This window comes from Cupriavidus sp. C3SS-1, from assembly GCF_057073755.1.
This window is the reverse complement of record NZ_CP172699.1, coordinates 2,881,173-2,994,475: the sequence shown is the minus strand read 5'-3', so window position 1 is coordinate 2,994,475 and position 113,303 is coordinate 2,881,173. Positions and strand designations below refer to the sequence as shown.

Here is a 113,303-nt window from a genome sequence, read left to right as displayed (position 1 = left end):
CGCCGGCCGCATGCGCGCTGGTGGTGTGGTTCATGACCGCCGAGGAGCGCCTGTGCGCCGCAGGCCGGCACGGCGCGTTTGAGCCCGCGATCGACGCCACACTCCTGTTCGCACTGGGCGCGGCGCTGGTAGTGACAGGCGCCACCCATCCGCTGGCCTGGCTCCAACTCCAGGAATCCGTGCCGCTGTTTGCGAGGGCGCGCTGGCTGCCGGGCATGCTGGTCGGCGTGGTGCTGGTCGGCTTTGCGTTGCTGGAGTGCCGGCGTCTGGCACTTTCCTTTCCGGCTGTCGTCGCCGTGCTCGCCGGGACTGCGGCATTCAGTGTCCTGATGGCCGCTGCGCCCGCCGTGGCGGCCGGTGCGCTGGCGCTCGGACTGGCACTGCGGCGAGATTCGCTGCCGTGGCTGGGCCTTGGCATCGCCGCCATCGCCATCGGCTTCATCTGGTACTACAGCTCGCTGCACTGGACGCTGCTGGCCAAGTCCATCACGCTGGCCGCGGCCGGCGTCATCCTGATTGCGTTGCGTCACTGGCTGCTGCATGCCGTGCCCGCAAAGGAGATCGCATGAAACGCTGGATCACGATTGCCTGGGCGTTGACGCTGGCCTTGGCCGCGGTGGGTATCGCGGCCAAGGAGAAGCTGCTGGTGCGAGGGGACACCGTCTATCTCCGCCTGGCACCGGTCGACCCGCGCTCGCTAATGCAGGGCGACTACATGGCCCTGAACTTCGCCATCGGCGCTCCCATCCGTGAGGCGCAGCAGCCCCAGCAGCAGCGGCGCGACGGCGTCGCCGTCATCCGGCTCGATGCAAACGGCGTGGCTTCCTTCGTCCGCTTGCACGGGGATGAGCCGCTGGCATCCGGCGAACGGCTGCTTCGCTTCCAGACGGTCGAGTCGCGGTGGGGCGGTCTGCAGGTGCAGGTTTCGACCGATGCTTATTTCTTCCAGGAAGGTCAGGGCGGGCGCTTCGAGAAGGCGCGCTACGGGGAGTTCCGGGTGGATGGAAGCGGGCAGGCGTTGCTGGTGGGGTTGAGCGGGGAGGGGATGGAGAGGTTGTGAAGCTCCCGGTCCCCCACATCAAATGGAATGCAATCGTCAATGCAGGGCCTCGGCTGCCAACAGAATGGCCATCGAAATCATCAGCCCCCCTCCAATGATATTGAAGAGCCTTAGCTTCCTCCCGCTGAATATTGCGCTCGCACTCGCGGCATGAGCAGCGGCGACCCACGCCGCATCTATGACTAGTCCCAGACCAATTGGGATCAGTGAAAAGCCCAGCAAGTTGAGAATGGGGCTGTCTGCGCCGTCGCTCATGAAGCTCGGGACGATCGAGCCAAACATGATCAGCGCTTTCGGATTGGTCGAGCCAACGATGATTCCGGCAACCAACGATTGCCGGCTCTTTTTTGGGTTATTTTCCCCTTCTGGCAGCGTTGGCCTGGAAAGGAATAAATATTGAAAGCCGATGCCCAGTAAAACCACGGCGCCCAGCAGCCGAATGAAAATCAAAGCATGGGCGGAGCGCACAAGCAGCGAGCCGATGCCAATCGCTACGATCACTGCAACACAATAGGTTCCGATCGCATTGCCGATCACACCCCGCAACGCATTCCTTCGTCCCACTGCTATGGTTTGCCCGACTAGAAACATGATGCTCGGGCCTGGAACTGCGATCAACACAGCAGAGGTCAGTACGAGACCTAAGACGCCGCTGAATGCATTTAGTTCTACAGGCATGATAGTCCTATTTGTCGACCCTGTTTCAGATCAGTGTCACCCTGTTCATCAATCGCTATTCTCCGGGGAATAGGTTTTAGCAAGTATTTTTTGTGAATTTTTGATGGCCAATGTTCTGATGTCCATGCTGTAAATAGACGAGCGGGATCGTTGGCCGCATCATCTGCGCTAGTGGACAATGCCCGAGGAAGTGGAAGTGAGATGCTTCCCAAAAGCAGCACTGAAATTTCCGAACTTTTGGGAAGGGAGTGCGCAAGTGTGGACGCCACGTTGGGTGGGCGTATCCTACGCGCGGCAGCGCGCCGGCAATTGGCGGAGGCGAGTTGGCCGTGCGGTGTTCAACCGTCGCCCGCAGCCGTGAGGAAGAAAAAAGCCCGGCAGTTGCCGGGCTTTCAAGTTGGTCTCGAAATGTCGTGAGACATCCCGAAATAACAACTTTGGCGTCAGACGTTGAACAGGAAGTTCATCACATCCCCATCCTTCACCACATACTCCTTGCCTTCCGCTCGCATCTTGCCCGCTTCCTTGGCGCCGGTCTCGCCCTTGAAGGCGATGTAGTCGTCATAGGCAATGGTCTGAGCGCGAATAAAGCCGCGTTCGAAGTCGGTGTGGATCACGCCTGCGGCCTGCGGGGCGGTGTCGCCCACGTGGATAGTCCAGGCGCGGACTTCCTTCACGCCAGCGGTGAAGTAGGTCTGCAGGCCCAGCAGCGTGAAGCCGGCACGGATCACGCGGTCCAGGCCCGGCTCTTCCATGCCCAGGTCGGCCAGGAATTCGGCCTTGTCGGCGTCGTCCAGGTCGGCGATTTCGGCCTCGATGGCGGCGCAGACCGCCACGACCGGGGAATTGGTCGTCTTGGCGTATTCGCGCACGGCATCCAGGTGCGGGTTGTTCTCGAAGCCGTCTTCACGAACGTTGGCCACGTACATGGTGGGCTTGGCGGTGATCAGGCAGAACGGGCGGATGGCTTCCCACTCTTCCGGGGCCAGGTCCAGCGTGCGCACGGCCTTGGCCTGGTCGAGCACGGCTTGTGCCTTTTCCAGCACAGCCACCAGGCGCAGCGCTTCCTTGTCGCCAGCACGGGCCGGCTTGATGTAGCGGGCCAGGGCCTTTTCGACGGTGCCCAGGTCAGCCAGCGCCAGTTCGGTGTTGATCACTTCGATGTCCGACAGCGGGTCGACCTTGCCGGCCACGTGGATCACATTGTCATCTTCGAAGCAGCGCACGACGTGCGTGATGGCGTCGGTTTCGCGGATGTTGGCCAGGAACTGGTTGCCCAGCCCTTCACCCTTGGATGCGCCTGCCACCAGGCCGGCGATATCCACGAATTCGACCGTGGCCGGCAGGATGCGCTCGGGCTTGACGATCTCGGCGAGCTTGGCAAGCCTCGGATCCGGCACTTCCACCACGCCCACATTGGGCTCGATGGTGCAGAACGGATAGTTCTCGGCGGCGATGCCGGCCTTGGTCAGGGCGTTGAACAGCGTGGACTTGCCGACGTTGGGCAGGCCGACGATGCCGCATTTGAGGCTCATGGTGTCTGGCGGGAAATTGCAAAACCCATATTCTAGCGGATGGGGCCCCCACGCCCTGCCCTGCCGGCCCTGCCGAGCCGGGGCTGCGGGGGGACGTGGCTATAATCCAGCCATGACCCGATCCAATGCGTCCGTGCGTAATTCGTCAGCTTTCCAGATCGCCGTTGTCGGCGGCGGCATCGTGGGCAAGTCCTGCGCCTTGCTGCTGGCGCAGCAGGGCATGAACGTGGCCCTGGTCGCGCCGCGTCCCGCGCGTGCGCGCGCGCCGGCCGGTCCCGACGACTGGGACAGCCGCATCTATGCGTTTTCCGCGAGTTCGCAGGCGCTGCTGGAGCGCATGCGGGTCTGGGAGGCGCTCGACCCGGCCCGTATCCAGCCGGTGCGCGACATGCGCGTGTGCGGCGATGCCAGCGCCTCTGAAACGTCCCCCAGCCTCGACGGCGACCTGCATTTCTCCGCCTATGCCGCCGCGGTGCCGCAACTGGCGTGGATCGTCGAATCCGGCCTGGTGGAACGCGCGCTCGATACCGCGCTTGGCTTCCAGCATCAGGTCCACTGGCATGACGATACCGCCGCGGGCTTCGAGCGCGATGCCGGCGGCGCCACGCTTACGCTGTCCGGCGGCGCGAAGATCCGCGCGGCCTGTGTGGTCGGCGCCGACGGCGCGCGGTCCTGGGTGCGCCAGCAGTGCCATATCGGCGTGACCACGCGGCGTTATCGCCAGCTTGGCGTGGTGGCGAACTTCGAGTGCGAACGGCCGCATCACGATACGGCCTGGCAATGGTTCACGGGCGCGCCCGAAAAGCTCATGGCGGACGAAGAAGCCGCCAACGGCGAGATCCTGGCCATCCTGCCGCTGCCGGGCTCGCGCGTCTCGATGGTCTGGTCGGCCGACGAGGCCCACGCGCACGAATTGGTCGCACTGCCGCCCGAGGCGCTTGCCGCCACGGTGATGCAGGCGGCCGCCGGCGCGGTCGGCAGCCGTTTCGGCAAGCTGCGCTGCGTAACGCCGGCGCAGGGGTTCCCGCTGGTGCTGCAACGCGCGGAACAGTTCGTGCAGCCGCATCTGGCGCTGGTGGGCGATGCCGCGCACGTGGTGCATCCGCTGGCCGGGCAGGGCATGAACCTCGGGTTGCGCGATGTTGCGGAACTCGGCAAGGTCATGGCCGCCAAAGAACCTTTCCGCAGCGAGGGCGACCTGCGCCTGCTGCGCCGCTACGAACGGGCACGCGCCACCGACCTGCTGTCGCTGACCGCCGCGACCGACGGCCTGCACCGGCTGTTCTCGCTGCCCGGCAGCGTGGCGCGCGTGGTGCGCAATACCGGCATCCGCACCGTGGGCCGGCAGTCGCTGCTCAAGCGCTTCCTGATTGAACGGGCGCTCGGCTGACGCCGGGTGCCCGGACCCTGACCGAATACTGGAGTCGATATGTTCCAACTCATGCGCCGCCACCCCGCCTGGACCACTGCCATTGCCGGCGGTCTCGCGGCAGCAGGCTTTGCCATGCACGCCATGGCGGCGGGCGAACCCGGCACCGATCGCATCAAGGAATCCCTGCAGAAAATGCTGGGCGGCCGCGCCGAGGTGAAGAGCGTGACCAAAAGCCCGGTGCCAGGGCTGTTCGAGGTCAACGTCGGCGGGCAGGTGGTCTACACCGACGCAACGGGCCGCTACGTTATCAATGGCGAGCTGATCGATACCAAGACCGGCACCAACCTGACCGAAGAGCGCATGGCGGACATCAACCGCATCAAGTGGTCCGACCTGCCGCTGGCGCGCGCCATCAAGTGGACCAAGGGTGACGGCAGTCGCCAGGTCGCCGTGTTCTCGGACCCGAACTGCGGTTACTGCAAGCGCATCGAGCAAACCTTCCAGCAGATGGACAACATCACGGTCTACACCTTCCTGTACCCCGTGCTGTCGCCGGATTCCTCGACCAAGGCGAAGCAGGTCTGGTGCTCCGCCGACCGCACCAAGGCCTGGCGCGACTGGATGCTCAACAAGGTCGCGCTGACCGGCAACGGCAGCTGCAAGACGCCGGTCGATGACAACCTCGCGCTCGGCCAGAGCCTGAACATCACCGGCACGCCGGCTGTGTTCTTCATGGACGGCACGCGCATTCCGGGCGCGGCCGATGCCGGCACGCTCGAACGCAAGCTCGCCAGCGTCAAGAAGTAAGGCGCGGCCGGTGTCCCGGCCCGAGCAACGGCCGGACCGAGTCCGGCCGTTTTGCATTCCGGATCTTCCCCGGATCCTCCCATCGAGACAGAGCGCCCGGCAGGGCGGAACAGGAGACTTCCATGACGTTCCAGGCATTGCTGCTGACCCAGGCCGACGGTGCGACCCAGGCCAATATCGCCACGCTGGATGAGGCACAGTTGCCCGCCGACGGCGACGTGCTGGTCGCGGTCGACTATTCCACGATCAACTTCAAGGACGGGCTGGCCATCACCGGAAAAGTGCCGGTGGTGCGCAAGTGGCCGATGGTAGCCGGCATCGACGGCGCCGGCACGGTGCTGGAGTCCTCGCATCCGCGCTGGAAGGCCGGTGACAAGGTCATCCTGAACGGCTATGGCGTCGGCGAGACGCACTGGGGTTGCCTGGCGCAGCGCGCGCGCCTGAAGGGCGACTGGCTGGTGCGCCTGCCCGATGCCTTCACCACGCGGCAGGCGATGGCGATCGGCACGGCAGGCTACACCGCGATGCTGTCGGTGCTCGGGCTGGAGCGTGGCGGTGTCAATGGACCGGTGCGTCCGGGGGATGGCGAGGTGCTGGTCACCGGCGCTTCCGGTGGCGTGGGCACGGTGGCGATCGCGATCCTCGGCAAGCTCGGCTATCGCGTGGTGGCTTCCACCGGCAAGCGCGACGAGGCCGATTTCCTCAAGGCGCTCGGCGCGGCGGAGGTGATCGATCGCGCGGAACTGTCCGCGCCGGGCAAGCCGCTGCAGAAGGAACGCTGGGCGGCGGTGGTGGATGCGGTCGGCTCGCACACGCTGGTCAACGCCTGCGCGCAGGTGCGCTACGGCGGTGTGGTCACGGCATGCGGGCTGGCGCAGGGCATGGATTTCCCTGCGTCCGTGGCGCCGTTCATCCTGCGCGGCGTGACGCTGGCCGGCATCGACAGCGTCATGGCGGCGATGGCCTTGCGCGAGCAGGCCTGGGCGCGGCTGGCGACGGACCTGGAGCCTGATCGCCTCAACGCGATCACGCGCGAGATCGGGCTGGGCGAGGCTGTCGAGGCCGGCCGCAGCATCGTCGAAGGCGGTCTGCGCGGACGCACAGTGGTCAACGTCAACCGCACCTGAGCGCGAACTGATCGCACGCGCCTGCGTGCGACAGCCTCGGCGGATCGCGCCGAATGACGAACGCTACAATCATGCCCATGACGCCGATCCGCTATGCCATCGCCCCGCTTCACCCCGAAGCACATCTCTTCGCCGTCACCGTCACGGTGACTTCGCCCGATCCCGCCGGCCAGCGCTTCTTCCTGCCGGCCTGGATTCCGGGCAGCTACATGGTCCGCGACTTTGCCCGCCATATCGTGCGCATCCGCGCCGATGCGGGCGGCAAGCCGGTGGCGCTGACCAAGCTCGACAAGCAGAGCTGGCAGGCTGCGCCGGTCGACGCAGCGGCCGGTGCCCTTACGCTGAGCTACGAAGTCTATGCCTGGGACCTGTCGGTGCGCGCCGCGCATCTCGACACCACCCACGGCTTCTTCAATGGCAGTTCGGTGTTCCTGTGCGTGGACGGGCAACAGGACCAGCCCTGCACCGTGGATATCCACGCACCCGCCGGCGATGCCTACCGCAACTGGCGCGTGGCCACCGCGATGCGCGAGGCCCCGGGCCGCGAGGGCGCGAAGCGCTATGGCTTCGGCCGCTACCAGGTCGCCGACTACGACGAACTGGTCGACCATCCAGTCGAAATGGGCGAGTTCCGGCTGGCCAGCTTCCGCGCATGCGGCGCCCAGCATGACGTGGTGTTCACGGGCCGCGTGCCGCAGCTCGACATCGAGCGCGTCTGCCGCGACCTCAAGCGCATCTGCGAAGCGCAGATCCGCCTGTTCGAACCGCGCAGCGCGCGCGCGCCGTTCCTCGACAGCAATCGCCGCTACGTCTTCATGACGATGGTGACCACGGACGGCTACGGTGGCCTCGAGCATCGCGCCAGCACCGCGCTGATGTGCGCGCGCTCGGACCTGCCGGTGCGCGGCGACAGCGAGACCAGCGAGGGCTACCGCACCTTCCTGGGCCTGTGCAGCCACGAGTATTTCCACACCTGGAACGTCAAGCGCATCAAGCCCGCCGCGTTCGTGCCGTACCGGCTGCAGGAGGAAACCTACACGCCGCTGCTGTGGCTGTTCGAGGGCTTCACCAGCTACTACGACGATCTGGTGCTGGTGCGCTCGGGCTGCGTGACCGACACGCAGTACGTCGAGATGCTTGCCAAGACCTGGAACGGCGTGCTGCGCGGCAATGGCCGCACCAAGCAGAGCGTGGCCGATAGCTCGTTCGATGCGTGGACCAAGTATTACCGTCAGGACGAGAACGCACCGAATGCCATCGTCAGCTATTACACCAAGGGTTCGCTGGTAGCGCTGACGCTGGACCTGACCATCCGCGACAAGACCGGCGGCCGGCGCTCGCTCGATGACGTGATGCGCGCACTGTGGCAGCGCTACGGGCGCGATTTCTATGCGCCGGAGGCGGTGCAGCGTGGTGTCACCGAGGCCGAGGTCCACGCGCTGTTCGACGAGGTCACGGGCCTGCGCCTGGGGCCGCTGCTGCGCTCGCTGACCGAAGGCACCGGCGAACTGCCGCTGGCGCCGCTGTTCAGGCGCTTCGGCGTCAAGGCCGAGACGCCGAAGGCGAGCCGCACCGCGGCGCTCGGCATCAAGACCAAGACCGACGATGGCTGGGTGCGCGTGACGCAGGTGCTCGACGGCGGCGCGGCGCAGGCCGGCGGCGTGTCCGCGGGCGATTTGCTGGCCGCGGTCGACGGCCTGCGCGTCGCGCCCGGCCAGCTCGACAAGCTGCTGGCGCGCTACCGTGCCACGGACCCGGTCACGCTGCATGTGTTCCGGCGCGACGAGCTGCTGGTGCTGCCGCTGACGCTCGCGCGCGAGCCCGCGACGCAGCACAAGCTGAGCCTGGAAGGCGGGCGCCACGCCGCGCGCACGCGCTGGCTGGGCCGCTGAAGTCCGCGTTCCCGATCGCCTCTCCGTCAGCCTGACCCAGCCACGCGTCCATGCAATACGCGCACGACCCCCGCACCTTCGTCTATTCGCACTATGTCTACCGTGGCCTGCGTTCGGCCACGGGCGTGATCGGCGCCACGCTGATCGCCCTGCAGTTCGCCGACCTGCCTACCGCGATGGTGGTGTCGATGGGTGCGCTGTGCACCAGCCTGATGGACCTGCCCAGCCCGCTGAACCACAAGTTCAACGAGATGCTGGCCAGCGTGCTGCTGTGCGGCGCCGTCACGCTGCTGGTGGCGCTGACCACGCCGTTTCCGCGCGTGATGCCGTTCGTGCTGGTGCTGGTTACCTTCATGGCCGGCATGATGACGGTGTACGGCAACAAGACGCTGCCGCTGCAGTTCTCCACGCTGTTCGTGATGACGCTGACCATCAACGAGGACTTCGTGGTGCGCCGCGCGCTGGAGCATACGGCGCTGTTCGTCGTCGGCGCGGTGGCCTACCTGGCGTACGCCATGCTCGTGAGCTGGGTCAACGAGCGCCGGACCAAGCAGCAGATCCTGGCCGAGTCGCTGTACGAGATGGCCAGCTATCTGGAGGTCAAGGCCCGCTTCTACGACGCCGGCAACGACTACGAGGCGCAGTTCAACCAGCTGGTGCGCCAGCAGATCGTCGTGGCCGAGCGCCAGCAGGCCGCGCGCGACCTGGTGCTGCGCGGCAACCGCACGCCGCACGACGGGCTGCTGGTGCAGGTGCACCTGCGCATGCTGGACCTGTACGAGTACATCCTTTCGACCAACACCGACTATCCGCTGCTGCGCCGGACCTTCGGCAGCACGCCGGTGCTGGACCACCTGCGCAAGCTGGTGATGCTGATGTGCGAGGACGTGGAGGAAATCGCCTACGAGGTCACGCGCGGGCGCCCGTCCTATGCCGCGGTGGATTATCGCGAGGGACTGCACGCGGTCGAGGCCGAGATTGCCCAGCTGCGCCACCACCATATCCCGCCCGCAGCCATGACGGCGCTGGTGGATACCCTGGACATGATCCGTGGCGCCATCACGCTGGTCGGGCAGCTGCACGAGGCGTCGCGCACGCCCGTTGAGCCTGCGAAGGTGCTGCCTGGCGCGGACATGACGCCGTTCCTCACGCGCCAGAAATACGAACTCGGCGTGCTGCGCGACAACCTCAGGTGGCGCGCGCCCGCGTTCCGCTTCGCGCTGCGCATCTCGATGGCGGTGGCGCTCGGCCTGTGGATCGCGGACCACGTGCCGTACGCCTCGCACGGCTACTGGATCCTGCTGACCATCATCGTCATCCTGAAGCCCAACTTCAGCATGACCAAGCAGCGCTACAACGACCGCGTGATCGGCACGCTGATCGGCTGCATCATCTCGGTGGGCATCCTGAAGGTGTTCCACGAGCCGCTGATCCTGCTCGGTTTCCTGTTCCTGGCGCTGGTGGCCAGCGCGGCGTTCGTCACCATCAAGTACCGCTATACGGCCATCGCGGCGTGCGTGCAGGTGCTTATCCAGATCAACCTGCTGATGCCGAGCACGCAGAATGCCGCGGGCGAGCGGCTGGTGGATACGGTGATCGGCGGCATCATTGCCTCGCTGTTCAGCTTTGTGCTGCCAAGCTGGGAATATCGCGCCATTCCCAAGCTGGTGGAGAACGTGCTGCAGGCCAACCGCCGCTACATCGTCGCCACACGGGACCTGCTGCTGCGCCGGGCCAAGGACGACTTTGCCTACCGCGTGCAGCGCAAGCAGTTCATGGATGCGCTGTCGGCACTGATCGGCTCGTTCCAGCGCATGCTCGACGAGCCCAAGAGCCGGCACCGTGCCGTGGACAACCTGAACCGCTTCATCGTGCAGAACTACCTGGTGGCGGCGCATGTGGCGGCGGCGCGTATCCAGGTACGGCAGCACTACGAAGAACTCGATATTCCCGCGGCGGAAGCCGCGATCGAACAGGCGACGGAGGCAGCCAGCCGCAGCCTGCAGCTGGCCGTCGAACGGCTGGCGGCGGACGACCGCACGGGTAGCCGCGGCGCCGGCTTTATCCGCGCCGCCGAGCCGGTGGCCAGTGCCGCCGGCGCGTCGCTGGAAGACTCGCTGCCGGAAGGGCCGCCGCCCGAACACGCCGATGACCGGCGTGCGCGGCTGGCCGATTCCGCCGACCGGCGCCGCGCCGATGAGCTCGCGCATGCCGCGACGGCAAGGGAGTCCGTCCACGAAGCCGGCCCGACGGCCAGCTCCACGGGGCGCCCCGCCAACGCGGTGCTCGAACGCCGGCTACGCGCGCTGCGCGAGGATGCCGCCAAGATCGCGCTGCGCACGGGCGCGATCGGACGGGCGATGCGGATGCGGGACTGACCGGGGCGCAGGAGCTGGTGCACCGCTGGTTTTCTCCCCTCTCCCATAAATGGGAGAGGGGAGCATTGGCCTCGGCAAGCTTGGGGCTCTATGCCCCCGCCTGTCCCGTTTCCTCCTGCTCCTCCCTCGGCAACGTCAGCATCCCGCTGTTATAGCTGTACTCATACACCTCGCCATGGCGCCCCCAGTCGATCGCCACGGACAGCACGCGCTCCGCTTCCTCGGGCTTGAGGAACGCTTCCAGCTCGCGCAGCACCTGCTCTTCGCCGACTTCGCCGTCTTCCGACGCTTCCAGTTCGCGCCGGATATGCGTGGCCAGTGCGACATGCCCCAGCAATTGCCGGCCGAACATGGCCTTGCGCTCGTTCGGCTCGGCCGCGTAGTATTCGCGGCCGGTCCCGGTGGTGGTGATGTCGCCGCGCTCGATATGCGCGAGCTGCAACAGTTGCAAGGCTTCGCAGGCCGGCAGCAGGTCGTCGTCGGTCAGCCCGGCCTCGTCGGCCAGGTGCGGCAGGTCCGCGCGGCCATTGAACGGGGGTTCCGACAGCAGGTCCAGGATGGCGTCCATCTGGCTGATGTCCACGTCCGGCAGCCGGTAGCCGATCTGGCGCGAGGGCGCCAGTGCCGGCACGCGCGGCTCGGGCGCCGCGGGCGAGGTCATCAGCATGTAGACCTCGTCGATCAGCGCGCGCACCTGGGCGGCGTCGCGGTTGCGCGGTCGCGGGAACGGCACGCGCACTTCGGCGCGGATGCGGCCCGGATCGCTCGACAGGATGACGATGCGGTCGGCCATCATCACCGCTTCCTCGATATTGTGCGAAACGATCAGGATGCTGCGGATATTGGCGCGGCCGCTCTCCCACAGGTCCAGCATTTCGTCGCGCAGGGTTTCGCCGGTGAGCACGTCGAGCGCGGAAAACGCCTCGTCCATCAGCAGCAGGTCGGGCTGCGTCACGAGCGCGCGCGCGATGCCTACGCGCTGGCGCATGCCGCCGGACAGCTCGCGCGGCAGCGCGCCATTGAAGCCGGACAGCCCGATCATGTCGATGGCCGCTTCCGCGCGGCGCGCGCGCTCGGCCTTGGCCACGCCCTGGGCTTCGAGCCCGAGTTCCACGTTCTGCTGCACCGTGAGCCACGGGAACAGCGCGAACGACTGGAAGACCATGGCGATGCCTTCGGCCGTGCCGTTCAGGCGGCTGCCGCGGAACTGCACGTCGCCGCGGTCGGCGCCGACCAGCCCGGCCATGATGCGCAACAGCGTCGACTTGCCCGAGCCCGATTTGCCGAGCATGGCCACGATTTCGCCTTCGCGCAGCGTCAGGTCGACGCCTTCCAGCACGGCGCGGTCGCTGCGGCTGGCGGTACGGAACATCTTGGAGACGCCGCGCAGTTCGATCACGGCCGGTGCCGTGACGGCGGGGTTCTGGTTTTCTGCCATCGTTGCCTTACAAGCGGGTGCGCTCCTGCGCGAGTTGATACAGGCGGTTCCACAGCAGCCGGTTGAAGCCGACCACGAACAGCGCCATCACGCCGATGCCCAGCGCGATGCGCGGGAAATCGCCGCGCGCGGTGGTTTCGGCGATATAGCTGCCAAGCCCCGTGGCGACCAGCGTGCGGTCGCCCCAGGTCACATATTCCGCCACGATGCTGGCATTCCACGAACCGCCGGCCGCCGTCACCAGCCCGGTCAGCAGGCTCGGGAACACCGCGGGGATGAGGAAGCGCTTCCACAGCAGCCAGCCGCGCAGGCCGAAATTGCGCGCCGCCAGCTTCAGTTCGGTCGGGATGCCCGAGGCGCCGGCCACCACATTGAACAGGATGTACCACTGCGTGCCGAAGATCAGCAGCGGGCTGAGCCAGATTTCCGGATTCAGGCCAAAGCGCACGATCAGCATGACCACCAGCGGGAACATCAGGTTGGCGGGGAAGGCCGCCAGGAACTGCGCCACGGGCTGCGCAATGCGGGCCACCGACGGGTTCAGGCCGATACGGATGCCGATCGGCACCCAGATTACCGCCGCCAGCGCGATCAGCAGGATCACCCGCACCATGGTCAGCGTGCCCAGCCACACCACATGGGCGACCTCGGCCAGGCCCACTTCGCTGTGCACGAAGTACATCACGCGGCCCAGCGCGGCCAGCGCCACCAGCAGGATCACGGCATTGCCGGCGCGCTCGCGCCATTGCGCGCGGCGCGGATCGGGTTCGGCGGGCGCCTCGCGCTGCCGGCGCGCGCCCCAGGCCAGCGTGCGCTCGGCCAGCGCCGCGGTGCGAACCAGCAAGGCCCGCACCCATTCCGAGCGGCGCAGCAGGTCCAGCAGCCACGACTCGGGCTCCTTGTCCTGGGCCAGCGTCTCGAAGCGGAAGCGGTCGGCCCATGCCACCAGCGGGCGGAACAGCAGTTGGTCATACACCAGGATGCCGACCAGCATGGCCACGATGGCCCAGCCGATTGCGGCCAGGTCCTGCTGCTGGATGGCCAGCGCGATATAGGAGCCGATCCCTGGCAGCCGGATGTCGTGGCCGGACACCGAGATGGCTTCCGACGCCACCACGAAGAACCAGCCGCCGGACATCGACATCATCATGTTCCACAGCAGGCCCGGCATGGCGAACGGCACTTCCAGCCGCCAGAAGCGCTGCCACGGCGACAGGCGGAACATGGCCGCCGCCTCGAGCAGGTCGCCGGGGATGGTGCGAAACGACTGATACAGGCTGAAGGCCATGTTCCAGGCCTGCGAGGTGAAGATCGCAAAGATCGCCGCGCACTCCACGCCGATCAGGTTGCCCGGGAACAGCGCGATGAAGCCGGTCACCGTGATCGAGAGGAAGCCTAGCACCGGGATCGATTGCAGGATATCCAGCGCGGGCACCAGCACCTTCTCGGCCGTGCGATTCTTCGACGCCAGCGCCGCGAAGCCGAGCGAGAACACCAGCGACGCCGCCAGGGCGGCCAGCATGCGGATGCTGGTGCGCATCAGGTAGTAGGGCAGGTAGGCGATGTCGAGGTGCACCGTCATCGGCTCGCCGGGCACGAACGGCACATTCATCTGCTGTGCGGCGAACGCCACCATGACGATGATCGCCAGGAGGATCGGCAGCAGCGCGAAGTCGAAGCGGTTGGGCGGCGCGGTCAGCAGCTGGCTGTCATAGCCGGGTGCGGGCGTGGCCGGGTTGTCGTTGGCGGATTGCTGCATCATGGCGCTTGGTGGGCTGGCGCAGCCGGCATGGCGGTGACCGGCGCGGAAGGGGCGGCCCATGGAAGGGACCTGGCTGATGGCTGGGTGCCGGCAGCATCACGTCTTGCGGCGTGCATTCTCTGGTAACGCCTGGGACAGCCGTCTAGTTTACGTCTTGTGGATGACATGCCGGTGTAGCGGGGCCGCCGGCACGCGGTCAAGGAGGAAGATGCCATGGAAACCTGGCACATGACGGCGCATGGGCGCGTGCAGGGCGTGGGCTACCGCGCGGGCTGCGCGCAGGCGGCCATTTCGCTGGGGCTCAAGGGCTGGGTGCGCAACCGGACCGACGGCACCGTCGAAGTCATGGCCGCCGGCACGGTGTTGCAACTGGAGGCGCTGCGCGACTGGATGGAGGCTGGTCCGCCGGCCTCGCAGGTCACGCGCGTTGACGTGGAGCCGGGGCAGGGAAGGTTCGAGGATTTTGATCTGCGGCCGACGGTTTAGGCACGGCTTGCCGCGGCGGTTTATCGATGCTGAGCGCGTCTTTCATCGGGCTCGTCCGGCAGGGAACGCCTGGCCGGTGACGGCGCGGCATCGGCCACTGGCCCCGCGCGCGTGTCCAGGAACACGCGTGGCGATATCTTCAGCTTATGATGCATCGCGAAGAGTTCGGATGATGCGCATATGAGCCGAATTGAGCCTGTCAGGAAGATGCGGCGCTCAGGCCGTCAGCCAGTCGATCGGCGCACGCCCGTGCGCTTCCAGCCAGCGATTGGCTTCGCGGAAATGCCCGCAGCCCAAAAAGCCGCGGTGCGCCGATAGCGGCGACGGGTGCGGGGCTTCGAGCACGCAGTGGCTGCCCGTCAGCAGTGGCTTCTTGGCCTGCGCGTGGCTTCCCCACAGCAGGAACACGAGGTTCGGACGGCTTTCGGCCAGCGCATGGATCAGGCAGTCTGTCACCGCTTCCCAGCCGCGCCGCGCATGGCTGGCGGCCTGGCCCTGCTCCACGGTCAGCACGGTGTTCAGCAGCAGCACGCCCTGGCGTGCCCAGCCTTCCAGATTGCCGGACGCGCGCGGCGCCGGGCTGTCGCCATATTCGGCCGCGATTTCCTTGAAGATATTGCGCAGGCTCGGCGGCACCTTCACGCCATCCGGTACCGAGAAGGCCAGGCCATGCGCCTGTGGCAGTTCCACGCCGCCGACTACGCCGGTGCCGTGGTACGGGTCCTGCCCAAGGATGACGACCTTGACCGCTTCGGGCGGCGTCAGGTGCAGCGCATGGAAGACCTCGTGCGGAAAGACCGGCTTGCCGGCCGAGCGCTCGCCGTCGACGAAGCCGGCCAGTTCCTGCCACGCCGGTGCGGTCAGGCATGGCGCCAGCAAATCGCGCCAGGCAGCAGGCAGGGCGTCAGCCTGGGCTTGCAGCCCGGCGGTGGCAGCGGCACGCGGCGTTGCGGTGTCGGTCTCTGGGGCGAACAGATCAGCTTGCATGCGTACGGAGGGAGGCGGAATCGCAGTGAGTCGGAAAGTATCAGGCGTTGGCGACACCGGCCAGCCGGTAGCCGCGCGCGGCCTTGCTGAGATCGGACGGCGTCAGCGCGGCAATGGCTTGCAGGCGTGCGCCCAATGCGCGCAGCGCGTCGGCGGCCCGGCTTTCATCGCCTGACAGCCATTCCAGCTCCAGTTCCTGGATGCGTTCCTGCGCGTGCGTGGCCGGTGCGGTGATGGCGCCGCTGTCGAGCGCGGCCTCGATCCGTGCGCCGTCCTGTTCCACGATCCAGGTACGGCGCGCAAAGTCGGTGCGAAAGACTGGTGCAAGGCGATCGGCCAGGGGTACCAGCAGCGCCCGCGCTTCGTCCGGCAGCCGCTGCAGCTCGATGGCCTCGCCCGCCACCTCGGTTTCCCACTCGTGCCGGCTGGCCAGGCCCGCCTGGCTCTGCCCCGCGGTCTTCAGCGTCTGCAGCCACTGGGCGCCCTTGCGGCGCAGGCGCAGCGCGGCGCGCGCGCGGGCCAGGTCGCGTTCGGGCGTGTCGAGGTAGACGTTCAGCAGCGTGAGCTCGCCCTTCGCCTCGCCATTGGCGTCGAGCCAGGCAGCCACAGGGGCCAGACTGGCGTCAGGTACTGCAAGCTTGAGTTCGATTTCCTGTGCCATTGCCGCTGGCTTACGCGAACAGCCGCGCCAGTTCGACGCCCGGGTCCGGCGCGCGCATGAACGCTTCGCCGACCAGGAAGGCGTGGACATCGGCATCGCGCATGCGCTTCACGTCGTCCGGACCGAGGATGCCCGATTCCGTTACCACGAGGCGATCCGCGGGCATGCGCGGCAGCAATTCCAGCGTGTTGTCGAGCGAGACTTCGAAGGTGCGCAGGTTGCGGTTGTTCACGCCGAGCAGCGGCGTCTTCAGGCGCAGCGCGCGGTCAAGTTCGTCGCCGCCGTGGACTTCCACCAGCACGTCCATGCCAAGCTCGTGCGCGCACGCCTCCAGTTCGGCCATCAGGCCCGGGTCCAGTGCCGAGACAATCAGCAGGATGCAGTCCGCGCCCCAGGTGCGCGCTTCATAGACCTGGTACAGGTCGAGCATGAAGTCCTTGCGCAGCGCTGGCAGCGGGCAGGCGCCGCGCGCGCGTTTCAGGTAGTCTGCGTGGCCCTGGAAGAAATTCACGTCTGTCAGCACCGACAGGCAGGCGGCGCCGTGGCTGGCGTAGCTCTCGGCAATCGCCTCGGGCACGAAGTTCTCGCGCAGCACGCCCTTGGACGGCGAGGCCTTCTTGACCTCGGCGATCACGCCGGCGTGGCCGGCGGCGATCTTCTCGCGCAGCGCGCGTTCGAAGCCGCGCGGGGCGAAGCCGGCTTCGTGGCGCAGGCTCTCGGCCTCGGCGCGCAGGCTGGGCAGGTCGCGCTTCTTGCGGGCAGCAGCGACTTCGTCGGCCTTGACGGCCATGATCTTTTGCAGGATGTCGGACATATGTAACTCTCGCTCCGTCGCTCCCGCGAAAGCGGGAGTCCAGTGACTTTTGCTCTGTGGCCAAAGCAAAAGTCACTGGGTCCCCGCTTTCGCGGGGACGACAGGCGCTTACTTGAACTGCTGCGTGGCACGCACGAAGTGGTCGAGCTTCTCGCGCGCGGCACCGCTGGCGATGGCTTCGCGCGCGCGGCGGATGCCGTCTTCGATGGAGTCGGCCACATTGGCGGCATACAGGGCCGTGCCCGCGTTGAGCGAGACGATCTCGCGCGGCGTGCCGGGCACGTTGCGGAGCGCTTCCAGCAGCATCTCCTTGGACTCGATCGCGTCGGCCACCTTCAGGCCACGGTTTGAAACCATCGACAGGCCGAAGTCTTCCGGATGGATCTCGTACTCGCGCACTTCGCCGTCCTTCAGTTCGCCGACCAGCGTGGCGGCGCCAAGCGATACTTCATCCATGCCGTCCTTGCCGTAGACCACCAGCGCGTGCTTCGCGCCGAGGCGCTGCATCACGCGCACCTGGATGCCGACGAGATCCGGGTGGAACACGCCCATCAGGATATTCGGCGCGTCGGCCGGGTTGGTCAGCGGGCCGAGGATATTGAAGATGGTGCGCACGCCCATTTCCTTGCGGATCGGCGCCACGTTCTTCATGGCCGGGTGATGGGTCGGGGCAAACATGAAACCGATGCCGGTCTGCGCGATGCACTCGCCGACCTGTTCCGACGTCAGCATGATGTTCACGCCGAGCGCTTCCAGCACGTCGGCGCTGCCCGACTTGGAACTCACGCCGCGGTTGCCGTGCTTGGCGATCTTCGCGCCGGCAGCGGCCGCGACGAACATCGAGGCCGTCGAGATATTGAACGTATGCGAACCGTCGCCGCCGGTGCCGACGATATCGACGAAATTCTCGCGGTCCGCCACGTCGACCTTGTTGGCGAATTCGCGCATCACCTGCGCGGCGGCCGAGATCTCGCCGATGGTTTCCTTCTTCACGCGCAGGCCGGTCAGGATCGCCGCGGCCATCACCGGCGAGATCTGCGCCTGCATGATCTGGCGCATCAGGTGCAGCATCTCGTCGTGGAAGATCTCGCGGTGTTCGATGCAGCGGGTCAGCGCTTCCTGGGCGGTGATGGTCATGGCGGTCTCGGTCGTTGTTGTGGCGCTCGGCGCGATGGAAACGGACGGCGTTGGGGTGTCGAGCAGCCTCATCGCGTCGTCTTCACGAAGTTGGCCAGGAGCGCATGGCCATGCTCGGAAAGAATCGACTCGGGATGGAACTGCACGCCCTCGACGGCCAGCGTCTTGTGGCGCACGCCCATGATTTCGCCGTCAGGCGTCCAGGCGGTCACTTCCAGGCAATCGGGCAGGGTTTCGCGCTCGATCGCCAGCGAATGATAGCGCGTCACGTCGAAGTGTTTTGGCAGGCCGGCGAACACGCCTTCCTGGGTGGTCTCGATGGTGCTGACCTTGCCGTGCATGACCTGCTTGGCGCGGATCACCTTGCCGCCGAAGGCCTCGCCGATTGCCTGGTGGCCCAGGCACACGCCGAGCAGCGGCACCTTGCCCGCGAAGTGCTGCAGCACGGCCACCGAGATGCCGGCTTCCTTCGGGCTGCACGGGCCGGGCGACACGCAGATGTGGTCGGGCCTGAGCGCCTCGATCTCTTCGAGCGTGATTTCGTCGTTGCGATAGGTGCGCACGTCCTCGCCGAGTTCGCCGAAGTACTGCACCAGGTTGTAGGTAAACGAATCGTAGTTGTCGATCATCAGCAGCATGGCTATGTCTCCCAATCTTTCTCGGTTCAGATATCGGAGTCCAGGCCATCCTGGACCTGCTCGGCGGCGCGGATCACGGCGCGCGCCTTGGCTTCGGTTTCCCTCCATTCGGCTTCGGGGTCCGAATCGGCAACGATGCCGGCCGCGGCCTGCACATAGAGGTTGCCGTCCTTGACGATGCCCGTGCGGATGGCGATCGCCAGGTCCATCTCGCCGCCGAACGACAGGTAGCCCACCGCGCCGCCGTAGATGCCGCGCTTGCGCGGCTCCAGTTCGTCGATGATTTCCATCGCGCGCACCTTGGGCGCGCCCGACAGCGTGCCGGCAGGGAAGGTCGCGCGCAGCACGTCCAGGTTGCTCATGCCGGGGCGCAGGGTGCCTTCGACCGAACTGACGATGTGCTGCACGTGCGAGTACTTCTCGATCACCATCTTGTCGGTGACCTTGACCGTGCCGGTTTCGGCAATGCGGCCGATATCGTTGCGCGCCAGGTCGATCAGCATCACGTGCTCGGCGATCTCCTTCGGGTCGTTGAGCAGTTCGGTGGCGAGCTGGGCGTCTTTCTCGGGCGTATTGCCGCGCGGGCGCGTGCCGGCCAGCGGGCGGATGGTGACGATATGCTCGTTGCGGGTATCGCCGTTGGTGCCGACCTTGCGGGATTCCTGGCGCACCAGGATCTCCGGCGAGGCGCCCACGATCTGGAAATCGCCGAAGTTGTAGAAATACATATACGGCGATGGGTTCAGCGAACGCAGCGCGCGGTACAGCGACAGCGGCGCGTCGCGGTACGGCTTGGTCAGGCGCTGGCCGATCTGCACCTGCATCATGTCGCCGGCCATGATGTATTCCTTGGCCTTGTGCACGGCGGCGAGGTAATCGGCCTTGTCGAATTCGCGGTAGACATCGGTCTGCACGGACGGGCTCGTCACCGGCACGTCGACCGGCTGGCGCAGCTTCATGCGCAGCTCGCGCAAGCGCTGGCGCGCGCGCGGGTAGGCCTCTGGCGTGGTCGGGTCGGCGTAGACGATCAGGTAGAGCTTGCCCGACAGGTTGTCAATGACCGCCAGTTCCTCGCACAGCAGCAGCTGGATGTCGGGCAGGCCAAGGTCATCGTCCTTCTTCGTGTCGGCCAGCTTCTTCTCGATATAGCGCACCGCGTCGTAGCCGAAGTAGCCCGCCAGGCCGCCGCAGAAGCGCGGCAGGCCGGGGCGCAGCGCCACCTTGAAGCGGCTTTCGAACTCGGCGATGAAATCCAGCGGGTTGCCTTCGTGGGTCTCCACCACCTTGCCGTCGGTCACGACCTCGGCGCGGTTGCCGTAGGAGCGCAGCAGCGTGCGGGCATGCAGGCCGATAAACGAATAGCGTCCGAAGCGTTCGCCCCCAACTACCGATTCCAGCAGGAAGGTGTTGACGCCGCGCGTCTGCGACTGGGCCAGCTTCAGGTACAGCGACAGCGGCGTTTCCAGGTCGGCAAAGGCCTCGGCGATCAGCGGGATGCGGTTGTAGCCCTGGTCGGCCAGCGATTTGAATTCCAGTTCGGTCATGTCGATCCTCGTTTGCGGCGCGCGGCGTTATCAGGGTGGCGCGGCGCCGCGGTGTCGGCAATTCGGGCGGGAGACGGCACAAGGCCAGCTCCGGATAGGGAACCGTGGTGCGGGAAGACTGCGGACAAGACCGCACACGGCCGGGGCGGCGTGTGGCGCGTTCTTGAGCTAAACGTAGCACATGGGGCTACGCTTGCTGGCGGGGAGTGAAGAGGGATCCTGGTAAGGATGCCGGCACCCGGGCCGGTTGCGAAGAGCCTTCGGTACGAAGGCCTTCAGCGGACTCGCGAACGCACTTTACGCCTGTTGGGAGGCGCGCCAGCGACGCCAGGGCCAAGCCTGCCGATCACTGCCAGAAGAAATGCGTTTGCGGTTGAAGAACATTGAGGTGTTCAGGGCTATGAAAGTCTGATTGCCAGGCGCCGCCGGCTTGAAGTACCGGATATCAGCGCGTTTCGTGTGCAGAAAGAAGCTCTGCCACGCGGGCAATGGAATCGACTATACCATCGGCGTCGACGGCTTGTACAGGGTTGCCATGGTTGTAGCCGTAGGGCATCAGCAGCACGCCCATGCCCGCCGCGCGGGCTGCCTGCGCGTCGTTTTCCGAGTCGCCGATCACCAGCATGGCCGACGGATCGAGGTGGAAAATCTCGGCCACCTTGATTAGCGGGTACGGGTCGGGCTTGCGCAGCGGGAACGCGTCGCCGCCGTAGACCAGCTCAAAATACTTCGCGAGGCCGGTCTTGGCCAGCAGCGGCTCGGTGAAGCTGTAAGGCTTGTTGGTCACGCAGGCCATGCGCAGCCCGGCCGCCTTCAGCGCCGCCAGCCCCTCGCGCACGCCCGGGTAGACCTGCGAGAACTGGCCGTTGATGCGGATGTACTCGCGGTCGTAGAGCGCATAGGCCTCGGCGAACAGGCCGTTGGCGTGCAGCGGGGCAAAGCGTGCATCGAGCACGCGCCGGATCAGGTTTTCCGACCCCTTGCCGACGAAGCTGACGATGTCCCGTTCGGACATCGGCGCCACCGGCCCCAGGTTGGGGTGCAGGCGCGCCAGCGCGAGCAGCATGGCGTTGATCGAGGCGTGGAAATCGCCCGCGGTGTCGACCATGGTGCCGTCCAGGTCGACGATCACGCCTTCGATGCCGCCCCAGTCGGTGCGGCGCAGCGTCATGCCCGCGCTCATTGGCCGGCCTTGGCCAGCTCGGCGCGCAGCGCGGAAATGATGCCGCGGTAGCCGCCGTCCGCATCGGGCTTGCCGAACACGGCCGAGCCGGCCACGAAGGTGTCGGCGCCGGCGGCGGCGATCTCCGCGATGTTGTCGACCTTCACGCCGCCATCCACCTCCAGCAGGATCTTGCGGCCGGTGCGCGCGGTGTAGGCGTCGATGCGCTGGCGCACCGCGCGCAGCTTGTTCAGCGTCTCGGGGATGAACGACTGGCCGCCGAAGCCCGGGTTGACGGACATCAGCAGGATCACGTCGAGGCGGTCCATCACGTGGTCCAGGTGGTGCAGCGGCGTGGCCGGGTTGAACACCAGGCCGGCCTGGCAGCCGTTGTCGCGGATCAGTGCAAGCGAGCGGTCCACGTGCTCGCTGGCTTCCGGGTGAAAGGTGATGATATTGGCACCGGCCTTGGCGAAGTCCGGGATGATGCGGTCCACCGGGCGCACCATCAGGTGCACGTCGATCGGAGCGGTCACGTGCGGGCGGATGGCCTCGCATACCAGCGGGCCCACCGTCAGGTTCGGGACGTAGTGGTTGTCCATCACGTCGAAGTGGATCCAGTCTGCGCCGGCCTCGGTCACGCGGCGGACTTCCTCGCCCAGGCGGGCAAAGTCGGCGGACAGGATGGACGGGGCGATGCGGAAGGTGGGCGTGCTCATGGCGGCGGGCAAAAAAATGGGGACAGTAGGGTGGCGGCGCGGCGGAATCGGGCGGGGTAGGCTCAAATGGAGTTCCCACGGGGCGATCCGGGGACTGCCGGCCGGCGAATGGCGCGTATTTTACGCCTGTCGGCGCTACGAGGCCGAGCCTGGCTTCGCACTTGCCGCTACCGGAGCCTTGCCGCACAATGCGCCTACCCTTGAGCCGGATTCCGCAGACAAATGAGCGAGTACGCTTTTTCCGTGGCGGTACGTACCCAGTACCTGCCCGACCAGTCCGACGCCGAACGCGGGCGCCATGCCTTCGCCTACACCATCACGATCCACAATACCGGCGAAGTCGCCGCGCAGCTGATCTCGCGCCACTGGATCATTACCGACAGCGACAATGCCTCGCAGGAAGTCGCGGGCCTGGGCGTGGTCGGCCACCAGCCGCTGCTCAAGCCGGGCGAGCATTTCGAGTACACCAGCTGGGCCACCATCTCGACGCCGGTGGGCTCGATGAAGGGCGAGTATTTCTGCGTGGCCGAGGACGGCCACCGCTTCGAGGTGCCGATTCCCGAATTCGCGCTGGTGCTGCCGCGCATGCTGCACTGAACCGCAGCGGCCCGCGCCGGGAACCTACTGGCGCGGCTGGCTGTCCTGATCCTGCGCCGGCTTTCGGTTCTGGTTCTGGCCCTGGCGCGACGGGTGGTCGGCGGGGGCACGGGATGGGCGCGGGTTCTTCTTCGCCGTGCCCATGGTCCAGACCACGATGAAGATCAGCAGCAACAGCGCCACGCCGGCTTCAGCCGCGAACAACAGCATCGGGTGGGCTTCAAGGAACTCGGACATGATCGGGACGGCGGGGACCTTTACGGGCGCCGCAACGGTGACGATTGACGCCGGGCATTGTAGGGCATCGGCCCCGATGCATGCGCGGCGGCGCTGGACAATACGAACTGACAAGATGGCAATTCCGCATTTCTATTCCGCGTACCCGCGACCGAAGGACAGGCCCCAAGCCAGCATGCCGCGGCGCGGCTGGGCCGCTCTGGCCGCTGGCGCCGCGCTGCTGGCCGGCTGCATGAGCGGGCCGCCGCCGCGCATCGAGACCGGCGGCACGCCCGGCACGACGGCCCCGACCCCGGGCACGCAGAAGGGCCGATTGCAGGCCGCGAACTGGAACGAAATCAACGGCTGGAGCCAGGATGACATGCGCGCCGCGTGGCCGGCGCTGCAAGCCAGCTGCCAGGCGCTGAAGAAGCGCGCCGAATGGGGCCGCGCCTGCGCCGCGGGCCTGATGGTCGACGCCGGCGATCTCGTCGCCATGCGCGCCTACTTCGAAACCAATTTCCAGCCGTTCCGCGTCATCAACGGCGACGGCTCCGACAGCGGCCTGATCACCGGCTACTACGAACCCATCCTGCACGGTTCGCGCACGCGCCAGGGCCAGTTCCAGATTCCGCTGTACCGCAAGCCGGCGCAGATGGCCGGCCGGCCGCTGCCCGCGCGGGCCGAGCTGCTGCAGAACCCGTCCATGCGCGGCAACGAACTGGTGTGGGTGGACGACGCAGTGGAGGCCGCTTTCCTGCAGATCCAGGGTTCTGGCCGTATCCGGCTGCCCAACGGCACCCTGATGCGCGTGGGCTTTGGCGGCACCAACGACCAGCCGTTCCGCTCGTTCGGCAAATGGCTGCTCGACCGCGGCGAGATCACGCCGGCGCAGGCGACCATGCAAGGCATCAAGGCGTGGGCGCGTGCCAATCCGTCGCGCGTCGAAGAGATGCTCAACGTGAATCCGCGTTTCGTGTTCTTCCGCGAACTGCCGCCGACCAATGACGGTCCGGTCGGCGCGCTGGGCGTGCCGCTGACGGCGGAGCGCTCGATCGCGGTCGATCCGGCCACCATCCCGCTGGGCGTTCCGGTGTTCCTGTCGACCACGCGTCCGCTGTCGACCGAACCGATCGAGCGGCTGATGTTCGCGCAGGATACCGGCAGCGCCATCAAGGGCGGCGTGCGCGCGGATTTCTTCTGGGGTGCCGGCGATGCGGCGGGCGAGACCGCCGGCCGCATGAAGCAGGGCGGCAGGATGTGGGTGCTGATGCCGCGCAGCTGACGCCCGCGGCCGCAGTGCCTAGCGCGGGCGCTGGTCGACGATTCGCCTTGCCTTGCCGACCGAGCGCTCGATGCCGCCGGCAGGCAGCACCTCGATGCCGGCGCTTACGCCGATATACGCCTTGATATCGTGGGCCAGTGCCTCGCGCGCGGCCTGCGCCGTCGCCGGTTCGTTGCCATGGGCGCACTCCACGCGCACCGTCAGCGTGTCCATCGGACCCTCTCGCGTCAGCACACACTGGTAGTGCGGCGCCAGTTCGGGGCGCTTCAGAATCAGCTCCTCGATCTGCGACGGGAACACGTTCACGCCGCGTACGATCATCATGTCGTCGGTGCGGCCGGTTACCTTTTCCATGCGTCGGAACGCCACTCGCGCCGTGCCCGGCAGCAGCCGGGTCAGGTCGCGGGTGCGGTAGCGGACCACCGGCATCGCTTCCTTCGTCAGCGAGGTGAATACCAGTTCACCGAACTCACCATCGGGCAGCACCGCGCCGGTATCCGGGTCGATGATCTCGGGGTAGAAGTGGTCTTCCCAGATGGTCGGGCCGTCCTTGGTCTCGGCACATTCATTGGCAACGCCCGGGCCCATCACCTCGGACAGGCCGTAGATGTCCACCGCCGAAATGTTCATGCGCTTTTCGATCGCTAGCCGCATTTCCGGCGTCCACGGCTCGGCGCCGAAGATCCCTACGCGCAGCGAGGTCGTGGCCGGGTCGATGCCCTGGCGCTCGAATTCGTCGGCGATCGCCAGCATGTAGCTGGGCGTGACCATGATGATCTCAGGCTTGAAATCCAGGATCAGCTGCACCTGCCGCTCGGTCTGCCCGCCACCGAACGGGATTGCCGTGAGGCCGGCCTTTTCCACGCCGTAGTGCGCTCCGAGGCCGCCGGTGAACAAGCCATAGCCGTAGCTGATGTGGACCTTGTCGCCGCGCCGGGCGCCGGCCGCGCGGATCGATCGCGCCATCACGGTGGCCCAGGTATCGATGTCCTTGAGCGTATAGCCGACCACCGTCGGCTTGCCCGTGGTGCCCGACGAGGCATGCACGCGCGCCACGCGGTCCTGCGGCACGGCGAACATGCCGAACGGGTAATTGTCGCGCAGGTCCTGCTTGCTCGTGAACGGGAAGCGCGCCAGGTCCGCCAGCGTCTGGACCTGGTCCGGATGCACGCCGGCCTCGTCGAACTTGCGGCGGTAGACCGGTGAATGCTCGTAGGCATGATGCAGCGACCACTTCAGGCGTTCGAGCTGCAGCGCGTGCAGTTCGGCGCGGCTGGCGGTCTCGATGGGCTCGAGCGGAAGATCGGTCAGGCGCGTACTCATCTCGTCTCCTGCAAGGGGGGCGTTCTTGTCGATGACATTGTCTGCATGCCCGGCCAGGCTTCAGGCGACGCTGTCCGGCGGTACCACGTGTCCCTTGATCTGCGCCGACTTGCCACGGAACATCGCCACGGCTTCGCCGGCCGCATTGGTCACGCGGATATCGTAGATGCCGTGCCGACCGGACAGGGTCTGCTCCGCGGCCTCGGCCGTCAGCACATCGCCGCCGTGCACGGGCTTCAGGAACTCGATGCTGCAACCCGCTGCCACCGTGTTGATATTGTGGCTATTGCACGCGAAAGCGAAGCTGGAGTCAGCCAGTGTAAACATCAGGCCGCCGTGGCAGATGCCGTGCCCATTGAGGAATTCCGGACGCACCGGCATGGTCAGGCGGGCGTAGCCGGGCCGTACTTCCTGCACCACGATGCCCAGCCAGCGGCTGCAGGTATCGGCTTCGTACATGGCGGCGGCGGCCGCCTCGGCAAGTGCCTGCGGATTCTTGGTCAAGCGGATCTCCTGTCTCTCGGTGGGCCGGCGCCGGATGGCGCCTGCCGGTCAGCGGCCGGTGAACCTGGGTGCGCGCTTTTCCAGGAAGGCATTGACGCCTTCCGCATAATCGGCGGATTGCCCCAGCTCGCGCTGCAGGTCCCGCTCCAGATCGAGCTGCGTATCCAGCGTCGAGGTGCCGCTGGCATACATGGCACGCTTGATTGCCGCGAGCGCGCGCGTGGGCTGGGCCGCGAGATGCGTGGCGAGCGCCAGCGCCTGCTCTTGCAGCAGGGGATCGTCCATGATGTCCCAGACCAGGCCCCATCGCTCGGCCTCTTCGGCCGTGAGCTTGTCGCCGGTCATGGCCAGGCCCATGGCGCGTGCCATGCCGATCCGCTTGGGCAGCAGCCAGGTGCCGCCGGAATCGGGCACCAGCCCGATCTTGACGAAGGCCTGGATGAAACTGGCCGAGCGCGCCGCCAGCACTATGTCGCAGGCCAGCGCCAGGTTAGCGCCGGCGCCCGCGGCGGTGCCGTTCACGGCGGCGACCACCGGCAGGGGCAGGGCCTGCAAGCGGCGCACGAGCGGATTGAAATAGCTGTCGATCAGTGTGCCCAGGTCTGTCATCTTGCCCGGCGTGAAATCCAGGTCGGCAAGATCCTGACCAGCGCAGAAGCCGCGGCCGGCGCCGGTCAGCAGCAGCGCGCGGGCGCCGCCTGCCTCCACGTGGTCGAGCGCCTGCTGGAGCGCTCCGTGCATCTCGCGGGTGAAGCTGTTCAGCTTGTCGGGGCGGTTCAGGGTGATGACGGCCACATTGCCTTGCCATGCCAGCAAGACCGGGCCGGAGTCCAGGCTGGCCGGCTGGCCAGCGGGCGCGGACATCGGGGGCATTGTTGTCTCCTGCCTTTATATTGTTGCCATGCGGTTTTTAATTAACCGACCGGACGGTCGGTGAATGTTAGCACCAAAAATCTGAGTCGGGTTGTCTTGCCTCAGTGCCTTATCGGTCGCGGCGCGACAGGCTTTGCGCGATTGCCGGCGCCCCTCGCAATGCTGGCGGAGGGTGTCGCTCTATAATCCCGCTGCAAACAATAACCTGAAACCCGTCGGTCTCCTTACCCGGACGCCGGTGTGCCTGTCTATTCGCATTGGATACCTCCATGAAGAAGTTCGCTGCACTACTCCTGATTTCGACCGTCGCGCTGCTTGGCGCGTGCGGCAAGAAGGAATCGGCCCCCGCCGCCAATACGGAGCCGGCACCGGCTGCGGCCACCAGGATCATCGTCGGCCTCGACGACAACTTCCCGCCGATGGGCTTTCGCGACAGCAACAACGAACTAGTCGGCTTCGATATCGACATGGCGAAGGAGGCGAGCCACCGCCTCGGCATGACGGTTGAATTCAAGCCGATCGACTGGAGCGCGAAGGAAGCAGAGCTCAATGGCAAGCGCGTGGACGTCCTGTGGAACGGCCTGACCATCACGGAAGAGCGCAAGCAGAACATCAGCTTTACCGCTCCCTACATGACGAACCACCAGATCATCATTGTCGGGATCAAGTCGCCGGTGAAGACCAAGGCCGACCTGGCCGGCCGCATCGTCGGCGCGCAGGACGGCAGCAGCGCGGTGGATGCCATCAAGAAGGAAGCCGCGGTCGCGGCCAGCCTGAAGGAACTCAAGACCTTCGGCGATAACGTGACGGCCTTGATGGACCTGTCGACCGGCCGCCTCGACGCCATCGTGGTGGACGAAGTGGTGGGCCGCTACCTCATCAGCAAGCGCGCCGGCGAATACCGCGTGCTGGACGAGAACTTCGGCACCGAAGACTACGGCGTTGGCGTGCGCAAGGACGACGCGGAGCTGCTTGGCAAGCTCGACAAGACCCTCGGTTCGATGAAGGAAGACGGCACGGCCGCCCGCATCGCCACGAAGTGGTTCGGCGCCGACATCACCAAGTAATCCCGACCTTTCGCGACGTCCTGCGCTGCGTTGGCGCGGCGTCGCGCCTTATCGCGGTCCGGGGGCGGCTCGGTATTCACGGCCCGCCGCCCCGACCCGAACCCATTCCATCCGCGCAAGCATGGATTACGTCTTATCCCTTCTGTCGCCTTTGGCGCAGGGTGCGAAAGTCACCCTCACACTGTTCTTCATCACGCTGGCTCTTTCTGTACCGCTGGGCCTCGCGCTGGCGCTGGCCCGCATCTCGAAATGGCCGCTGCTGAGTGGCCTCGTCAACGGCTATATCTGGCTGATGCGCGGCACGCCGCTGATGCTGCAGATGCTGTTCATCTATTTCGCGCTGCCGTTCGTGCCGGTCGTTGGCGTGCGCCTGCCAGACTTTCCCTCTGCCGTGGTGGCATTCGCGTTGAACTACGCGGCCTATTTCGCGGAGATCTTCCGCGCCGGGATCAAATCGGTCGACCGCGGCCAGTATGAAGCCAGCAAGGCGCTGGGCATGACCTACTTCCAGACCATGCGGCGCGTCGTGCTGCCGCAGATGGTCAGCCGCGTCCTGCCGCCGGTCAGCAACGAGACCATCACGCTGATCAAGGACACGTCGCTGATCTATGTCCTGGCGCTCAACGATATCCTGCGCACCGCGCGCGGCATCGTGCAGCGCGATTTCACCACCACGCCTTTCCTGGTCGCCGCGCTCTTCTATCTGGTGATGACGCTGATCCTGACCTGGCTCTTCCAGCACCTCGAGAAACGCTATGCCAAACATGATGACTGATCGCGCCGGAACCGATTCCAGCCGCGCACCTGGTGTCATGGTCGCGGCCCGGGACATCGTCAAGGCGTTCGGGCCGCTGCGGGTTCTGCACGGAGTCTCCCTGACTTTGCGCAAGGGTGACGTCACTGCGGTGATCGGCCCCTCCGGCTCGGGCAAGAGCACCTTGCTGCGCTGCCTCAACCATCTCGAGGTGATCGACAGCGGCAATATTGAAATCGAAGGCGAGGCGCTGGCGGCCACGGGGTCCGACGGCGCCGCCAAATACGTGCCGGATGCGGAAATTCGCCGCATCTGCCGCAAGATGGGCATGGTGTTCCAGTCCTTCAACCTGTTCCCGCACATGACGGTGCTGCAGAACATCATCGAAGCACCGATGACCGTCAAGGGTTTGTCGCGCGATGCCGCGATTCCCAAGGCGGAGGAACTGCTGCGCAAGGTTGGCCTCCTGGCCAAGCGGGACAACTATCCGGCGCGGCTATCTGGCGGACAGAAGCAGCGCGTGGCCATCGCGCGGGCACTGGCGATGGAACCCGACATCATGCTGTTCGACGAGCCGACGTCGGCGCTCGATCCGGAGTTGACCGGAGAAGTCCTTCGTACCATGCGACAGCTCGCGGACGAGCATATGACCATGCTGGTCGTCACGCACGAGATGGGCTTCGCACGCGAAGTCGCCAATCATGTGGTGTTTATGGACGAGGGCAGGATCCTCGAGGAAGGGCCGCCCGAGCAGGTATTCGGCGCGCCGAGCCACGCCCGCACACGGGAATTCCTGGCTCACATGCTCTGATCCGGTGGTGGGCATCGCATGAGAGAACTTCATGCGATACGGCCCCATCGTTTGCCCCTTCAGGAGGACGCAATGTCTTCCTATCCGCCTTCGTCGCCTATGGTTGAAGGCTGGCGGCCGGCCGCCCGTTAACAGCGATGTATCTTGTAAGTTACATTGTCTCTCCGTCGAGTGATCAAAAAATCACTGTTGGAATAAATCATTTGCAGGCAACCAAAGTATATTTCGCCTGTCTTTATATCCGAACAAAGTTGAAAGACTCGGCGCCACGACGTCCCGGGTCGGCGAGCTGCCGGATATATCGGCCAACAAGATTGCGGAAGCTGGGGAGTCAATGTTGCACAAAACGAAATTGGCTGACGGGAAATCGAGGCGGCGGGCACTGGTTCTTTGCATTGGCGGCCTGGGTGATGTCGTGTGGGCCAGCGCATCCATCGACGCCTTGAGGGAAACCTATGGCAACGATTTGGAGATCGACCTGCTGCTGAAGCACCGGTCTGGCGATCTGTTCGAGCACGACCCCCGCATTTCGCGGGTCCTCATACTGCGCGGTGGTCCCAGGCTTCCGTTGTTGGTGAATCCGCACAAGTGGCTGATCCTTTCGCGGGCGCTGCTTCGTTATCCGTATCACCTGATATTGGACCTGACCATCAACCGGACGGACTTCTTCCCCAGCCTGGGCTGGTGCTTCCCGGTTGCCCGCAAGGTCAAGGTCTATAAGGTGCGCCATGAAGTGGATCCGCCAGACACCCACAGGACCAAGGTGGTCCAGCGCCTGCTGGCCTATTGCACCCCAGACCATATCGCCGGTCGTGCCATGCCTTCGCTGCGAAGGCCGGACATTGATATCCGCGCACGCTTTGGCCTGGAAACGCCTTGTATCTGCCTGCATACCGGGAACAGTTCGTTCTATCACAAGCGGGCCAATACGCGCCTGTGGCCGGTGGAGCGATGGATCGGCTTGCTGGAGGGCTGGTCGCGATTCTTTCCCGACCATCGGCCCGTGCTGATTGGAACGCCGGCGGAAGCGGAGCATGTCGCACAGATCGCGGCGAAGTTTCCCGATGTCTTGAATCTCTGTGGGAAAACTTCGTTGCCCGAAATGATGGCGTTGATCGCTGACTCGGCTTTGTTGATCGGCACGGATACGGGGCCCACACACGTCGCGGCGGCATTCCGCACGCCGGTCATCGCGATCTTCGGGCCGACGCTGTCGCACGTGACGGGCCCGGCCGGGGACGGCGAGTGCATGCGTATCGTCAAGCCATTGACGGGCACACGGATCGAGGACGTCCGGGTGGACCAGGTCGTCAGCGCCGCGCACGAGCTGATTTCGAGCCGGGAGGATCTCAGCTCCGCGGCGCAATCGGCTGCAACACAATCGGGTAACGTGGCAGACTTGCTGCCGGATCAACATCTGGTTCTTTTGCAGACAAAGGAGAAGACATGTCGTACGAAAACATCCTGGTGGAAACGCGCGGCCGGGTTGGACTGGTCACGCTGAACCGCCCCAAAGCCCTGAACGCGCTCAATGACGCGCTGATGGACGAACTGGGCGCCGCGCTGACGGCTTTCGACAAGGATGAAGGCATCGGCGCCATCGTTATTACCGGCAGCGAGAAGGCTTTCGCCGCCGGCGCCGATATCGGCATGATGTCCAAGTATTCGTTCATGGATGTGTACAAGGGCGACTACATCACCCGTAACTGGGAAACCATCCGCACCATCCGCAAGCCGGTCATTGCTGCCGTAGCGGGCTATGCGCTTGGTGGCGGTTCCGAGCTCGCCATGATGTGCGACATCATCATCGCTGCCGAAAACGCGCGCTTTGGCCAGCCGGAAGTCAAGCTCGGTACCATGCCGGGTGCGGGCGGCACGCAGCGCATGCCGCGCGCAGTGTCCAAGGCCAAGGCCATGGACCTGTGCCTGACCGCCCGCATGATGGATGCCGCTGAGGCCGAACGCGCTGGCCTGGTGTCGCGCGTGGTGCCGGCCGACAAGCTCATGGACGAGGCCCTGTCGGCGGCGGAAGCCATCGCCGGCTTCTCGTTGCCGGTGGTCATGATGATCAAGGAGTCGATCAACGCGGCCTACGAAACCACGCTGGCGGAAGGCGTGCGCTTCGAGCGCCGGCTGTTCCATTCGACGTTTGCCAGCGAAGACCAGAAGGAAGGGATGGCGGCTTTCGTCGAGAAACGCAGCCCGGATTTCAAGCATCGCTGATAAGTTGATAGGCGAATACCCGATGGTTTTCATTGGGTATTCAGTTTCGCGATCTCAGGGAAAACCCGATATTTCCTTATTGATCAATGGTTTGGGTCTGAAGGTGGGGGCGGGTTGCGTTGCGCTTGTGACAAAGGTGGTTGCAAGCTCCGGAAATCCCCCCTAATATTCGCCCCCTCGCAACACACCGCGGCGCTGCAAAGCAGGCGCAGCAAGGGTTGCGGGGTTGATCGGGTGGTTCGGCGGCGCGAAGTTGGCGCGACGAACGGAGCAAAAAAGATTGCTGGCCTGGTTGACGAAACGAAGAAAGTGCTACATAATCTCGTTTCTCTGCTGCAGACAACGCAGCGCGCTGAACGGCAAAGCCGGCAGCGAAGTTCTTTAACAACCAAACAACCGATAAGTGTGGGCGCTGGGTAGCGGACGCACGAAGTCTTCGACTTCGGAGCTTCACAAGTTATACAGTGCTCGCACAGCAAAACGTGACTGGATTTTCGGATCTGGTCAGTCAGTTTTCTGAGAGTGAGCGACCGCTCGAAAGAGCGAGGACCTTCGGGTCCACACAGAGATTGAACTGAAGAGTTTGATCCTGGCTCAGATTGAACGCTGGCGGCATGCCTTACACATGCAAGTCGAACGGCAGCACGGGCTTCGGCCTGGTGGCGAGTGGCGAACGGGTGAGTAATACATCGGAACGTGCCCTGTCGTGGGGGATAACTAGTCGAAAGATTAGCTAATACCGCATACGACCTGAGGGTGAAAGCGGGGGACCGCAAGGCCTCGCGCGATAGGAGCGGCCGATGTCTGATTAGCTAGTTGGTGGGGTAAAGGCCTACCAAGGCGACGATCAGTAGCTGGTCTGAGAGGACGATCAGCCACACTGGGACTGAGACACGGCCCAGACTCCTACGGGAGGCAGCAGTGGGGAATTTTGGACAATGGGGGCAACCCTGATCCAGCAATGCCGCGTGTGTGAAGAAGGCCTTCGGGTTGTAAAGCACTTTTGTCCGGAAAGAAAACCTCTGCCCTAATACGGCGGGGGGATGACGGTACCGGAAGAATAAGCACCGGCTAACTACGTGCCAGCAGCCGCGGTAATACGTAGGGTGCGAGCGTTAATCGGAATTACTGGGCGTAAAGCGTGCGCAGGCGGTTTGATAAGACAGGCGTGAAATCCCCGAGCTTAACTTGGGAATGGCGCTTGTGACTGTCAGGCTAGAGTATGTCAGAGGGGGGTAGAATTCCACGTGTAGCAGTGAAATGCGTAGAGATGTGGAGGAATACCGATGGCGAAGGCAGCCCCCTGGGACGTCACTGACGCTCATGCACGAAAGCGTGGGGAGCAAACAGGATTAGATACCCTGGTAGTCCACGCCCTAAACGATGTCAACTAGTTGTTGGGGATTCATTTCTTCAGTAACGTAGCTAACGCGTGAAGTTGACCGCCTGGGGAGTACGGTCGCAAGATTAAAACTCAAAGGAATTGACGGGGACCCGCACAAGCGGTGGATGATGTGGATTAATTCGATGCAACGCGAAAAACCTTACCTACCCTTGACATGCCACTAACGAAGCAGAGATGCATTAGGTGCCCGAAAGGGAAAGTGGACACAGGTGCTGCATGGCTGTCGTCAGCTCGTGTCGTGAGATGTTGGGTTAAGTCCCGCAACGAGCGCAACCCTTGTCTCTAGTTGCTACGAAAGGGCACTCTAGAGAGACTGCCGGTGACAAACCGGAGGAAGGTGGGGATGACGTCAAGTCCTCATGGCCCTTATGGGTAGGGCTTCACACGTCATACAATGGTGCGTACAGAGGGTTGCCAACCCGCGAGGGGGAGCTAATCCCAGAAAACGCATCGTAGTCCGGATCGTAGTCTGCAACTCGACTACGTGAAGCTGGAATCGCTAGTAATCGCGGATCAGCATGCCGCGGTGAATACGTTCCCGGGTCTTGTACACACCGCCCGTCACACCATGGGAGTGGGTTTTGCCAGAAGTAGTTAGCCTAACCGCAAGGAGGGCGATTACCACGGCAGGGTTCATGACTGGGGTGAAGTCGTAACAAGGTAGCCGTATCGGAAGGTGCGGCTGGATCACCTCCTTTCCAGAGGCGCGCGTTCTGCGTGTCCAGTGCCCACACTTATCGGTTTGTTTGCTGTTACAGCCAAGGGTCTGTAGCTCAGGTGGTTAGAGCACCGTCTTGATAAGGCGGGGGTCGTAGGTTCAAGTCCTACCAGACCCACCAAGTTATCCGAGGGGGGATTAGCTCAGCTGGGAGAGCACCTGCTTTGCAAGCAGGGGGTCGTCGGTTCGATCCCGTCATCCTCCACCATCGCTCTGACGAGTGAGTTGCGGAAAACCTGGAATTGGTTGTCAAAGGAAAGCATTTATTGAGTGCTTCCCTTTGGCATTGCCAAGCGATCGCGGGTCTGCCCTGCGAATCGGCTGTTCTTTAACAATATGGGATGTAGTAAAGGTGTCGCGCGAGCGTTGATGAGACGCTGCAGTAACCAACGCGATACCGGGTTGTGATTGTATCAACCAAAATGTATTTAAGTGATCGAAAGATGACTTGGAATACGGCACAAATGCGAGAACTCACCTGTAGCGACTGTCTCACTGAGACACACTCGTTATAGGGTCAAGCGAACAAGTGCATGTGGTGGATGCCTTGGCGATCACAGGCGATGAAGGACGCGGTAGCCTGCGAAAAGCTTCGGGGAGCTGGCAAACAAGCTTTGATCCGGAGATGTCCGAATGGGGAAACCCGGCCCGAATGGGTCATCCCTGGCTGAATACATAGGCCAGGGAAGCGAACGCGGCGAACTGAAACATCTAAGTAGCTGCAGGAACAGAAATCAACCGAGATTCCCAGAGTAGTGGCGAACGAAATGGGAAGAGCCTTGTACTCTTTAGCAGTGTTGTTAGCAGAACGGGATGGAAAGCCCGGCCATAGCAGGTGATAGCCCTGTATGCGAAAACAGCGTTGTGGAACTAGGTGTACGACAAGTAGGGCGGGACACGTGAAATCCTGTCTGAAGATGGGGGGACCATCCTCCAAGGCTAAATACTCGTGATCGACCGATAGTGAACCAGTACCGTGAGGGAAAGGCGAAAAGAACCCCGGGAGGGGAGTGAAATAGATCCTGAAACCGCATGCATACAAACAGTCGGAGCCTGGAAACGGGTGACGGCGTACCTTTTGTATAATGGGTCAGCGACTTACATTCAGTGGCAAGCTTAACCGATTAGGGCAGGCGTAGCGAAAGCGAGTCCGAACAGGGCGTTCAGTCGCTGGGTGTAGACCCGAAACCAGATGATCTATCCATGGCCAGGTTGAAGGTGCGGTAACACGTACTGGAGGACCGAACCCACTAACGTTGAAAAGTTAGGGGATGAGCTGTGGATAGGGGTGAAAGGCTAAACAAATCTGGAAATAGCTGGTTCTCTCCGAAAACTATTTAGGTAGTGCCTCGTGTCTCACCTTCGGGGGTAGAGCACTGTCATGGTTGGGGGGTCTATTGCTGATTACCCCGCCATAGCAAACTCCGAATACCGAAGAGTGCAATCACGGGAGACAGACATCGGGTGCTAACGTCCGGTGTCAAGAGGGAAACAACCCAGACCGCCAGCTAAGGTCCCCAAATATAGCTAAGTGGGAAACGAAGTGGGAAGGCTAAAACAGTCAGGAGGTTGGCTTAGAAGCAGCCACCCTTTAAAGAAAGCGTAATAGCTCACTGATCGAGTCGTCCTGCGCGGAAGATGTAACGGGGCTAAGCTATATACCGAAGCTGCGGACGCACAGCAATGTGCGTGGTAGGAGAGCGTTCCGTAAGCCTGTGAAGGTGTCTTGTAAAGGATGCTGGAGGTATCGGAAGTGCGAATGCTGACATGAGTAGCGATAAAGGGGGTGAAAGGCCCCCTCGCCGTAAGCCCAAGGTTTCCTACGCAACGTTCATCGGCGTAGGGTGAGTCGGCCCCTAAGGCGAGGCAGAGATGCGTAGCTGATGGGAAGCAGGTTAATATTCCTGCACCGTCGTATGATGCGATGGGGGGACGGATCGCGGAAGGTTGTCCGGGTGTTGGAAGTCCCGGTCCCTGTAGTGGAGAAGGCGCTTAGGCAAATCCGGGCGCGTAATTCAAGGCTATGGGGCGAGCGGCCTAGTGCTGCGAAGCAATTGGAAGTGGTTCCAAGAAAAGCCTCTAAGCTTCAGTCATACGAGACCGTACCGCAAACCGACACAGGTGGGCGAGATGAGTATTCTAAGGCGCTTGAGAGAACTCGGGAGAAGGAACTCGGCAAATTGGTACCGTAACTTCGGGATAAGGTACGCCCTGGTAGCTTGACTGGCCTGCGCCAGAAGGGTGAAGGGGTTGCAATAAAATGGTGGCTGCGACTGTTTAATAAAAACACAGCACTCTGCAAACACGAAAGTGGACGTATAGGGTGTGACGCCTGCCCGGTGCCGGAAGATTAAATGATGGGGTGCAAGCTCTTGATTGAAGTCCCGGTAAACGGCGGCCGTAACTATAACGGTCCTAAGGTAGCGAAATTCCTTGTCGGGTAAGTTCCGACCTGCACGAATGGCGTAACGATGGCCACACTGTCTCCTCCCGAGACTCAGCGAAGTTGAAGTGTTTGTGATGATGCAATCTCCCCGCGGCTAGACGGAAAGACCCCATGAACCTTTACTGTAGCTTTGCATTGGACTTTGAACCGATCTGTGTAGGATAGGTGGGAGGCTTTGAAGCGTGGACGCTAGTCTACGTGGAGCCGTCCTTGAAATACCACCCTGGTTTGTTTGAGGTTCTAACCTTGGCCCGTGAATCCGGGTCGGGGACAGTGCATGGTAGGCAGTTTGACTGGGGCGGTCTCCTCCCAAAGTGTAACGGAGGAGTTCGAAGGTACGCTTGGTACGGTCGGACATCGTACCTAAAGTGCAATGGCAAAAGCGTGCTTAACTGCGAGACCGACAAGTCGAGCAGGTGCGAAAGCAGGACATAGTGATCCGGTGGTTCTGAATGGAAGGGCCATCGCTCAACGGATAAAAGGTACTCTGGGGATAACAGGCTGATACCGCCCAAGAGTTCATATCGACGGCGGTGTTTGGCACCTCGATGTCGGCTCATCTCATCCTGGGGCTGTAGCCGGTCCCAAGGGTATGGCTGTTCGCCATTTAAAGAGGTACGTGAGCTGGGTTTAAAACGTCGTGAGACAGTTTGGTCCCTATCTGCCGTGGGCGTTGGAATCTTGACGGGGGCTGCTCCTAGTACGAGAGGACCGGAGTGGACGTACCGCTGGTGTACCTGTTGTCTCGCCAGAGGCATCGCAGGGTAGCTATGTACGGAAGAGATAACCGCTGAAAGCATCTAAGCGGGAAACTCGCCTGAAGATGAGGATTCCCTGGCGGCTTGACCGCCTTGAAGGGTCGTTCGAGACCAGGACGTTGATAGGCTGGGTGTGGAAGCGCAGTAATGCGTTAAGCTAACCAGTACTAATTGCCCGTAAGGCTTGATCCTATAACCAGTGTGTTTTAGCCTGGTGAGAGAATCGCCTGTGCCGTGCGTTGACAAGCACAACCCAAGACTACAGAACTACATCCCGAATTGGTGAGGTTGACCGCGTCAGCCTCACAACCCCTTATGCCTGGTGACCATAGCGAGTTGGAACCACCCCTTCCCATCCCGAACAGGTCCGTGAAACGACTCCGCGCCGATGATAGTGCGGATTACCCGTGTGAAAGTAGGTCATCGCCAGGCTCTTACAACGCAAAACCCCTCGACAGCATGTGCTGCGAGGGGTTTTTGCTTTGGTGGCCGGTGCCATAAGCACGATCCCGCCAACCTCTGATCGTTTCCGGCTGTTGTTTGCCTGCGATTGAGGGTACCGGAGTATTACGGGCGTGCACCGCTTCTGATAACGTCCATCCCAAGTCCGGGGCTAACCGGGATGAAGCAGTCTGCCGCGCGCAAAACGCGGCAAGCAGTACGTAATACAAAGGCCCGCTGCAAAGCAGCAGTGCGGGCGGATTTCCGGAAGCAGGGGGTCACATGGCGGCCAGGACGTATCGGCTTGTATTGACTGGCGTGGCGGTCGCGCTGACGTTGGCGGGATGCGCATCGACGCAGGTCAGTCCGCCTCCAGACCCCGCATCGATGGCGGCCGCTTCCTCCATCGATTGCAAGGTCTTCGCGGCACGCGCCGCGGTGGACGCAAAAGGCCCTGCCGATGTGCCGGTGGCCGATGCAATGACTGCCGCAAACGAGCAAGCGGTCGAGGCGGAAGCCGGCGATGATGGCGATGCCGCGCCCCCTCCGCTTCTGGCGAGCCTCCCAAGGTTTTCCGCTGCCCCCCTGCAGAACCGCCTCCCAGTCGGCTGGCAACCCTGGACAATCAACCGCAATAAGATCCCGACACGCTATACGCTGGCCGAAGTGGATCAACGCGTCGTCGTCCACGCCCAAGCCGACAGTTCCGCTTCCGGCCTCTACGTGCCCTTGCGCGAACGTGATGCCGGCATGGTGCGCTGGACCTGGAAAACCAACGGCATCATCCGCAACGCGGACAACGGCCAGGGCAATCGCGAAGATTCTCCGCTGCGGCTGTTTGTCGCGTTCGACGGCGACAGGAGCAGCCTGTCACTGAAGGATCAGCTCATGTACGAAATGGCGCGTCTGACGACGGGCCGTGAAATGCCGTACGCAACGCTGATGTATATCTGGGGCGGCAAGCGCCCCGAGGGCTCGGTCCTGCCTAATCCCCATACCGATCGTGTCCGCATGATCGTCGTGGATAGCGGCACGAAGCACGCCAATGAATGGCGTTGTCACGAGCGCGACCTGCGCGCCGACTACCGCAAGGCCTTTGGCACGGACCCCGGCCGGGTCATTGCCGTCGGCATCATGACCGATACCGACAACACCCGCAGCAAGGCCGAGTCCTGGTACGGCGATATCGCGCTGGACTAGATGGTCATGGGCCGCCAACCGGTTCGCTGAGCGCCAGCACCGCGAACGACGCAAGCCAGTGCGTCGCGACATAGCCGCCACCAAAAGCCTGCGGCAGCGAGGCTTCGATATGGTCCGACCAGGCGCGTATCGCCAGCGGCCGCAAGTCCTCGGGCAAGGCTGGCTCAAGCATGCGCCAGCACCACGCACGTGACAGGTTGAGACCGTCGAGGTGCGTCATCTTCGGGTCGGTGCGATCGGCGACCGCCACGGGTGTCAGCCAGTTCGCCAGCTCCGTGCGCGGCGGGGTGAACAGCTCCCACCATTCGGCAAAGGCGCATCCGTCCATAACGGCGTGCATCAGCACAGCCTCCGTCAACCCGCCCGAGAGGAATTCATCACCGCCAGGTTCATAGCGGGCAGGGTAGCGCTGATCGTGGCCAAACCAGCGATGCGCGCGCCGGACAATGGCCCGGCGCAGCGCGTGATGCTGGTCCGTGCGCGCATAAAAGAGCGCCATGATCAGCGCAAACGCGCTGTTGAAGTGCGTGCCGGTACGGACCGGGAAATCCGCCACATCGAGATAGTCGACAAGCTGCTGCGCCAGATGCCGTGCCAGCGGCGCACAGCATTCGGCCCATCGGGCCGCCTGCGCATCGTGCGCGCCGGCGGACTGCAGCTCTCCCTGCAACCGCAGCAGCCAGGCCCAGCCATAGGGCCGTTCGAACGTGCGCGACGCCGGCCGCTGGAAGTACGCCAGCTCTGCTTCCATTGCCTCGGGCCGAAACTGACGGTCCAGCGTAGTCCTGATCCGCGATGCCTCGTCAAGGTCGGGCCAGATCGACAGCAGGCGGACCAGCATCCAGTGCATATGCACGCTGGAGTGCCAGTCATAACTGCCACAGAACACTGGATGCAGGACGCCGGGGTCGAGTGGCTCCCCAGGCCCTGTCATCATGTGCTCCAACTTGTACGGATAGCGGCGCCCGACATTCTCCAGCGCCACCCGGGCAAAACGCTCCGCCGTATTTCGATCGAGTGCGATGCGCGCCATGGCTGTCGTGCTCGCTCAGGCCGGTGCCAGCCATTTTTCCACCAGCCTGACAAAGAAGGTCGCCCCGACGGGTAGCAGCTCGTCGTTGAAGTCATAGCTGGGGTTGTGCAGCATGCACGGCCCCATGCCGTGGCCCGATTCGCGGTGCGCGCCGTCGCCATTGCCAATGAACAGATAGCAGCCCGGTTTCTCCTGCAGCATGAAGGAGAAATCCTCCGCGCCCATCGTCGGCTCGACGTCGGCATCGACGCTTTCGGGGCCAACCAGCGCGGCGGCCACGCCGGCTGCAAATTCGGCTTCCGCCGCACTGTTGATGGTCGGCGGATAGTTGCGGTGGAATTCGTATTCGACCGAGCAGTCGAAGGCCGCCGCCACTGCCCGCGAGACTTCCCCCAAGCGCCGCTCGATCAGGTCGAGCACCGGCAAGGTAAAGGTGCGTACGGTGCCCCCAATCCAGGCCTGGTCCGGCACGATGTTGGTTGCATCGCCGGCATGGAACTGCGTGACGGAAATCACCGCCGTGTCGATCGGCCGCTTGTTGCGCGTGATGATGCCTTGCAGCGCCGACACGATCTGCGCGGCGGTGAACACGGGATCATTGCCGTTGTTCGGCATGGCCGCATGCGCGCCCTTGCCGCGCACGACGATGCGGAATTCGTTGCTCGATGCCATCAACGGACCGGCGCGGGTGCCGAAGGCGCCGACCGGCATGCCGGGCCAGTTGTGCATCCCGAATACGGCATCGCAAGGGAACCGCTCGAACAGGCCGTCCTTGATCATCTCGCGCGCCCCGCCGCCGCCTTCCTCGGCCGGCTGGAAGATCAGGTTGACCGTGCCATCGAAGTTGCGGTGCTCGGCCAGATAGCGCGCCGCGCCGAGCAGCATCGCCGTATGGCCATCGTGGCCGCAGGCATGCATGCGGCCGTCATGCTGCGAGCGGTGGCCGAAGGTGTTGGCCTCCTGCAGCGGCAGCGCATCCATGTCGGCGCGCAGGCCGATGCTGCGCTGGCCGTTGCCCTGGCGGATCACGCCGACGAGGCCGGTCTTTCCCAGTCCACGGTGGACTTCGATGCCCCAGGATTCCAGCGTGCGCGCGACCACGTCGGCGGTGCGCTGTTCCTCGAAGCACAGCTCGGGATGCGCGTGGATGTCGCGTCGGATCGTGCGGATTTCGGCTTGCGCCTGCAGGATTTCAGGGATGAGCTTCATGGTGCAGGAGCCGGTGCGGCTGGCGGTTGGATACCCCCGATCATACGATGCCCGCACCGAAAGCGCCAAAGCGCGCCGGTTCGCGCCCCGCGTGACGCGCAAGGACGGCATCGCAATGGCGCAGTGCAATACAGGTGGGTGGGTTTCCCCCAATGCCCGGTTTCGTTGGCTGCTGGAACAGTTCATGCTTGAAGTGCCCGGCCGGCAATACCGTCGTCACCTGATGCCCGACCGCACCAGAATGCAGCTTCCCTGGAGGATGGCTGCGCGCGCGCATTGCCGATCCTAACGTCTGCTTCACTTGTCCCTGGGAGAATTGCGCGATGTCCCTTCGCACATTCAAGAAGGCATTTGGTGCTGTCGCGGTAGCCGGGGCCATGAGCCTTGCGCTGGCCGGCGCAGCGCAGGCCGCTGATCTCAAGCTGGCCATGAGTTCGCCGCCAACCTCGATGGATCCGCACTTTTACAACCTGTTCTCGAACATCAACGTGTCGGAGCACGTCTTCGACTCGATGATCAAGATGGATCCCGACAGCCGCATCATTCCCGGCCTGGCGGAGTCCTGGAAGATGATCAACAACCTGACGTGGGAGTTCAAGATCCGCCAGGGCGTGAAGTTCCACGACGGCTCCGAGCTGACCACCGAAGACATTGCCTGGTCGCTCGATCGCCCGGCCACTATCCAGAACAGCCCGGGCAAGTTCGACGTCTACACCAAGGCGATCATCAACAAGAAGATCATCGACAAGTACACCATTCAGCTGACCACCAACCAGCCGTATCCGCTGATGCTGAACGACCTGACGTCGATCTTCATCGTGCAGAAGAAGGCGACCCAGGGGCTCAGCTCGGATGACTTTGCACAAGGCAAGGGCATGGTCGGCACGGGCCCGTTCAAGTTCGTCAGCTACGCGCGCGACGATCGGGTCGAACTGGTGCGCAACAATGATTACTGGGGACCGAAGCCCGCCTGGGACAAGGTGACGCTGCGCTTCATTCCCAATCCCGCGACGCGCCTGGCCGCGCTGCTGTCCGGCGATGTGCAGGCGATCGAGAACGTGCCGACGCCGGATCTGCCGAAGGTGCGCAGCGATCCCAAGCTGTCGTTCTTCTCGAAGATCTCGCACCGCGTGATCTACCTGTACTTCGATGCCAAGCGCGACAAGTCGCCTTACGTCACGACGAAGGACGGCCAGCCGATGGACAAGAACCCGCTGAAGGATGCGCGCGTGCGCAATGCCATCAGCATGGCCATCAACCGGCAGGGCATCAAGGACCGGCTGATGGAGGGCCTGTCCGAGCCGACCAACAACCTCGTGCCGCCCACGCTGTTCGGCTATAACCCGAACCTCAAGACCGTCAAGTACGACCCGGAGGGCGCAAAGAAACTGCTCGCGGAAGCCGGCTACGCGAACGGCTTCGGCGTGACGCTGCACACGCCCAACAATCGCTACGTCAACGACGAGAAAATCGCCCAGACCATCGCGCAAAACCTCACGCGCATCGGTATCGTGACGAGGGTGGAAGGCATGCCTATGGCCACGTATTCGTCCAAGGGCATCAAGCACGAATGGTCGTTCGGTCTGCTTGGCTGGGGCGCCCAGACCGGCGAAGTCAGCTCCCCGCTGCGCGCGCTGCTGGCGTGCGAGGACAGCAAGAAGGGCTTCGGCACGACGAACTGGGGCCAGTACTGCAACCCGAAGATGGACGTCGTGCTCGAGAAGGCGCTGTCCACCGTCGATGACGGCGAGCGTTCCAAGCTTCTGCAGGAGGCCACCGCCATCGCCATCCACGACGGCGGTATCATCCCGATCCACCAGCAGGTGACCACCTGGGCCACGCAGAAGGGCATCGTCTATGTACCGCGTACCGACGAACGTACCTATGCGCACAACTTCAAGCCGCAATAAGCGGCGCCGTCCGGTCGCCTGCGGATAGTCATCGCGGCAACGCGCATCATGCAGGCTGCGCCAGGCACGGGCGCGGCCTGCAACGGTGTGCGAAAGGATAGTGGTCTGACATGCTGGTCTTTATCATCCGGCGGCTGATGCAGAGCGTGGTCGTGCTCTTCATCATGTCGCTGCTCGTTTTCCTTGGTGTCTTTGCCATCGGCAATCCCGTCGACATCCTGATCAATCCGCAGGCGGACCAGGAAGATATCCGGCGCACCATCGCCGCGCTCGGGCTCGACAAGCCGCTCTGGGAGCAATATCTCGTCTTCCTGCAGAATGCGTTGCACGGCAACCTGGGCACTTCGTTCGCGCACGGCACGCCCGCGCTCAAGCTGATCTTCGAGCGCATGCCCGCAACGATGGAGCTTGCCGTGTTCGCGATCCTGCTGGCCATCGTGCTCGGTATTCCGCTTGGCCTGTGGGCCGGCCTGCGCCCCAACGGCATCGCGGGCAAGTCGATCATGACGGTGTCGATCCTCGGCTTTTCACTGCCCACCTTCTGGGTCGGCCTGATGCTGATCATGGTCTTTGCCGTGCAGCTCGGCTGGCTACCCTCGAACGGCCGCGGCGAGACCGTGCGCGTGCTTGGCATCCCGCTGAGCTTCCTGACCGTCGATGGCATCCGCCACCTGATCCTGCCGGCAGTGACGCTGTCGCTGCTCAATATCGCGATGGTGATCCGCCTGACGCGCGCGGGCACGCAGGAGGCCATGCTGCAGGACTACGTGAAGTTCGCGCGCGCCAAGGGCCTGTCCAACGCTCGCATCGTGGGCGTGCACGTGCTCAAGAACATCCTGATCCCGATCGTGACCGTGATTGCGCTGCAGTTCGGCTCGATCATCGCGTTCGCGATCGTGACCGAATCGATCTTCGCCTGGCCCGGCATGGGCAAGCTGATCATCGATTCGATCCAGCTGCTCGACCGACCCGTGATCGTCGCGTACCTGATGGTGATCGTGACGCTGTTCATCCTGATCAACCTGGCGGTGGACATTGTCTACAGCATGCTCGATCCGCGCGTGCGCATTGCCGACAACAAGGGCTGAACCATGACTGCCGCCACCGCAGACCAAGCGAAGACCGCGCGCGAGCAGACGCCGCTGCGCCGCTTCGCCGCCGAATTCCTGTCCAGCAAGATTGCCGTCGCGGGGCTGATCACGCTGATCGTCATCATCCTGATTGCCCTCTTCGCGCCTTGGCTGGCGCCGCAGAACCCGTATGACCTGGCCACGCTGGACGTGCTCGATGCGCGCCTCGGGCCCGGAGAGCAGGCCGGCAATGGCATGACGTTCCTGCTCGGCTCCGACGAGCAGGGTCGCGACATCCTGTCCGCGGTCATGTACGGGCTGCGCATCAGCATCGGCGTGGGCGTGGTCAGCACGATCATCGCGCTGTTGCTCGGCGCCACGCTGGGCCTGCTTGCGGGCTTCCTGGGCGGACGCACCGAGGCTTTCATCATGCGCGTGGCCGACCTGCAGCTTTCATTTCCGCCGATCCTGCTGGCGCTGATCCTGCTGGCGTTCCTGCGCCCCGGCATCGGCAATATCGTGATCGCGCTGGTCGCCGTCCAGTGGGCTTACTACGCGCGCACCACGCGCAGCGCGGCGCTGGTGGAACGCCGCAAGGAATATATCGAGGCCGCCACCTGCCTGGGCCTGCCGCCGGGGCGCATCATGTTCCGGCACCTGCTGCCCAACTGCCTGCCGCCGCTGATCGTGATCGCGGCGCTGCAGGTGGCATCGGCCATCACGCTCGAGGCGACGCTGTCATTCCTGGGGCTGGGCGTGCCGATCACCGAGCCTTCGCTGGGCTCCCTGATCGCCAATGGCCAGCAGTACATGCTGTCGGGCAAGTACTGGATCAGCTTTTTCCCGGGTATCGCGCTCGTCGTGACCATCGTCGCCATGAACCTGGTGGCCGACCAGTTGCGCGACGTGCTGAACCCGCGCCTGCAGACGCAATAGGGAAGGGAGCGCAACATGGCACAACCAACCCTGGTAGTGGAACACCTCAAGACGCAGTTCTTCACGCGCGGCGGCATTGCCAAAGCCGTGGACGACGTGTCGTTCACCGTCGGCCGCGGCGAGATCATGGGCCTGGTCGGCGAATCCGGCTCGGGCAAGTCGATGACGGGCTATTCGATCATGGGCCTGATCGACCCGCCGGGCAAAGTGGTCGACGGCCGCATCGCGCTGACCAGTCGCGACGGCGTCACGCGTGACCTGCGCGCGCTCACGCCCGCGCAGCAGCGCGACGTGCGCGGCAACCGCATCGCCATGATCTTCCAGGACCCGATGATGACGCTGAACCCGGTCCTGCGCATCGATACGCAGATGATCGAGGCGGTGATGGCGCACGAGCGGATCAGCAAGGCCGCCGCGCGCGAGCGCGCCCGCAATGCGCTCGCGCGCGTGGGCATTCCGTCGCCGGACGAGCGGCTGCTGGCGTATCCGCACCAGTTTTCCGGCGGCATGCGCCAGCGCGTGGCGATTGCCATCGCGCTGCTGAACAAGCCCGACCTGATCATTGCCGACGAACCCACCACGGCGCTCGACGTGACGATCCAGGGCCAGATCCTCTACGAGATGCAGACGCTATGCCGCGAATCGGGCACGGCGCTGATCTGGATCACCCACGACCTGTCGGTCGTCGCGGGCCTGGCCGATTCGGTGTGCGTAATGTATGCCGGCAGGATCGTCGAATCCGGAGACGTGCGCCAGGTGCTGGAACATCCGGAGCATCCCTATACGCACGGGCTGATCGGCTCGGCACCGTCGCGCAACCCGCGTGGCGCGCCGCTGAAGCAGATCCCCGGCATGACACCGTCGCTGCTGAACCTGCCCGGCGGCTGCTCGTTCCGCGAGCGCTGCCCCTATGCCACCGAGATCTGCAAGACCGAGCCACTGCTGGAGACCGCGGCCGACGGCCGGCGGCTGCGATGCTTCCATCCGGTGATGTCCCGGCAGGAGGCCGCATGAGCGAAACGGACCTGGATACCCCTGCCATGACCGACAGACCATCGCAGCCGGCTACGCCGCCGGCACCGCTGCTGGCACTGCGCGGCGTTTCGAAGCGCTTCGTCAAATCACTGGATACCGCGGCGCGTATCGCCAACCTGTTCGGCGCGCGGGCTCGCGAAGAGGTCGTGCACGCAGTCGACCGGGTCGACCTAAGCATCGGGGAGGGCGAGGTGGTGGGGCTCGTCGGCGAGTCAGGGTGTGGCAAGTCCACGCTGGGCCGCATGGCGGTCGGCCTGCACACGCTGACCGAAGGTGAGCGGCTGTGGCGTGGCACCAACCTTGACCACTTGCCGCCGGAGAAGCGCCGCGAGAAACAACTCGCGATCCAGATGATCTTCCAGGACCCGTATGCGTCGCTCAATCCGCGCTTGCGCGTGATCGATATCGTCGGCGAGGCGCCGGTCGTACATGGCATGGTTGCGCGGGGCGAGCAGAAGGCCTACGTGGAAGACATGCTGGTGCGCGTGGGGATGGACCCGACCGTGCTGCGCCGCTTTCCGCACCAGTTCTCGGGCGGGCAGCGCGCGCGCATCGGCATTGCCCGCGCGCTGGCGGTGAAGCCGGAATTCCTGGTGTGCGATGAATCGGTGGCGGCGCTCGATGTATCGATCCAGGCCCAGGTGCTGAACCTGTTCATGCGCCTGCGCCAGGACCTGAACCTGACCTATCTCTTCATCAGCCACGATCTCGGCGTGGTCAAGCACATCAGTGATCGCGTGGTGATCATGTACCTGGGCCGCGTGGTGGAGTCGGCGCCGACCGAGCAAGTTTTCGCCGCCCCCAACCATCCGTACACGCAGGCATTGCTGGCGGAAGCGCCGAAGCTGGAAGTCGGCAAGAAGACCTATGTGGCGATCCGCGGCGAGATTCCCTCGCCGCTGCATCCGCCCACGGGCTGCCATTTCCATCCACGCTGTCCGCATGCGATGCCGCGCTGCACGGCGGAGCAGCCATTGCTGAAGGAGATTGCTCCGGGGCGCCTCTCGGCGTGCCACCTGAACGACATGGCGTAGGCTCCGCAACCCTTAGCGAATCACCTGCCCCTTCGAGTTGATGATCGTCATCTCCACGAACTTCGACCCTACGTGGTTTTCGGGCGTGAAGTTGACGATGAAGCCGCCCAGGTCGACATTGCGCATGCCTTCCAGCGATGCCACCAGCCGTTCGCGCGTCAGGTCCTTGCCCGCGCGGCGCAGGCCCTCCGTGAACGCCTTGGCAGCGATGAAGCCCTCGATGCCGACGTAGTCGAATTCATCCGGCTTGCCGGTCGCCTGCAGCAGGCGCAGGTATTCACGCACCACCGGCAGCGTGGCGTTGCCCGGGTGCGGCATGACCTGCGAGATGATCACGCCGCTGCCCTGCGGGCCGAGTTCGCGCGCCAGCGCCTGCGTGCCGACATAGGACACGTTGTAGAACTGGCCGGTGTAGCCGCGGCGCAGTGCTTCCTTCACGAAGGCCCCGGCGGTGCGATAGGCACTGATCAGCACCACTGCGTCGGGCTGGGCCTTCATCGTGCCCTGCATGGCATCGCCAATCTCGACGGTGTTGCGCACCACGTTTTCACGCGCCACGATCTGCACGCTGCTGTCCGGCGATGCCTGCAGCGCACGCGCCAGCCCTTCCAGGCCGGCCTTGCCGTAGGCGTCGTCGTTGTAGACCACGGCCACGCGCTTGAGCCCGGTGGTGCGGATCTGGCGGACGATGGCGGCGGTTTCCTCGTTGAAGCCGGCGCGGACATGGAAGATGTTGCGCGCGCGCGGATCGCGCAGCGACTGTGCGCCGCTGTAGGGCGCGAAGAACGGCACGCCGGCCTGGGCCGCGACCGGCAGCGATGCCTCCGCATTGTCGGTGCCCACATAGCCGAACAGGGCAAAGACGTGGCTTTCGCCGATCAGCTTGCGCGTGTTGGCCGCCGCTGTTTCGGGCTCGTTGTAGTCCTCCAGCGTTTGCAATGCGATGCGGCGGCCGTAGATGCCGCCCTGGCGGTTGACGGACTCGAAGTACAGGCGCGCGCCGGCGCCCATCTGCTTGCCGAGTGCCGCGGTCTGGCCGCTCAGCGCCGCCGACTGGCCCAGCACGATGGTGTCGGCCGTCACGCCTGCTTCCGCTGCAATGGCGGCGCCCGATGCGCCGCAAAAGCCAATGGCGCATGCCATCAGCAGGCCGGCGATATGCCTGGCCTTGACCCCGTTCAGATCGGACATGGAACCCCGTTAAAAGTCAGGTTGGATACCTATGCGCCACCCGGGCCGGTCTGCGCCGGCGTCGGGCTCCCAGGGGTCTCCACATGCCTGCGCAAGCCGTTTCCGACTGCGTGGCGATGGGTGGCCCTCAGGACATTTCCGGCCAGGACCGGAACGCGCCGCTGCATCATAATCGAATACAATCCGATCCAGAAACTGCCTCGTCCGCCGCGGGTCTTCCGGCGCCGACAGGCATCGGGCCAACCCCCTCAAGGCCATCGCCGCGACCGACATTCCAGCGCCAGTCTGGCTTTCACCTTCTCGCCCCGCCCCGGAGATTCCATGGCTTCCCGCATCGTCCGCGCCGCCTGTCCGCATGACTGCCCCGACACCTGTGCCTTGCTCGTAACGGTCGAGGACGGCCGCGCCACCAAGGTCAGCGGCGATCCGGACCACCCCGGCACGCAGGGCGTGCTGTGCACGAAGGTGTCGCGCTACACCGAGCGCACTTACCACCCGGACCGGCTGCTGACGCCGATGCGCCGCGCCGGGCGCAAGGGCGAAGGCAAGTTCGAGCCGATTTCCTGGGACGAGGCGCTGGACGAGGTGGCCACGCGGCTCAAGGCCATTGCCGCACGCGACCCGCAGGCGATCGTGCCATACAGCTACGCCGGCACCATGGGACTGGTGCAGGGCGAAAGCATGGCGGCGCGCTTTTTTCACAAGCTCGGCGCCTCGCTGTTGGACCGCACCATCTGCGCGAGCGCCGGCGCCACGGCGCTGCGCTATACCTATGGCGCGAGCGTCGGCATGGACATGGAAAACGTCGTCGACGCGAAGCTGGTGATCATCTGGGGCGGCAACCCGATCGCCTCGAACCTGCATTTCTGGACGCGTGCTCAGGAAGCCAAGCGCCGTGGCGCGACGCTGGTCGCGATCGACCCGTACCGCTCGCTGACCGCCGAGAAGTGCCACCGCCACATCGCGCCGATGCCGGGCACCGATGGCGCGCTGGCGCTGGCCATCATGCACGTGCTGATCCGCGATGGCCTGCTCGACCACGACTACATCGCGCAGCACACGCTGGGCTTCGACGCGCTGCGCGAGCGCGCGCAGGCCTATGCGCCGGCCCGTGCCGCGCAGATCTGCGGCATTGCGGTGGAAGACATCGAATGGCTGGCCGGCCTCTACGGCACGCTGGCCGTGCGCGAGCGCCAGCCGGTGGCCATTCGACTGAACTACGGCATGCAGCGGGTGCACGGCGGCGGACAAGCGGTGCGCGCGGTGGCGTGCCTGCCGTCGCTGGTGGGCGCGTGGCGCCATCCGGCGGGCGGGCTGCAGCTGTCGACCTCGGGGTTCTTCCCGATCAACGAGCGCGCACTGCAGCGGCCAGACTTGCTACCCGGACCGCGCCTGCCGCGCACCGTGAACATGAGCACGATCGGCGATGCGCTGCTCGACGCGGGTAGCCCTGGTCATCCGCGCCTCGAGGCGCTGGTGGTCTACAACAGCAACCCGGTGGCGGTGGCGCCGCAATCGAGCAAGGTGGCCGCAGGCTTCGCGCGCGAAGACCTGTTCACGGTGGTGCTCGAGCAGTTCCGCACCGATACGGCCGACTATGCCGACATCCTGCTGCCCGCGACCACGCAGCTCGAGCACGTGGACGTGCACAAGGCCTACGGGCATACCTACTTCCTGGCGAACAACGCCGCCATCGAGCCGATGGGGCAGGCGCTGCCGAATACCGAGATCTTCCGCCGGCTGGCGCAGCGCATGGGGTTCGACGATCCATGCTTTGCGGACAGCGATGAACAGATTGCCGCGCAGGCCATCGTCCCCGGCGACGCCCGTGCGCAGGGCATTACGTGGGAATCGCTGAAGGCGCAAGGCTGGCAGAAGCTGTCGCTGTCGGCGGCGCCGTTCGCGCATGGCGGGTTCCCGACCGACTCGGGCAAGTGCGAGTTCTATTCCGAGGCCATGCGCAGCGCGGGGCTCGATCCGCTGCCCGACTACGTGGCGCCGTACGAGGCACCGTCTTCCGCGCCCGATCTGGCCGGCAGGTATCCGCTGGCGATGATTTCCCCGCCCGCGCGCAATTTCCTGAACAGCACCTTCGTCAACATCGACAGCCTGCGCGCGACCGAGGGCGAGCCGCACCTGGACATCCATCCCGACGATGCCGCCGCGCGCGGCATCGTCAACGGGGCCCGCGTGCGCGCCTTCAATGACCGCGGCAGCATGCTGGCGCGGGCGCGCGTGACCGACCGTGCACGGCGCGGCCTGGTGGTGGGGTTGTCGATCTGGTGGAAGAAGCTGGCGCCCGACGGCAAGAACGCCAACGAGCTGACCAGCCAGCGGTTGACCGACCTGGGCCGCGCGCCGGTGTTCTATGACTGCCTGGTCGAGGTCGAAGCGTGCCACGAAGCCAGCCAGGCGGTGGCCGCGGTCTCGTGATCCGGTGATGGACTGGAAGCGGGGCCGCCTGCGCGCGGCGGGCATCCTGGTCGCGGCAGGGCTCGCGCTGGCGGTGGCCGGCTGCGATACGGTCGGCTACTACTACCAGTCCATCGGCGGCCACCTTGGCGTGATGGCGCAGGCGCAGTCGCTCGATGAGGCGATCGCCGGCGCGCAGGCCTCCAATGACGCGCGCCTGGCCCAGCGCCTGGCGCTGGCCCGCCGCATCCGCGACTACGCCTCGCGCGAGCTGAAGCTGCCCGACAACGGCAGCTATCGCCGCTACGCCAACCTGCACCGTCCCTACGTGGTCTGGAGCGTGTTCGCCACGCCCGAGCTGTCGATGTCGCTGCACCAGTGGTGTTTTCCGATCGTCGGCTGCATCAGCTATCGCGGCTACTACGCACAGGGCGATGCCGAGCACTATGCCGCCGGCTTGCGCCGCGAAGGCCTGGAAGCCTACGTGGCCGGCATTCCGGCCTATTCCACGCTGGGATATTTCGATGATCCGCTGCTGAACACCTTCGTCTACCTGCCCGAAGGCGAACTGGCCCGCATGATCTTCCATGAACTCGCGCACCAGGTCGTCTATGTGCGCAACGACACGGCGTTCAACGAATCCTTCGCGACCGCGGTGGAAATCGCCGGCGTGGGGCACTGGCTGCACGACGACGCGTCGGACGATGCGCGTGCCAGCTATCGGCTGTACGACAGCCGGCGCCGCCAGTTCCGCTCGCTGCTGCTGGACACGCGCGACCGGCTCGATGCCTTGTACCGCTCGAATGCCAGCGACGAAGCCAAGCGCCAGGGCAAGGCTGAGATCTTCGACAGCCTGCGCAGCCAGTACGCCAGGCTGCGCGTGGAGTGGGGCGGCTACAGCGGCTACGACCGCTGGTTCGACCAGCCGCTGACCAACGCGCAACTCGCCGCCGTGGCCACGTACCAGCAATGGGTGCCCGCATTCACGGCGCTGCTCGATAGCGTGGGCGGCGACTGGACGCGTTTCTATGCCGAGGCGGCCCGCATCGGCGACCTGCCGCCGGACAAGCGCCACGAGGCCTTGCGCAAGCTGGCGCCGCCGGCCGTGAACACCGGCACGCTGAACGCCGAGGAGCGTGCCCCCGGCGACGTCCGTTCCGACCACTGAGCGGGCGCTGTGCCGGCCAGTCGCCCGTCCGTTGTGAACGGCCACGCTCGGCATGCCCAGCGACGCGGCCGCGGGTGGGGTGGCAGGGGAGGTCGGCGCAGCGCTCGAGGTTCAGCTTCTTGACGAAGGACGACACGCCGACGTGGCGCAGCGAGCGCCGGTCATAGTCGACGACGCGCGGGTGGTCCAATCGCCTCGACCGCGCTGTCGACGAGCATCGACGCATTGGTGATCCGATAGTGCTGCACGGTGGCCATGAAAGTCTGCGCGTCCCAGCGCACCAGCAGTACCAGCGGGACGCCATGGAAGACCGGGAAGATCAGGTGCGCCCGACCGCAGGTGTCGGACCCCGGGGTTTGGAGGGATGGCACGGCCTTGGCGCCGTGCGAGAATTGAAACATGTCAATTGCACCGAAACCCGTAGCGGCGGCCGAAGACGCGCCGGCCCGCCCGCATATCGCCGAGCGCCAGGAAGCCCGTCGCCGCCAGATCCTGGACGCGGCGGCGCAGCTCTTCTACACCAAGGGCTACCCCGGCATGACCATGAACGACCTCTGTCGCTCGCTGGGCGTGACCAAGCCGGCGGTCTACTACTATTTCACGGACAAGTACGAGATCTTCGACATCCTGTGCCGCGAATCGGCACAGACCTGCCTGCCGGTGATCCGCGAGACGGCCGATCCGTCGTTGCCGGTCCGCGAACGGCTGAATGCCTGCCTGCTCGAAATGGCGCGGCGCTGCGTGTCGTGCCATGTCGCCGCCACGCTGAGTTTCCGCGACAACCAGTACCTCAAGCCCGAGACGGTGGCCTGGCTCGACAGCATGGCGCGCGAGTTTTATCGGGACCTCTACACGCTGCTCGAAGAAGGCAAGCGCGAGGGCGTATTCGCGTTCGGCGATGCACGCGTCACGGCGCATTCGATCGGCAGCGTGATCGGCTTCATGTACACCTGGCATCAACCGGGCCGCATGGACCCCGACGTGCTGGCCAGGGAGCTGGCCTCCAACATGATGAAGCTGGTCCTGCCCGCCTGAGTACGGCTTCAGGGTTATCCCGTGGCCGGCACTGTCGCGGTGGCGCATAATCCTCCTGAGCGCTGGCCCGGCCCCTGAGGACTTCATCTAACGTGTTGTTTTCATACGGGGCGCCGTTTAGCATTCCCGAAAAATCGAACGACCATTCAGAAATCAGGAGACGGTGTCATGGACAGGTTTTGGCTGAAACACTACCCGGCCGGCGTACCCGCCGAAATCGATGCCAGCCAGTTCCCCTCGCTTGCGCAGCTGCTCGAGCATTCCTTCCGCACCTATGCCAACCGCCGTGCCTTCGTTTGCATGGACAAGGCCATCACCTACGGCGAGCTGGACCGGATGTCCACGCACTTCGCCGCGTGGCTGCAGTCGCGCGGCCTGCGTCCGGGCGCGCGCGTGGCGATCATGATGCCGAACGTGCTGCAGTATCCGGTGGTGCTGGCCGCCGTGCTGCGCGCCGGGTTTGTCGTGGTCAACGTCAACCCGCTTTATACCCCGCGCGAACTGGAGCACCAGCTCAAGGACAGCGGCGCCGAAGCCATCGTCATCCTCGAGAACTTCGCCACCACGCTGCAGCAGGTGCTGGCGCGCACGCCGGTGAAGCACGTGGTGGTCGCGAGCATGGGCGACATGCTGGGCGGCCTCAAGGGCGCGATCGTCAATTTCGTGGTGCGCAACGTCAAGAAGATGGTGCCGGAGTGGGAACTGCCGAACTGCGTGCGCTTCAACGCCGTGCTGGCGGAAGGGCGCAAGCTCACGCTGCAGCCGGCCACGACCGGCCCGGACGACGTCGCGTTCCTGCAATACACGGGCGGTACCACTGGCGTTTCCAAGGGCGCGGAGCTGCTGCATCGGAACGTCGTGGCCAACGTGCTGCAGTCCGAAGCGTGGATGCAGCCGGCGTTGAACAAGGGCGCGCCGATCGAGCAGGTGGTCACGATCACCGCGCTGCCGCTGTACCACATCTTCGCGCTGACGGTCTGCTGCCTGCTGGGCATGCGCAATGGCGGCATGAGCGTGCTGATCCCGAATCCGCGCGACATCCCGGGTTTCATCAGGGAACTGCAGAAATACAAGTTCCACATGTTCCCGGCGGTCAACACGCTGTACAACGCGCTGCTCAACAACCCGGAAATCGCAAAGGTCGATTTCTCGGGCCTGCGCGTGGCCAACGGCGGCGGCATGGCGGTGCAGGAAGCGGTGGCCAGGCAGTGGCTGGCCAAGACCGGTTGCCCGATCATCGAGGGCTACGGCCTGTCCGAGACCTCGCCGTCGGCCACCTGCAACCCGACCGACAGCACGGCGTTCTCCGGCACCATCGGCCTGCCGCTGCCGTCGACCGATATCGCCATCCGCGATGATGACGGCCGCGACGTGCCACTCGGCCAGCCCGGCGAGATCTGCATCCGCGGCCCGCAGGTGATGGCTGGCTACTGGAACCGACCGGACGAGACCGCCAAGGTCATGACGCCCGACGGTTTCTTCAAGACCGGCGATATCGGCGTGATGGATGAACGCGGGTACACAAAGATCGTCGACCGCAAGAAGGACATGATCCTGGTGTCGGGATTCAACGTCTATCCGAACGAGATCGAAGGCGTGGCGGCCGAATGTCCCGGCGTGCTGGAAGTCGCGGCCGTGGGCGTGCCCGACACGCACTCGGGCGAGGTGGTGAAGCTCTACGTGGTGAAGAAGGACCCGGCCCTTACCGAGGCGGACGTGATCGAGTTCTGCAAGGAACGCCTGACCGGCTACAAGCGGCCCAAGTACGTGGAATTCCGCACCGAGCTGCCGAAGACCAACGTCGGCAAGATCCTGCGCCGCGAACTGCGCGATACGCGCCAAGCGGCCTGATCCAGGCCCAAGGCAAACGGAACGGCCTCCCTCACGCTGTTGAGGGAGGCCGTTTTGCTTTGCACGCGTGGTTCAGCACTCGTTTGATGGCGCCATGCGCGGTTCGCTGGCGCCGTCCGGGTAGATCAGCCGCACGCAGGCACCCGGCTCCAGCCCGGGCGCGGACGGGGCATTGACCGAGGCGATGGTGCCGTCGAGGGTGCGCACCTTGTATTGGAACAGGTCGATCTGCTGCTGCGGCGGCGGCCGGTTGAACAGCCGCGAGAGGTCGAACGAGAAGCCTACGCCCACGCCGCCTCCGCCGCCACCGCTGCCTCCCACCGCACCGACGCCGACGCCGCCATAGTTGCCGTAGCCGGCGTTGTCGGCGACATCGATGCGGGTCAGGAAAGTCTTTTCGGTGACGCGGCCGAGCTTGATGGTGGCATTGAGCGGCGTGACCTGCGGCGCGGGCGGCGCCGTGTTGCAGCCGGCCAGCACGGTCAGCAGGGCGGCCAGGACCAGTATGCGTGGGGTCTTCATGGCGAAGTCAGGCCGGCCTTGAGCCGGCCAAGCAGGCGGAACAGGGCGCGGCGGTCGGTATCGGCCAGTCCCGCGAACAGTTGCTCGATCCAGTCTTCATGCGCGCGCGCCATGCGGGAAAACGCCTCGCGGCCGGCGGGCGTGAGCCGGATCAGGTAGGCACGCCGGTCGGTAGGCAGGGCTTCGCGCGAGACCAGTCCTTCTTCCTGCAACTGGTCGGTGATGCCGGTGACGTTGCCCCCGGTCACCATCATGCGGCGCGACAGCTCGCCCATCTTCAGGCCTTCCGGATGGCGATCGAGCTGGGCCATCAGGTCGAAGCGGGGCAGGGTGCAGGCGAAGTCCTGGCGCAGCCGGCTGCGGATGTCGGCTTCCACCAGGTTGGTGCAGGTCAGCAGGCGCAACCACAGGCGCAGCGCTTCATGCACGGTGTCGCCGGCGCGGGTTTCCAGGTCGACCGGGGCGGCATCGGCATTGCCGGCGGTGGAGGGATTGGGCATCTCTATGGCAGGTTGTGCGGCCGGGCGGCCCGCTCCGGCGGGCTGCCCGGACATTTGATGCCTCAAGTATATGCCGGTTGGACTGTTCGAACCGCTACCTCAGTCCACCTTGGCCCCGGACGCCTTGACCACTTGGGCCCACTTGGCGGTTTCGGCCTTGATCAGCGCGGCGAACTGCTCGGGCGTGTTGCCGACCGGCTCCGCGCCCTGGGCCTGCAGGCGCTCGCGCACGGCCGGCGAGCCCAGCGCCTTGGCCACCTCATGCTGCAGTCGGCTGATGATCTCGGGCGACGTGCCGGCCGGCGCCAGCAGGCCGAACCAGGAGCTGGCCTCGAAGGAGGGAAGGCTCGCGGCGGCGGCGATGGTCGGCACGTCGGGCAGGGCCGGCGATGGCTTCGCGCTGGTCACGGCCAGCGCCTTGAGCTTGCCGGCCTTGATCAGCGCCATCGAGGACGGCAGGTTGTCGAACATGACCTGCATGGTGCCGCCGGCGAGGTCCGTCAGCGCGGGGCCGCTGCCCTTGTACGGGAAGTGGACCATGTAGGTGCGCGTCTGCGTCTTGAACAGTTCGCCCGCCAGGTGGATGGACGTGCCGTTGCCGCTCGACGCCATGTTCAGCTTGCCCGGATTGGCGCGCGCGTAGGCGATCAGGTCGCGCACATTGTTGATCTTGTTCTGCTGGGCGAAGGCCGGGTTGATGACCAGCACGTTGGGCACCGCGGCCACTTCCGTGATCGGCGCGAAGTCCTTGATCGGATCGAACGGCAACTTGCTGTACAGCGACTGGTTGATGCCGTGCGTGCCGACCGTGCCCATCAGCAGCGTGTAGCCGTCGGGCGCGGACTTGGCCACGATGTCGGCACCGATATTGCCGCCGGCCCCGGGCTTGTTGTCGACCACCACGTTCCAGCCGGGCAGCTTCGCCAACTCGGCCGCCACGGCGCGCGCCAGGATGTCGGTCGTCCCGCCCGCCGCGAAAGGCACCACGAGCCGGATCGGCTTGTTTGGATAGGGATCGGCCGCCATGGCCGCCTGGCCGACCAGTCCGGCCAGGCAGCCGGACAGCAGCAGCGCCATCAGGCGCCGGCGATTGCGTTGCATGGATGTCTCCTCTCTTGTCCGGTGGACTGGTTGGCTGGTGAGGGCATTCTAGTTACTGCCCGTGACCACGCCGATGAGGAAATGCCCTATGCGTCGCCTCACGCACTCATGAAAAAAGGCACCCGAACAGGTGCCTTTGCCATGCCATGGAAGTCCTGGATCAGAACTTGTGGCGGATACCGATGGCGGCGCCGAACATCGAGCTCTGACCATTGGCCAGCGCATAGCTTTGGCCAAGGGAAAGGCTCGTGGCGTACGTAGTGGCCAGGGATTCCATCGTGAGGCCAGCGTTCCTGGCGTAGGCGGTGCTCAAGTAGACATCGGTGCGCTTGGAGAATGCGTAATTCGCAACGAAGGCGATTTGCCACGGGTTGGCAACGTGCGTGTCGCCGAACAGGCTCTTGATGTTGTCGTAGTTGTACTCGAGCGTCAGGCCGACAGAGGGGGTGACTTGGTAGTTGGCGCCGACCCAGAAGAAGTCGTCACGCTGGATCAGCACGTCTACGTTGTTCTTCTGCTGGCCCCAACGGTAACCGCCCATGATCTTGGCCGGACCCCACGAATAGCTGCCAGCGACCGAAGCCTTCTTGACGGTGCCGTTGCCGGTACCAATGGTCGGATTCCACTGGTCGTAGCCAATGGTTGCGCCGAACGGGCCTTCAAGGTAGGTGACAGCCGCACCGTAGCCGGTATCGCGCCGGAACGCGCCCGGGACTTCACCGTTGCCACCGATCGGCGTTGCCACGCCAACGGTTGCCGGCAAGGCTACGCCCGTGCCGAACGACCAGTGGGCTCCAGCGGTGAACGGGCCGAACTTGCCCGTGTACTTGATGGTGTTGTCCTCGCGGTAGTTCGGACCTTGCTGCAGTACGACCGGCTCGTACTGGGTGGCATAGGCGGTCGGCGAGAAGTTAGCCAGGGCGTCGAACATCGCGACGTACTGGCGACCGAAGGTGAACTGCCCGATGCTGTCGCTTTGCAGACCCACGAAAGACTGGCGACCAAAGAGGCGGCCGCTTTGCTGGAGGCCGCCCGTGTCGCTGCTGAAGCCGCTCTCAAGCACGAACACAGCCTTCAGGCCGGCGCCGAGGTCCTCAGTGCCGCGCAAGCCCCAGCGCGACCCGGACAGGCCGCCAGGATCCATGCGGGTAACGGAATGGGACGGGCCACGATTGAAGCCGTTGGCTGCAGTGGGCACGACGCCAACGTTATTAACGTACTCGATATTGGCGTCCACCACGCCGTACAGCGTCACGCTCGATTGTGCTTGTGCCGCACCAGCAAAGGCACCCAATGCCGCCATCGCGATAAGCGATTTTTTCATGCTCCAGGATCTCCACTAATGATTGTTATGTGGTCAACGGGGAAACCTCCTAAGGTCTCCATTCCCTATTGCCAAACTTCGTAAGAAGTTGCGAAGTACTGTAACAAACAACCCTAAATTCACTATCTGGTGCCAATGCCCTTTGTCTTCTTTTAACAACTCAGGGTTTTTGTGTACTTTTGGGTAAATAGCGAGGCCTGGCATGGGTTGGCGGGAGTTAGAGGCTTGCTACAATGCGGGTAATCCCGATGCTTGCGCCGGTTGTGCGGCGGCATGTTCGCGCTGGCAGTGCGGAAATTTCGGGCCCATTTGCCTGCCTTTCTTTTGATTTCTCTGCTCTATTCGCTTTCCCGCATGGACAACTTCATCCGCGAATTCGACATGGCACTGCGCGCCATCGCCGGCGCCACGCGTTCGGGCCGTTCCAACCCGGCAGACCGGCTGGCGCCGGACGACGGCCAACTCAGTGCGGACGAGCGCCGCCACGTGGCTGGCCTGATGCGCATCAACCATGTTGGCGAGGTCTGCGCGCAGGCCCTGTACCAGGCGCAGAAACTCACCGCGCGCAACGGTGACGTGCGGGCCCAGATGGACGCCGCCGCGCGCGAGGAAGAAGACCACCTCGCCTGGTGCGCCGAACGCCTGCGCGAACTGGACTCGCGGCCGAGCTTGCTGAACCCGCTCTGGTATGCCGGCGCCTTTGCCATCGGCTCCCTGGCCGGACGTGCCGGCGACCGCGTCAGCCTGGGTTTCGTGGCCGAGACCGAGCACCAGGTCGAGCAGCACCTGAGCGGCCACCTTGAACGCCTGCCCGACGCGGACGGCCGCTCGCGCGTCATCCTCGAACAGATGCGCGACGACGAGATCCGCCACGGCGACGCCGCCCGCGCTGCCGGCGGCCTGCCGTTGCCGGCTCCGGTGCGCGCGCTGATGCGCGGTGCTTCGCGCGTGATGACCACGGCCGCCTACTGGATCTGACTCTCGGGAGGGGCCCGACGCCGGCCCCATTTCGGCGGCCAGGTCTGGCGAATGTTGTATCCTTCCCCACGGTCGCGGGCCGGTCTTTCCCGCACCGTCGGCAGTTCCTCCCCCGGTGGTTCTCAGGTGGTTTCTCTGCTTTCCTCCCTAAGATCTTCATTTCATTAAGGATTCGCCTTTGCGTGCGTGCCGGAGTGCGCGCTAAGTCTTTGTTCTGATTCGAGAATCCCGGTTTGTTGCCCTGCAGCGAGCCTTGACCCGCGAAATTGCTTCCTCTAAAGTGGGAAATAGTGTGAGGAAGTGTATTTTTGTGTGAAATTGAGCCCCTCCCGTGGGATGATCCACAGGGTCGGGAACTGAGCGATTCACGCACGTGCCGGCAAGGCAGAAGCCGGTCGGGACCGGGGGGCGAGCTTGTTTCAGGGAGCATCGGCGCTCTCGCTGGATGCCAAGGGGCGGATGTCCATTCCGTCGCGGCACCGGGAAGCGCTGCAACAGCAGGCCGACGGCCGGGTGACGCTGACCAAGCACCCGGACGGCTGCCTGCTGCTGTTTCCCAGGCCCGAGTGGGAAGTTTTCCGGGAACGGATTGCGGCGCTGCCGATGGATGCGCACTGGTGGAAGCGCATCTTCCTGGGCAACGCTGCCGACGTGGAGATGGACGGCGCAGGCCGCGTGCTGATTGCACCGGAGCTGCGCGGTGCCGCCATGCTCGACAAGGAAGTCATGCTGCTCGGCATGGGCAGCCATTTCGAAGTCTGGGATGCCGCGACATACGCCGCCAAGGAACAACAGGCGATGGCGCAGGGCATGCCGGAAGCATTGAAGAATTTCTCTTTCTGACAAGGTCATGAGTCCTACCGGATCGCCGGCAACCCCCGCCCTGCGCCATCGCACCGTGCTGCTGGACGAGGCCGTCGCGGCGCTGGTCTGGCGCCCGGACGGCGCCTACGTGGACGGCACCTTCGGCAGGGGAGGGCACAGCCGGGCGGTTCTGGCCCGGCTGGGGCCAGACGGGGCTCTCGTCGCATTCGACAAGGACCCAGCAGCAATCGCAGAAGCGGGCACCATCCAGGATGCCCGCTTCTCCATTGAGCACGAGAGCTTTGCAGCCATGGGCGAGCGCCTGGCCGGGCGTGGCCATGTGGCTGGCGTGCTCCTCGACCTGGGGATCAGCTCGCCCCAGATCGACGAGGCGGCGAGGGGGTTTTCCTTTCGTTTCGAGGGCCCGCTGGACATGCGCATGGACACCACGCGCGGCATCACTGCCGCCCAGTGGCTGGCGCAGGCGGAAGAGCACGACATTGCCAGGGTGATACGAGACTATGGGGAAGAACGGTTTGCTGTACAGATTGCAAAGGCGATTGTTGCTCGCCGGCGCGAACCCGGCGATGGCGGACCTCTCGCCACTACTGCCGACCTTGCCGCGCTCGTGGCGAAAGCCGTCAAAACACGCGAGAAGGGTCAGGACCCTGCGACCCGCACCTTTCAGGCTCTACGGATTCACATCAATCAAGAGCTTGAGGACCTCGAAAGAGGGCTGAAGGCCGCCTATGACCTGCTGCAGGTAGGGGGCCGCCTCGTGGTGATCAGCTTCCATTCGCTGGAGGACCGTATCGTCAAGCGGTTCATGGCGGCGCACGCCCGTCCCCAGCAGGATGCCGATCCGGCGCTGCGCCGCGCGCCGCTGCGCGCGGCCGATCTGCCGCAGCCGACGCTGCGCCTGCTAGGCCGCGTCAAGCCCGGCGCGCAGGAGGTTGCCGACAACCCGCGCGCGCGCTCGGCCGTGATGCGCGTGGCCGAGAAGCTGGCGCCGGCCGTACCGGGCCAGGGAGGTCGGCCGGCATGAATCGCCTGACCTTCTTCCTGCTCGCCGCGCTGATCTTCTGCGCGCTCTCGCTGGTGAGCGCGCAGCACCAGGCGCGCACGCTGTTTGTGGCGATGGAACGCGCACAGTCCGAGGAGAAGCAGCTCGACGTCGACTGGTCGCGGCTGCAATACCAGCAAAGCGCGCTGGGCAAGAGCGCGCGCATTGCGGAGGCCGCGCGTACCCAGCTGCACATGGCGCCGGTCATGGCGGGCCGGACCCAGTACCTCTCGGGTATCGTGCTGCCGCAGGCGGCGCCGGCACCCGCGGCGGCCGCATCGGCTCCCGCCGGGGAGGAACGTCCATGAACATGCCCCGCAACGGCGCCCCCTCGCGCAACCGCCCGAATAACTCCCGTCCGCGCACCGGCCAGTTCTCGGCCAGCCCCGTGCTGGGCCTGCGCCTGCCGATGTGGCGCTCCAAGTTCGTCGTGTTCCTGATGTTCGCGGCGTTCGTGGCGCTGGCCGTGCGCGCGCTGTGGATCCAGGGCCCGGGCAACCAGTTCTACGAAGCGGAAGGCAAGAAGCGCTTCCAGCGCACGCTCGAGCTGCCCGCCACGCGCGGCAAGATCCTGGACCGCAACGGCCTGGTGCTGGCCACCAGCCTGCCGGTCAAGGCGATCTGGGCGGTGCCCGAAGACGTGCCCAACCAGGTCGAAGCCGCCAAGATCCGCCAGCTCGCGAAGCTGCTCGACATGTCCGAGAAGGACCTGGGGCGCAAGCTGTCGGAAGACAAGAGCTTTGTCTACCTGAAGCGCCAGGTGCAGCCGGACGTGGCGGAGAAGATCGCCGCGCTCAAGATCGAAGGGATCCACCAGACGCGCGAATACAAGCGCTTCTACCCCGAAGGCGAGGCCATGGCGCACATCGTCGGCTTCACCAATGTCGAGGACCGCGGCCAGGAAGGCGTGGAGCTCGCGCGCGAGGCCGGCCTGGCCGGGCGCGCCGGCGCGCGCCAGGTGATCAAGGACCGCCTGGGCCGCGTGGTCGAGGACGTCGGCATCATCAAGACGCCGCGCGACGGCGCCGACATGCAGCTGTCGATCGACGCCAAGATCCAGTACCTGGCCTACAACGAACTGAAGGCGGTGGTCGAGCGCAGCAAGGCCAAGGCCGCCAGCGCGGTGGTGCTCGACGCCCAGACCGGCGAAGTGCTGGCGCTGGCCAACTGGCCGACCTACAACCCCAACGACCGCACCCGGCTGTCGGGCGAGCAGCTGCGCAACCGCGTGCTGACCGACACCTTCGAGCCGGGCTCGATGATGAAGCCGATTTCGATCGGCCTGGCCCTGCAGCTCAAGCGCGTGACCCCGTCGACGGTGATCATCACCACCGGCAAGTACAACTTCGAAGGCGCCACCATCAGCGATACCCACAACTACGGCGCGCTGACCGTGGGCGGCGTGATCCAGAAGTCGAGCAATATCGGCACGACCAAGATCGCGATGATGATGAAGCCCCAGGAAATGTGGGACATGTTCACCAGCGTGGGCCTGGGCCAGGCGCCGAAGATCGGCTTCCCGGGCGCCGTGGCGGGTCGCGTGCGGCCGTACAAGAGCTGGCGCCCGATCGAGCAGGCCACCATGTCCTACGGCTACGGCCTGTCGGTGTCGCTGTTCCAGATGGCACATGCCTACACGATCTTCGCCCATGACGGCGAGATCATTCCCGTGTCGATGTTCCGCACCAACGGTCCCGTCACCGGCGAGCGCATCCTGTCGCCGCAGGTTGCCCGCGACGTGCGCGGCATGCTCGAAACCGTGACAGCGCCGGGCGGCACCGCGCCGGAAGCGCAGGTGATGGGCTACCGCGTCGGCGGCAAGACCGGTACCGCGTACAAGCACGAAGGCCGCGGCTACAACCGCAGCAAGTACCGCGCCTCGTTCATCGGCCTGGCGCCGATGTCCAACCCGCGTGTGATCGTGGCCGTCAGCGTGGACGAGCCGACCGCCGGCAGCCACTACGGCGGCGCCGTGGCCGGCCCGGTCTTCGCCGCCATCACCGGCGGCACGCTGCGCGCCCTGAACGTCCAGCCCGATTCGCCGATCCGCCAGCTGGTGGTCAGCGACAAGGTGCAGGAAAGCGAACCGTGGAGCTCGACGCAATGACGGCCAAGCCGCTGCTCCCGCTCGAGATCGCCGCACAGGCCAGCGACGCGCTGGCCTGGCTGCGTACCAAGGTGCCGGCCAATGCGCAGCTGACCGGCGACACGCGCCGGCTGGCGCGCGGCGATGTCTTCTTCGCCTACGTGCTGGGCAATGAACGTCTGTCCACCGACGGCCGCCCGCATATCGCCCAGGCCATCGCCGCCGGCGCTGGCGCCATCGTTTTTGAGGCCGATGGCTACGACTGGACCTTCGGTGACACGGTCCCGCACCTGGCGCTGGAGAACCTGAATCAGCTGGCCGGTCCGATCGCCGCCGGCTGGCACGGCAATCCTGCGCGGGGGCTCGCGGTGACCGGCATGACGGGTACCAACGGCAAGACCTCTTGCAGCCAGTGGCTGGCGCGGGTGCTGCAGGCCACTGGTACGCCGTGCGCGACCATCGGCACGCTCGGCACCGGTTTCCCGGATGCGCTGCAGCCGACCGGCTTCACCACGCCCGACGCCGTGCAACTGCAGGCGAGCCTCGCCAGCCTGCACGATGCCGGCGCACGCGCGGTGGCGATGGAGGTCTCCTCGCACGGACTCGAGCAGGAGCGCGTGGCCGGCACGCATTTCTCGGTGGCGGTCCTGACCAACCTGACTCAGGATCACCTCGACTACCACGGCACCATGGCCGAGTACGAGGCCGCCAAGGCGCGCCTGTTCGGCTGGGACGGCCTGCGCACCGCCGTGATCAATCGTGATGACGGCATGGGCCGTCGGCTGCTGGCTTCCAACGGCGCGGCCATCCGCGCGCCGCACGTGATCGAGTACGGCATCGACGGGCCGGCGGGCGCGTCGGTCAGCGGCACGCGCGGTCGCTGGCTGCGTGCCACCGGTGTCCGTGCAACGGCAACCGGCACCGCTTTCCATATCGATGGCAGCTTCGGCAGCGCCGACGTGGCGACGCCGATGATCGGCGCGTTCAATGTCAGCAACCTGCTGGCGGTGCTGGGGGCGGCGCTGGCCAATGGCGTGGCATGGGATGCCGCGCTGGCCGCATTGCGCGCACTCGCGCCGGTGGACGGCCGCATGGAGTTGTTCGGCGCCCACGGCGGCCAGGACAGCCCGCTGGCCGTGGTCGACTACGCGCACACGCCCGACGCGCTTGAAAAGACGCTCGAAGCGTTGCGCCCGGTGGCCCAGGCGCGTAATGGGCGCCTGTGGTGCGTGTTCGGCTGCGGCGGCGACCGCGATCCGATCAAGCGTCCGCTGATGGGTGCGGTGGCGGAACGCCTCGCCGACGAGATCGTACTGACCAGCGACAACCCCCGCAGCGAGGAGCCGCAGGACATCCTCGACGCCATTGCCGACGGCATGGCCGACCGCGCGCGCGGGCGCCAGATCGAAGATCGCGCCGCCGCCATTCTTTATGCAATCAAGCACGCGGCCGGTGCCGACGTGGTGCTGGTGGCCGGCAAGGGCCATGAAGCCACGCAGGAGAGCCATGGCCGCAAGCGGCCGTTCTCGGACCGCGAGCACGTACGCCTGGCCCTCGCCGCGCGGGGGGTATCGGCATGAGCCATCCAGTAATGACCAGTTTGCAGGAAGCCGCCGGCTGGATTGCCGGCGCGCGTGTTTTGGGCGATGGCGCGCAGGGCTTTGCCCGCGTGCACACCGACAGCCGCACGGTCGAGCCGGGCGACCTGTTTGTCGCGCTCAAGGGCGAGCGCTTCGACGCGCATGATTTCATTGCCGACGTGGTCGCGCGCGGCGCTGTCGCCGTGCTGGTGAGCCGCGAGCTCGATGCCGGCGTGCCGGCGATCGTCGCACCCGACACGCGTATCGCGCTCGGCGAACTCGGCGCCGGGTGGCGCCGCCAGTTCACGCTGCCGGCGGTAGCGGTGACGGGCAGCAACGGCAAGACCACGGTCAAGGAAATGATCGCGGCCATCTTCGCCGCGGCCGTGGGCGAAGACCGGCGCCTGGCGACCGGCGGCAACCTGAACAACGACATCGGCCTGCCGCTGACGGTGCTGCGCCTGCGCGCGTCGCACCGTCTCGCCGTGCTCGAACTCGGCATGAACCATCCGGGCGAGACGGTCTACCTGGCCGGCATCGCCCAGCCGACCGTCGCCGTGGTCACGAACGCCCAGCGCGAGCACCAGGAATTCATGGTCAGCGTGGAAGCGGTGGCCCAAGAGCACGCCGCGGCGATTGCCGCGCTGCCCGCCGACGGCGTGGCCGTGTTTCCGCTCGACGACGAAAGCGGTGGCCAGCACGCCGCGGTGTGGCGTAACGCTGCCGGAGCGCGCCGCGTGCTGAGCTTCGGCACCACGCCCCAGGCGGACGTGCATGCCACCGTGGCGCTGGTCGACGGCGTGCAGGTGATGCAGGTCCGCGCGCCGGGCCATGCCTTCGAGGTTCGCCTCGGACTGCTCGGCACGCACAACGTGCGCAATGCACTGGCCGCAACGGCCTGTGCGCTGGCGGCCGGCGTTCAGGTCCCGGCGATCCGGGAAGGCCTGGCGGCGTTCCAGCCTGTCAAGGGCCGCCTGCAGGTCAAGCACACGCCGGGCGGTACCGTGGTCATCGACGACACCTACAACGCCAACCCCGATTCCATGCGCGCCGCCATCGACGTGCTGGCCGGGTTTGCCGCGCCGCGCCTGCTGGTGCTGGGCGACATGGGCGAAGTGGGCGATCAGGGACCGGCCTTCCACACCGAAATCGGCGCCTACGCGCACGCGCGCGGCATCGAGGCGCTGTGGGCGATCGGCGCACTGGCGCCGCACGCCGTGCAGGCATTCGGCGCGCAGGGCAGGCATTTCGGCCGGGCGGAGGATCTCGTCCGAGCGCTGGAGGAAGACGCAGGGGGCATGGTGGCCGGGGCTGGCGCCGTGCTGGTGAAGGGATCGCGCTTTATGCGCATGGAACGGATGGTGGATGCGCTGGTCGCAAACACTTCCGCAAACTAAGTAAGAAGACACGATGTTATTGGCTCTGGCCCAGTGGCTGCAAAACGATTACAGCTTCCTTCGGGTCGTCAACTACCTGACCTTCCGCGCGGTGATGGCCAACCTCACCGCGCTGGTGATCGGCCTGGCGGCCGGTCCGTGGGTCATTCGCAAGCTGACCGAACTGAAGGTCGGCCAGGCCGTGCGCACGATCGGCCCGCAGACCCACCTGGTCAAGTCCGGTACGCCGACCATGGGCGGCGTGCTGGTGCTCGTCTCCATCGCCATCTCGACGCTGCTGTGGTGCGACTGGGGCAACCGCTTTATCTGGGTGGTGATGCTGGTCACCTTCGGCTATGGCGCCATCGGCTGGGTCGACGACTACCGCAAGGTGGTCTATCGCGACCCGCGCGGCATGTCGAGCCGCGAGAAGTTCTTCTGGCAGACGCTGATCGGGCTGGTGGCCGCGGTCTACCTGGCTTTCTCTGTCTCGGAAAGCAGCAACGTTCGCGTCTGGGAACTGTTCCTGAACTGGGTCGAGGGCGGGCTGTCGCTGGACATGCCGTACAAGTCCAACCTGATCGTGCCCTTCTTCAAGGAAATCAGCTACCCGCTGGGCGTGGCCGGCTTCATCGTGCTGACGTACCTGGTGATCGTCGGGTCGAGCAATGCGGTCAACCTGACCGATGGCCTGGACGGCCTGGTGATCATGCCGGTCGTGCTGGTCGGCGGCGGCCTGGGCGTGTTTGCCTACGTGATGGGCAGTTCGGTCTACAGCAAGTACCTGCTATTCCCGCATATCCCGGGCGCGGGCGAACTGCTGATCTTCTGCTCGGCACTGGCCGGCGCGGGGCTGGCCTTCCTCTGGTTCAACGCACACCCGGCGCAGGTGTTCATGGGCGACGTCGGCGCGCTGGCGCTGGGCGGCGCGCTTGGCACGGTCGCCGTGATCGTGCGGCAGGAGATCGTGCTGTTCGTGATGGGCGGCATCTTCGTCGTGGAAACCGTGTCGGTGATGCTGCAGGTCACATGGTTCAAGATCACCAAGCGCCGCTATGGCGAAGGGCGAAGGCTGTTCCGCATGGCGCCGCTGCACCACCATTTCGAGCTGAGCGGCTGGAAGGAGACGCAGGTCACCGTGCGCTTCTGGATCATCACCATGCTGCTGGTGCTGATCGGGCTGTCGACGCTGAAGCTGCGCTGATGCGGGCGCGGGCTATTTAGACAACAGGATTACTGAACTCAAAAGGCGGGAATACGAAGTGTTTGGCGAGCTGCAAAAACCTCATGTGCTGGTACTGGGCCTCGGCGAATCGGGGCTGGCCATGGCGCGCTGGTGTGGCCTGAACGGCTGCGCGGTGCGCGTGGCCGACACGCGCGAGGCCCCCGCCAACCTTGTCTTCCTGCAGGCCGAGTTGACGACGGCCGAGTTCGTGGGCGGCGCATTTGCCGAAAGCCTGCTCGACGGCATCGGCATGGTGGCGATCAGCCCGGGCCTGTCGCCGCTCGAGGCCGACACCGGCGCACTCCTGGCTGCCGCGCGTGCGCGTGGCATTCCCGTGTGGGGCGAGATCGAACTGTTCGCGCGCGCGCTGGCGCACCTGCAGGCCGAGTCCGGCTACGCACCGAAGGTGCTGGCGATCACCGGCACCAACGGCAAGACCACCACCACGGCGCTGACCGGCGGGCTGGTCGAGCGGGCGGGCAAAAGCGTGGCGGTGGCGGGCAATATCAGCCCGTCGGCGCTCGACAAGCTGTCGGCCTGCATCGCCTCGGTCACGCTGCCGGACGTGTGGGTGCTGGAGCTGTCGAGCTTCCAGCTCGAAACCACGCACACGCTGGTGCCGCACGCGGCGACCGTGCTCAACGTCACGCAAGACCATCTGGACTGGCATGGCTCGATGGAAGCCTATGCCGCGTCCAAGGCGCGCATCTTCGGCCCGGCCGGCACGGCCTGCGTGCAGGTACTGAACCGCAATGACCGCCTGACCATGGACATGGCCCGTCCGGGCACGGCGCCGGTGACGTTCGGCACCGACCTGCCCGAGACGCCTGGCAGCTTTGGCGTGCTGCGCGAGGGCGGCATGCCCTGGCTGGTACTGGCCGAAACCGATACGGAAGCGGAGGCTGAGAACAAGCCACGCCGCCGCAAGGCCGCCGCCGAGCAGGAAGCCGTGCCGGTGCGCCACAAGCGGCTGATGCCGGCCGATGCACTGCATATCCGCGGCATGCACAACGCCACCAACGCCATGGCGGCGCTGGCGCTGTGCCGTGCCATCGACCTGCCGCTCAACGCGCTGCTGCACGGCCTGCGTGAATACCGCGGCGAGCCGCACCGCGTGGAGTGGGTCGCGACCATCGACGACATCGAGTATTTCGACGACAGCAAGGGCACCAACGTCGGCGCCACGGTGGCCGCGCTGTCGGGCCTGGACAAGCGCGTCGTGCTGATCGCCGGCGGCGAAGGCAAGGGCCAGGATTTCTCGCCGCTGGCCGCGCCGGTGGCGCAGTACGGGCGCGCGGTGGTCTTGATCGGCCGTGCTGCCGGTGAACTGCGCGATGCCCTGCAGGGCAGCGGCGCGTCGCTGGTGGACGCCGACACGCTGGAAGAAGCCGTCAACAAGGCTGCGGAGCTGGCAGAGAGCGGGGATGTCGTGCTGCTGTCGCCGGCGTGCGCGAGCCTGGACATGTTCCGCAACTACGTGCACCGCGCCGAAGTGTTCCGCGCCGCGGTGGAAGAACTGGCCCTGTCGCGGGGGATCATGCCATGAGTGACTCGCAGGTCAAGCGCAGCGGTTTTATCGGCGCCACCATCGGCAACGCCTGGGGTGGCCTGCGTGATGCGGTATCCGGCGTCAAGCCGACCCGCTCGCGCATGATGGAGTACGACCAGCCCCTGCTGTGGGTGGCGATCGTGCTGCTCGCGCTCGGCCTGGTGATGGTCTACTCGGCGTCGATCGCGCTGCCGGACTCGCCGCGCTACGCCAACTATCGCGAAAGCCACTTCCTGGTCCGGCACTTGTTCGCGCTGCTGATCGGGCTGTCGGTGGGACTCGCGGCGTTCCAGATTCCGGTCAAGGTGTGGGACCGCTACGCGCCCAAGCTCTTCATCATCGCGCTCCTGATGCTGGTGGTGGTGCTGGTGCCATTCGTCGGCAAGGGCGTGAACGGCGCGCGCCGCTGGATTCCGCTGGGGATCATGAATTTCCAGCCGTCGGAGCTGATGAAGCTCGCGGTGGTGCTGTACGCGGCCAACTACACCGTGCGCAAGCAGGAATGGATGCAGACCGTGGCCAAGGGCTTCCTGCCGATGGGCGTGGCCGTGGTGGTGGTCGGCATGCTGCTGCTGCTCGAGCCCGACATGGGCGCGTTTCTGGTGATTGCAGCGGTGGCCATGGGCATCCTGTTCCTGGGCGGCATCAACGGCAAGCTGTTCGCGGGGCTGGTCGGCGTGGCGGTCGGCGCGTTCGCGCTGCTGATCACGGCGTCGCCATGGCGGCGCGAACGGATCTTCGCGTACCTGAACCCGTGGGAAGAGAGCAACGCGCTCGGCAAGGCCTACCAGCTCACGCACTCGCTGATCGCCTTCGGGCGCGGGGAGTGGACCGGCGTCGGCCTCGGCGGCAGCATCGAGAAGCTGCACTACCTGCCCGAGGCGCACACCGACTTCATCCTCGCCGTGATCGGCGAGGAATTCGGCTTTGTGGGCGTGCTGGTCGTGATCATCCTGTTCTACTGGCTGGTGCGCCGCGCGTTCGGCATTGGCCGCACCGCGCTGCAGCTCGATCGCACCTTTGCCGGCCTGGTGGCCAAGGGCATCGGCGTGTGGATCGGCTGGCAGACCTTTATCAATATGGGCGTGAACCTGGGCCTGTTGCCGACCAAGGGGCTGACGCTGCCGCTGGTCAGCTATGGCGGCTCGGGCATCCTGATGAATTGCGTCGCGCTGGCGATCCTGCTGCGCATCGACTATGAAAACCGCGTGCTGATGCGTGGAGGGAAGGTATGACGCAGCAGCGCACCCTGCTCGTGATGGCCGGCGGCACCGGGGGACATGTATTCCCGGGGCTGGCGGTCGCGCACGCGCTGCGCGAGCAGGGGTGGAAGGTGGTCTGGCTGGGCAACCGCACGGGCATGGAAGCCACGCTGGTGCCGAAGCACGATATCCCGATGGAGTTCATCCAGTTCGGCGGGTTGCGTGGCAAGGGCCTGGTGACCAAGTTCCTGCTGCCGCTGAACCTGCTGCGCGCGTTCTGGCAAAGCCTCGGCGCGCTGCGTCGCGTGCGGCCGAGCGTGGTGCTGGGCATGGGCGGCTATATCACGTTCCCGGCGGGCATGATGGCCTCGCTGCTCGGGCGCCCGCTGGTGCTGCACGAGCAGAACTCCATCGCCGGCCTCGCCAACAAGGTGCTGGCCAAAGTAGCCGACCGCGTGCTGTGCGCGTTCCCGGACACGCTGCCCGACAGCGAGTGGACCGGCAATCCGGTGCGCGACGAAGTCGCTCATATGGCCGGGCCGGAGGCACGCTATGACCAGCGCACCGGTCCGCTCAACGTACTGGTGGTGGGCGGAAGCCTGGGCGCCGCGGCGCTCAACGACGTCGTGCCGAAGGCCATCGCCATGCTGCCTGAAGCGCAGCGTCCGGTGGTCACGCATCAGGCCGGTGCGAAGCAGATCGACACGCTGCGCGCGAACTATGCCGCCGCGCAGGTGTCTGCACAGACCGTGCCTTTTATCGACGACATGGCGAAGGCATATGCCGACGCCGACCTGGTGATCTGCCGCGCGGGCGCGATGACGGTTTCCGAAGTGGCGGCCGCCGGCGTGGCGGCGCTGTTCGTGCCGTTCCCGCATGCGGTGGACGATCACCAGACGACCAATGCGGAATTCCTGGCGAAGCAGGGCGCAGCCCTGCTCGTGCAGCAAAAAGAACTGACGGCGGACGGGCTGGCGCAAACCATCGCCAGCCTGAACCGGCCGCAACTGAAAGACATGGCGCGCCTGGCGCGCGGACTGGCCAAGCCTGAGGCAACCCGGCGCGTAGCCGAGGTATGCAGTCAGATGGCCAGGGACTGAAGCCCATACATGTAGTGACTCAATGAAGCATATCGTCAAGAACATCCACTTCGTAGGCATCGGCGGCGCCGGCATGAGCGGCATCGCGGAGGTCCTGCTGAACCTGGGCTACAAGGTCTCGGGTTCCGACCTGGGCAGCAATGCCGCCACGCGGCGCCTGGCCTCGCTCGGCGCCACGGTCATGCACGGACATGACGCGGCCCATATCGCCGGCGCCAATGCGGTGGTGGTTTCCACCGCCGTGAGCGGCGACAACCCCGAAGTGCTGGCCGCCCGCGCCAGGCGCATCCCGGTGGTGCCGCGCGCCGTGATGCTGGCCGAGCTGATGCGCCTGAAGCAGGGCGTGGCCATTGCCGGCACGCACGGCAAGACCACCACCACGAGCCTGGTGGCATCGGTGCTGGCCGAAGGCGGGCTGGACCCAACCTTCGTGATCGGTGGCCGCCTGAACTCCGCGGGCGCCAACGCGCGCCTGGGCACGGGCGACTTCATCGTGGCCGAGGCGGACGAATCCGACGCATCGTTCCTCAACCTGTTCCCGGTCATCGAGGTCATCACCAATATCGATGCCGACCACATGGACACCTACGGGCACGACTTTGCGCGGCTCAAGCAGGCGTTCATCGAATTCACGCAGCGCCTGCCGTTCTACGGCATCGCAGTGCTGTGCGTGGATGACCCGAATGTGCGCGAGATCCTGCCGTTCGTGTCCAAGCCCGTGGTGCGCTACGGTTTTGCCGAAGATGCGCAGATCCGCGCGGTCAACGCGCGCGCCGTCGACGGCCAGATGCATTTCACGGTGCTGCGCCAGCTCAACGGCCACGCCGAGCCGCCGCTGGACGTGGTGCTGAACCTGCCGGGCCTGCACAACGTGCAGAACGCGCTGGCCGCGATCGCCATCGCCACGGAACTCGAAGTGCCCGACGCCGCCATCGTCAAGGCGCTGCGCGAATTCCACGGCGTCGGCCGCCGCTTCCAGCGCTACGGCGAAGTGGCCACGGCGGACGGCACCGGCACGTTCACGCTGGTCGACGACTACGGCCACCACCCGGTGGAAATGGCCGCCACGCTCGCCGCCGCGCGTGGCGCGTTCCCGGACCGCCGCCTGGTGCTGGCGTTCCAGCCGCACCGGTTCACGCGTACGCGCGATTGCTTCGAGGATTTCGTCAAGGTGCTCGGCACCGTTGACGCGCTGCTGCTGGCCGAGGTCTATGCCGCCGGCGAAGCGCCGATTGTTGCGGCCGACGGCCGCGCGCTGACCCGTGCCCTGCGTGTGGCAGGCAAGGTCGAACCTGTATTCGTGGAGCAGATGGAAGAAATGCCGCAGGCCATCATGAGTGCCGCCCGGCCCGGCGATGTGGTCGTGACCATGGGGGCCGGCTCGATCGGCGCGGTGCCGGGACAAGTGGTCTCGCACCAGCAGCCGCTGCATGCGGGAGGTGCGGCATGAGCTTCGTCGCCAATCCCAAGATCGATCCGAAAGCGCTGGGCAAGGTCGGCGTGCTGTTCGGCGGCCGTTCCGCCGAGCGCGAGATTTCGCTGATGTCCGGCAGCGGCGTGCTGGCCGCGCTGCAATCGCGCGGCGTGGATGCGCATGGCTTTGATCCGGCCAAGCAGGGCGTCGCCGAACTGGCCGCGGCCGGCTTTGACCGCGTCTTTATCGCGCTGCACGGCCGCTACGGCGAAGACGGCACCATGCAAGGCCTGCTGGAACAGCTCGGCGTGCCGTACACCGGCAGCGGCGTGCTGGCTTCGGCGCTGGCCATGGACAAGGAAGCGACCAAGCGCCTGTGGATGACGCATGACCTGCCGACGCCGCGCTTTGCCATGCTGCACGCCGACACCGACTTCAATGCCGTGGTGGCCGACCTGGGGCTGCCGCTGATCGTCAAGCCGGCGCGCGAAGGGTCGTCGATCGGCCTGAGCAAGGTCACCGACGCGTCGCAGATGCGTGAGGCATTCGAGAAGGCGGCCGCGCTGGACAACGACGTTATCGCCGAGACCTTTGTCGACGGGGCCGAGCTGACTTGCCCGCTGGTGGGGGAGGGCGCCACGGCCGAAGCGCTGCCGGTGATTCGCATCGTCGCGCCGGATTCGAACTATGACTATCAAAATAAGTACTTTACTGACGATACCCAATATCTGTGTCCGTCAGGCCTGAGCGCTGAGGTCGAGCGCGAGGTGCAGCAACTGGCGGTGCAGGCCTACCGCGTGCTGGGCTGCCGTGGCTGGGCGCGCGCGGACGTGATGCTGCGCGCAGACGGCAAGCCTTTCCTGCTTGAAATGAATACCTCGCCGGGCATGACCGGCCATTCGCTGGTGCCGATGGCCGCGCGCGCGGCCGGCATCAGCTATGAGGATTTCGTCATGCAGGTGGTGGCCGCCGCAACGCTGGACCTGCATCCGAACGAACACTGGAAACCCGAATAACCCTGGCAATACCGTACCGGACGAACTCGCACCATGTGGCATAACGCTCGCCTGCTCAACCTGATCGCCTCCGCGCTCTACGCGCTGGTGGCGCTGATGGCGCTCGCGGCCGGTCTGCTGTGGCTGGCGCAGCGGCCCGTGTTCGCCATCACCCATGTCGAGGTGGCGCCGATGGACGGCGGCGCGCTGCGCCACGTCAACGCGCCCAGCGTGCGGTCGAATGCAGTGGGCAAGCTGACCGGCAACTTCTTCACGCTGGACCTGAACGCGGCGCGCCAGGTGTTTGAATCCGTGCCCTGGGTGCGGCGCGCGAGCGTGCGGCGCGAATGGCCCAACGGGCTGACCGTGGAAGTCGAGGAACACGAGGCACTGGGCACCTGGGGCCCCGCCGACAGCGGCAGGCTGGTCAACACCTATGGCGAAGTGTTCGTCGCCAACACGGCCGAGGCCGAGGAAGACGCCCAGCTGCTGGCGCTCGACGGTCCACCCGACAGCGAAGGCGACGTGATCGAGAAGCTCGAGGTCATGCGCGAATGGTTCAAGCCGCTCAAGGCGGAGCCCATGGCGGTGGCGCTGTCCGGCCGCTATGCCTGGCGCACGAAGCTGTCGAACGGCATGGTCGTGGAGCTGGGCCGCGAGCAGAACGACGAAGAGCGCGCCGCGATGGAGCAGCGCGTGAAGCGTTTCGTCGCCGCGTGGCCCCAGGTCACCGAGCAGTGGGGCAAGCAGATCGACTACGCGGACCTGCGCTACCCGAACGGGTTCTCGATCCGCACAGCCAGCGCCCGGTTCCTGACCGACGCGCAGGCCGCGGCCGCGGCGAAGGCCAGGGCAGCAGGTACGGGAACCCCGGAAACAGGTACTTCCAACAACAATCCGACGCGACTGAAGAGCAAGGCGGAGAAAACCCGATGAGCAAGGAATACAAGGACCTGTTGGTCGGTCTCGATATCGGCACCTCGAAGGTGGCGGCCGTGGTGGCGGAACTGCGCCCAGACGGCAGCTATGAGGTGATCGGGATGGGCCAGTCGGAGTCCAAGGGTCTGAAGAAAGGGGTCGTGGTCAATATCGAGGCCACCGTGCAATCGATCCAGAAGGCGCTCGAAGAGGCCGAGCTGATGGCCGACTGCAAGATTGCCGAAGTGTTCACCGGCATCGCCGGCAGCCATATCCGCAGCTTCAACTCCAGCGGCATGGTGGCTATCAAGGACAAGGAGGTGACGCAGACCGACGTGGCGCGCGTGATCGAGACCGCCAAGGCGGTCAATATCCCGACCGACCAGCAGATCCTGCACATCCTGACGCAGGAATTCATCATCGACGGCCAGGAAGACGTGCGCGAGCCGATCGGTATGAGCGGTATCCGCCTGGAAGTGAAGGTGCATATCGTCACCGGCGCGGTCAGCGCGGCGCAGAACATCGTCAAGTGCGTGCGCCGCTGCGGCCTGGAAGTGCATGACCTGATCCTGCAGCCGCTGGCTTCGAGCCTGGCGGTGCTGACCGAGGACGAGAAGGAACTGGGCGTGGTGCTGGTCGACATCGGCGGCGGCACCACCGATATCGCTATCTTCAGCGAGGGCGCGATCCGGCATACGGCCGTGATTCCCATCGCCGGCGACCAGATCACCAACGACATCGCCATGGCGCTGCGCACGCCGACGCCGGATGCCGAGGACATCAAGATGCAGTACGGCATTGCCAAGCAGGCGATTGCCGATCCGGAAGACATGATCGAAGTGCCCGGCGTGGGCGACCGCGGCACGCGCACGCTGTCGCGCCAGGCGCTGGCGGCCGTGATCGAACCGCGCATCGAGGAACTGTTTTCGCTGGTGCACCAGGTGGTGCGTGAATCGGGCTACGAAGAGCTGCTGTCGTCGGGCGTGGTGATCACCGGCGGCACGGCGATGATGCCTGGCATGGTGGAGCTTGGCGAGGACATCTTCCTGAAGCCGGTGCGCGTGGGCGTGCCGGAGTACCGCGGCAATCTGCACGAGGTCGTGAAGAGCCCGCGCTATGCCACGGTGATGGGCCTGCTGCTCGAAGGGCGCGTGCAACGCATGCGCGGACGAAAGGTGGCGGTGCAGAGCGGATCGGTCAAGCAGGTATGGGGCCGCATGAAGGAATGGTTTGTCGGCAACTTCTGACGCGAAGCTTGTCTGATGGAAAGGAAAGTCGCGCTGTCTTGACGATCGTGTCTACCACGGCAGAGATGGCGCGTTGATGGGAACAATTTCATTTAATCGGTTTCTTGTTCAGGAACCAGGGGTTGCGGCGGGGAGGCTGCAAAGTCTGGGGACTGATTTTTCTCGGAGGCAGTGATGGACTTTGACATGATCGAAACGGAAGTGATGGACGGCACCATCATCAAAGTGGTGGGCGTGGGCGGCGCGGGCGGCAATGCCGTGCAGCACATGATCAGCCGCGGCGTGCAGGGTGTTGAATTCATCTGCATGAACACCGACGCGCAGGCGCTGAAGCGTTCGACCGCTTCGCGCGTGCTGCAACTGGGCAATTCCGGCCTGGGCGCTGGTGCCAAGCCGGAAGTCGGTCGTAACTGCGCCGAGCAGGCCCGCGAGCAGATCGCGGACGCACTGCGCGGCGCCCACATGGTCTTCATCACTGCCGGCATGGGCGGCGGCACCGGTACCGGCGCCGCGCCGATCGTGGCGCAGGTGGCCAAGGAAATGGGCATCCTGACCGTGGGCGTGGTCAGCAAGCCGTTCGACTTCGAAGGCGCGCGCCGCGCCAAGGTGGCCGAACACGGTTCGAGCGAGCTGGAAAGCTCGGTGGATTCGCTGATCGTGGTGCTCAACGAGAAGCTCTTCGAAGTCATGGGCGATGATGCCGAGATGGACAAGTGCTTCCAGTGCGCGGACGACGTGCTGCACAACGCCGTGGCCGGTATTGCCGAGATCATCAACGTGGACGGCCTGGTGAACGTCGACTTCGAAGACGTGAAGACGGTGATGGGCGAGCAGGGCAAGGCCATGATGGGCACGGCGACCGTGTCGGGCGTGGATCGCGCCCGCCTGGCAGCCGAGCAGGCCGTGGCCAGCCCGCTGCTGGAAGGCGTGGACCTGTCCGGTGCGCGCGGCGTGCTGGTCAACATCACCGCCAGCCGTTCGCTCAAGCTGTCGGAAACCAAGGAAGTCATGAACACCATCCGCAGCTACGCCGCGGAAGACGCGACCGTGATCTTCGGTACGGTGTATGACGACGCCATGGGCGATGCCCTGCGCGTGACCGTGGTGGCGACGGGCCTGGGCCGCTCGGCCAAGAAGCAGCAGCCGATGACGTTGCTCAAGACCGGCACCGACAACATCCCGGTGCAGATGATGGCCGGCATGGCTGCCGCCGCCGTGCAGCACAGCTCGCCGGACTACAGCGGCCTGGATACGCCGGCCGTGTGGCGCAGCTCGCGTGAATCGGCGTCGGCCCACGTGGCCGCGCTGCAGGAGAAGGGTGTCGATACGTACGACATCCCGGCCTTCCTGCGCAAGCAGGCAGACTGAGCCGGGACGGCCGGATCCAGCATCGCAGGGCCGGTCCCTGACGGCTTGCGCGTCCTTGTCGCGAAGCACGAGCGCTCCCTATCCGCGCGTGCCTTGCATGGACCGTGCAAACCGCCCGGGCTGCCGGTGATGCCGCGTCCGCGCTGAACCGCCTCCGTTCACATCCTGTCGCCGGGACGGGCGGCCGCTGGCCGCCTCCCCGGACTGGTTCCCGCCCTCCCGGTCGGGATGTGCCGTCGTCCGCGCGGCGCGCTGCAAGGCGCGTCGCGCGGACTTTTTTGTAGCAAGCTGTATCGAAATGCCACCGGATGTCATCAGTCTTGGACGAGCGCGCCCGGGAGCCTATGATGCCGGCAGGCTTTCCCCGCTTTCCCCCTTCTTTGACAGGTTGCCAATCACCATGATCGCTGTCGGACAACGCGTCCCGGACGCCACGCTGCAAGAATTCTTCGATACCCAGAGCGAAGGCTGCTCGCTGGGTCCCAACGCGTTCCGCGTATCGGACCTGGTCAAGGGCCGCAAGATCGTGGTCTTTGCCTTGCCGGGGGCATTCACGCCGACCTGCTCGGCCAAGCACGTGCCTGGCTATGTCGCCGAGTCGCAGTCGCTGCGCGACGCGGGCGTGGACGAGGTCTGGTGCGTGTCGGTCAATGACGCCTTCGTGATGGGCGCCTGGGGCCGCGAGCAGCACACCGAAGGCAAGGTGCGCATGATGGCCGACGGAAGCGCAGAATGGACGCGTGCGCTGGGCCTGGACCAGGACCTCACGGCGCGCGGCATGGGCGTGCGCTCCAAGCGGTACGCGATGGTGCTCGATGATGGCGTGGTGACCCACCTGCAAGTCGAAGCGCCAGGCGAATTCAAGGTCAGCAGCGCGGAATCCATGCTGGAGACGTTGCGCGCCTGACACAAATCCTCAACTTGGTGTGCGGTATATGCAACTTCCTGTGCATGGATTAACACACCGAAACAAAGAGGCTTAGCGGGATTTCCCTAGCAGTGGTAAAATCACTTAATCGACTAAGAAAACCTGATAGGTTTTAATAATATTGAGGCCGCCATGCTCAAACAGCGCACTATCAAGTCCCTGGTGAAGACGGTCGGTATCGGTCTGCACTCGGGTCGCAAAGTGACGCTGACCCTGCGGCCGGCCCTGGCTGGCACCGGTATCGTATTCACCCGCGTGGACCTGCCCGAAGCCGTGGAGATTCCCGTGGCCGCAAGCGCGATCGGCGACACGCGCCTGGCGTCGGTGCTGCAGAAGGATGGCGCGCGCGTTTCCACGGTCGAGCATTTGATGTCCGCTTGCGCCGGCCTCGGCATAGACAACCTTTATGTCGACGTCGACGCCGAGGAAATTCCGATCATGGACGGCAGCGCGGCATCGTTCGTGTTCCTGCTGCAATCGGCCGGCATCGAAGAGCAGAACGCCGCCAAGCGTTTCATCAAGGTGAAGAAGGCCGTGGAAGTGCGCGACGGCGACAAGCTGGCGCGCCTGGAACCGTTCTTCGGCTTCAAGCTGTCGTTCACGATCGACTTCCGCCATCCGGCGGTCGACAAGACCGGCCAGAACTTCGCGATCGACTTTGCCGATACCAGCTACGTGCGCGAGATCGCCCGTGCCCGCACCTTCGGCTTTGCGCATGAGGTCGAGGCGCTGCGCGAAATGGGCCTGGCCCGTGGCGGCAGCCTGGACAACGCGATCGTGCTGGACGAGCACCGCATGCTCAACAACGAAGAGCTGCGCTACGGCGACGAGTTCGTGCGCCACAAGATCCTGGACGCGATCGGTGACCTGTACGTTGTCGGCCATCCGCTGATCGCTTCCTATGTCGCGCACAAGTCGGGCCACGGCCTGAACAACCAGTTGCTGCGCGCGCTGCTGGCGGACCAGGAAGCCTATGAACTGGTCACGTTCGACCGTGTCGAGGACGCGCCCGCCGCGTTCCTGCCGCAGGTCCAGCCCGCGTTTGCCTGATCGCGGCACGCGTGGAAACAAAAAAACCGGCCTAGGCCGGTTTTTTGTTTCCGTGATCCTGCCGATGGTGCGACAGCAGGGTCTTCAACGCATCCTGCAGCGGCGACGGCGGCAAGCTGCGCGCCAGATCGTCCAGGCTGGCAAGCCCGACCGCCGACATCTGTCCATTGGTCCGCGGCCGCACCACGGGGCCGGTGTCCCAGTCGCTGTGGCGCGTTGCCTCGGGTTGTACCCGTACCCGGATTGCCGTCACCTGCGAGCCCCGCTCCTGCAGGCGGGTCAGCAATGTCGGCACGACCTGGCGCACCCGCGCGGCGGCCGCGCCGTGCGCGGCGAGCAACAGCAGGACCTGTTCCTGTTGCGGTCCGCGGCCATCGCGCTTGACTCCGGCGACGGCAATGCCGTTGCGCATGGTCGGCGGCAGCAGCGACAGCACCTGCGCTTCCAGCGACGCGAGCTCCCGAGCGGTCTGCATCAGCGCGGAAACCGGGCCGGCCTTGGCCAGCCAGTCGTTCAGGGGCTTGGCCGCCGGTGTCTGCAGGGCGTGGTGGGTGAACAGGCGCATGCGTGCATTCTAGCAAGCCGGCCCCTGGCGCGCCCCGGATTGCCGGCCCATGTGGAGGGCCGGCCACGCCCACGGAAGCGCACTTCCGGCGGCCCCCGATTGAACCTTGCCGGTCCGTCCCGATCTGCAGATAAATCAACGTCCCGCCGGGACCGGCGCGGCTTTGGCAAGATGGCACTTCCCGTCCCGGCCGCGACCCCGGCACATGATAAACTCGGCGTTTCGCGCCAATCTATCCATGCCTGGCACGGCTGGGGCCGCCCGTACGCGGGTCGCCGGACCGGTCCGCGCAGGTGAAAGCACTCGATGATCACGGGCCTTCTCAAGAAAGTCTTCGGCAGCCGCAACGAGCGGCTGATCAAACAATACCGCCGCACGGTGGAGCAGATCAACGCGCTGGAGCCCAAGTTCGAGCAGCTCTCCGACGACGACCTGCGCGGCATGACGGAGACCTTCCGGCAGCGCCACGCCGGCGGCGAATCGCTCGAGGCGCTGCTGCCAGAGGCGTTTGCCGTGTGCCGCGAAGCCAGCAAGCGCGTCATGAAGATGCGCCACTTCGACGTGCAGATGATCGGCGGCATGGTCCTCAATGACAACAAGATCGCCGAAATGCGCACCGGCGAGGGCAAGACGCTGACCGCGACGCTGGCCGTGTACCTCAATGCCATCACCGGCAAGGGCGTGCACGTGGTGACCGTCAACGACTACCTGGCCCAGCGCGACGCCGAGTGGATGGGCCGCCTGTACAACTTCCTGGGCCTGTCGGTGGGCGTGAACCTGTCGCAGATGGCGCACGACCAGAAGCAGGCCGCGTACAACGCGGACATCACCTACGGCACCAACAACGAGTTCGGCTTCGACTACCTGCGCGACAACATGGTCTATGACCCGTCGCAGCGCGTGCAGCGTCCGCTCAACTACGCGATCGTCGACGAGGTGGACTCGATCCTGATCGACGAGGCCCGCACGCCGCTGATCATCTCGGGCCAGGCCGAGAACCAGACCGACCTCTACCAGCGCATGAACGGCATCCCCAGGCTGCTCGAGCGCCAGATCGGCGAGGAAAAGGCCGACGGCACGGGCGTGGAGAAGCCGGGCGACTACTTCGTGGACGAGAAGGGCCACCAGGTCTACCTGACCGAGGCCGGCCACGAGAAGGCGGAAGAGATCCTGGCGCAGCAGGGCCTGATCGGCGAGGGCGAATCGCTCTACGCACCGCAGAACATCACGCTGATGCACCACCTGTACGCCGCCCTGCGCGCGCACAGCCTGTTCCACCGCGACCAGCATTACGTGGTGCAGAACGACGAAGTCGTCATCGTCGACGAATTCACCGGCCGCCTGATGACCGGGCGCCGCTGGTCCGACGGCCTGCACCAGGCCGTGGAAGCCAAGGAAGGCGTGTCCGTCCAGCAGGAAAACCAGACGCTGGCGACCATCACCTTCCAGAACTACTTCCGCATGTACACCAAGCTGGCCGGCATGACCGGCACGGCGGATACGGAAGCTTACGAATTCCAGGAAATCTATGGCCTGGAAGTGGTGGTGATCCCGACCAATCGCCAGGCCCAGCGCAAGGACCTGCAGGACCAGATCTACAAGACCTCGACGGAGCGCTACGCCGCCGTCGTGCGCGATATCCGCGACTGCTTCGAGCGCGGCCAGCCGGTGCTGGTCGGCACGACCTCGATCGAGACCTCCGAATACCTGTCGGACCTGCTCAACAAGGAAAAGCTGCCGCACCAGGTGCTCAACGCCAAGCAGCACGAGCGCGAGGCCGAGATCGTGGCCCAGGCCGGCCGCCCGAAGATGATCACCATCGCCACCAACATGGCTGGCCGCGGTACCGACATCGTGCTGGGCGGCAATGTGGAAAAGCAGGCCGGGTTCATCGAGGTGGACGCGAACCTGTCCGACGCCGACAAGGCTGCACGCATCCAGCAGCTGAAAGACGAATGGCAGTCGCTGCACGAACAGGTCAAGTCCGCGGGCGGCCTGCATATCGTCGGCACCGAGCGCCATGAATCGCGCCGTATCGACAACCAGCTGCGCGGCCGTGCCGGCCGCCAGGGCGACCCGGGTTCGTCGCGCTTCTACCTGTCGCTGGACGACCAGTTGCTGCGCATCTTCGCGGGCGACCGCGTGCGCGCCATCATGGAACGCCTGAAGATGCCCGAGGGCGAGCCGATCGAAGCCGGCATCGTCACGCGCTCGATCGAATCGGCGCAGCGCAAGGTGGAAGGCCGCAACTTCGACATCCGCAAGCAGCTGCTGCAGTACGACGACGTCGCCAACGACCAGCGCAAGGAAATCTACAAGCTGCGCAACGACGTGCTGGAAGCCAATGACGTCGGCGAAATGGTCAAGAACCTGCGCGAAAGCGTGCTGATCGAGCTGTTCCGCGAGCACGTGCCGGCCGAGACCATGGAAGAACAGTGGGACATCGCCGGTCTCGAAGCGCGCCTGCGCGACGACTGGGGCCTGGAGCTGCCGCTGGCACAGACCATCGAAGGCGCCCAGAGCATCGAGGACGAACAACTCCTCGACATGATCCTGAAGGCCGCCGAAGAGCGCTACGAAGGCAAGGTCGCCATCGTGGGCCGCGAATCGTTTGCCGGTTTCGAGCGCTCGGTCATGCTGCAGAGCATCGACACGCACTGGCGCGAGCACCTGGCCGCGCTGGACCACCTGCGCCAGGGCATCCACCTGCGCGGCTATGCGCAGAAAGACCCGAAGCAGGAGTACAAGCGCGAGTCGTTCGAACTGTTCGCGCGCCTGCTCGACGTGATCAAGAACGAAGTCACGCGCGTGACCTTCAACGTGCAGATCCAGTCGCCGGAAGAGCTGGAACAGGCTTCGGAGCAGATCGAGGAAGGCCTGTCGCACCTGGAGAACGTGCAGTACAAGCACGACGAGTTCGCCGAGGGCCGCGAGCCCGTGGAAGACGCGCCGTCGCCGCGCACCGGCGCCGCCGTGGCTGCCGCCGAAATGGCGGCGGCGGGGATGGCCAAGGTGGGCCGCAACGATCCTTGCCCGTGCGGTTCGGGCAAGAAGTTCAAGCAGTGCCACGGCAAGCTGAGCTGAGCCTGGCGCCAGCCGGACCATGCACGACAGCCCTTGCCGCCACGGCGGAAGGGGCGAAGAGGTAACGACATGCCCGCGCCAAGCGGGCATGTTCGTCTGACGACTGAACAGACAGACCAAGCAGGACTACAGGACAGGAACCGATATGCCCGTGAATCTTCCGCTGCCGCAGGCAGAAAACCTGAAACCCGTTGCCGGCGTCGAACTCGGCTGGGCCGAGGCCGGCATCCGCAAGGCCAATCGCAAGGACGTGCTGGTGGTGCGCGTGGCGGAAGGCAGCACCGTGGCCGGCGTGTTCACGCGCAACCGCTTCTGTGCGGCACCCGTGCAGGTATGCCGCGAGCACCTGGCCGGCGGCAAGGGCATACGCGCACTGGTGATCAACACCGGCAATGCCAATGCCGGCACCGGCGAGACCGGCCTGGCCAACGCCCGCGCCACCTGCGACGCGTTGGCCGGCCAGCTTGGCATCGCCGCGCAGCAGGTGCTGCCGTTCTCGACCGGCGTGATTCTCGAGCAGTTGCCGATGGACCGCCTGCTGGCCGGCCTGGCGCCTGCCGTGGCCAACGCGAAGGCCGACAACTGGCTGGCCGCCGCCGAATCGATCATGACCACCGACACGCAGCCCAAGGCGGCATCGCGCACGGTGCAGATCGACGGCAAGACGGTCACGCTCTCCGGTATCAGCAAGGGCGCCGGCATGATCCGCCCGAATATGGCGACCATGCTCGGCTTTATCGCCACCGACGCGGGCGTGGCCCAGCCGGTGCTGCAGGCGCTGGTGTCGCATGCGGCCGACCACTCGTTCAACAGCATCACGATCGACGGCGACACCTCGACCAACGATTCCTTCGTGCTGATCGCCACGGGCAAGTCGGGCGCCGCCATCGAGCGCGCCGAAGGCGCGGCCTTCGAGGCGCTGCGCGACGCTGTCACCAGCCTGGCGCAGGAACTCGCGCAGATGATCGTTCGCGACGGCGAGGGCGCCACCAAGCTCATGACCATCCGCGTGGAAGGCGGCAAGGACGTGGCCGAGTGCCGCCAGATCGCCTATGCCGTGGCCCACTCGCCGCTGGTCAAGACGGCGTTCTTTGCGTCGGACCCCAACCTTGGCCGTATCCTGGCTGCCGTCGGTTATGCCGGCGTGGACGATCTCGATGTCGACCGCGTCAACCTGTGGCTCGACGACGTCTGGGTGGCCCGCGACGGCGGCCGCAACCCCGACTACCGCGAAGAGGATGGCCAGCGCGTGATGAAGCAGGCCGAGATCACCGTGCGCATCGCGCTGGGCCGCGGCAACGCCGAAGCCACGGTGTGGACCTGCGACCTCTCGCACGACTACGTGTCGATCAACGCCGACTATCGTTCCTGATCATCGCCCCCTGTTCAACGACGCTCCGCTGCCATGTCTGACCTCGCCTCCCGCCTCGACAACTTCCTCGCCCGACTCGAACAGTGGCTGCCGCCGCAACTGACGGAAGCGGACTGGCAAGAGGCGGTAGCGTTCCGCTGGCGCAAGCGGCAGAGCCTGTTCGGCAATATCGGCTACCTGCAGCCGGTGCGCCAGCTGCCGCCGATCCACCTCGATGACCTCAAGAACATCGAGCGCCAAAAGGACGCCATCGTCGCCAATACACGCCAGTTCGTGAACCGGCTGCCGGCCAACAACGTGCTGCTGACCGGCGCGCGCGGCACCGGCAAGTCGTCGCTGATCAAGGCCTGCCTCAATGCCTTTGTGAAGGACGGCCTGCGGCTGGTGGAAGTGGACAAGAGCGACCTGGGCGATCTTGGCGATATCGTCGAGCAGGTCGCCAAGCGCCCCGAGCGCTTCGTGATCTTCTGCGACGACCTGTCGTTCGAGGATGGCGAATCCGGCTACAAGGCGCTCAAATCGGCGCTGGACGGCTCGGTGGCTGCGCAGTCGGACAATGTGCTGGTGTATGCGACGTCCAACCGCCGCCACCTGCTGCCGGAGTACATGAAGGACAACGAGTCATACCGCCATACCGAAGATGGCGAGATCCATCCCGGCGAAGTCGTCGAGGAGAAGATCTCGCTGTCGGAACGCTTTGGCCTGTGGCTGTCGTTCTATCCGCCCAAGCAGGACGAGTACCTGTCCATCGTCGGCCATTGGCTCAAGCATTTCGGCTGCACGGACGACGACATTGCCGCGGCGCGCGGCGATGCGCTGGTGTGGGCGCTGGAACGCGGTTCGCGCTCGGGCCGCGTGGCCTGGCAGTTCGCGCGCGACTGGGGCGGCAAGCATGGCAAGCCGTTCATCGCCGACGTGGAGGGCGCATGACGCAGATGCAAGACACGGCCGCGCCGCGCAAGGTCACCGAGGTGGCAGTAGGCGTGCTGGTGCAGCCGGACGGCCGCTTCTTGCTGGCACAGCGTCCGGGCGGCAAGCCCTACGAGGGCTACTGGGAATTCCCGGGCGGCAAGCTGGAACCAGGCGAGACCGTGGAGGCCGCGCTCGCGCGCGAACTTCATGAAGAACTGGGCCTCGATATCACCGAATGCGTGCGCTGGCACGTGCTCGAGCACGACTACCCTCACGCCTATGTGCGGCTGCATTTCTGCAAGGTCACGGCCTGGCGCGGCGATCCCGTCGGACGCGAGGGCCAGGCCTTTTCGTGGCAGACGGTGCCCGTGACGGTCGAACCGCTGCTGCCGGCCACCATCCCGGTGGTCGAATGGTTGGGCGAAGAATCCCGGCCCGCCTGACAAGCCAAGCTGTTCCCGCGCCCCTGCGGCCGCGGCGCCCGTGATTGCGCCCACACAATAACAGCAAGAAGGGACCAGGCCATCCATGTAGCCGCAGGCCGCGGCCACAAGGAATCCGGACACGAAGGCAAACAGCACCGCGCCGGCCACCATCTGCCAGCGCGCCCCGGCATCCACGGGTGCCGGCATCATGAAATAGCCGAACGTGGCCGCCAGGACCAGCGCCAGGACTAGTGGGCGAGGGCTTTGCCGTGACGGCCGAATGGCTCGGCCTGGCGGTGTTTGTGCTGGTGTGCGTGGGGTTCTGCCGCCGCGTGCTGGCCGCGGCGCATTGAGCGGACGGGACGGCTCCAGAAGTCGTCGCGGGTCAGTCGTCTTCGTCTTCCGGCAGGTCCGGCGATGGGGTTTCGTCGGGTTTGCTGCCGATCACGTACTTCTCGGACGCCCATGCGCCCAGGTCGATCTGCCTGCAGCGCTCGGAGCAGAACGGGCGGAACTTGTTTTCGGGAATCCATTCCACCTTGGTGCCGCAGGTGGGGCATTTGACGACGGCAGGCATGACTTCAGAAATTGCAGAGCTTGAGCAGGAACGGGATGTCGGCGTCGACCGAGCGCGGGCGCAGGTCGCCGTCCTGCTGCGTAAAGCGGACCCACAGCATGTACTTGTTGGCGCTCATCTCGGGGATAAAGGCCAGCAGCGAGTCATCGAGGTGCACCTGCATCAGCTGGTAGCTGCGGCCCGATAGCATCTGCTGGTAGCTGCCGCCCGTGGCGATCACCTTGCCGCTCTGGCCCGATTCACGCAGCAGGCGCAATACCGTCGAAGTCCCGGCGCGCAGCGCCACCAGCGGCCTGGCCCATTTCAGGATATCGGCGCGGCGTTCCTCGGCGGGACGATGCTGCCAGGCATAGTAGGCCGGCAGGTCGAACTCGCAGGTGCCGCCCGGAATGATCGCGCGGCTGCGGATGCTGGTCAGCCACTCGTTGTCGGCCAGCAGCTGGCCCGCCTTGCCCACGGTCTGGTTGAGCATGGCAATGCCCTGCTCGATCTCGCCGATGACGGCGTCCAGCGCTTCCTGGTCGATCTGGGGATTGACGCGCAACGCGGTCAGCGCCTGGCGCTGGCGTTCCAGTTCCTTGATCAGGTCGGTCTTGAGGTCGGCGCGGCCGGCCACGTCGATGATCTCGAACAGCGTGGTCAGTGCGACATGGTGCTGCAGAGCGTGTTCCTGGCCGAGGAAGTAATCCAGCCGATCGAACAGGTCCTCCAGGCGCAGCAACATCCTGATGCGTTCGTTGAAAGGATATTCGTACAGGATCAAGTGCTATGTCCGTGCAGCGCTGAGGCGGCGCTCCCGTGGGAGCGTCCCGGTGCGGGCGTGGCCCGGGGAACGTCAGGAATGTGTGGCAGCCGCGGCCGTCCACGCATTTCGCGTTAGGTTCCAGCGCATTCTATGCGAGACGGGCTGCGAGGACAATGCAATGTGCATCATGCGCCGAGCCAGTGAGCACAGCGGTGCCTGCTTGTGCCCTGGATCAGGTGCGCGTGACGCCGGCGGCTGACAACGCGCGATAGGTTCGGTCCAGCAGGTCAACCTGTGCGGTGAGTGCCTCGACCGGCCCGTCGTTGTCGACCACATCGTTGGCCACGGCCAGCCGCTGCGCACGCGTCGCCTGTTTCGCCATGATGGCCAGTACCTGTTCGCGGCTGAAGCCATTGCGCGCCATGACGCGCGCGATCTGCGTTTCCTCGGTGCAATCCACCACCAGCACGCGCCCGACGCGCTCGACCCATGCGCCGGATTCGACCAGCAGCGGCACGACGTAGATCAGGTACGGATGCTCGCCGGCATCGGCAATGCTCTTGGCGCGGGCCGTGGTCAGTGCTCGGATCAGCGGATGGGTGATGCCTTCGAGCCGGGCCTTGGCGGCAGGGTCGGCAAAGACCAGCGCGCGCATGGCATCGCGGTTCATGGCACCGTCGGCGCGCAGGCACTGCGGGCCGAAGGCATCGACCAGCGCGGGAATGGCCTGCCCGCCCGGCGCGGTGATCTCGTGCGCAAGCAGGTCAGTGTCGATGATGGCGGCGCCGCGCGCGGCGAACATGTCGGCCACGCGGGTCTTGCCGCTGCCGATGCCGCCTGTCAGTCCGATCTCCAGCATGTCAGGTTCCGTGGGTGCAATGGCCGAACGATACCAGCTTGGCGCGGCGCGGGCCGTTCCTCACGGCGTCGGCAGCGGCAGCACGCCCGGCCCGAAGAACAGCACCAGCGCGCCGGCGCCGGCAATGAACGGGCCGAACGGGAAGGGCGTGTCGCGGTGCTGGCGGCGCAGCGCGATGCTGGCTACGCCAAACACCACGCCGACCACCGAAGACAGCAACACCAGCGTCGGCAGCGCCTGCCAGCCGAACCAGGCGCCCAGCGCCGCCATCAGCTTGAAGTCGCCATAGCCCATGCCTTCCTTGCCGCGCACCAGCTTGAACACCCAGTAGGCGGACCACAGCAGCAGGTAGCCGGCCACGGCACCGATCACCGCATCGGCCAGCGGCACGAACAGCCCGCCCAGGTTGAGCAGCAGCCCCAGCCACACCAGCGGCAGCGTGATCTGGTCGGGCAGCAGCTGCGTGTCGGCATCGATCATCGTCAGCGCCAGCAGCGACCACAGCAGCACCAGCGCCGCCACGCCTTGCCAGGTCGGCCCGAAGTGCCAGGCGGCCAGCGCACTGAGCACGCCGCAAGCCAGTTCCACCAGCGGATAGCGCACGCTGATCGGCGCCTTGCACGACGCGCAGCGCCCGCGCAGGAAGAGATAGCTGATGACGGGAATGTTCTCCCAGGCGGCGATGGCATGACCGCAGTGCGGGCACGCCGAGCGCGGCACCATCAGGTTGTAGCGTTCGGGGTAGGGCAGGGGATCGCCGCGCAACTCGGCGATGTAGTTGGCTTCGTCATACTCCATCATGCGCGGCATCCGGTGGATCACCACGTTCAGGAAGCTGCCCACCAGCAGGCCGAGGAGGGCCGTTGCCGCAAGCAGGAACGACGGCGGCAGCGCGGCCAGGGCCGGCAGCACGGCGCCGCCGGCGGGGAATACCGGATTCGTCAATTACACCACCTGTCCCAGCTTGAAGATCGGCAGGTACATCGCGACCACCATGCCGCCGATGAGCACGCCCAGCACCACGATGATCAGCGGCTCGATCAGGCTCGAAATGGCCGCCACGGCATCGTCGACCTCGCGTTCGTAGAATTCGGCCACCTTGAGCAGCATGTTGTCGAGCGCGCCCGACTCCTCGCCGATCTGGGTCATCTGCAGCACCATGTTGTCGAACACGTGCGTGGCCTGCATGGCGTTGGTCAGGCTGGTGCCGATGCGCACCGCCTGTTCGATCTCGCGCGTGGCGTCGTAGTAGACCCAGTTGCCGGCGGCGCCGGCCACGGATTCCATCGATTCCACCAGCGGCGTGCCGGCGGCGAACATGGTGGCGAGCGTACGCGTCCAGCGCGCGATCACGGCCTTGCGGAACAGGCTGCCGAAGATGGGCAGTTTCAGCATGATGCGGTCGGTGCTGCGCTGGACCTTCTCCGACTTCTTCAGGGCCCGTATATAGAGAGCAACGCCGCCCACCGGTATGCCGATGACGATGTACCAGTACGCAACAAAGAAGTCCGAGATCGCGATCACCACCAGCGTGGGCGCCGGCAGGTTGGCGCCGAAGCTCGAGAACACGCCCTTGAAGGCCGGGATCACGAACAGCATCAGGATCACCGTGACGGCAAAGGCCACGGTCAGCACCGCGATCGGGTAGATCATCGCGGACTTGATCTGGCTCTTCAGCGCGATGGTCTTTTCCATGTAGAGCGACAGGCGCTCCAGCAGGGAATCGAGGATACCGCCCTGTTCACCAGCGTCGATCAGGTTGCAGTACAGCGTGTCGAAATAGCGCGGGTGACGGCGGAAGGCCTGCGCCATGCTGCTGCCTGACTCGATGTCGAAACGGATGTCGGATAGCAGTTGCGTGAAGTTAGGGTTGGCGTGGCCGCGCGCGATGATGTCGATCGACTGCAGCAGCGGAATGCCCGCCTTGAGCATGGTGGAAAGCTGGCGTGTGAAATACGCGATGTCTTTCTGGGTGATGGTCTTGCCGCGCGCTGCCTTGCGCTTTTTCATCTTGACCACGGTGAGGCCCTGCTTGCGCAGGCTCGCCGTGACCTCGGCCTGGTTCTCGGCCCGCTGTTCCCCGGTGAACGTCTTGCCCTTGCGGTCCTTGCCTTCCCACTCGAAGATGTACTGCGTAGGTGCCTTGCGTCCTGCTTTCGCGCGTGACGGCGCTGCCGCCCGTGCGCCCGCTGCTGGTGCGCGCGTTGCCATGATTGACCCCCGACATGAACGTCTGTTGTTTTACGTATTCGTTGTGGCCAGCACTTCTTCGAGTGACGTGACCCCCTGCTTGACCTTCAGCAAGCCGGCTTCCCGCAAAGATAGCACGCCGTCGCGGCGCGCCTGTTCGGCAATCTGCAGCGCCGTGCCGTGCGACAGGATGATCTGCTGCATCGCCTCGGTGATCGGCATGACCTGGTAGATGCCGCAGCGTCCCTTGTAGCCGCTGCCATTGCAGCGCTCGCAACCGACCGGATGGTAAGGCTGCCAGCTGCCGTCGATCTGGCTTTCCTTGAAGCCGGCCTCGAGCAGCGCCTCGTTCGGGATCGAACCCGCGCGCTTGCACGTGCACAGCCGCCGCGCCAGCCGCTGCGCCGTGATCAGCAGCACGCTCGAGGCGATATTGAACGGCGCCACGCCCATGTTCATCAGGCGCGTCAGCGTGGTCGGCGCATCGTTGGTGTGCAGCGTGGACAGCACCAGGTGGCCGGTCTGCGCGGCCTTGATCGAGATGTCGGCGGTTTCCAGGTCGCGGATTTCGCCGACCATGATGATGTCCGGATCCTGCCGCAGGAACGAGCGCAACGCCGCGGCGAAGGTCAGGCCGGCCTTGTCGTTGACATTGACCTGGTTGATGCCGGGCAACTGGATTTCGGCCGGGTCTTCGGCCGTCGAGATATTGATGTCGCCCTGGTTCAGCAGGTTCAGGAACGTATAGAGCGAAACGGTCTTGCCGCTGCCGGTGGGGCCGGTGACCAGGATCATGCCGTAGGGGCGCTTGATGGTGTCCATCAGCAGCGCCTTCTGCTCGGGCTCGTAGCCGAGCTGGTCGATGTCCAGCTTGTCGCTCGATGACTCCAGGATACGCATCACGATCTTCTCGCCAAAGAGCGTGGGCAGCGTCGACACGCGGAAGTCCACCGCCTTCTCGACGATTTCCTTGGCGTCCTTGCCTTGCGGCAGCGGAATCAGCAGCTTCATGCGGCCGTCCTGCGGCACGCGCTTTTCGGAGATGTCCAGGCGCGACAGCACCTTGATGCGCGTGGCGATCTTGTCGCGGATATCGAGCGGCGGGCGTGCCACCTCTTGCAGCACCCCGTCCACGCGGAAGCGCACGCGGTAGAAGGCCTCGAACGGTTCGAAGTGAAGGTCCGACGCGCCACGGTGGAAGGCCTCGGTCAGCAGCTTCTGCAGGAAGCGCACGACCGGCGCGTCGTCGATGTCGCTGGTGGCGGTGCGGTTGCGCTGCGCGGCGGCGGCCACCGGGTCGTACTCGATCAGCTTGCGCTCGGTGGACGTCCCGGGCGCGATGTCCTTGAGCGTGCCCGCGGCTTCCCCGGCGGAACGCACGTGCTTCATCAGCTTGTCGTGCTCCACCACCACGGTGTCGAGCGGCAGGTTGTACTTCTGCTTGATCGCGTCGAGCCCGGCCTGGTTGGACGGGTCGGAGATGCCCACCACCAGGCGGTTCTCGCGACGGCCGAGCGGCAGCAGCCGATGGGCGTGGAATTCGCGGTTGCCCGCCAGCGCCGGCGGAACCTTGTTCAGGTTGTACTGTGCCAGGTCGAGCAGCGGCAGCTGGTACTTGTCCGCCGCGAACAGCGCAACGTCATGCGCAGTCATCGTGCCGCTGCCAACGATCTCGTCGATCAGCTGCGTCTTCTTTTCGCGCGCCGACTGTTCCAACTGGGCGAGCAGCGCGGGCGCGATGCGACGGCTCTGTGCTAGGGCGAGACCAAGTGTCATGGCAGGAACCAGATGGTGCAGGCGCCCGCGAGCGCCCGTCGGGGCCATCGGCCCCCGGATCGGCGCAGTTTGCCGCTGGGGTCACTTTTTGTAAAGGCGACAAAGGGCCATGTCGGCATTTGTGCGACACGGACGCAACCCTACTGGCGCGGGGAGTATGGAGGAGAGGGAAAGGAAGACGGATCGGCGCCGCGAGATGCCGGCGCCGAAACAAAAAAGCCGCACATTGCTGTGCGGCTTTTTGCTGGCCCCAAACTGCGTGGCCGTGAATTCTGGTCGGGGTGAGAGGATTCGAACCTCCGGCCTCTACGTCCCGAACGTAGCGCTCTACCAGGCTAAGCTACACCCCGAATTTTGTCTTTGTCGCCCACCGTTGCCGGTCAGCAGCAAAGAACGTAAGTCTAGCAGCGTTTCTCTCGAATGGGAAGAGGGCTTCAGCGGTTTCAGGACTGGCGCTGCAGCGAGAACGCGCACAGCGCAATCAGCGTGTCCTTCAGTTCCGAGGGCGGAAACTGCTGGGCGGCCTTTTCTGCGGCCTCGGCCTCGCGGCGCGCGGCTTCGAAGGTGACATCGAGCGCGCCGCTCGCATGGATGGCCGAGAACACCGCGTCGAAATGCTCGGTGCCGCCCTGCACGATGGCTTCGCGCGCCAGGGCGCGTTGCTCCGGCGTGCCATGCTCCAGCAGATGCAGCAGCGGCAGCGTGGGCTTGCCTTCGCGCAGGTCGTCGCCGGCATTCTTGCCCATCTGCTCGGCGCTGGCGGTGTAGTCCAGCATGTCGTCGATGAGCTGGAACGCGGTACCGATGCGGCGACCGTACTCGGCTGCGGCTTCCTCCATGGTGGCGTCCGCACCCGCGAGCACGGCGCCGAGCTGTGCCGCGGCCTCGAACAGCTTGGCCGTCTTGTAGCGGATCACCTGCAGGTAGCGCTCCACCGTGACGTCGGGATCGTGCATGTTCAGCAGTTGCAGCACTTCGCCCTCGGCGATCACGTTGGTCGCGTTCGACAGGATTTCCATGATGCGCATGCTGCCGGCATCGACCATCATCTGGAACGCACGCGAATAGAGGAAGTCGCCCACCAGCACGCTGGCGGCGTTGCCGAACACCGCATTGGCGGTCTCGCGGCCACGGCGCAGCTCCGACTCGTCGACCACGTCGTCATGCAGCAGCGTGGCGGTGTGAATGAACTCCACGACGGCGGCCAGCTCATGGTGGCGGTGCCCGTCATAGCCGAAGGCGCGGGCCGACAGCAACAGGATTACCGGGCGCAGGCGCTTGCCGCCGGCGCTGATGATGTATTCACCGATCTGCTCGATCAGGGGAACTTCGGAAGACAGCCGTTGACGGATGACTGCATCGACCGCGCGCATGTCTGCAGCGACCGGGGCAAGCAAGGCAGTGGCGGAAGGCTGGGTCAAGATGATCACCGTTACGCAAAACCGGACGATTATATGCGATGCCAACGTGGTTCACGCCAGTGTCCAGTCCCCGTTCGGGGGAGGCGCGGCTGCCGGGGTCTATAATTCCGGCATGAACAAGTCCACGTCCCGCGGCAGTGCCCGCCGCACGGCCTGGTGGGTGGCATTTGCCGCACTGGCGGGCTTCCTGCTGGCCGATCTGACCTGATCCACGCCTGCGCAGAAGTGCGCAAGGCGTCGCCGGACAGGCTATGTGCCTGTTTTCTTTGCGTTTTTCTCCAGCCTGGTTTATAGTTCTCGGTTTCCTCCGGTGGTTTTGCCCGTCTTGCGGGTATCGACCGGCGGGAGATAACCGGGCCGCACAGGCGTTGGCGGGCTGCTTGGCAGCATGCAAGCGCGACGTGCCGGCATTCGGCGTTTTATTCACATCCGAGAGGTTCGACAATGTACGCGGTCGTAAAAACCGGCGGCAAGCAATACAAGGTTGCTGCTGGCGAAAAACTTAAAGTAGAACAGATACCGGCAGACATTGGCGCAGAAATCACGCTCGACCAGGTGCTCGCAGTGGGCGCCGGCGACCAAATCAAGTTTGGTACGCCGCTGGTGAGCGGGGCTTCCGTCAAAGCTACCGTTATCTCCCAAGGTCGTCACGACAAGGTGAAGATCTTCAAGATGCGCCGTCGCAAGCACTACCAGAAGCGTCAAGGCCATCGTCAGAACTACACCGAGCTGCGCATCGAAGCGATCAACGCCTGATCATTCGAACGTAACCCGGTAAAGCGACAGGAGTAAGACATGGCACAGAAAAAAGGCGGCGGTTCCACGCGGAACGGCCGTGATTCAGAATCGAAGCGTCTGGGCGTGAAGGTGTTTGGTGGCCAGGCCATCAACGCCGGCGGCATCATCGTCCGCCAGCGCGGCACCCGCGTGCACGCCGGTGACAACGTGGGCGTGGGCAAGGACCACACCCTGTTTGCACTGGTCGACGGCCACGTGCAATTCGCTGTCAAGGGCCCTGCCAAGAAGCAGCAAGTCAGCGTCGTTCCGGCGGCCTGATAACAGCCTTTGCAGCACGAAGGCCCCGCAATGCTTGCGGGGCTTTTTCATTTTTGGCGACAATGCAAGTTGCCAATGCCGGTCGGTAGCCCGGTCCACCACGGAAACTCACTATGAAGTTCATCGACGAAGCCCGAATCGAAGCCATCGCCGGCAACGGCGGCAATGGCAGCGCCTCGTTCCGGCGCGAGAAGTTTGTGCCCTTCGGTGGTCCGGATGGGGGCGACGGCGGCCGGGGCGGCAGCGTGTTCGCCGTAGCGGACCGCAACATCAATACCCTGATCGACTTCCGCTACGCCAAGAAGCACGTGGCCAGGAACGGCGAAAACGGCCGTGGCTCCGATTGCTACGGCGCCGCTGGCGAGGACATCACGTTGCGCATGCCGGTCGGCACGCTGATCACCGACATGGACACCGGCGAGCTGATCGCCGACCTGACCGAGCACGGCCAGAAGGTCTGCCTGGCTGAAGGCGGCATGGGCGGCTGGGGCAACCTGCATTTCAAGTCCAGTACCAACCGCGCGCCGCGCCAGCAGGTGGATGGCAAGCCCGGCGAGCGCCGCATGCTCAAGCTGGAGCTGAAGGTGCTGGCCGACGTCGGCCTGCTGGGCATGCCCAACGCGGGCAAGTCGACATTTATTTCGCATATCTCCAACGCGCGCCCGAAGGTGGCGGACTATCCGTTCACCACGCTGCACCCGAACCTGGGCGTGGTGCGCGTCGACCACGAGCAGTCGTTCGTGGTGGCGGACATTCCGGGCCTGATCGAAGGCGCGGCCGAAGGTGCCGGCCTGGGTCACCAGTTCCTGCGCCATCTGCAGCGTACCGGACTGCTGCTGCATATCGTCGACCTGGCGCCGTTCGATGAAGCGGTGGATCCGGTGGCGGAAGCCAAGGCCATCGTCAACGAGCTGAAGAAGTACGACGAAACGCTCTACGACAAGCCGCGCTGGCTGGTGCTGAACAAGCTCGACGTGGTGCCGGAAGACGAGCGCGCCACGCGCGCCAAGGACTTCATCAAGCGCTACAAGTGGAAGGGCCCGGTGTTCCAGATCTCCGCGCTCACCGGCGAAGGCTGCCGCGAGCTGATCTACGCGATCAAGGACCACCTGGCCGCGATCAAGGCCGAAGAAGCTGCCGCACTGGCCGAGCCCGACATCCGGCTCGACGATCGCCGGCACAACGTCGACCAGGAAGGTCACGAGCAGTAAGCCAGCCCTCGCCCATGCGGGGCGAGGAACCACCATTGGGGACGCAAAAAATGCCCCCGGAGACAGGATTTCTCGCCATGCAATCGGTCATTGCCCAGGCAAAACGTATCGTCGTGAAGGTTGGCTCCAGCCTGGTCACCAACGACGGCAAGGGGTTGGACTACGACGCCATTGCGCGCTGGGCGGCGCAGATCGCCAAGCTGCGTTCGATCGGCAAGGAAGTGGTGCTGGTCAGCTCCGGCGCCATTGCCGAGGGTATGCAGCGCCTGGGCTGGGTACGCCGTCCGCGTGAAATCCACGAACTGCAGGCTGCCGCCGCCGTGGGCCAGATGGGCCTGGCGCAAGTCTATGAAAGCCAGTTCGGCCGCTATGGCATCCGCACCGCGCAGGTGCTGCTTACCCACGCCGACCTGGCCGACCGCGAGCGCTACCTGAACGCGCGCTCCACGCTGCTGACGCTGCTCTCGCTGGGCGTGGTCCCCATCATCAACGAGAACGACACCGTGGTTACCGATGAAATCAAGTTCGGCGACAACGACACGCTGGGCGCGCTGGTGACCAACCTGATCGAAGGCGATGCGCTGGTCATCCTGACCGACCAGCGCGGGCTCTACACCGCCGATCCGCGCAAGGACCCGAACGCCGAGTTCGTCGACGAGGCGCTGGCCGGCACGCCCGAGCTCGAAGCGATGGCCGGCGGCGCCGGCACCTCGATCGGCCGCGGCGGCATGCTGACCAAGATCCTGGCCGCCAAGCGCGCGGCCAAGTCCGGCGCGCATACCACCATTGCTTCTGGCCGCGAGGCCAATGTGCTCGAACGCCTGGCGGCGGGCGAGGCCATCGGCACCCAACTACTGGCCCCCACCGGACGCCTGACCGCCCGCAAGCAGTGGATGGCGGATCACTTGCAACTGCGCGGCCGTGTCGTGATCGATGCCGGCGCCGTGGAAAAGCTCACCAGCGGCGGCAAGTCGCTGCTTCCGATCGGTGTGGTCGAAGTGCAGGGCGAGTTCGCGCGCGGCGAGGTGGTGGCCTGTGTCGGTGCGGATGGGCGCGAAGTGGCGCGCGGCATTACCAACTATTCGAGCGCCGAAGCGCGGCTGATCGCGCGCAAGCCGTCGTCGGAGATCGAATCGGTGCTCGGCCACCTGAACGAGCCCGAGCTGATCCACCGGGACAACCTCGTGCTGGTCTGAGTCCGCGATACGGTAACGGTGCAAATGAAAAGGGCGATGCCGTGGCATCGCCCTTTTTTCCTTCTGCCTGCAGAGGCTCAGCGCCGCGGGGCGTGGTCCTTCAGGTCGCGGACCATGGCATCCGGCGTGCCGGCCACGGTGCGGCCCTCGCAGAAGAAATCGGTCGCCAGCGTCGCCGCGTAGGCGTTGCGCGCACTGGTTTGCATGCGGATCCAATCTTCGCGTGTATCGCCGCGGTTGAGTACCCATTCCTTGGCGCCGACCGGCAGCGTCGCGTAGATCTTGCGCTCGAACGCGTCGCAGCGCAGGCCTTCGAAGTTCACGTTGCGTGCGCCGCTGGCGCTGCTGATCACCACCGTAAAGCGCACCACCTTGTCCGCGCCGACCGACACCGACTTGCTGTCCACCGCGAACGTGAGATTGCCGGTGCCATTGACCGAGAACGGGATCAGGTTCGCATCCTGCGGCGGTGCCGGCAGGATCGCCTCTTCCTCCTTGAAGGTCTTCGGCTCGAACGGGTTGATCCACTTGGATTCTTCTTCGGGCATTTGCTTGCCGGTGGTCTTGCAGCCCGCCAGCGCCAGGCAGGCGGCGGCAAGCAACAGGCCAGCAGCGGTCAGGCCGCCGCGGCGGCCCTGGCCGGTAACACGATTCATCAGGACTCCGTGTGGTTGGAAGCCGGCGCGGCCGGCAAAACTGCGGCATCTTCCGCTGCGCCCGCTTCGGCCGGCACCTCGGGCATGCCCGGCGTGACGGCTTGCGGCGGCCGGCGCTGCCCGCCGCCATGGCGGCCATGATGGACGCCATACGGGCTGAGCGGCACGCGCGAGTTTCGGTTCAGGAAGCGCGACAGCTCACCCAGCGCAAGCTGGTAGACGTCGCGCTTGAACTCGATCACCGCGTCGAGCGGCACCCAGTAGTCGCTCCACCGCCAGGCGTCGAACTCCGGATGGTCGGTGGCACGCAGGTGGATATCGCAGTCCCTGCCCGCCATGCGCAGCAGGAACCAGATCTGTTTCTGGCCTCTGTAGTGGCCGCGGATCTCGCGGCGGATGAACTTGTCCGGCACCTCATAGCGCAACCAGTCGCGCGTGCGACCGACGATCCTGACGTGCTCCGGTAGCAGGCCGATCTCCTCATGCAGTTCGCGGTACATGGCCTGTTCCGGCGTTTCGCCGTACTTGATGCCGCCTTGCGGAAACTGCCAGGAATGCTCGCCGATTCGCTTGCCCCAGAAAACCTCGTTTCGTGCGTTGATGAGGATGATGCCGACGTTCGGGCGAAAGCCTTCACGATCGAGCATGACTGCACCTCGAATCCTTTAGAATTACGTCGATTATAAAGGATGCGCGCGGCCCGGCTCAGGCGGGGCCCTGCTGGTTTTCCCCGAGCGGGAAGGGCAGTTTCAGGCAGTTGCCGGCGCGTTCCAGTCGCTTATGCGCGGCATGGCTGCCGCCAATTCACCGGGATTCCCGGTTTCCAGAGAAGACATTCGGATGAAAGCCTCGCAATTTTTCATTTCCACCCTGAAAGAAGCCCCCGCCGACGCGGAAATCGTGTCGCACAAGCTGATGATGCGCGCGGGCATGATCAAGAAGCTCGGCGCCGGTATTTACAACTACATGCCGGTGGGCCTGCGTACGATCCGCAAGGTGGAAAATATCGTTCGCGAGGAAATGAACCGCGCCGGCGCCGTGGAACTGTCCATGCCCGTGATCCAGCCGGCCGAGCTGTGGCAGGAAACCGGCCGCTGGGACAAGATGGGCCCCGAGCTGCTGCGCCTGAAGGACCGCCACGAGCGCGATTTCGCCGTGCAGCCGACGTCCGAGGAAGTCGTAACGGACATCGCCCGCTCGGAAATCCGCAGCTACAAGCAGCTGCCGGTCAATTTCTACCAGATCCAGACCAAGTTCCGCGACGAGCGCCGTCCGCGCTTCGGCATCATGCGCGGCCGCGAGTTCACGATGAAGGACGCGTACTCGTTCGACCGTGACACGGAAGGCCTGAAAAAGTCGTACCAGAACATGTACGACGCCTATGTGCGCATCTTCCAGCGCTTCGGCCTGGAGTTCCGTGCCGTGGCGGCCGACAACGGCGCCATCGGCGGTTCGGGCTCGCACGAGTTCCATGTGATCGCCGACACCGGCGAAGACGCCATCGTCTATTGCCCGACGTCCGACTACGCCGCCAACATGGAGGCCGCCGAGGCCTTGCCGCTGGTCGCGCAGCGCGCGGCGCCCACCGAAGAGCTGGTCAAGACCTTCACCCCCGATAAGGTCAAGTGCGAGCAGGTGGCCGAATTCCTGAACGTCCCGCTCGAGCGCAACGTCAAGTCGATCGTGCTGGCCACGGACAGCGACGCCGGCGCCCAGATCTGGCTGCTGCTGATCCGCGCCGACCACGAACTGAACGAGGTCAAGGCCTCCAAGGTGCCGGGCCTGGCCGAATTCCGCTTCGCCACCGAAAACGAGATCGTCGACGCCTTCGGCTCGCCCCCGGGCTACCTGGGCCCGATCGACATGAAGAAGCCCGTCAACGTCGTGGCCGACCGCACCGTCGCCAACATGAGCGACTTCATCTGCGGCGCCAACTACCGGGACTACCACTTCACCGGCGTCAACTGGGGCCGCGACCTGCCCGAGCCCGTCGTCGCCGACCTGCGCAACGTGGTTGCCGGCGATGCCTCGCCGGACGGCAAGGGCACGCTGGAAATCTGCCGCGGCATCGAAGTCGGCCACGTGTTCATGCTCGGCACGCGCTATTCCGAGTCGATGAACGCCACCTTCCTCGACGAAAACGGCAAGACCCAGCCGATGCAGATGGGCTGCTACGGCATCGGCGTTACCCGTATCCTGGGCGCGGCGATCGAGCAGAACTTCGACGAGCGCGGCATCATCTGGCCCGCCGCCATCGCCCCGTTCGAAGTGGTGGTGTGCCCGGTCGGCTATGACCGCTCCGAGGCCGTCAAGGCCGAGGCCGACCGCATCCACGCCGAGCTGCTGGCCGCCGGTGTGGACGTCATCCTCGACGACCGCGGCGAGCGCCCGGGCGTGATGTTCGCCGACTGGGAACTGATCGGCGTGCCGCACCGCGTGGTGGTCGGCGATCGTGGCCTGAAGGAAGGCAAGGTCGAGTACCAGGGCCGCCGCGACGCCCAGGCGACCCAGGTGGCCGTGGCTGACGTGGTCGGCCATGTACGCGGCCAGGTCGGCAAGTAAGCCCATGCGCGCGGCCCGTCTGGTTCGCACGGCCGGCAGCCTGCTGCTGGCCCTGGCCGCCGCGGCCGCGCAGGCCGGCGCGCAGAAGGAAGAGGACTTGGCCGACTCGGTGCGCGGCGCACTGGCGGCAGCCATTGCGGATTCGCGCCCGATACGCCCGGTTTTTGCCTCAGGCGGCGAGCGCCTGGCCTATCTCAAGTGGCTTGGCGAGATGTCGCACCGGCTCGAAGGGCGCATCCCCGAGCCGCAGATGCGCGTGGAGCTGATCGAAACCGCTTATTACGAAGCCAAGCGTGCCGGACTGGAGCCCGCGCTGGTGCTGGGCCTGGTGCAAGTGGAGAGCAATTTCCGCAAGTACGCCATGAGTTCGGTCGGGGCGCGCGGGCTGATGCAGGTGATGCCGTTCTGGACTCGCACCATTGGCGACAACGATCCGCGCAAGCTGTTCCACCTGCAGAGCAACCTGCGCTACGGCTGCACCATCCTGCGCCATTACCTGGACCGCGAGCAGGGCGATCTGTTCCTGGCGTTGGGGCGCTATAACGGCAGCCGCGGCCGGCCTGAATATCCCAATGCGGTGTTGGCTGCGTGGAAGCGCTGGCAATACTCCGAGGCCACGGTCACCGTCGCGGGCGATCCGGAAGTCATCCCGACCCGGCCGCGCAAGCTGCTGCCCGAGGCGCCGGCGCGCAACCCGTTCTCGCCGCAGCGGGTGGCCAATCCGTCATGAGCACCGACACGCGTCCGGCCGTGGGGTCGCCGGGCTACGCCACCTCGTCGCCGGAGCTGGAACGCTGGCTGGCCAGGCATATCGCCGAGGGATTTGGCGCCGAGTCGCTGGTCCTGTCCATGCTGCGCTCCGGCTATGACACCGCCTTTGCCCGCGCCGCGGTGGCCACGGCCATGGGGCACCGGCGTGCTGCGCCGGCCACTCCTACCTCCAGTCCTGCACAGCGCCAGGGAGAGCGGGAGATTCCCGTGCTGTTCTCGCTGCAAGCACCCGCTGTCCGCCTGTATCAGCAATTGCTCAGCGATGCCGAATGCGATGCGCTGGTCGATCTCGCACGCGGACGGCTGGAGCGATCGCCGGTCATCAACCCAGACACCGGCGACGAGAACCTGATCGAGGCGCGGACCAGCATGGGCGCCATGTTCCAGGTCGGCGAGCATGCGCTGCTCGACCGCATCGAGACCCGCATCGCCCGAGTGACGGGCGTGCCCGCCGATCACGGCGAGGGTTTCCAGATCCTCAACTACAAGCCCGGCGGCGAATATCAGCCGCATTTCGATTTCTTCAATCCGAAGCGTCCCGGCGAAGCGCGCCAACTCCGCGTGGGCGGCCAGCGCATCGCCACGCTGGTGATCTACCTGAACACGCCGCAGGCGGGCGGCGCCACGGCGTTCCCGCGCATCGGCCTGGAGGTGGCGCCGGTCAAGGGCAACGCTGTGTACTTCAGCTACCTGCTGCCCGAAGGCCGACTGGACGAGCGCACCCTGCACGCCGGCCTGCCGGTGGAAACCGGCGAGAAATGGATCGCCACCAAATGGCTGCGCGAGCGTCCCTACCGCGCCACTGCGTAGAAACTGTCCCGCCAAACCGCGGCATTCCGTCACGGCAGAATTCCCGCAAACTGTACCGGTACTGTACTGTTCGCTGTGACTAGACTGGCAGCATTCCCGCTGCTTCTTCTGGTGCGACTGCCATGGCTTTTCCCGACCTTACCGCCGGTTCCGGCGTCTTTCTTGCGTTTGCGGCGTTCGCGCTCGTGTCCTCCATCACGCCCGGCCCCAACAACACCATGGTGCTGGCGTCGGGGGTGAATTTCGGCTTTGCGCGGACCATTCCGCACCTGCTCGGTATCAGCGGCGGGTTTGCGCTGATGGTGGCACTGGTCGGGCTGGGGCTTGGGTCGATGTTCTCGCACTGGCCGTGGACCTGGCAGGTGTTGCGCGTAGTGGCCGGGGTCTACCTGGTCTGGCTGGCGTGGAAGCTTGCCACTTCAGGTGGCATGCAGGACCGCCAGGTCGCGCGCCCGATGGGTTTCCTGAAGGCGGCGGCGTTCCAGTGGGTCAACCCCAAGGCGTGGGTGATGGCGGTGGGCGCATGCAGCACCTATGTGCTGCACGGCAATGTGTGGCTGAACGTGCTGATGCTGGCCGGCATCTTCGCCGTCATCAACCTGCCGAGCGTGGCGATGTGGGCCGTATTCGGCTCGGCCCTGCGCCGCTGGCTGGCGCAGCCGCGGGTGCTGCGCGTGTTCAATGTGGGGATGGCGTTGCTGCTGCTGGCGTCGTTGTGGCCGATTTTGGGGGCGCACCACGCCGGGTAGGTCGGACGCTGCAGCCCCTTGCTTGCCGACTGTTTTCTGCTCTCTCCCGCGTGCGGGAGAGAGGCGCAAGGCCCGCAGCTCGTGCCGGCCCTTCGGGTAACGCTTACATCAGCGCCCGGATCGTTCCCAAGTTCCGCCAATATCCCTTGGCATCCATCCCGCAACCGAACACATACCGGTCCGGCACCTGGAACCCGCAGAAGTCCGGGTGCATCGGCTTGAGCTTGGTCAGTGTCTTCTCGCACAGCACGGCGGCGTGGAATTCCTTCGCGCCCATGTCCATGATGCGCTGGCGGATCGCCGCCATGGTTTCGCCTTCATCCAGGATGTCGTCCAGGACCAGCACCACGCGGTCCTTGACGGATTCACGCGGCGCCACGCGCCATTGCATCTCGCCGCCCACGGTCTTGTTGTTGTAGCGGGACAGGTGGATGTAGTCGAATTCCAGCGGGAACTGCAGCTTGGGCAGCAGCATGCCGGTGAACACCACCGCGCCGCCCATTACGGACAGCACCAGCGGGAAGGCATCGCCCATCTTTTCGGTGATGTCCTTCGCCATGCGGTCCAGCGACAGCTGGACTTCCTCGGCACTGACGATTTCCTCGGATTGGGACCACAGTTCGCGGGCCTGTTCAGCGGTCATCATGGTGTCTTTCCTGTTCTTGTCTCTTGCGGGGGTAGGAGGGCGCCTGGCGCGGATCAGCGGTTGAAGAGGCCCTTCATGCCGCCTTTCATCGCGCCCATCTGGCGCATCATCTTCATCATGCCGCCGCCCTTGAGCTTCTTCATCATGCCTTGCATCTGGTCGAACTGGTTCAGCAGGCGGTTCACTTCCTGCACCGGCACGCCCGCGCCCGCGGCGATGCGGCGCTTGCGGCTGGCCTTGATCAGCTCGGGCTTGGCGCGCTCGGCGGCGGTCATGCTGTTGATGATGCCTTCCATGCGGGCCACCTGCTTTTCCGCCTGATCCATATTGGCGCCTTGCGCCTGCTGCGCGAACTGCGCCGGCAGCTTGTCGACCAGGCTGCCCAGGCCGCCCATCTTCTTCATCTGGCCGATCTGGGCCTTGAAGTCTTCGAGGTCGAAGCCGCCGGTCTTCTTGATCTTCTTGGCCAGCTTCTCGGCGGCGTCCATGTCCACGCCGCGCTGGGCTTCCTCGACCAGCGCGAGGATGTCGCCCATGCCCAGGATACGCTGGGCCATGCGGTCGGGGTAGAACGGCTCCAGGCCGTCGAGCTTTTCGCCGACGCCGACGAACTTGATCGGCCGGCCGGTGACGTGACGCACGGACAGCGCGGCACCGCCGCGCGCATCGCCGTCGAGCTTGGTCAGCACCACGCCGGTCAGCGGCAGCGTGTCATTGAACGCCTTGGCGGTGTTGACCGCGTCCTGGCCGAGCATGGCGTCGACCACGAACAGCGTTTCGGCCGGCTTCAGCTCGGCGTGCAGCGCGGCGATTTCCTGCATCATCGCCTCGTCGATACCCAGGCGGCCTGCCGTATCGACGATCAGCACATCGTGGTAATGCTTGCGCGCCCAGTCAACGGCCGCGCGGGCGATGTCGACCGGCTTCTGGTCCGGCTGGGACGGGAAGAACTCCGCGCCGACCTGTTCGGACACCGTCTTCAGCTGGGCGATAGCGGCCGGGCGGTACACGTCGCACGAGACCGTCAGCACTTTCTTCTTTTTGTTCTCTTTGAGCCACTTCGCCAGCTTGCCGACGGTGGTGGTCTTGCCGGCGCCCTGCAGGCCGGCCATCAGGATGATCGCGGGCGGCTGCACGGCCAGGTTCAGCTCGGCGCTCTTGGCGGCGCCGGCGACGGCTTCCTCGCCGCCGATCACCGCGGTCAGCTCGCGCTGGACCACGCCGACCAGCGCCTGCCCCGGGGTCAGGCTGGCAACGACATCCTCGCCCAATGCCTTTTCCTTGACGCGGGCGATGAACTCGCGCACGACCGGCAAGGCCACGTCGGCCTCGAGCATGGCCAGGCGCACTTCGCGCAGCATTTCGGCGGTATTGGCCTCGGTCAGGCGGGCCTCGCCGCGCATGGTCTTGACGACCCGCGCCAGGCGTTGAGTGAGATTGTCCAGCATGGCAGGAATGGGGGAAGAAAGGGCTGTGTTGCGGCCTCTGTTACCGGATCAGCCGCCCGCCACCGGCAGGGGGCACTAAGGTAAACTGCGCAAATGGTCATTGTACTGTATGCCCTGACGGCACTTCTCTATTGCGGCCTGGCTTTGCACGGCTGGGCCACGCGCAATCCACGGCTGGCCGCGGCCGGCAGCCAGGCTAACGGCGCGGCCTCGGCCGTGCTGACCGCCAACGGCGGGCCAGCGGGCGGCAGCGACGCCCAGCCGGGCTGGTGGCACCTGCTGATGGCGGCCGTGCTGGCCAGCCACGGCCTGCTGCTGCACGAAACCATCTTCCCGGCCGACCATATGATGTTCGGCTTCGCCTTTGCGCTGTCGGCCATGCTGTGGCTGGGCGTGGGCATCTACTGGATCGAGAGCTTCTTCTTCTCGCTGGCCGGGCTGGGGCTGATCGTGATTCCGGTGGCGCTCCTCGCCAGCCTGATGCCGCTGGCGTTCCCGGGCTCGCAGATCCTGGGCTATGCCGCGCGGCCGCTGTTCAAGTTGCACTTCATCATTGCCAACGTGGCCTATGGCCTGTTCACGCTGGCCGCCTTCCACGCCTTCCTGATGCTGCTGGCCGAGCGCCGCCTGCACGGCTTCAAGCATGCGCCGGCGCGTGCCGGCAACGTCAAGCCCAAGGGCCCGGCCGAGCAGTGGCTGGGCCGCTGGCTGGACCTGCTGCCGCCGCTGCTGACGCTGGAAAAGCTGCTGTTCCGCCTGATCGGCGCCGGCTTCGTGCTGCTGACGCTGACCATCGCCTCGGGCCTGCTATTTTCCGAGGAGCTGTTCGGCCGCGCCTTCCGGCTCGACCACAAGACCGTGTTCGCCTTTATTTCATGGGCGATGTTCGGCGGCATCCTGGCCGGGCGTCATTTCCGCGGCTGGCGCGGCCGCGTGGCGCTGCGCTGGGTGATTGCCTCGTTCGGCATCCTGCTGCTGGCCTATGTCGGCAGCCGCTTCGTGATCGAAGTGATCCTGCATCGTCTCTGAGACCGCCATGGCAAGAATCTTCATCCTGCTGGCCGTGGTGCTGGGGGTCTTCTGGTGGCTGCGGTCCCGCGCCGAAGCGCGCCATGACGAAGCCCTCCGCGCATCCCACCCATCCCATCCGGCCGACGCCTCCGGCAACGGCAAGAGCCACCCCGAGGCCATGGTCCAGTGCGCCCACTGCGGCGTGCACCTGCCGGGCAGCGAGGCCATTGCCTGGCGCGGCCTGCACTATTGCCGGCGCAGCCACCTGCCGGACGACAGCGGCGACCGCGCATGATCACTGCGCGGCCGACGCATACCGCCCGGCTCGCCGCATGGCCCGGCTTCGCGCAACTGTGGCGCGCGCCCGAGCCGCCTGATTTCCACTGGCGCCTGCTGCGCTATTTCTGCTGGACCCGCATCGCCGTCGGCCTGCTGCTGCTGGCGTTCACCATCATGCAGCGCGGCGCGGAGCCGCACGGCACGTCGCTCGTGCTGCCGTTCCAGCTTGCCTTGCCCGCATACAAGACGGCGGCCATGCAGCTTGCCTTGCCCTACCTCGGCATCGCTCTGGCCATGCTGGCCGGCACGCTGTGGCGGCGGCGCTTCCACCTGCGCGTGCGGCTGCAGGTGCTGGCCGACCTGGCCATGCTCGGCCTGATCTACGAGGCGCTCGGCCGCAACGGCCATGCCGACGGGCTGGCGATGATCTTCCTGCTGCCGGCGCTCGAGGCCGGCGCGCTCACCAGCCTGCTGTTCGCGCTGTTTGCCGCCTCGGTCTCGGCCCTGGTGGTCATGGCGCACCCGTTCGCCCTGACCATCCTGCAGCGCCAGGCGGATGGCGGTCTGCTCGGCTCCGGCCTGTACGGGCTGGTGTTCATGATCGCGGCGCTGCTGATGTACATGCTGGCGTACCGCCAAGTGGCGCAGGAAAAGCTGGCGCTCGCGCGCGAGCAGGAGTTGCGGCTGCAGCAGCTCGTCAACCGATTGATGGTCAACGACATGCAGGACGGCGTGATGCTGGTGCGCGCCAACGGCATGGTGGTGGCGGCCAACCCCGCCGCCGTGGTGCTGCTGGGCGTGCAGCCGCATGAACGCGTGTATTCGCGCACCACGCGCAACAGCGTGGGCGTGGGCGTGGGCGTGGGCGTAGAGGGCGGCCAGACGGTGCTGTTCGACCTGCGCCGCATCCCGCGCCTGCAGCCACTCATGGAAATGCTACGCGACTGGGTGCGCAGCAAGGATGACGTGCCGCGCATCCTGCAACTGCTGCCCATCGTTTCGCGCTCCGCGCCGCCGGGCGGCGGCAACCTGCACACGCGGCTGCGCCTGCGCTTTGTGCTGCCGGGCCTGGCCGGGCTGCGCAATACCATCGCCAGCACGTCGACCCTGCCATCCAGCCTCGACACCGCCGCGTGGAACGAGCTGACGCCCGAGGTCGCGGCGCGCCTGCGCCTGGCCATCGCCCAGCAGGAAGCCATGGCCTGGTCGCCCGACGACGAGGCCCTGCTGCGCAGCGAGATGCGCGACACCGTGCTGGTCCATATCGAAAGCTGGGAGCGCATTGCCGAGCAGGTCCAGCAGGAAAAGCTCGCCGCCATGGGGCGGCTCGTGGCCAGCGTCGCGCACCAGATCCGCAACCCGCTGGCGGCCATCAGCCAGGCCAGCGAGCTGCTTGGCGACGGCGCGCGCGTGGGCGGCGATGGCGACGGCGGCGGCGTGGAATCGGATGTCGATGCGCGCCTGCTGCGCATCATCCATGACAACGTGCGGCGGCTGGACCAGGTCGTGTCCGACGTGCTGCAGCTGTCGCGCCGCCCGCGCACGGGCCGCAGCACCGCGCAGCTGGCGCAGGCGCTGCCGGAGATCGTCGAGCGCTGGCGGCTGGAAATGCGCTCGCGCGGGCCGCGTGCCGGCGACACGCGCCAGCCGGGCCGTGGCGAGATCAACCCGAACGCGGTCCGCCTCACGGTCGACGTGGCGCAGCCGGTGGTCTTCGACACCTCACAGCTCCAGCAGGTGCTCGGCAACCTGCTCGACAACGCGTGGCGCTACTGCAGCCGCCTGCCGGGCGCCATCCGCCTGCTTGCGCACGCGCTGGACCAACACCATGCCGAGCTGATCGTCTGGAACGACGGCACCGAGATCCCGCGCGAACACCAGCGCAGCCTGTTCGAGCCGTTCTTTACCAGCAACGCGCAGGGTACCGGCCTGGGCCTGTTCATGGCGCGGGAGCTGTGCGGCGCCAACGACGCGCAGGTCCGCTACGGCACCATCGCGCTGGATGACCTGCTCGCCCGCACCGGCCTTCTGGCTGCCCCGCGCGATACACTGCCCGCCAAGGCCTTCGTGCTGACGCTGCGCATCGACACCGGCGATGCGATGCAGGCAGACACGCAGATCCACTGAACTTCCGCACCTGACACGCCGCTCCATGCCACCCAGAACGCCCGGCCCTGACCCGATCCTCGTCATCGATGACGAGGCAGACCTGCGCGAGCTGCTCGATATTTCCATCCGCCGCATGGGGCATGACGTGGTGCTGGCCGGCTCGCTGGCCGAAGCGCGCGAGAAGCTCGCGCAGCGCCGCTACAGCCTGGTGCTGACCGACATGCGGTTGGGCGATGGCCTGGGCATCGAGATCGTGCGCCAGCTTTCGGCGGCGCCGGAACGCGTGCCCGTGGCTGTCATCACCGCCTACGGCAGCGCCGACAACGCCGTCGAAGCACTCAAGGCCGGCGCGTTCGACTACATCGCCAAGCCGGTGTCTTTGGACCAGTTGCGCAGCCTGGTGATGAATGCACTGGGCCGGCATCAGCAGCGCGAAGACCAGGAGCAAGCCGCCGCCGACGCAAGCCTGGCGGCCGACCGCGCCGCCGCGCTGCTGCCCGGCCACTCGCCGGCCATGCAGGAGGTGCGCCGCTCGCTCTCGCGGCTGGCGCGCAGCATGGCGCCGGTGGTGATCAGCGGCGAATCGGGCAGCGGCAAGGAGCGCGCCGCGCACGCCATCCACGCCACCAGTGCGCGTGCCGCGCATCCGTTCGTGGCGGTGAACTGCGGTGCCATCCCCGAAAACCTGATGGAGTCCGAGTTCTTCGGCTACGTCAAGGGCGCGTTCACTGGCGCCGACGCCGAGCGCGGCGGCTTCTTCCAGTCCGCCAACGGCGGCACGCTGCTGCTCGACGAGGTGGCCGACCTGCCGCTGGCCATGCAGGTCAAGCTGCTGCGCGCGCTGCAGGAGCGCCGCGTGCGCAAGATCGGCGCCAGCCGCGAAGACGCCGTCGATGTACGCGTGATGTGTGCGAGCCACAAGGACCTGGCCGCCATGGTCTCCGCGGGCCTGTTCCGCCAGGACTTGTACTACCGGCTCAATGTGCTGGAGCTGCGCATGCCGACGCTGCGCGAGCGTGCAGAGGATATCCCCGTGCTCGCCCGCGCCATCCTCGAGCACCTGGCCGTGCGCTACGGCGACCCGCGTCCGCGCCGCCTGTCGCAGGCCGCGCTGGAGCGGCTGGTGGCCTATCCGTTCCCGGGCAATGTGCGCGAGCTGGAGAACCTGCTCGAACGCGCCTACGCGTTTGCCGAGACCGAGGACATCCAGGTGGCCGACCTGGGCCCGCTCGACGCCAATCTGGAACGCGCGGCGCTGCGCGCGGCGCCGTCGCCGCTGACGCCGTACACGCCATGGGCCGGCGGCTGGGTGCCGACGGGGATCATGCCCGCCGAGCCCGCTCCGGTCCCCATGTCCGCGCGGACCGCAGCCGAGCCGGAGCCGGAAGCCGTTGCCGTGGCTGCGGACCTGCCCGATGCCGCCGAGCGCGCCTGCCGTGGCGTGGAGTTTCCGATCGACCTGCAGGCCAGGCTCGAAAACGTGGAGCGCGAGATCATCCTGCAGGCGCTGTCGCAGACCGGCTTCAACCGTACCGCCGCGGCGCCGCTGCTGGGCCTGAACCTGCGCCAGCTGCGCTACCGCATCCAGCAGCTCGATATCCGCGAAGGCCGCGACGAGCGCGAGGAAGGGGAGGGCACGGCATGAAGGCTCCGGCTTCCGCCTCTGTCCCCGCCGGCTTCCTGCCGGACACCGAGGGCTGGGTGCCGGCCGCGCGCCGCGTGCCATCGCCCAATTTCGACGAACGGCCCGCTGGCATGCCGGTCGACCTGGTGGTGCTGCACAACATCAGCCTGCCGCCGGGCCAGTTCGGCAGCGGCGACATCGAGGCCTTCTTCCAGAACCGGCTCGACCCCGGCCGCCACCCGTTTTTCGCCACCATCCACCAGGTTCAGGTATCCGCCCACTTCCTGGTACGGCGCGATGGCGAGCTTGTGCAGTTCGTCCCGTGCGGCAAGCGCGCATGGCATGCGGGCCTGTCCGACTTCTTCGGCCGTGGCCGATGCAACGACTTCTCGGTCGGCATCGAGATCGAAGGCACCGACGACTTGCCGTTCACGGCCGCCCAGTACGCAACTACCGCGGCGCTGGTCAAGGCCCTGCGCGCCACGTTGCCGGTGCAGGCGATTGCCGGCCACAGCGACATCGCCCCGGGCCGCAAGACCGATCCCGGACCGCACTTCGACTGGGACCGCTTCGCTCGTCTGGCAGGGGTCCCGCAAAACCTGTTACCCTACCGCCCCTCGCACCACTAAGGCGCTCGCGGGTAGGTGCCGCGGCCCCATGTCGGTGCGATGTCACATGCCAATTCCCGAGGGTGGCGTGGGGCTATCGGGCGTGCCACACGGATAAAAAAAATTTCCAAAAAATGTGCGCCTGCGAACGACTTGGCGCGATCCCTTGTCGTAGCGCGGTTCCCGGCAATGTGGCGCTGCCGCACTTGTCATCCGGGTGTCGCAACCACGCTTGTCAAGACTGGTCATCCGGATTTCTTTCACTATACTTAGCCCAGATTTCCGCAGTGACCACTATATCTAGTAGTTCAACCGGGGAGCTGGCCAAGCGTTGAGGGGCGCTGTCGCAGACGTGGCGATAGTGGTTGAAACCCTGATGTGGGGCCGGCGCATCACAAGAGTCCCTGGCGAAATGTTTAGCAAAAGGCAGTCAGTCCAGCCGCCGCCAACGCACGGCAGGACACTTTCGCAGCCCATTTCGCCAGGGACTCTTTTGTCTCTTAAAACAGGCTAAAAAGACAGGAGTTCTTATGCAGACGGCCCAGAACGAAATCACCACGGGCGCAGCGGGCGCCGCCGGTATTGCAGGTACCGAGCAACAAGCCTCCGCCACCCAAGCCGGCACGACGAACTACCAGGATTACAAGATCATCCGCCGCAACGGCGCCGTGGTGGCGTTCGAGCCGTCCAAGATCAACGTCGCCATGACCAAGGCCTTCCTCGCCGTGAACGGCGGGCAGGGCGCGGCTTCCGCACGCGTGCGCGAGATCGTCGAGCAACTGACGCACGCCGTCGTGCGCGCGCTGGTGCGCAGCCGCCCGAGCGGTGGCGCGATCCATATCGAAGACGTGCAGGACCACGTCGAACTGGCCCTGATGCGCTCGGGCGAGCATGAAGTGGCCCGTTCCTACGTGCTGTACCGCGAAAAGCGCGCCCAGGAGCGCGCCAGCGCCAGCGCGCAGGCCGTGGCCCGCGTGCAGGAATCCGGCATCCAGTTCAACGTGACCGACGGCGGCGTGAGCAAGCCGCTGGACATCGTTGCCCTGCACGCGCTGCTCGACAACGCCTGCGCCGGCCTGGGCAAGGCCGTCAGCGCCGAGCCGATCCTCAAGGAAACGCTGAAGAACCTGTACGAAGGCGTGCCGATGACGCAGGTGTACGACTCCGCCATCCTGGCCGCGCGTACCCTGATCGAAAAGGACCCGGACTACAGCCAGGTCACCGCCCGTATCCTGCTGCACACCATCCGCAAGGAAATCCTGGGTGCCGAAGTGACGCAGGCCGAGATGACCACGCGTTATGCCGAGTACTTCCCCAAGTTCATCGCGCGCGGTATCGCCGCCGAGCTGCTGGACGAGAAGCTGGCCACCTTCGACCTGGCCCGCCTGGGCGCCGCGCTGGACGCCGGCCGCGACTTCCAGTTCAACTACCTGGGCCTGCAGACGCTGTATGACCGCTACTTCCTGCACATCGACGAGACTCGCATCGAGATGCCGCAGGCATTCTTCATGCGTGTCGCCATGGGCCTGGCCCTCAACGAAGCCGACCGCGAAGCGCGCGCCATCGAGTTCTACCAGCTGCTGTCGTCGTTCGACTTCATGTCGTCCACGCCGACCCTGTTCAACTCGGGCACCCAGCGCTCGCAGCTGTCGTCGTGCTACCTGACCACGGTCTCGGACGACCTGGAAGGCATCTACGAAGCCCTGAAGGAAAACGCGCTGCTGTCCAAGTTCGCCGGCGGCCTGGGCAATGACTGGACCAACGTGCGCGCCCTGGGCTCGCACATCAAGGGCACCAACGGCAAGTCGCAAGGCGTGGTCCCGTTCCTGAAGGTGGTGAACGACACCGCCGTGGCCGTGAACCAGGGTGGCAAGCGCAAGGGCGCCGTCTGCGCCTACCTGGAGACGTGGCACCTGGACATCGAAGAATTCCTGGAGCTGCGCAAGAACACCGGCGACGACCGCCGCCGCACCCACGACATGAACACGGCCAACTGGATCCCGGACCTGTTCATGAAGCGCGTGATGGAAAACGCCGAATGGACGCTGTTTTCGCCGTCCACCTGCCCGGACCTGCACGACAAGGTCGGCAAGGCATTCGAGCAGGCCTACCTCGGCTACGAAGCCAAGGCTGCCAACGGCGAACTGAAGCTGTTCAAGAAGGTTCCGGCCATGCAGCTCTGGCGCAAGATGCTGGGCATGCTGTTCGAAACCGGCCACCCGTGGATCACCTTCAAGGATCCTTGCAACATCCGCAGCCCGCAGCAGCACGTCGGCGTCGTCCACAGCTCCAACCTGTGCACGGAAATCACGCTGAATACGAACGACAGCGAAATCGCCGTGTGCAACCTGGGTTCGGTGAACCTGGTGGCCCACCTGGCCAAGCAGGCTGACGGCTCGTACGTGCTCGACCACGCCAAGCTGCAGAAGACCATCCGCACCGCCATGCGGATGCTCGACAACGTCATCGACATCAACTACTACGCTGTCGAGAAGGCCCGCAACTCCAACCTGCGCCACCGTCCGGTCGGCATGGGCATCATGGGCTTCCAGGACTGCCTGCACGTGCTGCGTACGCCGTACGCCAGCGACGCCGCGGTGAAGTTCGCCGACACCTCGATGGAAGCCGTGTGCTACTACGCCTACCAGGCCTCCACCGAGCTGGCCGAAGAGCGTGGCCGCTACGAGACCTACACCGGCTCGCTGTGGGACCGCGGCATCCTGCCGCAGGACTCGCTCAAGCTGCTGGCCGAAGAGCGCGGCGGCTACCTGGACGTGGACCTGTCCAGCAGCATGGACTGGGACAGCCTGCGCGCGCGCATCAAGCAGCACGGCATGCGCAACTCGAACTGCATCGCGATCGCGCCGACCGCCACGATCTCGAACATCATCGGCGTGTCCGCCTGCATCGAGCCGACGTTCCAGAACCTGTACGTCAAGTCCAACCTGTCGGGCGAGTTCACCGTGGTCAATGACTACCTGGTGCGCGACCTGAAGGAGCGCGGCCTGTGGGACGAAGTGATGGTTGCCGACCTGAAGTACTTCGACGGCTCGCTGTCGCGCATCGACCGCATTCCGCAAGACCTGCGCGACATCTACGCCACCGCGTTCGAAGTCGAGCCGACCTGGCTGGTGGAAGCCGCCAGCCGCCGCCAGAAGTGGATCGACCAGGCCCAGTCCCTGAACATCTACATGGCCGGCGCCTCGGGCAAGAAGCTGGACGACACCTACAAGCTGGCCTGGCTGCGCGGCCTGAAGACCACGTACTACCTGCGCACCATGGCGGCCACGCACGTGGAGAAGTCCACCGTGTCGCGCGGCTCGCTGAACGCGGTGTCGTCGGGCAGCGACAGCGGCTCCGGCCTGGACGCGGCGGCCGCATCGGCCCCGGCCATGCCGGAAGCCGAAGGCGCGGTTTGCACGATGCGCCCGGGTGACCCTGGGTTTGAAGAGTGCGAAGCCTGCCAGTAATCAGGCAGTCACGACATAACGCAGTAACCAACCACCCCCGGGGTTTGCACCCCTCTCCCGCAAGCGGGAGAGGGGCCGGGGGAGAGGGCCGGCGCCACCACAACGTGAGCCGTCATTTCTGACCACCGCGCCCCCCAAT

At 65.4% G+C, this 113,303-nt stretch carries 99 protein-coding genes, 3 tRNA genes and 3 rRNA genes (1 of these 105 only partly in view); 68 read left to right on the top strand and 37 right to left on the bottom strand.

The window, feature by feature from the left end; genetic code table 11:
* Together ACIGJC_RS13910 and ACIGJC_RS13905 are read left to right on the top strand one after the other, a co-directional pair.
* Positions 1-569, top strand: partial view of a DUF4401 domain-containing protein gene (locus ACIGJC_RS13910; protein WP_483709501.1) — the 3' portion only. 556 nt of this gene lie to the left of the window's left edge; only the last 569 of its 1,125 coding nucleotides appear in the window; the start codon falls outside the window, past its left edge; the stop codon is at positions 567-569.
* Positions 566-1,060 carry a GDYXXLXY domain-containing protein gene (locus tag ACIGJC_RS13905; RefSeq protein ID WP_483709499.1) on the top strand — a complete coding sequence of 165 codons (495 nt, stop codon included), beginning with the start codon at positions 566-568 and terminating at the stop codon, positions 1,058-1,060. The genes ACIGJC_RS13910 and ACIGJC_RS13905 overlap by 4 nt, the downstream gene beginning before the upstream one ends.
* Before the next feature lie 36 nt (positions 1,061-1,096).
* Here the strand turns inward: ACIGJC_RS13905 and ACIGJC_RS13900 are convergent, their stop codons facing one another.
* Positions 1,097-1,738: a LysE family translocator gene (locus ACIGJC_RS13900; RefSeq protein WP_483709497.1), complete on the bottom strand. Its 642-nt coding sequence runs from the start codon at positions 1,736-1,738 to the stop codon at positions 1,097-1,099.
* A gap of 443 nt (positions 1,739-2,181) precedes the next feature.
* A complete protein-coding gene (ychF, locus tag ACIGJC_RS13895) occupies positions 2,182-3,273 on the bottom strand; it encodes a redox-regulated ATPase YchF (RefSeq protein ID WP_483709495.1) in 1,092 nt (363 codons plus the stop codon).
* 112 nt (positions 3,274-3,385) lie between these two features.
* Between ychF and ACIGJC_RS13890 the strand changes: the two genes are divergently transcribed.
* The 5 genes from ACIGJC_RS13890 to ACIGJC_RS13870 all read left to right on the top strand — a co-directional run bounded on the left by ACIGJC_RS13890 (position 3,386) and on the right by ACIGJC_RS13870 (position 10,849).
* Entirely contained in the window at positions 3,386-4,663 is a 1,278-nt protein-coding gene (locus ACIGJC_RS13890) for a UbiH/UbiF family hydroxylase (protein ID WP_483709493.1), read from the top strand.
* 39 nt (positions 4,664-4,702) lie between these two features.
* Positions 4,703-5,452 carry a DsbC family protein gene (locus tag ACIGJC_RS13885; RefSeq protein WP_483709491.1) on the top strand — a complete coding sequence of 250 codons (750 nt, stop codon included), beginning with the start codon at positions 4,703-4,705 and terminating at the stop codon, positions 5,450-5,452.
* Positions 5,453-5,574: 122 nt separating this feature from the next.
* Positions 5,575-6,579, top strand: a complete 1,005-nt coding sequence (gene acuI / locus ACIGJC_RS13880) for an acrylyl-CoA reductase (NADPH) (RefSeq protein ID WP_483709489.1) — start codon at positions 5,575-5,577, stop codon at positions 6,577-6,579.
* A 77-nt stretch (positions 6,580-6,656) separates the two neighbouring features.
* Positions 6,657-8,471 carry a M61 family metallopeptidase gene (locus tag ACIGJC_RS13875; protein WP_483711549.1) on the top strand — a complete coding sequence of 605 codons (1,815 nt, stop codon included), beginning with the start codon at positions 6,657-6,659 and terminating at the stop codon, positions 8,469-8,471.
* Between the two features lie 50 nt (positions 8,472-8,521).
* Entirely contained in the window at positions 8,522-10,849 is a 2,328-nt protein-coding gene (locus ACIGJC_RS13870) for an FUSC family protein (RefSeq protein WP_483709488.1), read from the top strand.
* 88 nt (positions 10,850-10,937) lie between these two features.
* Here ACIGJC_RS13870 and ACIGJC_RS13865 read toward each other — a convergent pair whose 3' ends face one another.
* Together ACIGJC_RS13865 and ACIGJC_RS13860 are read right to left on the bottom strand one after the other, a co-directional pair.
* Entirely contained in the window at positions 10,938-12,287 is a 1,350-nt protein-coding gene (locus ACIGJC_RS13865) for an ABC transporter ATP-binding protein (protein ID WP_483709487.1), read from the bottom strand.
* Positions 12,288-12,294: 7 nt separating this feature from the next.
* Positions 12,295-14,046 carry an ABC transporter permease gene (locus tag ACIGJC_RS13860; protein WP_483711548.1) on the bottom strand — a complete coding sequence of 584 codons (1,752 nt, stop codon included), beginning with the start codon at positions 14,044-14,046 and terminating at the stop codon, positions 12,295-12,297.
* Positions 14,047-14,262: 216 nt separating this feature from the next.
* Between ACIGJC_RS13860 and ACIGJC_RS13855 the strand changes: the two genes are divergently transcribed.
* Complete coding sequence (locus ACIGJC_RS13855; RefSeq protein WP_483709485.1) at positions 14,263-14,535, top strand: acylphosphatase; 273 nt, start codon at positions 14,263-14,265, stop codon at positions 14,533-14,535.
* Between the two features lie 216 nt (positions 14,536-14,751).
* Here the strand turns inward: ACIGJC_RS13855 and ACIGJC_RS13850 are convergent, their stop codons facing one another.
* The 8 genes from ACIGJC_RS13850 to rpe form a co-directional block, all read right to left on the bottom strand.
* Positions 14,752-15,522, bottom strand: coding sequence for a uracil-DNA glycosylase (locus ACIGJC_RS13850; protein WP_483709483.1), 771 nt, complete (start codon positions 15,520-15,522; stop codon positions 14,752-14,754).
* Positions 15,523-15,562: 40 nt separating this feature from the next.
* Positions 15,563-16,183 carry a CYTH domain-containing protein gene (locus tag ACIGJC_RS13845; protein WP_483709481.1) on the bottom strand — a complete coding sequence of 207 codons (621 nt, stop codon included), beginning with the start codon at positions 16,181-16,183 and terminating at the stop codon, positions 15,563-15,565.
* Positions 16,184-16,193: 10 nt separating this feature from the next.
* Positions 16,194-16,997, bottom strand: a complete 804-nt coding sequence (gene trpC, locus ACIGJC_RS13840; RefSeq protein WP_483709480.1) for an indole-3-glycerol phosphate synthase TrpC — start codon at positions 16,995-16,997, stop codon at positions 16,194-16,196.
* A gap of 108 nt (positions 16,998-17,105) precedes the next feature.
* Complete coding sequence (gene trpD / locus ACIGJC_RS13835) at positions 17,106-18,134, bottom strand: anthranilate phosphoribosyltransferase (RefSeq protein WP_483709478.1); 1,029 nt, start codon at positions 18,132-18,134, stop codon at positions 17,106-17,108.
* A gap of 68 nt (positions 18,135-18,202) precedes the next feature.
* Positions 18,203-18,772, bottom strand: a complete 570-nt coding sequence (locus tag ACIGJC_RS13830) for an aminodeoxychorismate/anthranilate synthase component II (protein WP_483709477.1) — start codon at positions 18,770-18,772, stop codon at positions 18,203-18,205.
* A gap of 26 nt (positions 18,773-18,798) precedes the next feature.
* A complete protein-coding gene (gene trpE / locus ACIGJC_RS13825; RefSeq protein ID WP_483709476.1) occupies positions 18,799-20,316 on the bottom strand; it encodes an anthranilate synthase component I in 1,518 nt (505 codons plus the stop codon).
* Positions 20,317-20,761: 445 nt separating this feature from the next.
* Positions 20,762-21,499 (bottom strand): phosphoglycolate phosphatase, encoded by a 738-nt coding sequence (locus ACIGJC_RS13820; RefSeq protein ID WP_483709474.1) that lies wholly within the window; start codon positions 21,497-21,499, stop codon positions 20,762-20,764.
* Positions 21,496-22,197 (bottom strand): ribulose-phosphate 3-epimerase, encoded by a 702-nt coding sequence (gene rpe / locus ACIGJC_RS13815; RefSeq protein ID WP_483709473.1) that lies wholly within the window; start codon positions 22,195-22,197, stop codon positions 21,496-21,498. Before rpe ends, ACIGJC_RS13820 begins: the two co-directional genes overlap by 4 nt.
* A gap of 222 nt (positions 22,198-22,419) precedes the next feature.
* Here rpe and apaG point away from each other — a divergent pair, with 222 nt between their 5' ends.
* Entirely contained in the window at positions 22,420-22,794 is a 375-nt protein-coding gene (gene apaG, locus ACIGJC_RS13810; RefSeq protein WP_483709472.1) for a Co2+/Mg2+ efflux protein ApaG, read from the top strand.
* A 24-nt stretch (positions 22,795-22,818) separates the two neighbouring features.
* On the opposite strand, the gene ACIGJC_RS13805 is transcribed toward apaG, so the two are convergent.
* The gene (locus ACIGJC_RS13805) at positions 22,819-23,031 is read right to left on the bottom strand and encodes a hypothetical protein (RefSeq protein ID WP_483709471.1); all 213 of its coding nucleotides are present in this window, start codon (positions 23,029-23,031) and stop codon (positions 22,819-22,821) included.
* A gap of 175 nt (positions 23,032-23,206) precedes the next feature.
* Between ACIGJC_RS13805 and mltA the strand changes: the two genes are divergently transcribed.
* Positions 23,207-24,295 (top strand): murein transglycosylase A, encoded by a 1,089-nt coding sequence (gene mltA, locus ACIGJC_RS13800; protein ID WP_483711547.1) that lies wholly within the window; start codon positions 23,207-23,209, stop codon positions 24,293-24,295.
* An 18-nt stretch (positions 24,296-24,313) separates the two neighbouring features.
* Here mltA and paaK read toward each other — a convergent pair whose 3' ends face one another.
* The 3 genes from paaK to paaG are packed head-to-tail and all read right to left on the bottom strand — an operon-like array spanning position 24,314 to position 26,995.
* Complete coding sequence (paaK, locus tag ACIGJC_RS13795; protein WP_483709470.1) at positions 24,314-25,618, bottom strand: phenylacetate--CoA ligase PaaK; 1,305 nt, start codon at positions 25,616-25,618, stop codon at positions 24,314-24,316.
* 60 nt (positions 25,619-25,678) lie between these two features.
* Positions 25,679-26,122: a hydroxyphenylacetyl-CoA thioesterase PaaI gene (paaI, locus tag ACIGJC_RS13790; protein WP_483709469.1), complete on the bottom strand. Its 444-nt coding sequence runs from the start codon at positions 26,120-26,122 to the stop codon at positions 25,679-25,681.
* Positions 26,123-26,170: 48 nt separating this feature from the next.
* Positions 26,171-26,995, bottom strand: coding sequence for a 2-(1,2-epoxy-1,2-dihydrophenyl)acetyl-CoA isomerase PaaG (paaG, locus tag ACIGJC_RS13785; protein ID WP_483709468.1), 825 nt, complete (start codon positions 26,993-26,995; stop codon positions 26,171-26,173).
* 269 nt (positions 26,996-27,264) lie between these two features.
* Here paaG and ACIGJC_RS13780 point away from each other — a divergent pair, with 269 nt between their 5' ends.
* From ACIGJC_RS13780 to ACIGJC_RS13730, 11 genes are all read left to right on the top strand, one after another.
* On the top strand, positions 27,265-28,062 hold the full coding sequence (locus tag ACIGJC_RS13780; RefSeq protein ID WP_483709467.1) for an amino acid ABC transporter substrate-binding protein: 798 nt from the start codon (positions 27,265-27,267) through the stop codon (positions 28,060-28,062).
* Between the two features lie 121 nt (positions 28,063-28,183).
* Positions 28,184-28,837, top strand: a complete 654-nt coding sequence (locus ACIGJC_RS13775) for an amino acid ABC transporter permease (protein ID WP_483709466.1) — start codon at positions 28,184-28,186, stop codon at positions 28,835-28,837.
* Positions 28,838-28,874: 37 nt separating this feature from the next.
* Entirely contained in the window at positions 28,875-29,627 is a 753-nt protein-coding gene (locus tag ACIGJC_RS13770) for an amino acid ABC transporter ATP-binding protein (protein ID WP_483711546.1), read from the top strand.
* A gap of 334 nt (positions 29,628-29,961) precedes the next feature.
* Positions 29,962-31,131: a glycosyltransferase family 9 protein gene (locus ACIGJC_RS13765; RefSeq protein WP_483709464.1), complete on the top strand. Its 1,170-nt coding sequence runs from the start codon at positions 29,962-29,964 to the stop codon at positions 31,129-31,131.
* Entirely contained in the window at positions 31,074-31,850 is a 777-nt protein-coding gene (locus ACIGJC_RS13760; RefSeq protein WP_483709463.1) for an enoyl-CoA hydratase, read from the top strand. The genes ACIGJC_RS13765 and ACIGJC_RS13760 overlap by 58 nt, the downstream gene beginning before the upstream one ends.
* A 571-nt stretch (positions 31,851-32,421) precedes the next feature.
* Positions 32,422-33,953, top strand: a 16S ribosomal RNA gene (locus ACIGJC_RS13755).
* Between the two features lie 64 nt (positions 33,954-34,017).
* A tRNA-Ile gene (locus ACIGJC_RS13750) sits at positions 34,018-34,094 on the top strand.
* Between the two features lie 11 nt (positions 34,095-34,105).
* Positions 34,106-34,181: transfer RNA gene (locus tag ACIGJC_RS13745), tRNA-Ala, on the top strand.
* 307 nt (positions 34,182-34,488) lie between these two features.
* A 23S ribosomal RNA gene (locus tag ACIGJC_RS13740) occupies positions 34,489-37,369 on the top strand.
* A 126-nt stretch (positions 37,370-37,495) separates the two neighbouring features.
* Positions 37,496-37,609: ribosomal RNA gene (gene rrf / locus ACIGJC_RS13735) — 5S ribosomal RNA — on the top strand.
* Together the 16S, 23S and 5S rRNA genes with 2 tRNA genes alongside form the textbook arrangement of a ribosomal RNA operon.
* 291 nt (positions 37,610-37,900) lie before the next feature.
* Entirely contained in the window at positions 37,901-38,818 is a 918-nt protein-coding gene (locus ACIGJC_RS13730) for a DUF3047 domain-containing protein (RefSeq protein ID WP_483709462.1), read from the top strand.
* 4 nt (positions 38,819-38,822) lie between these two features.
* Here ACIGJC_RS13730 and ACIGJC_RS13725 read toward each other — a convergent pair whose 3' ends face one another.
* Positions 38,823-39,851, bottom strand: coding sequence for a DUF2891 domain-containing protein (locus ACIGJC_RS13725; RefSeq protein ID WP_483709460.1), 1,029 nt, complete (start codon positions 39,849-39,851; stop codon positions 38,823-38,825).
* Positions 39,852-39,866: 15 nt separating this feature from the next.
* Positions 39,867-41,060 carry a M20 aminoacylase family protein gene (locus ACIGJC_RS13720; RefSeq protein WP_483709459.1) on the bottom strand — a complete coding sequence of 398 codons (1,194 nt, stop codon included), beginning with the start codon at positions 41,058-41,060 and terminating at the stop codon, positions 39,867-39,869.
* Between ACIGJC_RS13720 and ACIGJC_RS13715 the strand changes: the two genes are divergently transcribed.
* The 6 genes from ACIGJC_RS13715 (at position 41,050) to ACIGJC_RS13690 (ending at position 47,045) form a co-directional block, all read left to right on the top strand.
* Complete coding sequence (locus ACIGJC_RS13715; protein ID WP_483709458.1) at positions 41,050-41,349, top strand: hypothetical protein; 300 nt, start codon at positions 41,050-41,052, stop codon at positions 41,347-41,349. The two genes, ACIGJC_RS13720 and ACIGJC_RS13715, sit on opposite strands and share 11 nt — an antisense overlap.
* Before the next feature lie 34 nt (positions 41,350-41,383).
* Positions 41,384-42,970 carry an ABC transporter substrate-binding protein gene (locus tag ACIGJC_RS13710; RefSeq protein WP_483709456.1) on the top strand — a complete coding sequence of 529 codons (1,587 nt, stop codon included), beginning with the start codon at positions 41,384-41,386 and terminating at the stop codon, positions 42,968-42,970.
* A 110-nt stretch (positions 42,971-43,080) separates the two neighbouring features.
* Positions 43,081-44,058 (top strand): ABC transporter permease, encoded by a 978-nt coding sequence (locus ACIGJC_RS13705; RefSeq protein ID WP_483709454.1) that lies wholly within the window; start codon positions 43,081-43,083, stop codon positions 44,056-44,058.
* 3 nt (positions 44,059-44,061) lie between these two features.
* Positions 44,062-44,976, top strand: a complete 915-nt coding sequence (locus ACIGJC_RS13700; RefSeq protein WP_483709453.1) for an ABC transporter permease — start codon at positions 44,062-44,064, stop codon at positions 44,974-44,976.
* A 15-nt stretch (positions 44,977-44,991) separates the two neighbouring features.
* Entirely contained in the window at positions 44,992-45,990 is a 999-nt protein-coding gene (locus ACIGJC_RS13695) for an ABC transporter ATP-binding protein (protein WP_483709452.1), read from the top strand.
* Positions 45,987-47,045 (top strand): ABC transporter ATP-binding protein, encoded by a 1,059-nt coding sequence (locus tag ACIGJC_RS13690; RefSeq protein ID WP_483709451.1) that lies wholly within the window; start codon positions 45,987-45,989, stop codon positions 47,043-47,045. Before ACIGJC_RS13695 ends, ACIGJC_RS13690 begins: the two co-directional genes overlap by 4 nt.
* Positions 47,046-47,057: 12 nt before the next feature.
* On the opposite strand, the gene ACIGJC_RS13685 is transcribed toward ACIGJC_RS13690, so the two are convergent.
* A complete protein-coding gene (locus tag ACIGJC_RS13685) occupies positions 47,058-48,236 on the bottom strand; it encodes an ABC transporter substrate-binding protein (RefSeq protein ID WP_483709450.1) in 1,179 nt (392 codons plus the stop codon).
* Positions 48,237-48,557: 321 nt separating this feature from the next.
* Between ACIGJC_RS13685 and ACIGJC_RS13680 the strand changes: the two genes are divergently transcribed.
* Together ACIGJC_RS13680 and ACIGJC_RS13675 are read left to right on the top strand one after the other, a co-directional pair.
* Positions 48,558-50,669, top strand: coding sequence for a molybdopterin-containing oxidoreductase family protein (locus tag ACIGJC_RS13680; protein WP_483709448.1), 2,112 nt, complete (start codon positions 48,558-48,560; stop codon positions 50,667-50,669).
* Positions 50,670-50,676: 7 nt separating this feature from the next.
* Entirely contained in the window at positions 50,677-51,816 is a 1,140-nt protein-coding gene (locus tag ACIGJC_RS13675; RefSeq protein WP_483709447.1) for an aminopeptidase, read from the top strand.
* Between the two features lie 161 nt (positions 51,817-51,977).
* Here ACIGJC_RS13675 and ACIGJC_RS13670 read toward each other — a convergent pair whose 3' ends face one another.
* A complete protein-coding gene (locus ACIGJC_RS13670; RefSeq protein WP_483709445.1) occupies positions 51,978-52,217 on the bottom strand; it encodes a hypothetical protein in 240 nt (79 codons plus the stop codon).
* Here ACIGJC_RS13670 and ACIGJC_RS13665 point away from each other — a divergent pair.
* Positions 52,216-52,851, top strand: coding sequence for a TetR/AcrR family transcriptional regulator (locus ACIGJC_RS13665; protein WP_483709444.1), 636 nt, complete (start codon positions 52,216-52,218; stop codon positions 52,849-52,851). The genes ACIGJC_RS13670 and ACIGJC_RS13665 overlap by 2 nt on opposite strands.
* Before the next feature lie 168 nt (positions 52,852-53,019).
* The gene (locus ACIGJC_RS13660; RefSeq protein ID WP_483709443.1) at positions 53,020-54,702 is read left to right on the top strand and encodes a long-chain-fatty-acid--CoA ligase; all 1,683 of its coding nucleotides are present in this window, start codon (positions 53,020-53,022) and stop codon (positions 54,700-54,702) included.
* 72 nt (positions 54,703-54,774) lie between these two features.
* On the opposite strand, the gene ACIGJC_RS13655 is transcribed toward ACIGJC_RS13660, so the two are convergent.
* The 4 genes from ACIGJC_RS13655 to ACIGJC_RS13640 form a co-directional block, all read right to left on the bottom strand.
* Entirely contained in the window at positions 54,775-55,224 is a 450-nt protein-coding gene (locus tag ACIGJC_RS13655; protein ID WP_483709442.1) for a hypothetical protein, read from the bottom strand.
* Positions 55,221-55,724: a MarR family winged helix-turn-helix transcriptional regulator gene (locus tag ACIGJC_RS13650; RefSeq protein ID WP_483709441.1), complete on the bottom strand. Its 504-nt coding sequence runs from the start codon at positions 55,722-55,724 to the stop codon at positions 55,221-55,223. Before ACIGJC_RS13650 ends, ACIGJC_RS13655 begins: the two co-directional genes overlap by 4 nt.
* Positions 55,725-55,823: 99 nt before the next feature.
* Positions 55,824-56,825, bottom strand: coding sequence for a Bug family tripartite tricarboxylate transporter substrate binding protein (locus tag ACIGJC_RS13645; RefSeq protein ID WP_483709439.1), 1,002 nt, complete (start codon positions 56,823-56,825; stop codon positions 55,824-55,826).
* A 160-nt stretch (positions 56,826-56,985) separates the two neighbouring features.
* On the bottom strand, positions 56,986-58,149 hold the full coding sequence (locus ACIGJC_RS13640) for a porin (protein ID WP_483709438.1): 1,164 nt from the start codon (positions 58,147-58,149) through the stop codon (positions 56,986-56,988).
* 354 nt (positions 58,150-58,503) lie between these two features.
* Here ACIGJC_RS13640 and coq7 point away from each other — a divergent pair, with 354 nt between their 5' ends.
* From coq7 to lpxC, 18 genes are all read left to right on the top strand, one after another.
* Positions 58,504-59,127 carry a 2-polyprenyl-3-methyl-6-methoxy-1,4-benzoquinone monooxygenase gene (coq7, locus tag ACIGJC_RS13635; RefSeq protein ID WP_483709436.1) on the top strand — a complete coding sequence of 208 codons (624 nt, stop codon included), beginning with the start codon at positions 58,504-58,506 and terminating at the stop codon, positions 59,125-59,127.
* Positions 59,128-59,541: 414 nt separating this feature from the next.
* Entirely contained in the window at positions 59,542-59,970 is a 429-nt protein-coding gene (gene mraZ, locus ACIGJC_RS13630; protein WP_483709435.1) for a division/cell wall cluster transcriptional repressor MraZ, read from the top strand.
* A gap of 7 nt (positions 59,971-59,977) precedes the next feature.
* Positions 59,978-60,976, top strand: coding sequence for a 16S rRNA (cytosine(1402)-N(4))-methyltransferase RsmH (rsmH, locus tag ACIGJC_RS13625; RefSeq protein WP_483709434.1), 999 nt, complete (start codon positions 59,978-59,980; stop codon positions 60,974-60,976).
* Entirely contained in the window at positions 60,973-61,302 is a 330-nt protein-coding gene (ftsL, locus tag ACIGJC_RS13620) for a cell division protein FtsL (protein ID WP_483709433.1), read from the top strand. The genes rsmH and ftsL overlap by 4 nt, the downstream gene beginning before the upstream one ends.
* A complete protein-coding gene (locus ACIGJC_RS13615) occupies positions 61,299-63,101 on the top strand; it encodes a peptidoglycan D,D-transpeptidase FtsI family protein (RefSeq protein WP_483709432.1) in 1,803 nt (600 codons plus the stop codon). The genes ftsL and ACIGJC_RS13615 overlap by 4 nt, the downstream gene beginning before the upstream one ends.
* Positions 63,098-64,660, top strand: a complete 1,563-nt coding sequence (locus ACIGJC_RS13610; protein ID WP_483711545.1) for a UDP-N-acetylmuramoyl-L-alanyl-D-glutamate--2,6-diaminopimelate ligase — start codon at positions 63,098-63,100, stop codon at positions 64,658-64,660. Before ACIGJC_RS13615 ends, ACIGJC_RS13610 begins: the two co-directional genes overlap by 4 nt.
* Entirely contained in the window at positions 64,657-66,057 is a 1,401-nt protein-coding gene (locus ACIGJC_RS13605) for a UDP-N-acetylmuramoyl-tripeptide--D-alanyl-D-alanine ligase (RefSeq protein ID WP_483709431.1), read from the top strand. The genes ACIGJC_RS13610 and ACIGJC_RS13605 overlap by 4 nt, the downstream gene beginning before the upstream one ends.
* 13 nt (positions 66,058-66,070) lie before the next feature.
* A complete protein-coding gene (mraY, locus tag ACIGJC_RS13600; protein WP_483709429.1) occupies positions 66,071-67,240 on the top strand; it encodes a phospho-N-acetylmuramoyl-pentapeptide-transferase in 1,170 nt (389 codons plus the stop codon).
* Between the two features lie 58 nt (positions 67,241-67,298).
* Positions 67,299-68,807 carry a UDP-N-acetylmuramoyl-L-alanine--D-glutamate ligase gene (gene murD, locus ACIGJC_RS13595; RefSeq protein WP_483709428.1) on the top strand — a complete coding sequence of 503 codons (1,509 nt, stop codon included), beginning with the start codon at positions 67,299-67,301 and terminating at the stop codon, positions 68,805-68,807.
* Positions 68,804-70,045 carry a putative lipid II flippase FtsW gene (gene ftsW, locus ACIGJC_RS13590; RefSeq protein ID WP_483709427.1) on the top strand — a complete coding sequence of 414 codons (1,242 nt, stop codon included), beginning with the start codon at positions 68,804-68,806 and terminating at the stop codon, positions 70,043-70,045. Before murD ends, ftsW begins: the two co-directional genes overlap by 4 nt.
* Positions 70,042-71,112, top strand: a complete 1,071-nt coding sequence (gene murG, locus ACIGJC_RS13585; RefSeq protein ID WP_483709425.1) for an undecaprenyldiphospho-muramoylpentapeptide beta-N-acetylglucosaminyltransferase — start codon at positions 70,042-70,044, stop codon at positions 71,110-71,112. Before ftsW ends, murG begins: the two co-directional genes overlap by 4 nt.
* 22 nt (positions 71,113-71,134) lie before the next feature.
* Positions 71,135-72,562: a UDP-N-acetylmuramate--L-alanine ligase gene (gene murC / locus ACIGJC_RS13580; protein WP_483709424.1), complete on the top strand. Its 1,428-nt coding sequence runs from the start codon at positions 71,135-71,137 to the stop codon at positions 72,560-72,562.
* The gene (locus ACIGJC_RS13575) at positions 72,559-73,542 is read left to right on the top strand and encodes a D-alanine--D-alanine ligase (RefSeq protein WP_483709423.1); all 984 of its coding nucleotides are present in this window, start codon (positions 72,559-72,561) and stop codon (positions 73,540-73,542) included. The genes murC and ACIGJC_RS13575 overlap by 4 nt, the downstream gene beginning before the upstream one ends.
* 33 nt (positions 73,543-73,575) lie before the next feature.
* Positions 73,576-74,457: a cell division protein FtsQ/DivIB gene (locus ACIGJC_RS13570; protein WP_483709422.1), complete on the top strand. Its 882-nt coding sequence runs from the start codon at positions 73,576-73,578 to the stop codon at positions 74,455-74,457.
* The gene (gene ftsA, locus ACIGJC_RS13565; RefSeq protein ID WP_483709421.1) at positions 74,454-75,686 is read left to right on the top strand and encodes a cell division protein FtsA; all 1,233 of its coding nucleotides are present in this window, start codon (positions 74,454-74,456) and stop codon (positions 75,684-75,686) included. Before ACIGJC_RS13570 ends, ftsA begins: the two co-directional genes overlap by 4 nt.
* Before the next feature lie 174 nt (positions 75,687-75,860).
* Positions 75,861-77,054 carry a cell division protein FtsZ gene (gene ftsZ, locus ACIGJC_RS13560; protein ID WP_483709419.1) on the top strand — a complete coding sequence of 398 codons (1,194 nt, stop codon included), beginning with the start codon at positions 75,861-75,863 and terminating at the stop codon, positions 77,052-77,054.
* 400 nt (positions 77,055-77,454) lie between these two features.
* Positions 77,455-77,961 (top strand): redoxin family protein, encoded by a 507-nt coding sequence (locus ACIGJC_RS13555; RefSeq protein WP_483709418.1) that lies wholly within the window; start codon positions 77,455-77,457, stop codon positions 77,959-77,961.
* Between the two features lie 153 nt (positions 77,962-78,114).
* Entirely contained in the window at positions 78,115-79,032 is a 918-nt protein-coding gene (gene lpxC, locus ACIGJC_RS13550; RefSeq protein ID WP_483709416.1) for a UDP-3-O-acyl-N-acetylglucosamine deacetylase, read from the top strand.
* A gap of 31 nt (positions 79,033-79,063) precedes the next feature.
* Here lpxC and ACIGJC_RS13545 read toward each other — a convergent pair whose 3' ends face one another.
* Positions 79,064-79,597 (bottom strand): DciA family protein, encoded by a 534-nt coding sequence (locus tag ACIGJC_RS13545; RefSeq protein ID WP_483709414.1) that lies wholly within the window; start codon positions 79,595-79,597, stop codon positions 79,064-79,066.
* Positions 79,598-79,903: 306 nt separating this feature from the next.
* Here ACIGJC_RS13545 and secA point away from each other — a divergent pair, with 306 nt between their 5' ends.
* The 4 genes from secA (at position 79,904) to ACIGJC_RS13525 (ending at position 85,408) form a co-directional block, all read left to right on the top strand.
* Positions 79,904-82,681: a preprotein translocase subunit SecA gene (secA, locus tag ACIGJC_RS13540; protein WP_483709413.1), complete on the top strand. Its 2,778-nt coding sequence runs from the start codon at positions 79,904-79,906 to the stop codon at positions 82,679-82,681.
* Positions 82,682-82,826: 145 nt separating this feature from the next.
* Positions 82,827-84,053, top strand: coding sequence for a bifunctional glutamate N-acetyltransferase/amino-acid acetyltransferase ArgJ (gene argJ, locus ACIGJC_RS13535; RefSeq protein ID WP_483709412.1), 1,227 nt, complete (start codon positions 82,827-82,829; stop codon positions 84,051-84,053).
* A 33-nt stretch (positions 84,054-84,086) separates the two neighbouring features.
* Positions 84,087-84,983, top strand: coding sequence for an ATP-binding protein (locus tag ACIGJC_RS13530; RefSeq protein WP_483709411.1), 897 nt, complete (start codon positions 84,087-84,089; stop codon positions 84,981-84,983).
* The gene (locus tag ACIGJC_RS13525) at positions 84,980-85,408 is read left to right on the top strand and encodes an NUDIX domain-containing protein (RefSeq protein ID WP_483709409.1); all 429 of its coding nucleotides are present in this window, start codon (positions 84,980-84,982) and stop codon (positions 85,406-85,408) included. The genes ACIGJC_RS13530 and ACIGJC_RS13525 overlap by 4 nt, the downstream gene beginning before the upstream one ends.
* Positions 85,409-85,775: 367 nt before the next feature.
* Here the strand turns inward: ACIGJC_RS13525 and ACIGJC_RS13520 are convergent, their stop codons facing one another.
* The 8 genes from ACIGJC_RS13520 to ispB form a co-directional block, all read right to left on the bottom strand.
* The gene (locus ACIGJC_RS13520) at positions 85,776-85,967 is read right to left on the bottom strand and encodes a DNA gyrase inhibitor YacG (protein WP_483709408.1); all 192 of its coding nucleotides are present in this window, start codon (positions 85,965-85,967) and stop codon (positions 85,776-85,778) included.
* Positions 85,968-85,971: 4 nt separating this feature from the next.
* Complete coding sequence (gene zapD / locus ACIGJC_RS13515; RefSeq protein WP_483709406.1) at positions 85,972-86,730, bottom strand: cell division protein ZapD; 759 nt, start codon at positions 86,728-86,730, stop codon at positions 85,972-85,974.
* A gap of 214 nt (positions 86,731-86,944) precedes the next feature.
* Positions 86,945-87,571: a dephospho-CoA kinase gene (gene coaE, locus ACIGJC_RS13510; RefSeq protein ID WP_483709405.1), complete on the bottom strand. Its 627-nt coding sequence runs from the start codon at positions 87,569-87,571 to the stop codon at positions 86,945-86,947.
* Positions 87,572-87,631: 60 nt separating this feature from the next.
* Positions 87,632-88,516, bottom strand: coding sequence for a prepilin peptidase (locus ACIGJC_RS13505; RefSeq protein ID WP_483709403.1), 885 nt, complete (start codon positions 88,514-88,516; stop codon positions 87,632-87,634).
* Positions 88,517-89,782 (bottom strand): type II secretion system F family protein, encoded by a 1,266-nt coding sequence (locus tag ACIGJC_RS13500; protein WP_483709402.1) that lies wholly within the window; start codon positions 89,780-89,782, stop codon positions 88,517-88,519.
* 30 nt (positions 89,783-89,812) lie between these two features.
* Positions 89,813-91,537 carry a type IV-A pilus assembly ATPase PilB gene (gene pilB / locus ACIGJC_RS13495; protein WP_483709401.1) on the bottom strand — a complete coding sequence of 575 codons (1,725 nt, stop codon included), beginning with the start codon at positions 91,535-91,537 and terminating at the stop codon, positions 89,813-89,815.
* Between the two features lie 273 nt (positions 91,538-91,810).
* Positions 91,811-91,887 (bottom strand) — tRNA-Pro (locus ACIGJC_RS13490).
* Between the two features lie 93 nt (positions 91,888-91,980).
* Positions 91,981-92,910 carry an octaprenyl diphosphate synthase gene (gene ispB / locus ACIGJC_RS13485; protein ID WP_483711544.1) on the bottom strand — a complete coding sequence of 310 codons (930 nt, stop codon included), beginning with the start codon at positions 92,908-92,910 and terminating at the stop codon, positions 91,981-91,983.
* 49 nt (positions 92,911-92,959) lie between these two features.
* Here ispB and ACIGJC_RS13480 point away from each other — a divergent pair, with 49 nt between their 5' ends.
* The 5 genes from ACIGJC_RS13480 (at position 92,960) to proB (ending at position 96,421) form a co-directional block, all read left to right on the top strand.
* Entirely contained in the window at positions 92,960-93,166 is a 207-nt protein-coding gene (locus tag ACIGJC_RS13480; RefSeq protein WP_483709399.1) for a hypothetical protein, read from the top strand.
* Positions 93,167-93,402: 236 nt separating this feature from the next.
* Positions 93,403-93,714 carry a 50S ribosomal protein L21 gene (rplU, locus tag ACIGJC_RS13475; protein WP_011299103.1) on the top strand — a complete coding sequence of 104 codons (312 nt, stop codon included), beginning with the start codon at positions 93,403-93,405 and terminating at the stop codon, positions 93,712-93,714.
* A gap of 39 nt (positions 93,715-93,753) precedes the next feature.
* The gene (gene rpmA / locus ACIGJC_RS13470; protein WP_092306246.1) at positions 93,754-94,014 is read left to right on the top strand and encodes a 50S ribosomal protein L27; all 261 of its coding nucleotides are present in this window, start codon (positions 93,754-93,756) and stop codon (positions 94,012-94,014) included.
* Between the two features lie 113 nt (positions 94,015-94,127).
* Positions 94,128-95,225 (top strand): GTPase ObgE, encoded by a 1,098-nt coding sequence (gene obgE, locus ACIGJC_RS13465; protein ID WP_483709397.1) that lies wholly within the window; start codon positions 94,128-94,130, stop codon positions 95,223-95,225.
* Between the two features lie 77 nt (positions 95,226-95,302).
* Positions 95,303-96,421 (top strand): glutamate 5-kinase, encoded by a 1,119-nt coding sequence (gene proB / locus ACIGJC_RS13460; RefSeq protein ID WP_483709396.1) that lies wholly within the window; start codon positions 95,303-95,305, stop codon positions 96,419-96,421.
* Positions 96,422-96,498: 77 nt separating this feature from the next.
* Here the strand turns inward: proB and ACIGJC_RS13455 are convergent, their stop codons facing one another.
* Both ACIGJC_RS13455 and ACIGJC_RS13450 read right to left on the bottom strand, forming a co-directional pair.
* On the bottom strand, positions 96,499-97,077 hold the full coding sequence (locus tag ACIGJC_RS13455; RefSeq protein ID WP_483709395.1) for a CNP1-like family protein: 579 nt from the start codon (positions 97,075-97,077) through the stop codon (positions 96,499-96,501).
* The gene (locus ACIGJC_RS13450) at positions 97,077-97,724 is read right to left on the bottom strand and encodes an RNA pyrophosphohydrolase (RefSeq protein WP_483709394.1); all 648 of its coding nucleotides are present in this window, start codon (positions 97,722-97,724) and stop codon (positions 97,077-97,079) included. The genes ACIGJC_RS13455 and ACIGJC_RS13450 overlap by 1 nt, the downstream gene beginning before the upstream one ends.
* A 193-nt stretch (positions 97,725-97,917) precedes the next feature.
* Between ACIGJC_RS13450 and ACIGJC_RS13445 the strand changes: the two genes are divergently transcribed.
* The 4 genes from ACIGJC_RS13445 to ACIGJC_RS13430 all read left to right on the top strand — a co-directional run bounded on the left by ACIGJC_RS13445 (position 97,918) and on the right by ACIGJC_RS13430 (position 101,969).
* Positions 97,918-99,639: a proline--tRNA ligase gene (locus tag ACIGJC_RS13445; RefSeq protein ID WP_483709393.1), complete on the top strand. Its 1,722-nt coding sequence runs from the start codon at positions 97,918-97,920 to the stop codon at positions 99,637-99,639.
* A 4-nt stretch (positions 99,640-99,643) separates the two neighbouring features.
* Positions 99,644-100,369 carry a lytic transglycosylase domain-containing protein gene (locus ACIGJC_RS13440; RefSeq protein ID WP_483709392.1) on the top strand — a complete coding sequence of 242 codons (726 nt, stop codon included), beginning with the start codon at positions 99,644-99,646 and terminating at the stop codon, positions 100,367-100,369.
* Positions 100,366-101,220: a 2OG-Fe(II) oxygenase gene (locus tag ACIGJC_RS13435; RefSeq protein ID WP_483709390.1), complete on the top strand. Its 855-nt coding sequence runs from the start codon at positions 100,366-100,368 to the stop codon at positions 101,218-101,220. The genes ACIGJC_RS13440 and ACIGJC_RS13435 overlap by 4 nt, the downstream gene beginning before the upstream one ends.
* A gap of 122 nt (positions 101,221-101,342) precedes the next feature.
* Positions 101,343-101,969: a LysE family translocator gene (locus ACIGJC_RS13430; RefSeq protein WP_483709389.1), complete on the top strand. Its 627-nt coding sequence runs from the start codon at positions 101,343-101,345 to the stop codon at positions 101,967-101,969.
* Positions 101,970-102,072: 103 nt separating this feature from the next.
* Here the strand turns inward: ACIGJC_RS13430 and ACIGJC_RS13425 are convergent, their stop codons facing one another.
* A complete protein-coding gene (locus tag ACIGJC_RS13425) occupies positions 102,073-102,615 on the bottom strand; it encodes a hypoxanthine-guanine phosphoribosyltransferase (protein WP_483709387.1) in 543 nt (180 codons plus the stop codon).
* Positions 102,616-102,668: 53 nt separating this feature from the next.
* Positions 102,669-104,063 carry a signal recognition particle protein gene (ffh, locus tag ACIGJC_RS13420; RefSeq protein ID WP_483709386.1) on the bottom strand — a complete coding sequence of 465 codons (1,395 nt, stop codon included), beginning with the start codon at positions 104,061-104,063 and terminating at the stop codon, positions 102,669-102,671.
* Positions 104,064-104,156: 93 nt separating this feature from the next.
* Between ffh and ACIGJC_RS13415 the strand changes: the two genes are divergently transcribed.
* The 6 genes from ACIGJC_RS13415 (at position 104,157) to ACIGJC_RS13390 (ending at position 113,164) form a co-directional block, all read left to right on the top strand.
* Positions 104,157-105,092: a cytochrome C assembly family protein gene (locus ACIGJC_RS13415; RefSeq protein WP_483709385.1), complete on the top strand. Its 936-nt coding sequence runs from the start codon at positions 104,157-104,159 to the stop codon at positions 105,090-105,092.
* A 7-nt stretch (positions 105,093-105,099) separates the two neighbouring features.
* Entirely contained in the window at positions 105,100-105,369 is a 270-nt protein-coding gene (locus tag ACIGJC_RS13410) for a PP0621 family protein (RefSeq protein ID WP_483709383.1), read from the top strand.
* A complete protein-coding gene (locus ACIGJC_RS13405) occupies positions 105,366-107,480 on the top strand; it encodes a histidine kinase dimerization/phospho-acceptor domain-containing protein (protein ID WP_483709382.1) in 2,115 nt (704 codons plus the stop codon). Before ACIGJC_RS13410 ends, ACIGJC_RS13405 begins: the two co-directional genes overlap by 4 nt.
* Before the next feature lie 25 nt (positions 107,481-107,505).
* Positions 107,506-109,107 carry a sigma-54-dependent transcriptional regulator gene (locus tag ACIGJC_RS13400; RefSeq protein ID WP_483709381.1) on the top strand — a complete coding sequence of 534 codons (1,602 nt, stop codon included), beginning with the start codon at positions 107,506-107,508 and terminating at the stop codon, positions 109,105-109,107.
* Positions 109,104-109,715, top strand: a complete 612-nt coding sequence (gene ampD, locus ACIGJC_RS13395) for a 1,6-anhydro-N-acetylmuramyl-L-alanine amidase AmpD (protein ID WP_483709380.1) — start codon at positions 109,104-109,106, stop codon at positions 109,713-109,715. The genes ACIGJC_RS13400 and ampD overlap by 4 nt, the downstream gene beginning before the upstream one ends.
* 509 nt (positions 109,716-110,224) lie before the next feature.
* On the top strand, positions 110,225-113,164 hold the full coding sequence (locus ACIGJC_RS13390; protein ID WP_483709378.1) for a ribonucleoside-diphosphate reductase subunit alpha: 2,940 nt from the start codon (positions 110,225-110,227) through the stop codon (positions 113,162-113,164).
* Positions 113,165-113,303 lie beyond the last annotated feature (139 nt).

Bases quoted from the DNA above. Each gene is read 5' to 3' on its own strand.
- ACIGJC_RS13905 (WP_483709499.1), top strand. From the start codon at position 566: ATGAAACGCTGGATCACGATTGCCTGGGCGTTGACGCTGGCCTTGGCC.
- ACIGJC_RS13900 (WP_483709497.1), bottom strand. From the start codon at position 1,738: ATGCCTGTAGAACTAAATGCATTCAGCGGCGTCTTAGGTCTCGTACTG.
- ychF (WP_483709495.1), bottom strand. From the start codon at position 3,273: ATGAGCCTCAAATGCGGCATCGTCGGCCTGCCCAACGTCGGCAAGTCC.
- ACIGJC_RS13890 (WP_483709493.1), top strand. From the start codon at position 3,386: ATGACCCGATCCAATGCGTCCGTGCGTAATTCGTCAGCTTTCCAGATC.
- ACIGJC_RS13885 (WP_483709491.1), top strand. From the start codon at position 4,703: ATGTTCCAACTCATGCGCCGCCACCCCGCCTGGACCACTGCCATTGCC.
- acuI (WP_483709489.1), top strand. From the start codon at position 5,575: ATGACGTTCCAGGCATTGCTGCTGACCCAGGCCGACGGTGCGACCCAG.
- ACIGJC_RS13875 (WP_483711549.1), top strand. From the start codon at position 6,657: ATGACGCCGATCCGCTATGCCATCGCCCCGCTTCACCCCGAAGCACAT.
- ACIGJC_RS13870 (WP_483709488.1), top strand. From the start codon at position 8,522: ATGCAATACGCGCACGACCCCCGCACCTTCGTCTATTCGCACTATGTC.
- ACIGJC_RS13865 (WP_483709487.1), bottom strand. From the start codon at position 12,287: ATGGCAGAAAACCAGAACCCCGCCGTCACGGCACCGGCCGTGATCGAA.
- ACIGJC_RS13860 (WP_483711548.1), bottom strand. From the start codon at position 14,046: ATGCAGCAATCCGCCAACGACAACCCGGCCACGCCCGCACCCGGCTAT.
- ACIGJC_RS13855 (WP_483709485.1), top strand. From the start codon at position 14,263: ATGGAAACCTGGCACATGACGGCGCATGGGCGCGTGCAGGGCGTGGGC.
- ACIGJC_RS13850 (WP_483709483.1), bottom strand. From the start codon at position 15,522: ATGCAAGCTGATCTGTTCGCCCCAGAGACCGACACCGCAACGCCGCGT.
- ACIGJC_RS13845 (WP_483709481.1), bottom strand. From the start codon at position 16,183: ATGGCACAGGAAATCGAACTCAAGCTTGCAGTACCTGACGCCAGTCTG.
- trpC (WP_483709480.1), bottom strand. From the start codon at position 16,997: ATGTCCGACATCCTGCAAAAGATCATGGCCGTCAAGGCCGACGAAGTC.
- trpD (WP_483709478.1), bottom strand. From the start codon at position 18,134: ATGACCATCACCGCCCAGGAAGCGCTGACCCGCTGCATCGAACACCGC.
- ACIGJC_RS13830 (WP_483709477.1), bottom strand. From the start codon at position 18,772: ATGCTGCTGATGATCGACAACTACGATTCGTTTACCTACAACCTGGTG.
- trpE (WP_483709476.1), bottom strand. From the start codon at position 20,316: ATGACCGAACTGGAATTCAAATCGCTGGCCGACCAGGGCTACAACCGC.
- ACIGJC_RS13820 (WP_483709474.1), bottom strand. From the start codon at position 21,499: ATGAGCGCGGGCATGACGCTGCGCCGCACCGACTGGGGCGGCATCGAA.
- rpe (WP_483709473.1), bottom strand. From the start codon at position 22,197: ATGAGCACGCCCACCTTCCGCATCGCCCCGTCCATCCTGTCCGCCGAC.
- apaG (WP_483709472.1), top strand. From the start codon at position 22,420: ATGAGCGAGTACGCTTTTTCCGTGGCGGTACGTACCCAGTACCTGCCC.
- ACIGJC_RS13805 (WP_483709471.1), bottom strand. From the start codon at position 23,031: ATGTCCGAGTTCCTTGAAGCCCACCCGATGCTGTTGTTCGCGGCTGAA.
- mltA (WP_483711547.1), top strand. From the start codon at position 23,207: ATGCCGCGGCGCGGCTGGGCCGCTCTGGCCGCTGGCGCCGCGCTGCTG.
- paaK (WP_483709470.1), bottom strand. From the start codon at position 25,618: ATGAGTACGCGCCTGACCGATCTTCCGCTCGAGCCCATCGAGACCGCC.
- paaG (WP_483709468.1), bottom strand. From the start codon at position 26,995: ATGCCCCCGATGTCCGCGCCCGCTGGCCAGCCGGCCAGCCTGGACTCC.
- ACIGJC_RS13780 (WP_483709467.1), top strand. From the start codon at position 27,265: ATGAAGAAGTTCGCTGCACTACTCCTGATTTCGACCGTCGCGCTGCTT.
- ACIGJC_RS13775 (WP_483709466.1), top strand. From the start codon at position 28,184: ATGGATTACGTCTTATCCCTTCTGTCGCCTTTGGCGCAGGGTGCGAAA.
- ACIGJC_RS13770 (WP_483711546.1), top strand. From the start codon at position 28,875: ATGGTCGCGGCCCGGGACATCGTCAAGGCGTTCGGGCCGCTGCGGGTT.
- ACIGJC_RS13765 (WP_483709464.1), top strand. From the start codon at position 29,962: ATGTTGCACAAAACGAAATTGGCTGACGGGAAATCGAGGCGGCGGGCA.
- ACIGJC_RS13760 (WP_483709463.1), top strand. From the start codon at position 31,074: ATGTCGTACGAAAACATCCTGGTGGAAACGCGCGGCCGGGTTGGACTG.
- ACIGJC_RS13730 (WP_483709462.1), top strand. From the start codon at position 37,901: ATGGCGGCCAGGACGTATCGGCTTGTATTGACTGGCGTGGCGGTCGCG.
- ACIGJC_RS13725 (WP_483709460.1), bottom strand. From the start codon at position 39,851: ATGGCGCGCATCGCACTCGATCGAAATACGGCGGAGCGTTTTGCCCGG.
- ACIGJC_RS13715 (WP_483709458.1), top strand. From the start codon at position 41,050: ATGAGCTTCATGGTGCAGGAGCCGGTGCGGCTGGCGGTTGGATACCCC.
- ACIGJC_RS13720 (WP_483709459.1), bottom strand. From the start codon at position 41,060: ATGAAGCTCATCCCTGAAATCCTGCAGGCGCAAGCCGAAATCCGCACG.
- ACIGJC_RS13710 (WP_483709456.1), top strand. From the start codon at position 41,384: ATGTCCCTTCGCACATTCAAGAAGGCATTTGGTGCTGTCGCGGTAGCC.
- ACIGJC_RS13705 (WP_483709454.1), top strand. From the start codon at position 43,081: ATGCTGGTCTTTATCATCCGGCGGCTGATGCAGAGCGTGGTCGTGCTC.
- ACIGJC_RS13700 (WP_483709453.1), top strand. From the start codon at position 44,062: ATGACTGCCGCCACCGCAGACCAAGCGAAGACCGCGCGCGAGCAGACG.
- ACIGJC_RS13695 (WP_483709452.1), top strand. From the start codon at position 44,992: ATGGCACAACCAACCCTGGTAGTGGAACACCTCAAGACGCAGTTCTTC.
- ACIGJC_RS13690 (WP_483709451.1), top strand. From the start codon at position 45,987: ATGAGCGAAACGGACCTGGATACCCCTGCCATGACCGACAGACCATCG.
- ACIGJC_RS13685 (WP_483709450.1), bottom strand. From the start codon at position 48,236: ATGTCCGATCTGAACGGGGTCAAGGCCAGGCATATCGCCGGCCTGCTG.
- ACIGJC_RS13680 (WP_483709448.1), top strand. From the start codon at position 48,558: ATGGCTTCCCGCATCGTCCGCGCCGCCTGTCCGCATGACTGCCCCGAC.
- ACIGJC_RS13675 (WP_483709447.1), top strand. From the start codon at position 50,677: ATGGACTGGAAGCGGGGCCGCCTGCGCGCGGCGGGCATCCTGGTCGCG.
- ACIGJC_RS13665 (WP_483709444.1), top strand. From the start codon at position 52,216: ATGTCAATTGCACCGAAACCCGTAGCGGCGGCCGAAGACGCGCCGGCC.
- ACIGJC_RS13670 (WP_483709445.1), bottom strand. From the start codon at position 52,217: ATGTTTCAATTCTCGCACGGCGCCAAGGCCGTGCCATCCCTCCAAACC.
- ACIGJC_RS13660 (WP_483709443.1), top strand. From the start codon at position 53,020: ATGGACAGGTTTTGGCTGAAACACTACCCGGCCGGCGTACCCGCCGAA.
- ACIGJC_RS13655 (WP_483709442.1), bottom strand. From the start codon at position 55,224: ATGAAGACCCCACGCATACTGGTCCTGGCCGCCCTGCTGACCGTGCTG.
- ACIGJC_RS13650 (WP_483709441.1), bottom strand. From the start codon at position 55,724: ATGCCCAATCCCTCCACCGCCGGCAATGCCGATGCCGCCCCGGTCGAC.
- ACIGJC_RS13645 (WP_483709439.1), bottom strand. From the start codon at position 56,825: ATGCAACGCAATCGCCGGCGCCTGATGGCGCTGCTGCTGTCCGGCTGC.
- ACIGJC_RS13640 (WP_483709438.1), bottom strand. From the start codon at position 58,149: ATGAAAAAATCGCTTATCGCGATGGCGGCATTGGGTGCCTTTGCTGGT.
- coq7 (WP_483709436.1), top strand. From the start codon at position 58,504: ATGGACAACTTCATCCGCGAATTCGACATGGCACTGCGCGCCATCGCC.
- rsmH (WP_483709434.1), top strand. From the start codon at position 59,978: ATGAGTCCTACCGGATCGCCGGCAACCCCCGCCCTGCGCCATCGCACC.
- ftsL (WP_483709433.1), top strand. From the start codon at position 60,973: ATGAATCGCCTGACCTTCTTCCTGCTCGCCGCGCTGATCTTCTGCGCG.
- ACIGJC_RS13615 (WP_483709432.1), top strand. From the start codon at position 61,299: ATGAACATGCCCCGCAACGGCGCCCCCTCGCGCAACCGCCCGAATAAC.
- ACIGJC_RS13610 (WP_483711545.1), top strand. From the start codon at position 63,098: ATGACGGCCAAGCCGCTGCTCCCGCTCGAGATCGCCGCACAGGCCAGC.
- ACIGJC_RS13605 (WP_483709431.1), top strand. From the start codon at position 64,657: ATGAGCCATCCAGTAATGACCAGTTTGCAGGAAGCCGCCGGCTGGATT.
- mraY (WP_483709429.1), top strand. From the start codon at position 66,071: ATGTTATTGGCTCTGGCCCAGTGGCTGCAAAACGATTACAGCTTCCTT.
- ftsW (WP_483709427.1), top strand. From the start codon at position 68,804: ATGAGTGACTCGCAGGTCAAGCGCAGCGGTTTTATCGGCGCCACCATC.
- murG (WP_483709425.1), top strand. From the start codon at position 70,042: ATGACGCAGCAGCGCACCCTGCTCGTGATGGCCGGCGGCACCGGGGGA.
- murC (WP_483709424.1), top strand. From the start codon at position 71,135: ATGAAGCATATCGTCAAGAACATCCACTTCGTAGGCATCGGCGGCGCC.
- ACIGJC_RS13575 (WP_483709423.1), top strand. From the start codon at position 72,559: ATGAGCTTCGTCGCCAATCCCAAGATCGATCCGAAAGCGCTGGGCAAG.
- ACIGJC_RS13570 (WP_483709422.1), top strand. From the start codon at position 73,576: ATGTGGCATAACGCTCGCCTGCTCAACCTGATCGCCTCCGCGCTCTAC.
- ftsA (WP_483709421.1), top strand. From the start codon at position 74,454: ATGAGCAAGGAATACAAGGACCTGTTGGTCGGTCTCGATATCGGCACC.
- ftsZ (WP_483709419.1), top strand. From the start codon at position 75,861: ATGGACTTTGACATGATCGAAACGGAAGTGATGGACGGCACCATCATC.
- ACIGJC_RS13555 (WP_483709418.1), top strand. From the start codon at position 77,455: ATGATCGCTGTCGGACAACGCGTCCCGGACGCCACGCTGCAAGAATTC.
- lpxC (WP_483709416.1), top strand. From the start codon at position 78,115: ATGCTCAAACAGCGCACTATCAAGTCCCTGGTGAAGACGGTCGGTATC.
- ACIGJC_RS13545 (WP_483709414.1), bottom strand. From the start codon at position 79,597: ATGCGCCTGTTCACCCACCACGCCCTGCAGACACCGGCGGCCAAGCCC.
- secA (WP_483709413.1), top strand. From the start codon at position 79,904: ATGATCACGGGCCTTCTCAAGAAAGTCTTCGGCAGCCGCAACGAGCGG.
- argJ (WP_483709412.1), top strand. From the start codon at position 82,827: ATGCCCGTGAATCTTCCGCTGCCGCAGGCAGAAAACCTGAAACCCGTT.
- ACIGJC_RS13530 (WP_483709411.1), top strand. From the start codon at position 84,087: ATGTCTGACCTCGCCTCCCGCCTCGACAACTTCCTCGCCCGACTCGAA.
- ACIGJC_RS13525 (WP_483709409.1), top strand. From the start codon at position 84,980: ATGACGCAGATGCAAGACACGGCCGCGCCGCGCAAGGTCACCGAGGTG.
- ACIGJC_RS13520 (WP_483709408.1), bottom strand. From the start codon at position 85,967: ATGCCTGCCGTCGTCAAATGCCCCACCTGCGGCACCAAGGTGGAATGG.
- coaE (WP_483709405.1), bottom strand. From the start codon at position 87,571: ATGCTGGAGATCGGACTGACAGGCGGCATCGGCAGCGGCAAGACCCGC.
- ACIGJC_RS13500 (WP_483709402.1), bottom strand. From the start codon at position 89,782: ATGGCAACGCGCGCACCAGCAGCGGGCGCACGGGCGGCAGCGCCGTCA.
- pilB (WP_483709401.1), bottom strand. From the start codon at position 91,537: ATGACACTTGGTCTCGCCCTAGCACAGAGCCGTCGCATCGCGCCCGCG.
- ispB (WP_483711544.1), bottom strand. From the start codon at position 92,910: ATGCGCGCGGTCGATGCAGTCATCCGTCAACGGCTGTCTTCCGAAGTT.
- ACIGJC_RS13480 (WP_483709399.1), top strand. From the start codon at position 92,960: ATGATCACCGTTACGCAAAACCGGACGATTATATGCGATGCCAACGTG.
- rplU (WP_011299103.1), top strand. From the start codon at position 93,403: ATGTACGCGGTCGTAAAAACCGGCGGCAAGCAATACAAGGTTGCTGCT.
- rpmA (WP_092306246.1), top strand. From the start codon at position 93,754: ATGGCACAGAAAAAAGGCGGCGGTTCCACGCGGAACGGCCGTGATTCA.
- obgE (WP_483709397.1), top strand. From the start codon at position 94,128: ATGAAGTTCATCGACGAAGCCCGAATCGAAGCCATCGCCGGCAACGGC.
- proB (WP_483709396.1), top strand. From the start codon at position 95,303: ATGCAATCGGTCATTGCCCAGGCAAAACGTATCGTCGTGAAGGTTGGC.
- ACIGJC_RS13455 (WP_483709395.1), bottom strand. From the start codon at position 97,077: ATGAATCGTGTTACCGGCCAGGGCCGCCGCGGCGGCCTGACCGCTGCT.
- ACIGJC_RS13450 (WP_483709394.1), bottom strand. From the start codon at position 97,724: ATGCTCGATCGTGAAGGCTTTCGCCCGAACGTCGGCATCATCCTCATC.
- ACIGJC_RS13445 (WP_483709393.1), top strand. From the start codon at position 97,918: ATGAAAGCCTCGCAATTTTTCATTTCCACCCTGAAAGAAGCCCCCGCC.
- ACIGJC_RS13440 (WP_483709392.1), top strand. From the start codon at position 99,644: ATGCGCGCGGCCCGTCTGGTTCGCACGGCCGGCAGCCTGCTGCTGGCC.
- ACIGJC_RS13435 (WP_483709390.1), top strand. From the start codon at position 100,366: ATGAGCACCGACACGCGTCCGGCCGTGGGGTCGCCGGGCTACGCCACC.
- ACIGJC_RS13430 (WP_483709389.1), top strand. From the start codon at position 101,343: ATGGCTTTTCCCGACCTTACCGCCGGTTCCGGCGTCTTTCTTGCGTTT.
- ACIGJC_RS13425 (WP_483709387.1), bottom strand. From the start codon at position 102,615: ATGATGACCGCTGAACAGGCCCGCGAACTGTGGTCCCAATCCGAGGAA.
- ffh (WP_483709386.1), bottom strand. From the start codon at position 104,063: ATGCTGGACAATCTCACTCAACGCCTGGCGCGGGTCGTCAAGACCATG.
- ACIGJC_RS13415 (WP_483709385.1), top strand. From the start codon at position 104,157: ATGGTCATTGTACTGTATGCCCTGACGGCACTTCTCTATTGCGGCCTG.
- ACIGJC_RS13410 (WP_483709383.1), top strand. From the start codon at position 105,100: ATGGCAAGAATCTTCATCCTGCTGGCCGTGGTGCTGGGGGTCTTCTGG.
- ACIGJC_RS13405 (WP_483709382.1), top strand. From the start codon at position 105,366: ATGATCACTGCGCGGCCGACGCATACCGCCCGGCTCGCCGCATGGCCC.
- ACIGJC_RS13400 (WP_483709381.1), top strand. From the start codon at position 107,506: ATGCCACCCAGAACGCCCGGCCCTGACCCGATCCTCGTCATCGATGAC.
- ampD (WP_483709380.1), top strand. From the start codon at position 109,104: ATGAAGGCTCCGGCTTCCGCCTCTGTCCCCGCCGGCTTCCTGCCGGAC.
- ACIGJC_RS13390 (WP_483709378.1), top strand. From the start codon at position 110,225: ATGCAGACGGCCCAGAACGAAATCACCACGGGCGCAGCGGGCGCCGCC.